The sequence below is a fragment of the Sphingomonas sp. BL-S-05 genome (genome assembly GCF_055521695.1).
Genome location: NZ_CM145499.1, coordinates 1481905 through 1593629, shown reverse-complemented (window position 1 = coordinate 1593629; position 111725 = coordinate 1481905). Strand labels below are relative to the sequence as shown.

The window sequence follows — 111725 nt, the reverse complement described above, 5'->3', positions numbered from 1 at the left end:
GGGCGTGGTTTCGGCAAGCGGGGCGCGGCCGAGCGCAAGGACGCGGGACTGGGCTTCGGCGACGGGGAGGAGGCTCATGGGTGGGCCTTTTCAGAGGGGGCGCGTAGGCGATTTCTTCATCGGGGACTGTATCGAAGCTACTATGGAAGCCGCAAATCTATCCACAAAACTAGCCGTACCCCGGCGAAGGCCGGGGTCCAGTTGGGAAGGGTTTGCGTAGGTTACTCACGTCCCCCAACTAGACCCCGGCCTTCGCCGGGGTACGGTTTGGCTTTGGCTCCGTCCCGCATTTTCAAAGAGGTTTGGGGCGACCCAGGGTGACAAGGGGCTTCCGCGATGGATCAACCGCGCAGCCAGTCGCCCGACTTGCCGCCCTGTTTCTCAAGCAGGCACACACCCTCGATCACCATCGCCTTGTCGATCGCCTTGGCCATGTCGTAGATGGTGAGCAATGCGGTGGAAGCAGCTGTCAATGCTTCCATTTCCACGCCGGTCTTGCCTTCGGTCGCGGCAATTGCGCCGACACGGATCGCGTCGTCCTCGAACGCGAAGTCGATCGATGCCTTGGTCAGCGGCAGCGGGTGGCAGAGCGGGATCAGGTCGCTGGTCCGCTTTGCGGCCATGATGCCGGCGACACGCGCGACGGCGAGCACGTCGCCCTTCTTGACCAGGCCGTCGCGGATGGCGGCCAGGGCTTCGGCCGACATAGTGATGCGGCCGGTGGCGACGGCAATGCGTTGGGTAACCGCCTTGCCGCCGACATCGACCATATGCGCGCTGCCATCGGCATCGAGATGGGTAAGGCTCATCCGATCATCGCCCGCGTTGCCGCCTCGACATCATGATGCCGCATCAGCGCCTCGCCGATCAGGAAGCAGCGGACGCCGTGTTCGGCCATCGCGTCGAGATCGGCGCGGGTGCTCAGGCCGCTTTCGGCGACGAAGGTACAGCCGGCCGGGGCATGGCCGACCAGTTCATAGGTGCGATCAAAGCTGACCGAGAAGTCTTTGAGATTACGATTGTTCACGCCGATCAGCCGCGAGCGGAGCATGAGCGCGCGATCGAGTTCGGCGCGGTCGTGGACCTCGACCAGCACGTCCATGCCGCGTTCGATCGCCGCCGCCTCGATCTCCGCCATCTGCGTATCGGACAGCGCGGCGACGATGATGAGGATCGCGTCGGCCCCCAGCGACCGTGCCTCTGCGACCTGCCATGGATCGACGTTGAAGTCCTTGCGGAGCACCGGCAGGTCGCACGCCGCGCGGGCAGCGAGCAGATAGTCGTCGCTGCCCTGAAAATACTGGACGTCGGTCAGCACCGACAGGCAGGCGGCGCTCCCCGCCTGATAGGCGCGGGCATGGGCCGGCGGGTCGAAATCGGGACGGATCAGCCCTTTGGACGGGCTGGCCTTCTTGATCTCGGCGATCAGCGCATGGCCGGGTTTCGCGTCGAGCGCGGCGCGGAAGCCGCGCGGAGCGCTGCGTTCGGTCGCGCGGGCGTCGAGATCGGCGATGCTCGCGCGGGCGCTCCGCTCGGCGACCTCGGCGCGTTTCGTGGCGAGGATGGTGTCGAGCATCGTCATGCGTAGGCGATCCATTGGTCGAGCAGGCGGTCGGCGGCGCCGGAGTCGATGGTGTCGGCGGCGCGCTCCGCCCCGTCGTGCAGATCGGTTGCGGCGTCGGCAACGAGGAGGGCGGCGGCGGCATTGAGCAGGACCGCGTCGCGATACGGTCCGCGTTCCCCCTTGAGCAGCGCGCGCAGGGCGGCGGCGTTATGCGCCGCATCGCCGCCGCGGATCGCGCTGATCGGATGGCGGGGCAGGCCGGCATCCTCGGGAACGATGCGGTCGGCCATGGTCATGCCGACGGGAACGACGATGGTCGGGCCGGCACCGGAGATTTCGTCGAGCCCTTCCTCCCCCGACACGATCAGCGCGGTTTCGGCGCCGAGCAGTTCCATCGCCTCGGCATAGACGGTGGCATAATCGGGGCGGGCGATGCCGATCAGCTGGCGGGTGGTGCGCGCCGGATTGGCGAGCGGCCCCATCAGGTTGAAGATCGTGCGGCGGCCGATGCGGCGGCGGATCGGGGTGATGCGACGCATCGCCGGATGGTGATTGGCGGCGAAGAGGAACGCGATGCCGATGTCGTGCAGGCTCGATTCGGCCATTGCTCCGGCGACGACCATGTCGAGGCCGAGCGCCTCGAGCGTGTCGGCGGCGCCCGCCTTGCTGCTGGCGGCACGGTTGCCATGCTTGGCGACGGGGACGCCCGATGCGGCGACGACGAGGCTGACGGCGGTCGAGACGTTGAGCGTGTGATGCCCGTCGCCACCGGTACCGCAGACGTCGATGGCACCGGGGACCGGCGCGATCGGGATCATGCGTGCGCGTAGTGCGCGCGCCGCCTCGGCAATCTCGATGCTGGTCTCGCCGCGGATGGCGAGGTCGGTGAGGAAGGTGGCGATGGCATCGTCGCCGACGGTGCCGTCGAGGATCGCGGCAAAGGCTTCGGCCGCGCTCTCGTGGCTAAGCGGGGTCGATGGATCGGGGAGCAGGGTCGTGACGGTCATGCCGGCATCGTCGCAGGCAGGCCCGCGTCCTTCAGGAAATTGGCGAGCATGGCGTGGCCATGTTCGGTGGCGATGCTTTCGGGGTGGAACTGCACGCCGTGGATCGGCAGGTCGCGGTGACGGAAACCCATGACGCTGCCGTCGGACGCGGTGGCGTTGACGGTCAGGCAGTCGGGAATGTCGGTGACGATCAGCGAGTGATAGCGGGTGGCCGTGAAGGGCGAGGGCAACCCTTCGAACAGGCCGGTACCGTCATGCTCGATCGGCGAGGTCTTGCCGTGCATCAGCCCGCCGCGCACGACCTTTCCGCCAAAATGCTGGCCGATCGCCTGATGGCCGAGGCAGACGCCGAGCAGCGGGCGCCGGGTTTCGGCGCAGGCGGCGACGAGGTCGAGCGAGATGCCCGCCTCGGTCGGGGTGCAGGGGCCGGGCGAGATTAGGAAGCCCTGCGCATTGCTGGCGACCGCCTGAGCGGCGGTCATCGCGTCGTTGCGTTCGACGCGAACCTCGACGCCCAGCTCCATCAGATAATGGACGAGGTTCCAGGTGAAGCTGTCGTAATTGTCGATGACGAGGATCATGGCACCGCCATAGCGCGTCGTGGGCGGTGTGCAACGCTCCGAACGTGTCGGCCGTTCAGCCTGCGCTCATCGGACCGCGTCGTTATGGTCGGGAGCGAGGAGAATGGCGATGGCGCGTTGGGTTTTGGCGGGACTGGCATTGGCGATTGCGGGGCCGGCGCTCGCGCAGGATGCGCCGGCCGATCCGCCGCAACGCGTGCGCAACGCCACCGTCTATGGCGACGAACAATGTCCCAAGCCCGATAGCGACGACGAGATCGTGGTATGCGCGCGGCTGAACGAAAATGAACGCTATCGCATTCCGAAGCGCTTCCGCGACCCGCCGTCGCAACGGTCGGCGGATGCCAGCTGGGCACAGCGTGCCGACGTGGCGATGGAGGCGGCGCGGGCGACGCGGCCCAATAGCTGTTCGGTGATCGGCACCGGCGGCCAGACCGGCTGTACCCAGGCGATGCTGCGCCAATGGTTCGCCGAGCGGCGCCAGCAGCAGGCGGCCGAGCGCGATATCCCCTGAAGCGTCAGGCGGCGTCGGGGAGCGTCGCTGGCGCCCGATGCCGACGGACGCCGCCGCCGCCGCGCTTGGCGGCATAGAGCGCGTCGTCGGCGTTGGTCCGCAGCGCCGTGACCGAGGTCGCGTCTTCGGGAAAACAGGCATAGCCGATGCTGGTCCCGATCGCGACATGGTCGCCGTCGGCGAGCGCGATCTTGCAGTCGGTGATGGCGGCGGCGATATGTTGGCCGAGCGCTTCGGCCCGTGCGGGGTCGAGATCGGGAACCGCGAGCAGGAACTCGTCGCCGCCGAGCCGGACGATCAGTGCCGCATCCCCCGCCGCGTCGCGCAGCCGCGCGGCCACCGCGACCAGCACCGCATCGCCCGCACCATGGCCGTACCGGTCGTTGACCGACTTGAACCGGTCGAGATCGAGACACAGCAACGCCAGCGGCCGGACGGCCATCGCCGCGATCCGCTCGTCGAGGCCGTAGCGATTCGCGAGACCGGTCAGCGCGTCGTGTCCGGCGAGGAAGCGGTTGCATTCGGCAGCGTTGAACGAATCGGCCATGATGGCCGCGACGTTGCGCAGCAGCACGCAAATGCTGGCGAACAGCGGAAAACAGAGCGGGATCAGCATCCAGAGGACCGGATGGCCCGAAAAGGCCAGGCCGATCTTCAACGGAAGATCGCACAGCATTACCAGCATGACCGCCAGTCGCGGGGCGGCGTGGTTGCGGGCGCAGATCGGCGCGACGAGGCCGAGGATGAACGCGGTCGCGATGACGATCATCGCCAGATCGCCGGTCCGGGCAATGGCGAAGCCGGTGATGCCCTGCAGCGCGCACCAGCCGATCGTCAGCAGGACCGAACGGTCGACGGTCGGCAGCGTCCCGGCGCGGAAATGACGCTCGCTTCGCCGGATCGCGCGCAAGCGCAGCAGCACGAGCACGACCTCGATCGCGGCGAACACCCAGAATCGCGGCGATCCGGTGCGCAGCGCGGCGGCGACCGCGATGAAGATGCCCGACAGCGCACCGATCAGAACGACGCCCGGCGCGGACAGCAGCGAACCGAGCAGGATCGGCCGGGTTTCGGCGGGCACGTTCGTCGTGGGGTCGACGAGCCAACGCAGCATCGAACGATTGCCCAGCCGCGCCCGTCGTTGGTGTTGCATGAAGCCGGCCCCCGGATAACGCTGGAGCCGGGCGCTGTACCATGGCGCTACTGCGGATCGGTTAACGCGCGCCCGGTGCGACGGCAGCGGTCGGAACAGTAGACGACATTGTCCCAGTCGCGCTCCCATTTCTTGCGCCACGCGAACGGCCGTTCGCATACCGGGCAGATCTTGGTCGGCAGATCGCGCTTGGCGACGCCCCGCGGCATCAGCGGGGGCAGCGGTTCAGGAAGGCGGCGACCTGTTCCAGATCGACCGAGCGGTCGAGATAGGTCGCCCCGATGCCCCGCGCGAGCAGGAAGGGCAGGGTGCCGCCCTCCCGCTTCTTGTCATGCAACATGTGCGCGACCAGCGTTTCGCCCGAAGCGGCAATGCCGGCGGCGGCGAGGCCGTCGGGCAGGCCGGCGGCACGCAGATGCGCCGCGACGCGATCGGCATCGGCGGCGGAACACAGCCCCTGTTCGGCCGAATAGGCGAAGGCCAGCGCCATGCCGGCCGCCACCCCCTCGCCATGCAGCAGCGATCCGTCGAACCCGGCCTCCGCCTCCAGCGCATGGCCGAAGGTATGGCCGAGGTTGAGCAGCGCGCGTGTGCCGGTCGTCTCGCGTTCGTCGGCCCCGACGATCCGTGCCTTGGCCGTAACCGACCGGGCGATGGCGTGGGCACGGGCGGCAGGGTCGCCCGCGAGCAGCGCGGCGCCGTTGGTCTCGCACCAGGCGAAGAAGTCGGGATCGTCGATCAGGCCGTATTTGACGACCTCGGCATAGCCGGCGCGGACCTCGCGCGGCGGCAGCGTGTCGAGCGTCGTCGGGTCGATCAGCACCAGTGCCGGCTGGTGAAAGGCACCGACCAGATTCTTGCCGGCGCGGGTGTTGATCCCGGTCTTGCCCCCGACCGATGAATCGACCTGCGCAAGCAAGGTCGTCGGCACCTGTACGAAGCCACAGCCCCGCTTCAGGATCGCGGCGGCGAAACCGACCAGATCGCCGATCACCCCGCCGCCCAGCGCCACGATATGGTCACCGCGCTCCACGCCCAGTGCGAGCAGCGAATCGAGCAGCCGTTCGAGCGTCGCCCAGCTTTTCGAGCCTTCGCCGGCCGGAATCTCGATCGCTTCGCTCGCCACGCCCGCCGCCGACAGCGAATCGCGCAGGGTCGCGAGGTGCATCGGCACATTGGCATCGGCGACGATCACCATCCGCCGCCCGCGCGCGATCGGGGCAAGATGGTCGCCGGCACGGGCAAGCACGCCGTCCTCGATCACGATATCGTAGCTGCGGTCGCCAAGGGCGACGGGAATGACGGTCATTGGCCGATGGCTTTCAGGATCGCGGAGACGGTAGCGTCGTGCGGCGCGTGCTGGCTGACGATGTGGATCGGTGCAAGCGCATAGACGGGATTGCGGATACGGGCGAGTTCGGTCAGCACCTTGCGCGGATCCTTCCCCCGCAGCAGCGGACGGGTGTCGCGGCGGCGGACGCGTTCGGCCAGTATTTCGGGCGAGGCATCGAGCCAGATCGCCAGCGACTGGTCGAGGATCAGCGCGCGCGTCTCCTCCTGCATGAACGCGCCGCCGCCGGTCGCGATGATCTTGGGCGTGCCGTCGATCAGGCGGGCAATGACACGGCGTTCGCCGTCGCGAAAATGCGCTTCGCCGAAGCGTTCGAAGATTTCGGCGATGGTCATGCCGGCGGCATGTTCGATCTCGTGATCGGCATCGACGAAATCGAGCTTCATGCGTTGGGCAAGCCGCCGGCCGACGGTGGATTTGCCGACACCCATCAACCCGACCAGGACGATCGGACGTCCGGTCCAGGGCGGTGGCGGCTGGGGAATGGATTCTTGAATTTGCAGCATCGAACGATGGGCTATACAGCCGCCCAACCGATCGGGCAAAAGGCGCGTCGCCTTCTTTGTTCGAGCCAAATTACCGGGACGATTTGATCCATGTCGCGTTCGCTTGTCATCCTTCTCGTCGTCGTGGTCGCGCTGATCGCGGGCATGTTCCTGCTGGCGGGACGTTCGACCGAGCAGCAGCCGACCCAGATCGAAAAGGCGGTCTCGCTTGAAAATCTCGCCAACTGACCGGTTGCGGATCGGCGTCGCCGCAGCGGCGCTGATCGCGATCGCGGTACCGGCAACGGGTCAGGACGTACCCGAATCGCTGCTGCCGCCGGGGTTCGGCGATGCGCCGGCCCCGACGCCGACGCCGCGACCCAGTGGCTCGGCCGCCCCGGGCGCGCCGAACTTCGCGCCGCCCGCCGCGATCGTCCAGCCGATACCGGGACTGCCGGGCGCGACGCCGACGCCCACGCCAACCCCCTCCGCATCGACCGTGCCGATCGATGCCGAGGCGCTTCGCCAATATGAATTGCCCGATTTCGCGCGCCGGTCGCTGACCAATATCGGCATTGCGGGGCAGGGCAGCGACTTCGGGCGCGACGCGTTCGGCGCGGCCGATGGGCCGTGGCTGGAGCGGATCATGCGCTCGCTCGACGCGCCGGTCGCCTCGCGCTGGCTCTCGATCGCGCTGCGGCGGGCGCTGGTCGCCGATGTCGATACGCCGGGCGGTGTCGATGGCGCGGATTTCGCCGCCGAGCGGGCATGGCTGCTGGTGCGGATGGGCGAGGCGCCGGCGGCGCGCGCGCTGGTCCAGTCGGTCGATATCGATAACTATACGCCCAAACTCTATCAGATCGCGATGCAGGCGTTGCTGGCGACCGGCGATCCGGGCGGCATGTGCCCGCTTGTTGCACCGGCGATGCGGGTGTCGAACGAGCGCGGATGGCGGCTGGCCAATGCCGTCTGCCTCGGCCTGAAGGGCGAGGCGCGCGAGGCGGGGCGGATCGTCGACCAGGCACGGCGTCAGGCGCCGGGCGGCGGTGCGATCGATGTGGCGCTCGCCGAAAAGCTGGTCGGCAAAGGCGCACAGGGCAGGCGGGCGGCGACGATCGAATGGGACGGCGTCGATCGGCTGACGGCATGGCGATATGGCATGGCCGCCGCCAGCGCGACGCCGGTGCCGGCGGAAATGTTCGACGGGGTCGGTCCGCAGGTACGCTACTGGCACGCCACCGCGCCGCAATTCGCGCCCAATGTCCGGTTGACCGATGGCGAGTTCGCGGCGGCGCAGGGCGTGTTGTCGAGCGAGGCGCTGGTCGACCTGTATGCGCAGTTGCTGGCCGACGAAGATGCCAGCAGTGCGCAAAGTGCGCTGGCCACCGATTTGCGCACCGCCTTCACCGGCAATGACGATCAGCGGCTGACCATGCTGCGCCAGTTCTGGGAACCGGCGGCGACGACGCCACTCGGCCATGCCCGGCGGGTGCTGACGGCAAGAGCGGCGGCGATGATCGCGCCGGTTGCCGATCATGTCGGCGACGCCGACCAACTGATCGCGTCGATGCTGACCGCGGGCCTCGACCTGCCGGCGCTGCGCTGGCGGCCGGTGGTGCCGGTCGGCAGCGATGGCTGGGCGATGCTGGCGCTGGCCGATCCGATGGGACGATCGGTTCCGGTTGGCGCGGTCTCGGACTATGCCGGGCAGAATGGGCGCAAGGGGCAGTTGCTGTTCGCCGGGCTGGCGGGGCTCGGCCGGCTGCCGCAGGATCAGGTGCAGGGGCTGGCGCGCGACCTGAACGTCGCGATCGGCGCGCGCAACGCGTGGACCGATGCGATCGACCGGTCGGGCGTGCGCGGCGAGGCGGGCACGGTGCTGTTGCTGGCGGCTACCGGCATGCAGACGCGCGACTGGCGCGGCGTGTCGCCGGTGGCGCTGTTCCATATCGTCGCGGCACTACGCGCGGCGGGGCGTGAGGGCGAGGCGCGGATGATCGCCGCCGAGGCGATCGCGCGGACGTGAGCGGCATCGGCGGCGATCGCGTGCTGATCGACCGTTTCCTCGAAATGATGGCGGCGGAAGCGGGGGCGGCACGCAATACCGTCGCCGCCTATCGCACCGATTTGTCGCTGGCGTCCGGGACGCTGGGCGGGCGGCTGGCCGAGGCCGACGCGGCGGCGATCGGGCGGCTGGCCGATGGCTGGGGCGACCTCGCCAAGTCGACGGTGGCGCGCAAGGCGGCGGCGCTGCGGCGATTCTTCGCCTTTCTGGCCGATGAGGGATTGCGGGCGGACGATCCGGGGGCGGCGCTGCCCCGCCCGGGCACGTCGCGGCCGCTGCCCAAGACGCTGTCGAGCGGCGATATCGATGCGATGTTCGCCGCGATCGAAGCGCGGATCGCGCGGGTGCCGCCCGATCGCAACGACCTGCGGCTGTCGGCGCTGTTCGAGCTGCTCTACGGATCGGGACTGCGCGCGACCGAGCTGGTGTCGTTGCCGCGTGGCGCGATCGTTTCGGACCGGCCCTATCTGATCCTGAAGGGCAAGGGCGGGCGCGAGCGGATGGTGCCGCTGTCCGATCGCGCGCGGGCCGCCGTCGTCCGCTGGCGCGCGCATGTCCCGGCGGACAGTCCTTGGCTGTTCCCGTCGGGCAAGGGGCATCTCAGCCGGATGCGACTATATCAGATCGTGCGGGCGCTGGCGGGCGAGGCCGGCATCGCGCCCGACCGGATCAGCCCGCACGTGCTGCGTCACGCCTTTGCCACGCATCTGCTGGAAGGCGGCGCCGACCTGCGCGCGTTGCAGGCGATGTTGGGCCATGCCGATATCGCCACGACCGAAATCTATACCCATGTCGATGCGTCGCGGCTGGTGCGGCTGGTCAACGAGCGGCACCCGCTGATTGACGCCGGGCGGACACGGCCATAGGGCGCGGACCCATGGCTAGCTTCCTTGATTTCGAAAAACCCATCGCCGAATTGCAGGCGCGGATCGACGAACTGCGCGATACCGCCGCCGATGGCGAGCTCGACATCGCGACCGAGATCGGACGGTTGCAGACCAAGTCCGACCGGCTGCTGCGTGAAACTTATACCAAGCTGACCCCGTGGCAGAAGACGCAGGTCGCGCGCCATCCCGAGCGGCCGCATTTCAAGCACTATGTCGCCTCGCTGGTCGAGGATTTCATGCCGCTGGGCGGGGACCGCGCCTTTGCCGATGATTCGGCGATCCTCGGCGGGATCGGGCGGTTCCGCGGGCGCAAGGTCGTGGTGATCGGCCATGAAAAGGGCGACGACACCGCCAGCCGCCTCCGCCACAATTTCGGCATGGGCAAGCCCGAGGGCTATCGCAAGGCGATCCGGCTGATGCAACTCGCCGACCGCTTCAGCCTGCCGGTGGTGACGCTGGTCGATACGTCGGGCGCGTTTCCCGGCATCCAGGCCGAAGAGCGTGGACAGGCAGAGGCGATCGCGCGTTCGACCGAGGCGGCGCTGAACCTAGGCGTGCCGATGGTGTCGGCGATTTTGGGCGAAGGCGGATCGGGCGGCGCGATCGCGCTGGCGGCGGGCAATATCGTGCTGATGATGGAGCACGCCGTCTATTCGGTGATCTCACCCGAAGGATGCGCATCGATCCTGTGGCGCACCGCCGACAAGGCGCCCGAGGCGGCCGAGGCGATGCGGGTGACCGCGCAGGATCTGAAGTCGCTGGGCGTGATCGACCGGATCGTGCCCGAACCGCTGGGCGCGGCGCATCGCGACAAGGGTGCGGCGATCGCGGCGCTGGGCGATGCGATCGATACGGCGCTGGGCGAGCTGTCGGGCATGGAGGCCGCTTCGCTGCGCCAGGCACGGCGGCAGAAGTTCCTGAAGATGGGCCGACTGTAACCGACATGAAAAGGGCGGCGGAACCGAAGTCCCGCCGCCCTTTCGCTATCGGTGATCGTAGGGATCAGCCGCCGGCCTTCGTCGCCTTCATCTGGCCCGAAACGTTGTTGAACGTCGTGCTCAGCTGGTTGCCCAGACCCTGCATGGCGGTGATGGCGGCAACGGCGATAAGCGCGGCAATCAGCCCGTATTCGATCGCGGTGGCGCCCTTGCTGTTCTTCAGAAAGGTGCGGATCTTCTGCATTTCGGTCTCCGTGGTTCTGCGTACTTCAATTTTCCCGGCCGTTCGGACGATGCCCGGTCAGCAAGCGCAGTGTACGAAGAACTCGGTTGATAAAGTTTTAAGCAGAAAGGTTACCGACAATATTTCCATGGTTAACCAACATGGCTATGCTCGATGACGTTGGTTGCGACGCCGTCCCATAGGCTGCCGTTGATGTCGCCAAGGCCGGCGATGGCAGCGACGATCGCAATCGCGACCATCGCGAGAATCATGCCATATTCGACGGCAGTGGCCCCACGCCGATCGCGCCAGAGACTGTTTAGCGGGCGCCGCGCGCAACGCATGGACCTTCTACTCCGCTATGACCGAATCGACCCTTAACGCCGGCGAGGTTAAGAAATTGTCGCATCCACCCCATTTTCTGATGGTGACCGCCGCAGCGATGATCGACGGCGATGGCCGGGTGCTCGTCCAGCAACGCCCGCCCGGGACGGCGATGGCGGGGCTGTGGGAGTTTCCCGGTGGCAAGATCGAACCGGGCGAGACCCCCGAGGCGGCGCTGGTCCGCGAACTGGACGAGGAATTGGGCATCGTCGTCGACCATAGCTGTCTGGCGCCGGCGGCCTTTGCCAGCGAGGCACTGGGTGAGCGGCATCTGCTTCTGCTGCTCTACGCATTGCGCAAATGGCAGGGGATGCCGGTCGCGCGCCATGCGACCGCGCTACAATGGTTGCGGCCGGTGCAGTTGCATGGCCTTGCCATGCCGCCCGCCGACCGGCCGCTGATCGGGCTGCTCGAAGCGCTTATCTAGGCCGCAAGGTATCGGCGAGCGAGGCGGTGGCGCTGCCGCGGCGGGCCGGTTGCGGCTGGCTTGGGGCGGGGGCCCAGCCGGTCAGGTAGATGACCTCGAACTGTTCGACGGTCCGGCCATCGGGATCGGCGCGGTCGGCAAAGGCAGCGGCCGCCGCCATCAACCCGGCGCGACCCAGCGGTGCGGGATCGAGCAGCCCGGTCGCGCCCATGCCGCGCAGATCGTCGACCAAGCGGCCCAACCCGGCATAGCGGACCGTCAGCGTTTCCGAATCGGCGACGGGTAGCGCGAAGCCCGCCCGGACCAGCAGGTCGCCGGCCGAGCGCAGGTCGATTTGCGGATGGACCCGGCCGGCCGGCCGATCGCCCTCGGCAGTCAGCAGCGATTGCCGCAGCGTGGCCAGCGTCCTGCCGCCGGTGAAGGCGGCAAGGAACAAGCCGTCGGGGCGCAGCGTCCGGCGGATCAGCGTCAGCGCGCCGGGCAGGTCGTTGACGCTGTCGAGCACGCCGACCGACACCACCAGATCGAACGCGCCATCGGCAAAGGGCAGCCGGTCCTCGTCCCCCTGCACGCCACCCGCAGCCTGGGCGAAAGCGAAACCGGGATCGAAGCGGGCGATGCGCGCGCCCGGCGGGGGCGTGAAGGCAGCGTCATGGCAGCCGAGGTCGAGCACGTCGGTGAATTGCCGGGTCACCGCCTGCAACCGGTCCTCAATCCCCTCCAGCATATAACGATGCAGGAAATCGGCGCGCGCGAAGCCTGGTTGGGAACGGTCGCGATGCAGGCGGCGGCGTTGACGGTCGAAGATATCGGGGGCGGTCACGCCGCCGCTTGTGCCGGGCGGCGCGGGCGGCGACAAGGGGGCATGCCGTTTGCCAGCGCTCCTGTCGTCGCACTGAACCGGCTGGTCGCGCTGGCACTGCCGCCGCGCTGCCCCGGCTGTAGCGAGGTCGTCGAGGCCGATCATCGTTTCTGCGCGACGTGCTGGTCGGGTCTGCGCTTTCTGGGCGATCCGGCATGCGCGACCTGTGGCGCGCCGTTCGCGATCGATCGGGGAGAGGGCCTGCGCTGCGGGCCGTGCCTTGCCGCGCCGCCGCCGCATGACGGACTGCGCGCCGCCGTCGCCTATGGCCCGGTCGCGCGCGATGTCGCGCTCAAGCTGAAATATGGCGGTCGACTGGCGCTGGCGGAGACGATGGCGCGGCTGATGTACCGGCACCTGCCGGACGACGCGACGCTGATCGTGCCGGTACCGCTGCATCGACGACGATTGTGGACGCGTGGATATAATCAGGCGCTGCTGATCGCCGACGGACTGTCGCGCCTGTCGGGCGTCGCGGTCGCACGCGACGCGCTGCGACGGACGCGCCCCACGCCAGCGCTGAAGGGGATGAATGGTCGCAGGCGCGCGCAGGCGGTGCGCGGCGCGTTCATGGCGTCCGATCCGGGACGGGTCGCCGGGCAGACGGTCGTGCTTGTCGACGACGTTCATACCAGCGGCGCGACCGCTGCCGCCTGTACCAAGGTGCTGCGTGCTGCCGGTGCGACGCGCGTGACGATCCTGTGCTGGGCACGCGTCGTCGGTGCGGACGATTGACAAGGCCGATCGCCGGACACACCTGATCCAGCATGGCTAATATTATCATCTATACGAAGGCGTTCTGCCCCTATTGCACCCGCGCCAAGCGGTTGCTGGACGAGAAGGGCGCCGCCTATGACGAGATCGACATCACGCTGGGCGGAGCGAAGCGGCAGGAGATGCTGGCGCGCGCCAACGGCCGGACGACGGTGCCGCAAATCTTCATCGGCGACACCCATGTCGGCGGGTCGGACGATCTGGCGGCGCTGGAACGCGCGGGCAAGCTGGACGCGCTGCTGGCGTGACCCGGATCGCGCTGCTCCAGATGACGGCGGGTATCGACCGCGACGCCAATGCCGCCGTGCTGGTTGAGGCGATCGAGCGGGCGGCGGCGGGTGGCGCGGCGATGCTGTTCACCCCCGAAATGTCGGGCCTGATCGATCGGGACCGCGAACGCGCAGCCGCGTCGATCGCGACCGAAGATACCGACCCGGTGCTGCGATCGGTAAGCGCGGCGGCGGCGCGGGCCGGCATCTGGGTGCATCTGGGGTCGCTGGCGGTGCGGCGGGCAGATGGGCGATTGGCCAATCGCGGCTTTGTCATCGATGCGGCCGGTGCCGTGCGGGCTCGCTATGACAAGCTGCACCTGTTCGACGTGACGCTGCCGACCGGTGAGAGCTGGCGCGAATCGGCAAGCTATGCGCCGGGCGAATCGGCGACGGTGGTGGCGACCCCGGCCGGTCGGCTGGGGCTGACCATCTGTTACGACCTGCGCTTTCCGGACCTGTTCCGTGCGTTGAGCGATGCCGGAGCGACCATGCTGGCGGTGCCCGCGGCGTTTACAGTGCCGACCGGCGAGGCGCATTGGCACGTCCTGCTGCGCGCGCGTGCGATCGAAGCGGGCGCGTTCGTCGTCGCCGCCGCACAGACCGGTCGCCATGCGGACGGACGGATAACCTACGGCCATTCGCTGGTCGTCGATCCGTGGGGCAAGGTGTTGCTCGATATGGGCGATACGGCGGGCCTGGGCTTTGCCGACATCGATCCTGCGCAGGTCGATGCGGTGCGGGGACGGATCCCGGCGATCGAGCATCGCCGCGCGATCCCGTCGGTCGGGATCGTCGCGTGATCGTGTTCGACCTGCGCTGCGGCAATGCGCATGTGTTTGAGGCATGGTTTGCCTCCAGCGATGCCTATGCCGATCAGCGGGGGCAGGGCCTGATCCAATGTCCCATCTGTGCCGATGCGACGATCGAGAAGGCGGTGATGGCGCCCAACATTGCGCCGAAGGGAGACCGCACGGCTGGCCCCCCGCCCGAGATGATGAAGGCGGCGCTGCAGGCGCTGGCACAGGCGCAGCAGGCGGCATTGGCGAATAGCGAATGGGTCGGCACCGCCTTCGCCGATCGGGCGCGGGCGATGCATGTCGGCGATGCCGAACCGGCGACCATCCACGGCCAGGCGACGCGCGCCGAGGCGAAGGCGCTGGTCGAAGAAGGAGTGCCGGTCGCGCCGCTGTTGCTGCCGGTCGTACCGCCCGAGCGGGCGAATTAGCGGCTACCGACATGAACCTGACCCGTTCGTCCTGAGTAGCCATTGAGCTTTTCGAAATGGCGTATCGAAGGACCCGTGCCGCAGGTGCTTCGATACGGGTCTTCGACTTCGCTCAGCCCCTACTCAGCACGAACGGGTCTACGTCTTGTCACCATTCATGACGGTGACCGAAACGCGGCAGCCTTTCGGCGGAACGACGCTCGCCGCACTGGCGGTCGAAGCCGACCGTGCTTCCTTGGATCGGCCGGAGTGGAATGGTGGTCTCGGAGGGACTCGAACCCCCGACGCCCGCTTTAGGAAAGCGGCGCTCTGTCCAGCTGAGCTACGAGACCGTTCGTGCGCTGTAGAATGCCGTCGCCCGTCGCGCAACGGTGGCGATCAACCGCCGCATTCCCAGCGGCCGTTGCGATAGAGGCGCTTGCCCCCATTGGCGGTGCGCATAGTCAGCGTCGCCGGCCATGCCTGTGTCGAGCTACCCGCCTGCACCGGGTCGCCCGGCTGGCGTGCGACGGTGAAAGACACGCCGTCGCCGGCAAGGATCGCACCACCCTGTATCGCGTCGCGGCCAGGCGTAGCGGCGGTGATGCGATGGAAGCGCTTGTCATATTTGACCAGCCCGTCGCCTTCGTCACGGACCATCAACAGTGTGGGCGTACCGGCACCTGCGTGGAAGGCGCAGCCCGACCCCAGCAAATCCTTGTCCTTGAAGTCGTCATAGACCAGCGGCTGCAATTCCGATGCCGGATGTAGCGTTGGTGACGTCGGCACGCCGCGTGTCGAGACGACCGCGCCGTTGGCTGCCGGATCGACGCCGCCGAGCGAGCCGACCGGCATGGCCGTCTGCGTAGCGTTGGCATCGGCAGGCGGCTCGGCCGAGCAGGCGACGATCGCGAACGGCATCATCAGGGCGGCGTAACGGTTCATCGTTCGAAAACGTCGCTTGGTCGCTGCCGTTCCGTCATCCGCGCCCGATCAGGGCCAGGACTTCCTCGCGGCTGCGTTCGTCGTCGCGGAACACGCCCATCATGCGGCTGGTCGTCATGGTGACGCCCGGGGTGCGGACGCCGCGCGCGGTCATGCAGCCATGGGTCGCCTCGATCACCACCGCGACGCCGCGCGGCCGCAACCCGTTCCAGATGCAGTCGGCGACTTCGGCGGTCAGCCGCTCCTGCACCTGCAACCGGCGGGCATAGCCGTGCAGGACGCGCGCCAGCTTCGAGATGCCGACGACGTGATCCTTCGGCAGATAGGCGATGTGCGCCTTGCCGACGATCGGCGCCATGTGATGTTCGCAATGCGACTGGAACGGAATGTCGCGCAGCAGGACGATCTCGTCATAACCGCCGACCTCTTCGAAGACGCGTTCGAGGTGGCGGGCGGGATCGTCGGCATAGCCCTGCGTATATTCCTTCCACGCACGGGCGACGCGCAGCGGCGTCTCCATCAGCCCTTCGCGGTTCGGGTCTTCGCCGGTCCAGCGGATCAGGGTGCGGATCGCTTCTACGACGTCGTCGGGCACCGGAATCTTCGGCGCCGATGCCACCAGGTCGCCGGTCCCGGCATCGTCATTCGCGTCACACATGATCGTCGTCCATTCCCGATATTCGAACTTCTTCGCATCCGCCGCATAAAACACCAGCATCCGCGCGACTGTGGCTTCCATACCCGTTCGCCGATAAAAGCTGTGCGAAGGTGCAGGTTGCCCGTTGACGCGGGATAGATGCTCCGTCACCAAATGCCAACTGCATTAGCCGGACGATATCGGCAGCGCGGATGAGGGGATGTCATGACGAAGTTCCAACTGCTGGCCGCAACCGCTCTCTCGATGGTCGCAGGCACCAGCCCGACGATCGCACAGACTGCCGCTCCGGCGACCGAACCCGCCGCCGTCCAGTCGGAAGGGACGACGACGACCGATGACGATTGGGGGAACGATATCATCGTCACCGCCAACCGTCGCGCCGAACCGATCCAGGACGTGCCGATCGCGGTAACCGCGGTGAATGCGCAGCTGCTCGACGACGCCGGGGTGCGCGACATCCGTGGCCTCGAACAGCTTGCCCCGTCGCTGCAGACCACGACCGGTCAATCGTCGGCGGTGTCGACGTCGCTGTCGATTCGCGGTGTCGGCACCGCGGGCGACAATCCCGGCTTCGAACCGGCGGTCGGCGTGTTCATCGACGGCGTGTTCCGCGCGCGCGCCGGCATCGCCATTGCCGAGTTGCCCGAGGTGGAGCGGGTCGAGGTGCTGCGCGGGCCGCAGGGGACGCTGTTCGGGCGGAACACCTCGGCAGGTGCGCTTTCGGTGACGACGGCGATGCCGAAATTCGATCTGGGCGGCTATGTCGAAGGCGAATATGGCAATTACAACGCCTATGAACTGAAGGGCGCGCTGACCGGGCCGGTGTCCGAACAACTCGCCCTGCGCGTCGACGGCGGCTGGCGTCAGCGCGACGGCTATATCCAGGACGTCAATTCGGACCGTGCGTTCAACGACATCAACCGCTGGTACGTGCGCGGACAGGCGCTGTACGACACGTCGGCCTTCAGCTTCCGGCTGATCGGCGACTATTACCAGACCGATGAACAATGCTGCGGCGTGGTCAGCGGCACCCGCGGCGCGACCGCTCCGGCGATCCAGGCGATTGCCGCGCAACAGGGCCGCACCGGCATCTATACCGGTCCGCCCTCCGACCGGCGCATGGCGGCGTCGCCCAATCGCGATTATGGCGAGGCGGTGCGCGACTGGGGCGTGTCGGGCGAGATCAACGCCGATGTCGGCGATATGAAGCTGACCTCGATCAGCGCCTATCGCGACTTCCGGGTGCTGCGGAACCAGGATATCGATTATTCGGGCATCGACCGCGCCTATCGCGACGGATACCGGTCGTCGCTGCGCAACATCACGCAGGAATTGCGGTTGCAGGGGCAGTTGTTCGACGGGAAGCTCGATTTTCTCGTCGGTGGCTTCTACCTGAACGAACAGCTGAAGCTGCGCGATACGGTGCGGCTGGGCAATGATGCCAATCGCTATGTCGATACGCTGCTGGCGGGCGTGCTGGGACAGCCGGCTTCCGCCGGCGGCATCGGACGCGCGGCGCAATTCTATGGCAGTTTCAACGTGCCGACCTTTACGCAGCTCGTCACCGCGCTGCGTGGCGGGCCGGCGTTGCCGGCGGGGACGGTGCCGCTCTTCTCGCAGCTCCTTTATGCGCAGAGCCCGCAGTTGCAGGCGGCAGCGCCGCCCGGATCGGCACTGTTCACCTATCTCAACACGCCGCTGACCCCGAACGTCGCCGGGCAGGGCAATAACAACGACGATTTCCAGGTCGATACCAATGCCTTCGCGCTGTTCACCCACAATATCGTAAACATCACCGAGCAGCTCTCGCTGACGCTCGGCCTGCGCTACAACTACGAGCGCAAGGAACTGGCGGCGACGGTCAATAGCAATCCGGCGGCGTGCGGCTTCTTCCTCGGCAACGATCCGCGCGCGGTGACCTATCGCAATGCGATCCGCGCGGCGAGCCCCGCCCTGTTCCAGAACCTGTTCCTGCTCAGCTGCAATCCCGCAGTGTCGAGCGAATTCAACGGCAATTACAGCCATGACCGGTCGGAAAGCCGCCTGACCGGCACCGCCAAGCTGGCGTACAAGTTCACGCCCGATATCCTCGGCTATGCCAGCTATGATCGCGGCTTCAAGTCGGGCGGCTACAATCTCGATCAGGCCAGCTTCGACACGACCGTTTTGGGGGGCGACGGCGCACAGGCGACGGATCTGGAATTCGGGGCGGAAACGGTCGACAGCTACGAACTGGGCTTCAAGACCAGCGTCACCCGGCAATTCTCGTTCAACGCGGCGTTCTTCTACCAAAAGTTCAAGGGGCTGCAGTCGCTGATCTTTGCCGGCAACAGCTTCGTCGTACAGAACGTGCCGCGATCGACCGCCAAGGGCGTCGAACTGGAATCGCTGATCCAGCCGATCCGCGAGTTGAGCTTCCGCTTCGGCTATACGTTGCTCGACGCGTCCTACGACGCCGATAACGATTTCAGTGGCACCCCGCTCCAGAACCAGCAGGGCCGGCAATTCCTGAACCAGCCGCGCAACGTCGTGACCGTGGCGGCGACTTGGCAGCCGCGCCTGACCAGCACGCTCAATGCGCTGTTCCATGTCGACATGCGCTATAACAGCGACGTGTCGATCGTCCGTGACGGCACGGGGACGACGACGGTCGGCAATGACGGCTATCCGCTGCTGAACGGCAAGATCGGCATCGCGACCGACGATCGCCGCAAGCAGTTGGAGTTCTTCGTCGAGAACATCACCAACCAATATTATAACATTTCGGGCTTCGCGATCCCCGAGCAGACCGGAACCTATGGCGTCTATCCGGCTACGCCGCGCTTCTACGGCGTGCGCGCCCGGTTCGGCTTTTGACGTCGCGGTAGGCGGTATACGCTGACCCGAGCGGTAAAATCGTGGAATCGTTGGTGCGGTTTGTCGCTTTTCCCCCGCGACAACCGCACCGTAACCTTGCATAACCGTCGGCCTGCCGTGCCCACGGGGTGCGGCCCTGCAGGGGGATAGGAGGAATATTATGGCCAAGGAAACCACGACGACCGGCGGCGCCCGGGGCGGAATCGCGAAGCCGGTGACGCCGTCGGCCGATCTGGCGAAGATCACCGGATCCGACCCGCTGCCCCGCAGCGAAGTCGTCAGCAAGATGTGGGAATATATCAAGAAGCACGATCTTCAGAATCCGAAGGACAAGCGTGAAATTCTCGCCGACGAAACGCTCGAAAAGCTGTTCGGCAAGAAGTCGTGCTCGATGTTCGAAATGAACAAGCTGCTGAGCGCGCACATGAAGTAACGACGTCCGGCGCCAATGTGGCGTCGCCGTTACGAACCGAACGCCGTCCGGCCGATGCCGGGCGGCGTTTTTCTTAGTCGTAACAAAGCGTTGCCGATGCGAAATCTGGAACGCGACATGGTTGCGATCGGTTATGTACGTATCGGACGAAAGTCCGATTCAGGTCACCGGCCAGCATGGGCCGGGGCCATCCGCAGAAGGACAAGGAGAACCGGAATGATGTTCGGAATGGTCGGGCTGTTGCTGGGTGCAATGGTGGCCGCGCCGGATAGCGGCATCGAGCATAGCGTCCGCATCGATCATCGCAGCGGCGCGGTGGAGTCGCGCTATAGCGCCGATGTCCGCATTACCCACCAGCAGGTCGGCACGGTCGGTGCCGGCGGCCGCCCCTCGACGCTGCGCTGCTTGTGGAGCGCTGGGCTGGTCGTCGACCGGCAGGCGCGCCATGCGTCGGGGTCGACCATGGCCCGCACGTTCGCGCATGACGGTGTCGTCGCGGGCAGTCGACCGGGCTGGTGCAGCGCGCAGCGTCGTTCGATCGCACAGGAGGTCGCTGCCCGGCAGCCGGAGTTGCGCGAGCGGCTGGTTCGATTGGCGCAGGACGATCATGGCGTCCTGCATGCCGAGATCGACCGAATGCACGGGACGACCCAGGCCACATGATCGGTCGGATCATCCTGGGGGCGGCGTCGCTGCTACCGATAGCGGCGGCGCATGCCCAGTCGCTGCCGTCCGTCGGTGTCGAAGCGACGATCGACGAGCGGCGTCGCGGGCTTAGCTGGAGCGAGGGCCGGGCGTCGGTGTCGGGCGATCTCGCCGCCACGCTGGGAGCGATCGAACTGGACGCCCGGGCGGCGGCGCTGCGCGGTTCGATACGGCATGACGGTGCCGACGCGGTGGCCGATCTGGGCGCGGCATTCGTGACGGGTGTCGGGCCATTCCAGCTTCGTGCGCGCGCGATCGGCCATGTCTTTGCCGGCGCGACGAGCGGTATGGACTATGGCGAGATCGGCGGCGATGCGCGCTACACGCTGGGTCCGCTGGAACTGACCGCCGGTGCCCTTTACGCGCCGCCGCAGGACGCGATCGGGGGCAGCAATCTGTATCTGTCGGCACAGGCGGTGGCGGGCATTCCGATGACGCCGTTCACGCTGGTCGGCGGGGTCGGGCGGTCTTCGGGAACGGTCGACGATCCGGCGCGTGCCGACCGGCTGCGACCGGGGGGCAGCTATCGCGATTGGCGGCTGGGCGTGGAGCATGTGACCGGACCGCTGACGCTGGCGCTCGATTATGTCGGGACCGATCTGGCCGAAGGGCGGCCGGTCAATGCTATCGGTGATCGCGGGAATAGTGGCGACCGGGTGCTCGCGCGGGCGCGCTTCGCTTTTTGACCTCCGCGAGATAGTCATATCCCCGCTTGCGCGGGGATAGATTTGAGGTCGAGGTGTGGGCTTACCCCCGCGCGGCCGCGTTGGCCGCGCTCAGCGCCGCCCGGACCGTTGCGGTCGCGACGTCGCCATCGATGCCGACGCCGAATACGCGTCGGCCATCGGGCAGGCTGCATTCGAGATAGGCGGCGGCCTGCGCATCGGCGCCATGGCCGATCGCATGCTCGCTATAATCGATCACGTCCATGTCGATGCCGCCCTCTTCGCGCAGCGCGGCGAGGAGACCGGACAGCAGGCCGTTGCCCTTACCCGAAATCGAGCGTTCTTCTCCGTCCAGCCGGACGCGCCCGACAAAGGTACGCGGCGGCCCGCCCCCCGGCGCATGCGTTTCGGCATAGTCGATCAGGGCATAGCGATCCTTGCCATGCGGCAGATAGGCGTCGTGGAACGCGGCCCAGATATCGGCGGCGTTCAGCTCGCGGCCGAGCGTATCGGCCATCGCCTGCACATGCCGGCTGAAATCGGCCTGCAACCGCTTCGGCAGTTTCAGCCCCTTGTCCTGTTCCAGCACCCACGCCACGCCGCCCTTGCCCGACTGCGAATTGACGCGGATCACCGCTTCATAGCTGCGACCGAGATCGGCGGGGTCGATCGGCAGATAGGGGACTTCCCAAAGGCCGTCATTGCGCACCGCCTGCGCCGCCATGCCCTTTTTGATCGCGTCCTGGTGGCTGCCCGAAAAAGCGGTGAACACCAGATCGCCGGCATAGGGCGTGCGTGGATGGACGGGCAGGGCGGTGCAGTAATTCACCGTATTCACGACCTCATCGATATCCGACAGGTCGAGCGCCGGGTCGACGCCCTGCGTGTACAGGTTCAAGGCGACGGTCACGAGGTCGCAATTGCCGGTCCGCTCGCCATTGCCGAGCAGGCAGCCCTCGACCCGGTCGGCTCCCGCCATCAGACCCAGTTCGGCGGCGGCGACGCCGGTGCCGCGGTCGTTATGGGTGTGCAGCGAGATCACGACGCTGTCGCGGTTCGGCACGTTGCGGCAGAACCATTCGATCTGATCGGCATAGACGTTGGGCGTCGCCGCTTCGACCGTCGCGGGCAGGTTCAGGATCAACGGTTTGTCCGGCGTCGGTTGCAACACCTCCATCACCTCCGCGCACACCTCGACCGAGAAATCGAGTTCGGCGGTCGAGAAGGTTTCGGGGCTGTATTCGAAGCGCCAGTCGGTATTCGGCCGCTTGGCGGCTTCATCGCGCAGTACCTTGGCGCCGGCGACCGCGATCGCCTTTACCTCGGGGCGCTCCATGCCGAACACGATCCGCCGCCATGCCGGGCTGACCGCGTTGTAGAGATGGACGATCGCCTGTTTCGCTCCGTCGAGGCTTTCGAAGCTGCGTTCGATCAGGTCGCGGCGCGACTGGGTCAGTACCTGCACCCAGACGTCGTCGGGAATGCGGTCCTGCTTGACGAGGCCGGAGATGAAGTCGAACTCGGTCGCGCCGGCCGAGGGGAAACCGACCTCGATCTCCTTCAACCCGACCTTGAGCAGCAGGTCGAAGAAGCGGTTCTTCTTCTCCGCGCCCATCGGGTCGATCAGCGCCTGATTGCCGTCGCGCAGGTCGGTCGACAGCCAGCGCGGCGCGCTGGTGATGGTGCGCGACGGCCATTGGCGATCGGGCAGGTCGATGGTGGGAAAGGGGCGGTATTTGGTCGAAGGATCGCGCAACATGTCGTCTACAGCCTGTCTGGGGCGTCGTGCGGACGCCGGTATCTGCCGGAAAGGTTCGATACTCCCTCAGGGAAGGCGCACGCGCGTGCGATCCTGCCCTAAGGGCGGCTAAGTCGTAGCAGGCTGGCGAACGCGCGGACCATGACGCGTCTGTGGGCAAAAGCGGACCGAAAGTCCAGCACCGATAGCGGAGACACCGGTTGGTAATATTTTATGGTTCAATGCCAATAAGTTGAACGGACAACGCATCGGAATGTCATGCTGCAATTAATCTATGTAAGTACGGCGCGGAGCAGCGAGACGATCGATCTCGACGACATTCTCGCCAAATCGCGGCGTAACAATCGGCGCGACGGGATCACCGGGCTGCTGCATGCGAAGGGGCGGCGGTTCTTACAGGCGCTGGAGGGCGATGTCGTCAAGGTCGAAGCGGCTTATGCTCGCATCGCCCAGGATCCGCGCCATTTCGCCCTTGTCGTACTGTCGCGGCGCTTGGTCGAGACACGCGAATTCGGCGACTGGGCGATGGCAACCGATGATGGCAGCGGGGCCGCGGTCGCACAGGTAGGGAAGCTGGTCGAAGGCGCCGCGCCGAGCGTGCGCGGCACCTTCGAAGGATTTGCGGGGATGCGCGCGGCCTGAACCGCGCGCCACCGCCTCAGGCTGCGACGAAGGCAGCGTTGATCGTCAGGTCGACCTTGTCCGACACTGCCGGTACGGCGAAGCCCAGACCGAAGTCGCTGCGGTTGATCGAACCCGTAGCGACGAAGCCGACATTCTTCTTCTTGTTCATCGGGTTCTCGCCCGCGCCCATGAAACGCACGGTCAACTGAACCGGCTTGGTCTGGTCCTTGATCGTCAGATTGCCGGCCATCATCCAGTGATCGCCCATCGGCTGGACCCGGGTCGAGACGAACTTGGCGGTCGGATAAGTGGCGACGTCGAAGAAGTCCTTCGACTTGAGGTGGTTCGCGAATTGCGGGCTGGTGACGGTCAGCGAGTCGGCGATGTTGAAGTCGATCGTCACCTTGCTGGCGGCGGCGTTCTTCGGGTCGATCGTCGCCGATCCGCCCGTCGCGCCGAACAGGCCGTCGAGCATCGAGAAGCCCATGTGGTTCACGCGCCATGCGACCTGGGTATGGGCGGTGTCGACGGTGTAGTTGCCGGCGGTGACGCGGGCCTTGTCGGGCGCGCCCGGCATCTGGGCGACCGTGGGGGCGGCGACCGCGAACAGGGCGGCGGCGAGGATCAGGGGCGTGCGCATCTTGGTGCTCTCCGGTTGAGGCGAAGTCAGGATGCCGCCCTTGTCGGGGGCGCCGCGCTTCGGGTCAAATACCGGATGCGAAACGATCGGTTTCGGTTTCGGTGCCGTGGTTTGGCGAAGGGTACGTCGGCTGCCGTCAAACCGTTGAAGGCCGCGATCCATCGACACCACCTCGCACGATGAATCCCGGCCTTCAACGGTTTGACGGGAGGCGGGCGAGGCGGCCCGACCGTCGGTCGCGGCAAAGCCGCGCCCCGAAGGGCGGGCTCTGTCGCGCCGGCCGGTTGGTCGATCAGTACGAACTAACGCCGTTAGTTCTTGGTCTGATCGACCAACTTGTTCGCGCCGATCCACGGCATCATCGCGCGCAGTTCGGCACCGGTCTTCTCGATCGGATGCGCCGCCGCCTGCTTGCGCGCGGCCTTCAGTTCCGGCTGACCCGCACGGTTGTCGAGGACGAAGTTCTTGACGAAACGGCCCGATTGGATGTCGGCGAGCACGCGCTTCATTTCCTTCTTCGTTTCGTCGGTGATGATGCGCGGGCCGGTGACGATGTCGCCATATTCGGCGGTGTTCGAGATCGAATAGCGCATGTTGGCGATACCGCCCTCATACAGCAGGTCGACGATCAGCTTGGTTTCGTGGAGGCATTCGAAATAAGCCATTTCCGGCGCGTAACCGGCCTCGACCAGCGTTTCGAACCCGGCCTGGATCAGGTGGGTGACGCCGCCGCACAGCACGGCCTGCTCGCCGAACAGGTCGGTTTCGCATTCCTCGCGGAAATTGGTTTCGATGATGCCCGAACGGCCGCCGCCGACGCCCGAAGCATAGGCGAGCGCGATGTCATGGGCGTTGCCCGATGCGTCCTGATGGATCGCGACGAGGCAGGGCACGCCGCCGCCCTTCACATATTCGCTGCGCACCGTGTGGCCCGGGCCCTTCGGCGCGATCATGATGACGTCGACATCGGCGCGCGGCTCGATCAGGCCGAAATGCACGTTCAGGCCATGGGCGAAGGCAAGCGCCGCGCCGGGGCGCAGGTTTTCGTGAATGTCGGCGGCATAGATTGCGGCCTGATGCTCGTCGGGCGCAAGGATCATGAGGATATCGGCCCATGCGGCGGCTTCGGCGTTCGGCATGACCTTGAAGCCTGCGCCCTCGGCCTTGGCGGCACTGGCCGAACCGGGGCGCAACGCGATGGCGACGTTCTTCACGCCCGAATCGCGCAGGTTCTGCGCATGGGCATGGCCCTGCGAACCATAGCCGAGGATCGCGATCTTCTTGTCGCTGATGAGGTTCAGATCGGCGTCGCGATCATAATAGACACGCATGTGGGTTCCCTTTCGAAATTGGCGCAGTCCCGGTTCGGGCGCGATGGATGGGTTCAGGCGGCCTCTCGTCCGCGGGCGATGGCGGCGATGCCGGTGCGAGCGACCTCGACCAGACCGACTTCGGCCATCAATTCGGTGAACTTGTCGATCTTTTCGATCGATCCCGTCACCTCGAACACGAAACTCGACACGGTCGCATCGACCACGCGGGCGCGATAGACTTCGGCGAGGCGCAGCGCCTCGATCCGCTGCTCACCGGTGCCGACGACCTTCACCAACGCCAGTTCGCGTTCGACATGCGCGCCCTGCACGGTCAGGTCGACGACCTTGTGCACCGGCACCAACCGGTCGAGCTGGGCGATGATCTGTTCCATCACCGGGGGCGATGCGCTGGTGACGATGGTGATCCGGCTGACCGCCTTGTCGACGGTGATCTCCGACACGGTCAGGCTCTCGATATTATAGCCACGGCCCGAGAACAGCCCGGCAATGCGCGCGAGGATGCCGGGTTCGTTGTCGACGAGCACGGCCAGCGTGTGCCGTTCGGTCTGTTCGGTCTTGATGTGCATTCTGAAAAATTCCTCCCCGGCACGGGGAGGGGGACCAGCCGCAGGCTGGTGCAGGGGGACCTCCACCAGCGCTACGTATGAGGCGATCCCCCTCCACCGCTCTTCGAGCGGTCCCCCTCCCCGCGAGCGGGGAGGAACTAAAAGGTCAAACCAGCGCCTTGGCCTCGTCGTCCATTTCGCCCGAGACTTCGTTGGCCTGCAGGATCATGTCGGTATGCGCCGCGCCCGACGGGATCATCGGGAAGCAATTGGCGAGTTTCGCCACCATGCAGTCGACGATCACCGGGCCATCATGGTCGAGCATCGCCTGAATTCCGGCCTCCAGCTCATCCGGCCCCTCGATGCGAATGCCCTTCCAGCCATAGGCCTCGCCCAGCTTCACGAAGTCGGGCAGCGAGTCCGAATAGCTGTTCGAATAGCGCGAGCTATAGGTCAGTTCCTGCCACTGGCGGACCATTCCCATATATTCGTTGTTGAGGATGAACACCTTCACCGGCAGGCGATATTGCGTCGCCGTCGCCAGCTCCTGGATGTTCATCTGAATCGACGCTTCGCCGGCAATGTCGATGCACAGCGCTCCCGGATTGCCGAGCTGCGCGCCGATCGCGGCGGGCAGGCCATAGCCCATGGTGCCGAGCCCGCCGCTGGTCAGCCACTTGTTCGGCGCTTCGAAGCCGAAATGCTGCGCGGCCCACATCTGGTGCTGACCGACCTCGGTCGACACGATCGGGGCACGATGCTTGGTCGCCTCGTACAGCGCACGGATCGCCCGCTGCGGCATGATTTCCTTGGTCGAATCCGGGAAATCGAGGCAGCGCTTGGCCCGCCAGCCGTCAATCTTCGACCACCAGGTCGACAGGTCGGGCTTGGGATGCTGGCGCGCCTTCCACACGCGGACCATGTCCTCCATCGCATGCCCGGCATCGGCGATGATGCCAAGGTCGGCGCGAACGATCTTGTTCACGCTGGAGCGGTCGATATCGATATGGACCTTGCGGCTGCGCGGACTGAAGGCATCAAGCCGCCCCGTCACCCGGTCGTCGAAGCGCGCGCCGATGGCGACGACCAGATCGGCCTCGTTCATCGCCAAATTCGCTTCGTAAGTGCCGTGCATGCCGAGCATCCCCAGCCATTGCGGCGAGGAAGCGGGCAGGGCACCCAGCCCCATCAACGTCGAGGTGACCGGCGCACCCGAAATCCGCGCCAGTTCGCGCAGCAGCTGCGACGCGCCCGGACCCGAATTGATGATGCCGCCGCCAGTGTAAAGCACCGGGCGTTCCGCCGCCGCCAGCATGTCGACGACCTGTTCGATCGCCGCGCGGTCGGCCTTCACCTTCGGGCGATAGGTCTTGTGCTGGATCGGGCCGGGCTTGGTATAGCGCGCGGTCGCGACCTGCACGTCCTTGGGAATGTCGATCACGACAGGGCCGGGGCGACCGGCCGTGGCGATATGGAACGCCTCGTGAATGACATGGCCGAGCTTGGCCGGGTCCTTCACCAGATAATTGTGCTTGCAGCAGTGGCGCGTGATGCCGACGGTGTCGGCCTCCTGAAACGCGTCGGTGCCGATCAGCGCGGTCGGAACCTGCCCGGTAATGACGACCATCGGGATCGAATCGAGCAGCGCGTCGGTGATGCCGGTGATGGCGTTGGTCGCGCCCGGACCCGAAGTGACCAGCACGACGCCCGGCTTGCCGGTCGAGCGGGCATAACCCTCCGCCGCATGGGTCGCGGCTTGTTCGTGCCGGACGAGGATGTGCTTGATCCGGCTATGTTCGAACAGCGCATCATAGATCGGAAGGACCGCGCCGCCGGGATAGCCGAATACGACCTCCACGCCGAGGTCGACGAGGGCCTCGACCAAAATGGCGGCTCCACTCTTCTCGGTCATGGGTCTTCAACTCCTCAAACAATTTCGCAGGCGCGATAGCACCGTTGGAGCGGTGTCGCTAGTCGCCATAAATGTACGTGTCAACCGTCATCGGCGTAATAAAGTGTCGAATTGGTCCAAAAGTGCGCATGTTTCGGTTTCGCTGGTGCGAAGCCAGTCGGCCGGCGGCTGGTTGCGGAACCAAGTATATTGCCGTTTGGCATATTGCCGCGTTGCGAAACGGGCTTCGCGCAGCGCTTCGTCGCGGGTCCATTCGCCGTTTTGCCAGCGTTCGATCTCGATCACGCCGATCGCGCGACGGACCGAGGCCTGTGGCGCGATATCGTCGCGCGCCAGCAGCGCCGCCACTTCCTCGACCGCGCCGCCGTCGAACATCGCCGCCAAGCGACGGTCGCAGCGTTCCGTCAGCCAGTCGCGCTCTGGCAGGAGAATGATAGGCGAAATGGCGATGCGATCACCGATGCCGCCGGTCCGATCGCGCTGCCAGTCGGCAAGCGTCCGTCCGGTCGACCGCACCACTTCCAGCGCGCGGGCGATACGGGTGGTGTCGGCGGGGTTCAGCCGCGCGGCAGCTTCCGGGTCGGCGGATTGCAGCGCTTCGGCTGCGTCCGCGACTGGTAGCGCCCGAACCATTTCGCGAATGGCGGGATCGATCTCCGGGACGGGCGCGATACCGTCGATCAGGGTGCGTAGGTACAGGCCGGTACCGCCGACCAGTACCGGCAGCTTGCCAGCCGCATGGGCAGCGTCGATCTCGCGGATGGCGACCTTCGCCCATGCTGGCGCCGAATAGCTGTCCGCGCCGTCGACATGGCCGAACAGCCGGTGCGGCGCCTGTGCTTCCTCCTGTGGGGACGGGCGGGCGGAGAGGATGCGCAGGTCGCGATAGACCTGCGCGCTGTCGGCATTGATGACGACGCCGTCATGCGCGCGGGCAATTTCGATCGCGAGCGCGGACTTGCCGCTGGCGGTCGGGCCTGCGATGAGCGCGACCCTCGGACGGTCAGGAGAATTCGCCATGTTCATCGCCACGCTGATAGCAGCCGAATCGATCGCCGCGGGCGATATTTCCGCCGCCGCCGACCGGCTGGATGCGGCAGGCTGTCTGGTCGAGGGCTGGACGTGGATCGACGAGGGCCGGGCTGCCGATATCCGCTTCGCCGACGAACCGCGCGCCGCGCGGGTTGCGATAGAAGGCGTGTTTGCCGGTACGGACGTCGCCATTCAGCGCGCCACCGACCGCGAGAAGAAGCTGCTGGTCGCCGACATGGATTCGACGATGATTACCGTCGAATGCATCGACGAACTGGCCGACTATGCCGGTATCAAGGCGCAGATCGCCGAAGTGACCGAGCGGGCGATGCGGGGCGAACTCGATTTCGCGTCGGCACTCGACGCGCGCGTGGCGCTGCTGGAGGGGCTGGAAGAAAGCGCGATCCAGCGCTGCCTCGACGAACGGGTCAAGCTGATGCCGGGGGCGAAGACGCTGATCCGGACGATGCGTGCGCGGGGGGCGATGACGATCCTCGTGTCGGGCGGCTTCACCCGCTTCGCCGAGCCGGTCGGGACCGACCTCGGCTTTCACCGGATGATCGCCAACCGCCTGCTGATCGAGGACGGCAAGCTGACCGGAAAGGTCCGCAAGCCGATCGTCGATGCGACGACCAAGGAGGTCACGCTCCTCGAAGCGATCGACGAACTGGGCATCGATCCGGCGGCGACGCTGGCAGTGGGCGACGGTGCCAACGACCTGCCGATGATCCGTCGCGCGGGGCTGGGCGTCGCCTATCACGCCAAGCCGATCGTCGCCGCCGAAGCGGGCGTGCGGATCGATCATAACGATCTGACCGCGTTGCTCTATATACAGGGGATCGCGTCCGCCGACTGGGTGGCGGACTGAAGGTCAGCGTTTGACCGGCACGCAGGTCGTCGGGCGGATCGCGGCACAGGCGCGGCTCGCCTCGGCACTGCTGGCGAACGGGCCGATCTGCAACCGGGTGACGCCGCCGGCATCGTCATAGAAGGGCTGGCGGCCGGCGAATTTGCCCGCGACCTCGCCCCATAGCCGCCGGGCGTTGCCCGCATCGCGGAACGCGCCGAGTTGTACGCGCCAATCGCCATTGGCAACCTTCGGCTTCGTGATGGGCTTGGGGGCGGGGGCAGGCTTCGCGGCCGGGGCCGGCCCGGACGGCTTGACCTGCGCCTGTGGCACGGTCGCGCCGGGGAGGGTGGGCCGTCCCGCACCGCGTTCCAGATCGCGCGCCATCGTCAGTGCCGCCTGCCGGTCGGGCAACGGAACGTAGCGATCCATCTGTGCCAGTGTCGCCGACGCCTGCGGCAATCCGGCCGACGACGCGCGCGTCATCAGCGCATAAGCGCGTCGCCAGTCCTTCGGGACGGCATCGCCGTTGAACAACATCGTGCCGAGCACGAACTGGCTACGCGCCTCGCCCCGCTCTGCGGATTTCTCCAGCCATCGGACGGCTTCGGCACGCTTGCCATTCTGGAACAGGATCAGGCCGTAATTGTCCTCGGCCTGGCGATGGCCCTGCTGGGCGGCGCGGGCATACCATGTTTCGGCTTCGGTCAGGCTCATCGGCACGCCGCGGCCGAGCTTGTACGCCTGCCCCAGATTGAACTGCGCATCGGCGTCGCCCGCGACCGCCGGCTCGCGCCATTCGCGCACCGCCGTCGCCCAGTCGCCACGCGACCACGCCTCGACCCCCGCCTTCACATCGGCCAGCGCCGGTGCCGCCAGCATCGCCGCCGCCATCGCCAGCCCCGTCGCACCGCGCATTCGAATTCCCTTTGCGATCATGCCGATCCATTACCAGCGCTTGGCGATCGGCGGAACGGCTTTCGCGATCCGCCGTCCCCGTACCGGACGTTAACCGCATTTTAGCGACGACCATGCGACTCCCGGCGTCAAGAGAAGGGAGACGTTGGCGGCATGCGCGTTCTGGCGGTGGCATCGCAAAAGGGCGGATCGGGCAAGACGACCTTGTCCGGCCATCTCGCCGTGCAGGCGGAGCGGGCGGGCGCCGGGCCGGTCGTGATGGTCGATATCGATCCGCAGGGATCGCTGGCCGACTGGTGGAATGCCCGCGTCTCCGACGAACCCGCCTTTGCCCACACGCTGGTCGCACGACTGGCCGCCGATCTGGAGACGCTGCGCGGGCACGGCTTCAAACTGGCGGTGATCGACACGCCGCCGGCCATCACCATGGCGATCCAGAGCGTGATCGCCGTCGCCGAACTGATCGTCGTACCGACCCGGCCCAGCCCCCACGATTTGCGCGCGGTGGGGGCGACGGTCGATCTGTGCGATCGCGCCGGTAAGCCGCTGGTATTCGTGGTCAATGCTGCGACGCCGGGGGCGAAGATCACGAGTGAGGCAACAATGGCGCTGTCGCAGCACGGCACCGTTGCGCCGGTGACGATCCATCATCGCGTTGATTTCGCATCGTCGATGGTCGACGGCCGCACGGTCATGGAGATCGATCCGACGTCGAAATCGAGTGCGGAGATCGAGGCGCTGTGGTCCTATATTCAGGATCGGCTGGAAAAGAATTTCCGTCGCACCGTGTTCGCGGTGCCGACCCTGCCAGGCGGTCCCCGGGCGACGGGCGGTTTCGGCCGCCGGGTGCGGGGCTAGTCATGGCGGCACCGCGCAACCCGTCGCAGATCAATCCGGGACTGCTGGCGCGCAAGGGCGAGGCGCGTCCGGCGATGCGACCGCATGGGACCGGCGATGCGATCGATCCCGGCGACGATCTCGGCTGGAACGACCTCGGCGAGACGAAGCCGGTTCCTGCGGTGTTGCAAGAGCGGGCGAAACTGCAGGCAGCGACCGGTGACGCGATCACGCTGCGGCTCGACGCCGATCGGCTGTTGCGGCTGCGGCTGGCGGCGACCGTGCGCAATCTTTCGCCCGAAGCGTTCATTCTCGAAACACTCGACCGGTCCCTCCCGTCGACGTCCGACATCGCGGCGCTCGTTCAGCGCCTTGCCCCCGATGGGGCCGCAAAGGGTGCGCAATGAAGACCCATTTGTTCGTATCGATCGGCCTAGCGGCAACCATGCTTGGCGGTTCGCTGGCGCTCGTTGCCAGCGGCACCATGGCGGTGGCGTCGTCGGAGCAGGGCATGGCGCAGAAGCTGGCCGGCAAGGCGGCGAAGGCGCTGGCCAAGCGGCGCGGTGACGAAGCGGTCACCTTTGCCGAACAGGCGGTCGCGCTGATGCCGCGCGATGCGGGATATCGCACCCTGTTGGGCAGAGCCTATCTGCAGGCCGGTCGCTTCGCCTCGGCGGCGCAGGCGTTCAGCGACGTGCTGGCGCTGGACCCGGCCGATGGTCGCGCGGCGCTGAACCTCGCTCTGGCGCAGACGGCTACCGGCGAATGGGTGGCGGCGCGCCAGACGCTGAACGCGCATGCCGCGCGGATTACCGATGCCGATCGCGGGTTGGCGCTGGCACTTGCGGGCGATCCGGCGGGGGGCATCGCGTTGCTCGGCAATGCGGCGCGCGATCCGGCGGCGACGGCGACGATGCGGCAGAATTTGGCGCTGGCACTGGCGCTCGACGGGCGCTGGGTCGAGGCGCGGACGATCGCGTCGGTCGATATGTCACCCGAACAGGTCGATGCGCGGCTGGTCGAATGGGCGGGCTTCGCGCGACCGCAATCGGCGGCGCAGCAGGTGGCGGCATTGCTGGGCGTGACGCCGGTGGTCGATCGCGGGCAGCCGGTGCAACTCGCCTTGGCAGCGCCGGGTGATGCGGCGCCGGTGGCGGTCGCGCGGGCGGCGGCCGAGCCGGTCGATGTGCCGCCGACGCCTGAAGCAGCTCCGACGCAACTGGCGGCAATCGTGCGGCCAGCGATCACCTTCGCTCCGCGGCAGGAGATCGTTCAGGCGCTGCCGCGCGACTATCGCGGGGCGGGCGGGCGTTCCGTTGCGCCGGTCCGTATGGCCGCGGCCCCGCGCAGCACGGGCGGCTATTATGTGCAGCTCGGCGCGTTCGACAATGCGGCGGTTGCCCGTACGGCATGGCGGCGTCTGAGCCGAAACGTACCCCGGCTTGCCGAAATGTCGCCGCAGGGTATGCAGGCAAGCGTCCGTGGCGCCAGCTTCTATCGGCTGTCGGTCGGCGGGCTCGCGCGGGCCGATGCGGCGTCGCTGTGCGGCAGCGTCCGGGCGAAGGGCGATCGTTGCTTCGTTCGCACCCATGCCGGCGAACACATTGCGAGCTGGGCCGGTCCCGAACGGCTCGCCTCGCGCTAAACCAGTTTCCCGAGCCTCTCCCAGGAGGAGGCGGCGCGTTCCGTTACAGGAACGCGCCGCCCTTTATCACCCGCACTGCGCGGCCCTGCACCGGCAGCCCGTCGAACGGGGTGTTCGCCGCCTTGCCCGCCAGCGCATCGGCACGGACCTGCCACGGCAGGTCCTCATCGATGACGATCAGGTCGGCGGGCGCTCCAATGGCAAGCGTGCCCGCATCGAGGCCGAGCAGTTTCGCGGGATTGCGCGCGAGTAGTGCAAACAGGCGGTCGAGCCCGATCAGCCCGTCGCGGACCAGCCCCAGTCCCAGCGCCAGAAGCGTCTCCGCCCCCGCCATGCCCGGCTCCGAATCGGCGAAGGGCAGGCGCTTTGCCTCGGGTCCGCGCGGATCATGGCCGGAGCACAGCACGTCGATCGTCCCGTCCGCCAGCGCGGCGCGTGCCGCCCGCCGATCGCTTTCGTCGCGCAGCGGCGGGGAGAGATGCGCGAAGGTGCGGAAGTCGCTCATTGCGATGTCGGAAAAATAGAGATGCGCCGGGGTGATGCCGCACGTCACGCGGACCCCGCGCCGCTTCGCCGCGCGAACAGCCTCGAATCCGGCGGCGGTCGTCACCTGCCGGAAATGCAGCTGCGCGCCGGTATCCTCGGCCAGCATCACGTCGCGGGCGATCGCCAGCGCCTCGGCCATGGCCGGCGCCGCGGGCAGGCCAAGCCGGGTCGCGGTCTCGCCCGACGTCGCCACCGCGTCGCCCGCCAGCCCGCCATCCTCCGCATGCGCCACCACCACGAGGTTGCAGTCGCGCGCATAGGCCAGCACCTTGCGCATCACGCCGCTGTCGGCGATCCAGCGCCGGCCGGTCGCGACCGCCACCGCGCCGGCTTCGGCATTGATCGCCATTTCGGCGAGATCGGTCCCGCGCAACCCCTGCGTCGCTGCCGACAGCGGATGAATCCAGATGTCGGGCTTGCCCATATGCGCCGCGCGCGCGACGATGCCCGGATCGTCGAGCACCGGGGCCTGATCGGGCATCAGGCCGACGCGGACGATCCCGCCCGCCCGGCAGGCGGCGGCATCGATGCCGAACACGCCGAGATCGACGATCGCGGGCGCCAGCAGCTTGCCCGCAATGTCGATACGCTCGGCATCCGCCGCCTGGGCAGCGATCGTATCGCCGGTGACGGTCAGGTCGCCCGTGCGGACGCCGCCATCGGGACAAACGAGCGTGCCGCCGGTGAAGATCATGTTCATGCCCAACCCTCCACGCCGCGACTGCGCCGGGTCAGTACGTCGAGGCATGCCATGCGCACCGCGACCCCCATTTCGACCTGTTCGGTGATCGTCGATCGTTCGGGATCGTCGGCGACGTCGCTGGTAATTTCGATCCCGCGGTTCATCGGGCCGGGATGCATGACGATCGCATGCGGTTCGGCGCGCTTCAGCCGTTCGCGGGTCAGGCCGTAGCGCAAATGATATTCGCGGGTCGACGGGATGAAGCCGCCATTCATCCGCTCATTCTGCAATCGCAGCATCATCACCACATCGGCGCCTTCCAATGCGGCATCGAAATCGGTGAAGGGGGTGACGCCCATCGATTCGATCGCCTGCGGCATCAGCGTCGTGGGTGCAACGACGCGGACTTCGGCGGCGAGGGTGGTGAGCGCCAGAATGTTCGACCGCGCGACCCGGCTGTGCAGGATGTCGCCGCAGATCACGACCCGCTTGTGGGCGATCTCGCCGAGCCGTCGGCGGATGGTGAGCGCGTCGAGCAGCGCCTGTGTCGGATGTTCGTGCCAGCCGTCGCCGGCGTTCAGCACCGGGCAGTCGACCTTGTCGGCGATCAACTGCACCGCGCCCGACGAACTGTGGCGGATGACGATGACGTCGGCGCGCATCGCGTTGAGCGTGACGGCGGTGTCGATCAGCGTCTCGCCCTTCTTCACGCTCGACTGGCCGGCATGCATGTTGACGACGTCTGCGCCCAGCCGCTTGCCGGCGATCTCGAACGACAGCAGCGTGCGCGTGCTGTTCTCGAAAAAGGCGTTGATCTGCGTCACGCCGTCCAGCCGGTGGTCACCGGGCGCGCGGCTGCGATTGGCGTCGATCCATTGTTCGGCTTCGTCGAGCAGGAACAGGATTTCGTGGGGCTGCAACCCCTCTATCCCGGTCAGGTGGCGATGCGGGAAAACGGCGCCCCCATCGATCATGGCGGCGGGGCGGTGGTCTGAGCTAGGCATCGAAGCGACCGGTTAAGCCGGAGGGCGCGCGCGCGCAAGGTCAGGCGAGCGGAACGTTGACCAATGCGTCGATCGCACCTTGCAGAATATAGGCGGCGGCGAGTTTGTCGACGCGTTCGGCGCGTTTGGCGCGGCTCAGATCCTCGGCGATCATCTGTCGTTCGACTGCGACCGTCGACCAGCGTTCGTCCCACAGGAAGATCGGCAGGCCGGTGTCGTCGAGATTGCGGGCGAAGGCGCGGACCGATTGCGTCCGCGGCGAATCGCTGCCGTCCATGTTGAGGGGCAGGCCGATGACGATGCCGCGTACCGATTGCTGCCGGATCAGCGTCGTCAGTTGCGCCTTGTCGGCCGTAAATTTGGTGCGGTTCACCAGGATTGCCGGGCTGGCAAAGCTCCAGCCGGCGTCGCACAATGCCGTGCCGATCGTTTTGGTGCCGACGTCCAGCCCGATCAGTCGTCCGCCATCGGGCAGCGCGTCGCGAAAGACGGCGCGGTTTTCGGTAATCATCTTTTCTCCCATGCCGCCAACCGGCGCAGCGCGTCGGCGCGGACATTCGCCCAGAACAGGCTGACATCGTAGACGTGCCAGTTATTGCCCGGCAGCACATAGGGGCCGAGATCGGGCGGATTGTCGCCGATCAGCAGGAAACCGCGTTCGTCGCATCGTGCGGGGACCAGTCCCGGCGCCATGGTCGCGTCGGTCAGTTCCTTGTCGGGGATCAGCGCGCCCCGGTTGACACTGGCCGGCGCGGCGGCGTTGGCGGTACCGGTCAACGGGTTGGTGCAGACCATCGGCGTGCCCTTGCGCGGGCGGCCGTCGAAACCGGTCGAGGCATCATATTGTTCGACGATCAGCGTCGGGTCGGCGGGTTCGGCAAAGCTTTGCCATGACAGGATGCAACCGGCCTGATCGGCAGTGGCACATTCGGGCAGGTCGAGTGCGGTGAGGTCGGTCGCCCTCGATACCGGCCAGCCGACGACATAGGCGGCGACGATCCGGCGGGCGAGGGGGGTGCCGGCGACCTTCTCGCGTAGTAGCCGCGTGAGGTGCAGCGACCCCTGGCTATGCCCGGCGAGGATGATCGGACGGCTCGGGCCGGCTTCGGCGACGAAGCTATCGAACGCGGCTGCCACGTCGCGATAGGCAAGCTCGAGCGCTTGGGTGGCGGCGGCGTCGCTGGTCAGGAACGCGCCGAAGGTCGCCTGCCGATAGCGCGGGACCCAGACGCGGCCGGCGGCGCTGAACGCGCTCGCCTGTCCGCGCAGGAACACCTGGGCGCGGGCGTTTGTCTCGCTGTCGTCCAGTGCGGCGTTCCACCGATCGGTGCCGACGAACGAAGTCGGATGGATGAAGAAGATTTCGGCATTGCCCGGTGCGGTACGCGCAACGCCCTGCGGCAGCCAGTCGACCGGCGTGTTGGTCAGCCCCGGCCGCGCAAACCACATCGCGCGGTCGGCATAGGCGTTGGCGGGCATCGCCGGTTCGGCGCGAAAGGCGACGCTCGGCACCATCGCGCGGCGCAACAGGTCGTTGCCGAACAGGCGAAACGCGAACAGCGCCGCGATCGCGAGGACGATCAGCGCCGCCACGACATACAGGAACTTGCGCGCCAAACCGATCTCCGCTGGTGATTGCGCCTTAGGTGCGGGAAGCGGCGTTCCCGTGCAACCGCTTTGCGGTGCTTGTGGGGGGCGCGGCGGGATGCTAGCCGCCGTGCCATGTCCGTCGAACCTGCAACCGTCAAACGCGTGGCCGGCCTTGCCCGTATCGCGATCACCGATGCCGAAGCCGAAAAGCTGGCACCCGAACTCGGCAACATCCTCGGCTTCATCGAGCAATTGGGCGAAGTCGATACCAGCGGCGTCGAGCCGATGACCGCCGTCATCCCCAACCATCTGCGCCTGCGCGACGATGTCGTCACCGATGGCGATGTCCGCGACAAGGTGCTCGCCAACGCGCCGCAGGGCGAGCATGGCTTTTTCACCGTTCCGAAAGTGATCGAATAGTGTCGAACCTAACCGACCTTGGCGTCGCCGCGATCCGCGACGGCGTGCGCGGCGGCGAATTTTCCGCCCGCGACGTTGCCGATGCGTTCATCGGTGCGGTCGCCGCTGCGAAGCCGCTCAATGCCTTCCTCGTCGAAACGCCCGACCATGCGCTGGCCGCCGCCAAGGTGGCCGACGATGCGCGTGCCGCTGGCGAGACGCTCAAGCCGCTGGCCGGCGTGCCGATCGGCATGAAGGACCTGTTCTGCACGCAGGGCGTGGAGACGACGGCGGCGAGCGGCATCCTGAAGGGGTTCGTCCCGCAATATGAATCGACCGTGTCGGGCAATCTGTGGAATGCCGGTGCGGGGATGCTGGGCAAGCTGAACCTCGATCAGTTCGCGATGGGGTCGTCCAACGAAACCAGTGCGTTCGGCAACGTCATCTCGCCATGGCGGCGGCCGGGCGATACCGCGCCGCTGGCGCCAGGCGGATCGTCGGGCGGATCGTCGGCCGCGATCGCGGCGCGGCTGTGCCCGGCAGCGACCGGTACCGATACCGGCGGCTCGATCCGCCAGCCCGCCGCGTTCGTCGGCATCACCGGCATCAAGCCGACCTATGGTCGCTGCTCGCGCTACGGCGTCGTCGCCTTCGCCTCCTCGCTCGATCAGGCGGGACCGATGGCGCATGACGTGCGCGACTGCGCGATCATGCTGGAGGCGATGGCCGGGTTCGATCCGAAGGATTCGACCTCGCTCGATCTGCCGGTACCGGCCTGGGAAGCGGGGCTGGACGCGGATCTGCGCGGCAAGCGTGTCGGCATCCCCAGGGAATATCGCGTCGACGGCATGCCGGCCGAGATCGAGGCGCTGTGGCAACAGGGCATTGACTGGCTGAAGGATGCGGGGGCGGAGATCGTCGAGGTCTCGCTGCCGCACACCAAATATGCGCTGCCGGCTTATTACATTATCGCGCCGGCCGAGGCGTCCTCGAACCTTGCCCGCTATGACGGCGTGCGCTTCGGCCAGCGGGTACTGCCCGATGGCGCCGGGCTGCAGGATATGTACGCCGCGACCCGCGCCGCCGGTTTTGGCGACGAGGTGAAGCGCCGGATCATGATCGGCACCTATGTGCTCTCGGCCGGCTTCTACGACGCCTATTATACGCAGGCACAGAAGGTGCGGACGCTGATCGCCCGCGATTTCGAGCAGGCGTTCGACCAGTGCGACGTGCTGCTGACCCCGACCGCGCCGTCGGCCGCGTTCGCGCTGGGCGAAAAGAGCGCCGATCCGATCGCGATGTATCTGAACGACGTCTTCACCGTGCCGTCGTCGCTGGCCGGCCTGCCCGCGATGAGCGTGCCGGGCGGGGTCGACAAGGATGGCCTGCCGCTGGGGTTGCAGGTTATCGGTAAGCCGCTGGACGAGCAGAGCGTGTTGAACGCCGGGCTGGCGATCGAGCAGCGTGCCGGGTTCGTCGCGCGTCCGGACAAATGGTGGTGAACCTGTTCGACTGGTTGGAGGCGCTCGGCGATCTTGCCGGGTCCTTCGACTGGTCGAGCAAGCGTAACGATGATCGTCCTGCCCGCCGTAAAGTGATCGAACGGCAGGAAAAGACGGAACGGCGCGAACGGCATCTACTGTTCCGGCGCCCAGAACGTGGATTGAACGAGAATGACTGAGTCCACCTACCGCATCCGTGGCGCGACCGGCGACTGGGAGGTCGTGATCGGCCTCGAAGTCCATGCGCAGGTCACGTCGAACGCCAAGCTGTTCTCCGGCGCGGCGACCGCGTTCGGCGCCGAGCCGAATACGCAGGTGTCGCTGGTCGACGCGGCGATGCCGGGCATGTTGCCGACCCCGAACCGCGAATGCATTCGGCAGGCGGTGCGGACCGGCATGGCAATCGATGCGGTCATCAACAAATGGTCGCGCTTCGACCGCAAGAATTACTTCTACGCCGATCTGCCGCAGGGCTATCAGATCAGTCAGCTCTACCACCCGCTGGTCGGCGAAGGCGTGGTCGAGATCGTGCTGGACGAAAAAGACCCGAACAGCGTGCCCAAGGCGATCGGGGTCGAGCGCATCCATGTCGAGCAGGATGCCGGCAAGCTGATGCACGATCAGCATCCGACGCGTTCCTATGTCGACCTCAACCGCTCGGGCGTGGCGCTGATGGAGATCGTCAGCCGTCCCGACATGCGTTCTCCCGCCGAAGCAGGGGCTTATCTGTCGAAGCTGCGAACGATACTCCGTTATGTCGGGTCGTGCGACGGCAATATGGACCAGGGGTCGATGCGCGCCGACGTCAACGTTTCGGTGCGCCGCCCGGGCGAGGAATTCGGCACCCGGACCGAGACGAAGAATGTCAACTCGGTGCGCTTCGTCATGGCCGCGATCGAATATGAGGCGAACCGGCAGGTCGCGGTGATCGAGGATGGCGGTCGCATCGTGCAGGAAACGCGTCTGTTCGATCCGGACAAGGGCGTCACCCGGTCGATGCGGTCGAAGGAAGATGCGCACGATTATCGCTACTTCCCCGATCCCGATCTGTTGCCGCTCGAACTGGACGATGCGTTCCTCGAGGAATGCCGCGCGTCGCTGCCCGAACTGCCCGACGCCAAGCGCAAGCGCTATGAAGGCGAGCTCGGCCTGTCGGCCTATAATGCGGCGGTGCTGACCGCCGAGGTCGAAACGGCGCGCTGGTTCGAGGCGCTGTTGGCGGAATGCGGTTCGGACGTGCCGGCAAAGTCCGCCGCCAACTGGTTAATTTCCGACCTGTATGGCGCACTGAATCGTCTGGGCAAGACGATCGGTGACAGCCCGGTGTCGCCGGCGCAGGGCGCGGAACTGCTCAAGCTGGTCGCCGACGGCACGCTGTCGGGCACGCTGTCGAAGCAGGTGTTCGAAATCATGCTCGAAACCGGGCAGGGCGCGAATGCCATCGTCGAGGAGCGGGGGCTGAAGCAGACCAGCGACACCGGCGCGATCGAGGCAGTGATCGCCGAGGTCATGGAAAAGAATGCCGACAAGGTCGCCGACTATCGCGGCGGCAAGGACAAGCTGTTCGGCTTCTTCGTCGGTCAGACGATGAAGGCAATGGGCGGCAAGGCCAATCCCGGCGTGGTCAACGATCTGTTGAAGAAGGCGCTGGGATGATGAAGACGACGCGACGCGCGCTGCTGGTGGCATTGGCCTGTGTCGGGCCGGCATGGGCCCAGACGCCCGTTCCGCAACCGGCCGCCGAACCGCCGCTGCCGCGCGTCGCGATCGTCACCACCGTCGGCACGCTGATCGTCGAGGTCGAGGTGAAGCGCGCGCCGATCACCGCCGCCAATTTCCTGCGCTATGTCGACCAGAAGCGGCTCGACGGGGTCAGCTTCTACCGCATCGTGAAGGTCGGGCCGGAATTCGGCTTCGTCCAGTTCGGTCCGCATACCGATGCCAAGAAGATGCTGCCCCCGATCAAGCATGAACCGACGACGCAAACCGGCCTGTCGCATACCGATGGCACGCTGTCGGTCGCGCGACTGGGCGTCGGTACCGCGCGCGGTGAGTTCACGATATCGGTCGGCGATCAGCGACGTGCGCTGGACGCGGCACCGGGCGTGCCGGCGGATGGGCAGGGCTATGCCGCCTTCGCGCGTATCGTCGACGGTCGCGATGTACTGCTGAAGATCCTCGATACGCCGGTCGATCCGGCCAAAGCGAGCAATGGGGCGTTCAAGGGCGAAATGCCCGCCGCGCCGGTGAAGGTGGTCAGTGCGCGGCGGGTAGCCGGGTAAAGGTGCGTATCATCGGTCGCGACGTCACCCCAGCGAAGGCTGGGGTCTCGCGCGGCTGCTACGCAGCCAGCCAACCGGGAGACTCCAGCCTGCGCTGGAATGACGTGGCTGAAAAGCTTTGGATCTCGATCCTACTGCCCATCCCCCTCCTGGTTGCGGACGACCCCGCCGGAACCACCTGCCGTATCCGGCGAGACGGTCGGTTCGGTCGGCGAGGTCGCGCCGACATCGGTCCCGCCCCGCTCGACGTCGCCGTTGACGGAGTCGACCGCCTTCTCGATGTCGCTACGGCGATCGGTTTCGCCTTCGGGCGGGCTGTCGGGGTGGCTGCTGCGATCGCGATCGCTCATGTCAGTTTCCTTCCATCACGGGTTGGCCGGGTACCGGGGTTACGCCCGGATCGCCGCCTGGCATCGGACTGGGCACGTCGACATCGGGGCCGGGCACGTCGATTTCGGGCGGCGGCGCAGTCGGTTGACCGGGTTCGGTCTGCGGAACCGGCTGTTCGGGCGGCGGGGCGGTCGGCGCCACGCCGGGATCGGGGGCGGGGGTTTCGGCAGGGATCGGTGGTTCGACGGGCATGAAATGCTCTCCTTCGCTCGATCCAACGCGTCCGATGGATGCGGGTTGCGGTCGCCATGCAACTCTGCGAAGCGTGGCGACTTGCCCCGGCGTGCATGGCTGCTATAGACGCGCCCGTGCCGGCGGCGTCCGCTCGGCGGGCGTGGCGGAACTGGTAGACGCGCTGGATTTAGGTTCCAGTATCGAAAGATGTGGGGGTTCGACTCCCTTCGCCCGCACCAGTGACGCCGCCGCCCGGTCGAGGCTGGAGCCGCCCCGAATCGATTCCTTTGACGAAAGCTTCGAGAATGCAGACTGTCGAGACGTTGAACGAGGGCCTGAAGCGCGCCTACACGCTGACCATCACCGCGGCCGAGGTGGACGCGAAGGTCGATGCCGAAGTGAAGCGCGTTGCGCCGACCGTGAAGATGCCCGGCTTCCGCCCCGGCAAGGTGCCTGCGAACCTGATCCGCAAGATGCACGGCGAAGCGCTGTCGCAGGACGCGCTTAACAGCTCGATCCAGGACGGCATCCAGACGCTGATCGCGGAACAGAAGCTGCGCCCGGCCACCGCGCCGCAGGTCTCGCTGGACGGCACCTATGCCCCCGGTCAGGACGCCGCGGTCAACGTGTCGCTTGAAGTGCTGCCCGACGTGCCGGCCCCGGCGATCGACGGGCTGAAGCTGGAGCGCCTGACCGTTCCGGCCGACGAATCGGTCGTCGACCAGCAGCTCGAACAGCTCGCCAGCAACAACAAGCGTCACAACGACGCCGAAGAAGGTCATGAAGCCGCGACCGGCGATCTTGTCGTCATGGATTTCGTCGGCAAGGTCGATGGCGTTGCCTTTGATGGCGGCACGGGCGAAGGCATGTCGATCGAGATCGGCTCGGGCCGTCTGATCCCCGGCTTCGAAGACCAGCTGGTCGGCGTCAAGAAGGGCGACGAAAAGACAATCGAGGTCACCTTCCCCGAGGATTATCAGGCCGAGAATCTGAAGGGCAAGGCCGCGACCTTCGACCTGAAGATCACCGACGTGAAGGTCCCGGCCGAGGGCGGTCCGGACGACGAATTCGCCAAGTCGCTGGGTCTCGAAAGCCTCGAGCAGCTGCGCGGCCTCATCAAGGGGCAGATCGAGCAGGAACTGAACGGCCTGACTCGCACCCATATGAAGCGCAAGCTGCTCGACCAGCTTGCCGCCGGCCATGATTTCGAAGTGCCGCCGTCGATGGTCGAGGCCGAGTTCGACCAGATTTGGGCGCAGCTCCAGCACGAAGCCGGCCATGAAGCCGATCCGGAAGCGGCGCGCGCCGAACTGGAAGCGGAGCGCGAGGATTATCGTCAGATCGCGGTCCGTCGCGTTCGCCTCGGCCTGTTGCTGTCGGAAATCGGGCAGGCCAATGGCATCGAGGTCAGCCAGCAGGAAATGCAGCGCCTGATCATGCAGGCTGCGCAACAGTACGGCCCGCAGGATCGTCAGCGCTTCATGCAGTATGTCCAGCAGGAGCCGATGGCGGCCGCCCAGCTGCGCGCCCCGCTGTACGAGGACAAGGTCGTCGACTTCCTCTTCGGCAAGGCGGAGATCACCGACCGCGAAGTGACGCGCGAGGAGCTCGAAGCCGAGATCGAGAGCGAAGAAGGCGCGGTGCCGCATGTGCATGGCCCGGGCTGCGGTCACGATCACGGCCATGACCACGATCATGACCATGCCGAAGCCCAGCCGGTGACGGCGAAGGACGTCGAGCCGGCTTCGCCGGATGCCCCGGCCGAAGCCGAGGCGCCGAAGAAGAAGGCCGCGACCCGCAAGGCTCCGGCGAAGAAGGCCGAAGCGGCTCCGGCCGAAGAGGCTGCCGACGTTGCCGAGGGCGACGCCGCGCCGGCGCCGGCAAAGAAGCCGCGCGCCAAGAAGAAGGTCGAGACCGAAGCCAGCGAAGGCTGATCCTTCGCGATCGAACGGCTTGCAGGCCGTCCGCTTCCTGAACGGGAGCGGGCGGCCTTTTGCTGTCGGGATGCTTGCTTTCGATGGCGCGGGATGTTGTACGGCCCGCCATGTCCATGACCGTCGCCGTCCTGCTGCCCTGTTACAACGAAGAAGCCGCGATCGCCGCGACCGTGGCCGGTTTCCGCGCCGCGCTGCCGCAGGCGACCGTCTATGTCTATGACAACAACTCCACCGACCGGACGGTCGAAGTCGCACGCGCCGCGGGCGCCGTAGTGCGGACCGAGCGGTTGCAGGGCAAGGGTGCGGTCGTGCGGCGCATGTTCGCCGATGTCGATGCCGATATCTATGTCATGGCCGATGGCGACGCGACCTATGATGCGGAGGCTGCGCCGCAACTGGTCGCGCGACTGGTCGACGAACAGCTCGACATGGTCGTCGGACAGCGGGTGAGCGAGGCGGTGCTGGCCTATCGACGGGGGCACCGGTTCGGCAACGCGATGCTGACCGGCATGCTGGCACGGCTGTTCGGACGGAGTTTCACCGATATCCTGTCGGGCTACCGGGTATTTTCACGACGGTTCGTGAAAAGCTTTCCTTCCCTTTCGGCCGGGTTCGAGATCGAGACCGAGATCAGCGTCCATGCGCTGGAACTCCGCATGCCGGTCGCGGAAGTCGCGACGCGCTATTTCGCGCGACCGGAAGGATCGGCGTCGAAGCTGTCGACCTATGGCGATGGCTTTCGCATCGCCCGCACCATCGCGACGCTGTACCGGATCGAGCGGCCCTTGTGGTTCTTCGGGGCGATCGGGCTGGCGCTGGCCGTGCTGGCGGTGATCCTCGCGGTGCCGCTGGCGATCACCTATGCGCAGACCGGGCTGGTGCCGCGTTTCCCGACGGCGATCCTCGCCACCGGCCTCGTCATTCTCGCGTCGCTCTGCCTGTTTTCGGGGTTGATCCTCGACACGGTGGTGCGCGGGCGGCGCGAGGTGCGACGGCTCGCCTATCTCGCGCATCGGGCACCCGGCGACCACTAACCATCTTTCCGGGTGCGCTGCGGCAGGGTCGCCTCTTGCGTCGCCTCTCGCGAGCGCCGATGTAGGGGGCGAAATCTACTCAGCGGGAACCCAATGCACGATATTCACGACGCCCTCGTCCCCATCGTCATCGAACAGTCGAGCCGCGGCGAACGCAGCTTCGACATCTATTCGCGCCTGCTGCGCGAACGGATCGTGTTCGTGACCGGTGGCGTCGAGGATCATATGGCCTCGCTGATCACCGCCCAGCTGCTGTTCCTCGAATCGGAAAATCCGAAGAAGGATATCTGGATGTACATCAACTCGCCGGGCGGGGTGGTGACGGCCGGCATGGCGATCCATGACACGATGCAATATATCCGCCCGCGCGTCGGCACGGTATGCATCGGGCAGGCGGCGTCGATGGGCAGCTTCCTGCTGGCGGCGGGCGAGCCGGGCATGCGCGTGGCGCTGACCAATGCCCGCATCATGATCCATCAGCCCTCGGGCGGTGCGCAGGGCATGGCGTCGGACATCCAGATCCAGGCCAAGGAAATCCAGCGGATCAAGGACCGGATGAACGCGCTGTACGTGAAGTATACCGGCAAGCCGCTGGAGGAGATCGAACGGGCGATGGACCGCGATACCTTCCTCGAGGCGGAAGAGGCCAAGGCGTTCGGGCTGGTCGATCAGGTGTTCGACAAGCGTCCGGGCGCGCCCGAGGAAGCCACCCCGGCGGCGTAAGCGGCCTAGCCGACCGCGCCTCAACCGGCGGCGCGGTCGGGTAAAGTTTTAAGGCATTGCCGGATACAAGCCTGTGTGTATCCTGACAGGCGGAAAGACGCGTCACGGCGACGCGGGAGATGAATTGAATGACGAAGCTCAGCGGCGGCGACTCCAAGAGCACCCTGTACTGCTCGTTCTGCGGCAAATCGCAGCATGAGGTGCGTAAGCTGATCGCGGGTCCGACCGTGTTCATCTGCGACGAATGCGTCGAACTGTGCAACGACATCATCCGCGAGGAAACGAAGTCGGCACTGGTCGCCAAGAAGGATGGCGGGGTTCCGACGCCGCAGGAAATCTGCAACGTGCTCGACGATTACGTCATCGGGCAGAAGCAGGCGAAGCGCGTGCTGTCGGTCGCGGTCCACAACCACTATAAGCGGTTGAACCATGGGCAGAAGGGCGCCGACGTCGAACTGGCGAAGTCGAACATCCTGCTCGTCGGCCCGACCGGTTGCGGCAAGACGCTGCTGGCGCAGACGCTGGCACGAATTCTCGACGTGCCGTTCACCATGGCCGATGCCACGACACTGACCGAAGCCGGCTATGTCGGTGAGGATGTCGAGAACATCATCCTGAAGCTGCTCCAGGCGTCGGACTATAATGTCGAGCGGGCGCAGCGTGGCATCGTCTATATCGACGAAATCGACAAGATCAGCCGCAAGGCCGAGAACCCGTCGATCACGCGCGATGTGTCGGGCGAGGGCGTGCAGCAGGCGCTGCTCAAGCTGATGGAAGGCACCACAGCCTCGGTCCCGCCGCAAGGCGGTCGCAAGCACCCGCAGCAGGAGTTCCTGCAGGTCGATACTACGAACATCCTGTTCATCTGCGGCGGTGCGTTCGCGGGTCTCGAAAAGATCATCGCGGATCGTCTGCAGGGCAAGTCGATCGGCTTCGGTGCCTATGTCGCGGCACCCGAAGAGCGCCGCACCGGCGAGGTGCTGCGCCAGACCGAGCCGGAGGATCTGCTGAAGTTCGGTCTGATCCCCGAATTCGTCGGCCGCTTGCCGGTGATTGCGACGCTCGAGGATCTCGACGTGGCGGCACTCATCAAGATCCTGACCGAACCGAAGAACGCGCTGGTCAAACAGTATCAGAAGCTGTTCGACATGGAGGGGGTGAAGCTCGGCTTCAACGACGAGGCGTTGGTATCGGTGTCGAAGCGGGCGATCGAGCGCAAGACCGGCGCGCGCGGACTTCGCTCGATCCTCGAAGGGATTTTGCTCGACACGATGTTCGACCTGCCGTCGATGGACGGTGTCGACGAGGTTGTCGTCGACAAGGACGTGATCGAGGGACGCAAGGAACCGGTCCGCGTCTATGCCGAAAAGAAGAAGGCAGGCGACGCGGCGTAGGCTGCATCCCTGACTTTCGGTTACATGGGCGTCGGGCAACCGGCGCCCATTTTCGTTTGTGCGGGCTTTCGACGGGCCGATTCGTCGGGTACCGGCTTCGTCATGCCGATCGAACTCATCTGCCTCGATGCCGACGACACGCTATGGCACAATATGCGCCATTTCGAAGAAGCGCAGGACGCCTTCGTCGCGATGCTCGAACCCTTTGCGGCCGCCGACGTGGCGATTGAGACGCTTGAGGCGTGCGAGGCGCGCAATTTGAAGCTCTATGGCTATGGCGCCAAGGGGTTCACGCTTTCGATGATCGAAACCGCGCTCGAACTGGGCGGCGAGCGGCTGCCGAGCGGTGTGATCGCTGATCTGCTTAGCGCCGGGCGGCGGCTGCTGGCGCATCCCGTCGAACTGCTGCACGACATCGAAGCGACGCTGGACGCACTGGCCGAACGCGGCCGGCTGGTGCTGGTGACCAAAGGCGACCTGCTGCACCAGGAGGCGAAGCTGGCGGCGTCGGGCCTCGGCGATCGCTTTTCGGGCATCGAGATCGTCAGCGACAAGACGACCGAAACCTTCACCCGCCTGTTCGAACGCTATGGCGTGGCCGCCGACCGAGCGGTGATGGCCGGCGATTCGATGCGGTCGGATGTGTTGCCCGCACTTGCCGCGGGGGCATGGGCGGCGTTCGTGCCACAAGCTCTGGCATGGTCGCATGAGGCGGCGCCGGCACCGGCCGAGCACGACCGTTTCCGACAGTTGGCGTCGCTGGCCGAACTGCCGGACTGGATCGATACGATCGGTCGCTAACGGACGGGATAATCCGATCGACAGGGAAACATCGCTCCGACCATGGGTTGCTTTACCGTAACGAACATGGAGGCATGATGTCGGCAGCAAATGATCACGATGCGATGATGGCGGTGGAGCATTCGGAAGCGGTCGTCCCGCCCGCGACGAAGCGGGCGTTGCTCGACCGGACGGCCTTGCCATGGTGGTCTTTGCTCATCCCGATGCTCGGCCTGATCGCGATCCTTATCGACCTGGCCAAGGCCGGCGGAACCGGGGCCGTACTGGCGGCAGTCGTGATGATCGGGTGCGTGATCGCCGCGGTCCACCATGCCGAAGTCGTGGCGCACAAGGTCGGCGAGCCGTTCGGGACGCTGGTGCTGGCCGTGGCGGTGACGGTGATCGAGGTGTCGCTGATCGTTTCGCTGATGCTGTCGGGGTCCGGCGATGTCGCAACGCTGGCGCGCGATACCGTGTTCGCGGCGATCATGATCATCCTGAACTTCATTGTCGGCATTTGCGTCCTGGTCGGCGGTATCCGACACCATGAGCAACGCTTCGTCCTGCGCGGCGTGAGTGCTGCCTTGTCGGTGCTGGCGGCGATGGCGGTGATGTCGCTGGTGCTGCCCAACTATACCTCGACGGTGCCGGGGCCGACGCTGTCGGCGTCGCAACTGGCGTTCGTCGCAGTGGTGTCCGTGATCCTGTATGCGACGTTCGTCATGGTGCAGACGGTGCGGCACCGCGATTATTTCCTGCCGGCGACCGACGGGTCGCTCCCGAAGGATGCGCATGCCGAGCCGCCGAGTGCCGGCACCGCGTGGATCGCCTTCGCCGTGCTGTTGGTCGCGCTGGTCGGGGTGGTGTTGCTTGCCAAGGACCTGTCCCCGACGATCGAGGCGGCCGTGCTGGGCGCCGGACTGCCGCTGGCGGTGGTCGGTATCCTGATCGCTGCGCTGGTGCTGGCCCCCGAAAGCCTCGCGGCGGTGAAGGCGGCGCGCAAGGATCGGCTCCAGACCAGTCTGAACCTCGCCATGGGTTCCGCTCTGGCGACGATCGGGCTGACTATTCCCAGCGTCGCGATCGTGTCGCTGGTCATGGGCTGGCCGCTGTCGCTCGGTATCGACGGCAAGTCGACGGTGCTGTTCGCGCTGTCGTTGCTGGTGTCGACGCTGACATTGGGCAATGGACGGACGACGGTGTTGGCGGGTATCGTCCACCTGACGATCTTCGCCGCCTATATCTTCGTCACGGTCGTCCCCTGACCTGCCGGGCGGCGAGCGCCAGCCCGGCGGCAATCTGCAACAGGGCATAGACGCGGCGACGGCCGGGATGGCCGACGAACGGCCGGACCAGCCATTCGGCGCCGCCCGCCTGCTCCTGCCACAGTTCGACATGGCGGCGCGGCTGCAACAGGCCGAGCATCCCGTCGCCGATCATGAAGGTCGCGGCCATTTCGGCCGATCGTTTTCCAAGCTGTTTCATGAGGTTGCAACGTTCGGCTTCGCAATAGGTGCCTGCATCCGTTCGACCGCGATCGACCGGCGCAGCAAACGCGCCATCGGGTCGATCACGACATGCGCATCGGCCGGCAGGAGGATCGAGCCGCTGCCATCGGTCATCGGTAGCGTCCGCACGACGCCGTCAACCTCCACCTCGACGGGTAGCGGGAAGGGGCCGTCGCCTGGCACCTTCCACCGCAGCGTCAGTGTTTCGCCGTCGCGGGTTTCGGTCAATTCGGGCAGCGTGCCGCGCCGCAGATAGACGTCGAAGAACCAGCGCAGATCGCGTCCGCTCTCCTGCGCCACCGCCGCTTCGAAATCACGCGTGGTGGCGAGGCGGGGGCGGAAATTGCCCGGCCGTGGATCGGGACGGCCATAGACCAGCCGCCGGGTCGCGGCGAAAAAGGCCCGGTCGCCGATCAGGTGTCGCAGGCTGTGCAACATCCATGCGCCCTTGAAATAGACGTCAGTGCCGGGTCCGGCCTTCCCCTCCATCGCCCGCGCGGTGCGGGGCACGCCCGACACGACTGGCACCTTGGCGGCGATCCGGTCGCGCTGGATCAGCATCATCGCGATGTAGCGGGCGTCGCCCTCGCGCCACTTGGCATAGAGCGGCTGCATATAGGCGGCGAACGATTCATGCAGCCAGAAATCGTCCCAATCGGCCGCTGTCATCTGATTGCCGAACCATTCATGGCTGAATTCGTGCTGGAACAGCCAGTCGAACCCTTCGGGCGCAGGCTTGTAACCATTGCCATAAGCGTTGATCGTCTGATGCTCCATGCCGAGATAGGGCGTCTCGACAACACCGACCTTTTGATCGGCAAAGGGATAGGGGCCGATGACCCGTTCGAAGAAATCGAGCGTCGGCGCGAATTCGGCGAACAACTGTGCCGCTTGCGTCTCTTTGCCCGTCAGGTGCCAAAGCTGTAGCGGGATGATGTTGCCGTAGCGGCTGCGATACTCGCCCTTGATCTCTCCATAGGGGCCGACGCTGATCGCCAATGCATAGGGGTTCACCGATCCCGAATGCCAGTTCCATGTCGTCCGCCCGTCGGGCAGCCGGTCGATACCGCGCAACACGCCATTGGCGGGGGCCGACAGACCGGCGGGCACGGTGAAGTGCAGGTCGGCCGCCGCCGGCTCACCCGCCGGAAAATCGAGACAGGGCCACCACAAATCGCACCCGGTCAGCTGCGCGGTCGTGCCGAACCATGGCTTGCCCTGCCATTCGCTCCATACGAAGCCGTCGTCCCATGGCGCCCGTTTGGCGACACGTGGTTGCCCGGCATAATGGATCGTGACCGTCATGCGTTGCCCGGCGGGGAGCGCGCGGTCGATTGCAATCTGACCGTCACGCTGATGCCACTGCGCGTTCGGCAGTGCGGTCCCGTCGATCGAAACCGCCGAAACCGTGAAGGCATCGTCGAGATCGATGACGATCCGTGGCGTCGCTGCCTGCGCGTCGATCGTCAGCACCGCCCGGCCGGACAGCGCACGGCGTGCAGGCAGCGCTTCGATCGCCAGATCGACATGGGCCAATCGCAACGCCGCGCGTTCGGGCGCGACCTCACCGCCCGACCGCAATGTCATCGGGTGGACGGGCGGGATGGGGGGGAGTTTGGGGGCGGGGGCCTGCACCATTGCTGCAGCAAGCGATAACGCCAGAGAATATGTCACGATTCAGCTTCCCATCGACCGGAGATTGATGGGGCGGTAATCACCACCATATAGGTGTGTGGGTCCGGCAGTTCGGCCGGGTCGTGGAGTGTCCATGTCCGAGAATACCAATTCCGTTTCGTCCGAGCCGCTGAAGCTGCCGGTGCTGCCGCTGCGCGATATCGTTGTCTTTCCGCACATGATCGTGCCGCTGTTCGTCGGACGCGACAAGTCGGTAGCCGCGCTGGAAGCGGCGATGGCGGGATCGAAGGAAATCTTCCTCGTGGCGCAGCTCGATCCGGGTGAGGACGATCCGGCGCGCGACGACCTCTACGACGTCGGCGTGTCGGCCGAAGTCATGCAGATGCTGAAGCTGCCCGACGGCACCGTCCGCGTGCTGGTGTCGGGTAAGGCGCGCGCGACGCTGACCGATCTTGAAACGGTCGACAATTATCTGGTGGCGACGGTCACCCCGGCGGGCGCTGGCGACACGACGCTGGAAGATGCCGATGAAGGCATGGACGAACGCGTCGCCGAAGCCGTCGCACAGCCGAGTGCCGAGCTGAAGGCGCTGATGCGCTCGGTGGTCGACCAGTTCGAAAATTACGCCAAGCTCAACAAGAAGCTGCCGGCCGAAACCGCGGTCCAGCTGTCCGAGCTGGACGACGCCTCGCGCCTGGCTGATGCGGTCGCGGGCAATATCGCGGTCAAGGTCGCCGACAAGCAGGCGCTGCTGGTCGAGTCCGATCCGCACAAGCGGCTGGAGATGGTGTTCGCCTTCATGGAAGGCGAACTGGGCGTGCTGCAGGTCGAGAAGAAGATCCGCAGCCGCGTGAAGCGGCAGATGGAGAAGACCCAGCGCGAATATTATCTCAACGAACAGTTGAAGGCGATCCAGCGCGAACTCGGCAACGAGGGCGAGGATGGCGACGGCGACGAGATCGCCGAGCTGACTCAGAAGATCGCCACACTGAAGCTGAGCAAGGAAGCGCGGACCAAGGCGACGTCGGAGCTGAAGAAGCTGAAGACGATGGCGCCGATGAGCGCCGAGGCGACGGTCGTGCGCAACTATCTCGACGTGCTGCTCGGTCTGCCATGGGGCAAGAAGTCCAAGCTGAAGAAGGACATCGCCGTTGCGCAAACGGTGCTCGACGAAGACCATTACGCGCTGGAGAAGGTCAAGGACCGGATCGTCGAATATCTGGCGGTGCAGGCGCGGACCAACAAGCTGAAGGGGCCGATCCTGTGCCTCGTCGGTCCGCCGGGCGTCGGCAAGACGAGCCTCGGCAAGTCGATCGCCAAGGCGACCGGGCGCGAATTCATCCGCCAGTCGCTGGGCGGGGTGCGTGACGAGGCCGAAATTCGTGGCCACCGCCGGACATATATCGGGTCGCTGCCGGGGAAGATCGTGACCAACCTGCGCAAGGCCGGCGCGTCGAACCCGCTGTTCCTGCTCGACGAGATCGACAAGCTGGGCCAGGATTTCCGCGGCGATCCGGCGTCGGCGCTGCTCGAGGTGCTCGATCCCGAACAGAATGCGAAGTTCAACGATCACTATCTGGAGATCGATATCGATCTGTCTGACGTGATGTTCGTCTGCACCGCGAACACGCTGAACCTGCCGCAGCCGCTGCTCGACCGAATGGAGATCATCCGGCTGGAGGGCTATACCGAGGATGAAAAGGTCGAGATCGCCGAACGGCATCTGGTCGCCAAGCAGGTCGATGCGCATGGGCTGAAGAGCGGCGAGTTTGAATTGACCCAGGCGGGATTGCGCGACCTGATCCGCTATTACACCCGCGAGGCGGGGGTGCGGACGCTGGAGCGCGAGATCGCCAAGCTGGCGCGCAAGGCGCTGCGCCGGATCCTTGAGGGCAAGGCGGCGTCGGTTACGGTGACGCCCGAAAACCTTTCCGAATTTGCCGGGGTCCGCAAATATCGCTTCGGCGTCGGCGAGGAAGAGCATCAGATCGGAGCCGTCACCGGCCTGGCATGGACCGAGGTCGGCGGCGAGTTGCTGACGATCGAAAGCGTCACTGTCCCGGGCAAGGGGTCGGTCAAGACCACCGGCAAGCTCGGCGACGTGATGAAGGAATCGGTCGAGGCGGCGTGGAGTTATGTCAAGGCGCGCTCGCCGGGATACGGCATCAAGCCGAGCCTGTTCCACCGCAAGGACGTGCATATTCATCTGCCCGAAGGGGCGGTGCCGAAGGACGGTCCGTCGGCGGGCATCGGGCTTGTCACGTCGATCGTATCGACGCTGACCGGCGTGCCGGTGCGGCGCGAGGTGGCGATGACCGGTGAAGTCACGCTGCGCGGTCGGGTGTTGCCGATCGGGGGGCTGAAGGAGAAGCTGCTGGCGGCGTTGCGCGGTGGCATCACCACCGTGCTGATCCCGGTCGAGAATGAGAAGGATCTGGCGGAAATCCCCGCGAACATCCGTAGCGGGCTCGAGATCATCCCGGTGTCGCATGTCGACGAGGTGCTGCGACTCGCGCTGACCGAGCCGTTGACCGCGATCGACTGGACAGAAGCGGACGATCTGGCCGCCCAACCGCCGTTGCCGGTACCCGGTATCGCCGAATCGCGACCGCATTGATCGGAGCCGGCGGGACGGGTACGACGTCCCGCCGGCATCGTCGAACCGACGTACGCCAGCGACGCTACGCAATCCATTGGATTGCGCTAACAATGCCAATTTGCTTTGACAGCGTTCGACGGAGCGGCCTTATTGCCGCGTTCGAGTCTGGTCATATTTTTTCAGAGACGAAGGGGGTTCCACGGGATGAACAAGCAGGAGCTGATCGGGCAGGTCGCCGACCATTCGGGGCTCACCCGCGGCGATGCGATGAAGGCGGTCGAAGCGGTATTCGACGTCATCTCGGCGGCGCTCAAGAAGGGCGACGAAGTGCGTCTCGTCGGATTCGGGACGTTCTCGGTATCGAAGCGCAAGGCATCGACCGGCCGTAATCCGCGCACTGGCGAGCCGATGACGATCAAGGCGTCGTCGCAGCCGAAGTTCAAGGCCGGCAAGGGCCTGAAGGACTCGGTGAATTAAGTTCTGGACACCACGGCCGGACCCCTTTAGGGAGCCGGCCTCCGGGTTTCCGGGCGCGTAGCTCAGCGGTAGAGCACACCCTTCACACGGGTGGGGTCACAGGTTCAATCCCTGTCGCGCCCACCAGATCAACGGCCGTCCGGCACGTCAGACCTCTGTTCAGAGGCTACGAGCCGGGCGGCCGTTTCTGATTCGGGCTAACGTGCCCGGACTTTATCCGCTGTCACAAAACCGAAACCATAACGTCTCCGAAACTTCACCGGAATCGCATGTTCCCGTCATGGAGCATCCCTAACGCGGCGACCGTGGGTCGGCCGAAGGGGGAGCCTTGGACGATCGCCGGGTCTCGCGCCCGCATAACGACCAACCAAGTTTTCGGGAGTTTCATCGGTGATGGCCAGCAGCAAGCGCTTCGGCTTTATTCTCATGGCGACGACGGCCTGCGCGGCGCTCGCCGGGTGCAGCGGCGCCGACGGCGTTGCGTCGCCGGGCGCCGGCAGCATCAACGTGACCGTGCCGGCACCGGCCCCCACGCCGACCCCGACCTCGACCGCGCCGAGCGCGATCACCGCGGCGCAGTTCGCCGCGCAAACGACGGTCAACGGCATCACGATCACGTCGGACGAACAGCTGGCGATCGTCAACGCCGGTACCAACAACAACGTGAACGGCGTCGGTTCGGTGCTGAACGGCGTGTATCCGGTCGGCGCCGCATCGCTGACGACCGCGACCGATCCGTCGACGATCAACAGCTTCTTCACCAGCACCAACTATGTCGGCGCGCTGAACGGGCCGACCGACACCGCCTTCCAGGGCTGGACCTGCAACTCGACCTCGGCCGAATTCGGCGGTTCGGGTGCACGATGCACCGCGGTGCCGTCGATCGGCACCTATGCCGCCGCGACCTCGGTCTGCCCGACCGGCACGATCGATGACGGTACGAACAGTTCGTCGAGCCCGTCTTTCCGCTACTGCCGCCTGCCGCAGAACATCACGACCGACCTGTCGCTGCCGAAGATTGCCGGCGTCGTGTATCGTCTGCGCGGCCAGACCGAAGTCGGCACCGATCTCGGCAGTACCGGTCCCGCAGGCGTGACGCTGACGATCGCCGCCGGTTCGGTGATCGCCGCCGATTCGTCGGAAAATACCAACGACCTGCTGCTGGTGAACCGCGGTTCGAAGATCTCGGCGATCGGTACCCGCGACGCGCCGATCATCTTCACCTCGCAGCAGAATCTGGTGAACAACGGCGTATCGGACGCGTCGCAGGGCCAGTGGGGCGGCATCATCCTGCTCGGCCGTGCGCCGACCGCGGTCTGCGCCACCGGTACCGGACCGAACAACGCCGACGGTTCGTCGACCACCTGCCAGCAGGCGATCGAAGGCGTCACCGGCCGCTTCTATGGCGGGCCGAACGCCGCCGACAATTCGGGCCAGATGTCCTACGTCCAGATCCGCTATTCGGGCATCGCGATCAGCGACGGCAACGAACTGCAGGGCCTGACGCTGGGTGGTACCGGCAGCGGCACCGTGCTGGATCATATCCAGAGCCACAATTCGGCTGACGACGGCATCGAAATCTTCGGTGGCACCACCAACCTGAAGTACATCGCCATCACCGGCGCCGACGACGACGGCTTCGACATCGACAACGGCTATCGTGGCTTCATGCAGTTCATGATCGCGGCGCAGCGCGTGCTCGGCGCGACCGCCGACTCGTTCTCGACCGAGATCGACTCGAACAACGGCGAAGACCTGTTGCCGCGTACCTACAGCACCTACGCCAACTTCACCTTCATCCAGACCGCGCTCGCCCCGGCGGCAATCCGTCAGCGGGGCGGTTCGGACATGCGCTACGTCAATGGCGTGGTGAAGTCGGTCGGCAACGTCGCCTGCATCAACTTGATCGCCGGCGAAGCCAGCGCGTCGGATCGCTCGACGATCCGTGCGGCGGACACCACCAAGCAGGATGCCGGCCCGCCGGTATTCTCGTCGGTCTACTTCGCCTGCCAGGGCCGCTGATCCGACCCGTCGCGTAGCTCGCGATGACACGCCGATGCCGGGGCGGGCCGATACGCCCGTCCCGGCATTCGCTCTTTCAGATATTCAAGGTGGATCAACGGTCATGCAGCACCGCCGCGCTTACGCAACACTCCTTCTCCTGACGTCGCAACTGGTTGCGCCGGCCGTGCTGGCACAGTCGACCACGCCCGCCGCTCCCGCCGCCGCGACGCCGCCGGTCGTGCAGACCGGCACCGATCCCGATACCGCGACCTCCGCGCCGCAGGACGGTACGACGAGCGACGCCCCGGCCGAAGTTTCGTCGCCCGGCTTCGATGAAGCCGCCGGTGAGGAAATCGTCGTCGTCGGTCGCAATATCCCGAACGTGGTCCGCGCCACGCCGCAGATCGTATCGGTCCTGTCCGAAGCCGACATCGCCCGCACCGGGGACGGCGACATTGCCGGTGCGCTGACCCGCGTGACCGGCCTGTCGGTCGTCGGCGGCGGCTTCGTCTATGTCCGTGGTCTCGGCGATCGCTACTCGTCGTCGCTGCTCAATGGGTCGCCCTTGCCGAGCCCCGAGCCGCTGCGCCGCTCGGTCCCGCTCGACATTTTCCCGACCTCGATCGTCGGCTCGGCGCTGGTGCAGAAGACCTATTCGGTCAACTTCCCCGGCGAATTCGGCGGCGGCGTCATCAACCTGACGTCGAAGGCGATCCCCAAGAAGAACTTCCTGTCGATCGGCGGATCGATCGCCGCCGATACGGTCACGACCAGCGAGCTCGGCTATGTCTATGCCGGCGGCAAGAGCGACTGGATCGGCTATGACGACGGAACCCGCGGCGTGCCGTCGTTCATCCGCAATGCTGACAAGGGTTCGGGTCTGATCCCGGTCGCGCAGGTCGCCCAGCTCGACAATGCCCGCACCTCGCTGTTGCAGGTCAACAACCAGCTGCCCGCCAATCTGTCGGGCGAAATCGCTGGCGGATCGGTGTTTGATATCGGCAGCGACCGGCTGGGCGTCATCGCGTCGCTCGGCCTGTCGAACACCTTCCGCACGCGCGATGCGACCCAGCAGGACAGCGTCAGCGAGAACGGCACCGTCCGCAACGACTTCCGCACCGTGCTGACCGACAACCGGGTCGTCGCCAACGGCCTGGTCGGACTGGGCTATGAGTTCAACGACAACACGCTGCGCTGGACCAACGTCTACATCCACGACACGCTGAAGCAGGGGCGTCTGGCGGCGTCGGACAATTATAACAATTTCAGCGGCCTACGCGTGCAGCAGAACACCAACTGGTTCGAACGTCAGCTGATTGAAAGCCAGCTGGTCGGCGAGTTCAAGCTGACCGACGCGTTGAAATTCGACGCACGCGGTGCCTTCGCCAATTCGAAGCGTAATGCGCCCTATGAGCGCCAGTTCGACTATCTATGCTCGAACCGGACCACCAACGGCTACCCGATCACGGTGACCGACGCCCCGGTATCGCGCGGCTTCAACTGCAACGGCGCCTATCAGGTGACGCAGCGCTTCTCGCCCTTCGCCAGCGTGGTGTTCAGCGAGCTGAACGAAGACCTGTACACGGGACAGGCGGACCTCGCCTACAAGCTGCCGACCGATCGCCCGATGACCATTTCGACGGGTTATTTCTATTCGAATACCGATCGTTCGTCGCGTCGTCTGCAATTCAATTACCAGACCAGCGACGGTGCCGGTACCGCGCCGGGCTTCCCCAACAATCTGTTGCGGCCCGACTATCTGCTGTCGCCCGATTCGCTGTTCAACGCCTGTCCGCAGCGCGGCACCGGTGCCTGCACGATCGAATTGCAGTTCAATACCCAGGCCGGTGCCTATGCCTATGACGCCAGCCTCGAAATCCATGCCGGCTATGTCCAGGCGGAAGCCGAGGTGTCGGACGGGCTGCGTGCGGTGGCCGGCGTCCGCTACGAAACGGCGAACGAGCAGGTCACGCCGATCAACCTGACGCCGACGATCCTGAAGAATGCCTATTGGCTGCCGGCCGGGACGCTGACGTGGAATTTCGCGTCGGACATGCAGTTCCGGCTCAGCGGCGCGAAGACGATCTCGCGGCCGCAGTTCCGCGAATTGGCGCCGCAGCAGTTCCGCGATCCCGATTCGGATCGCCTGTTCTTCGGTAACCCGAATCTGCGCGATTCCGAGCTGTGGAACCTCGAAGGCCGTTACGAATATTTCTTCGGCCGCGATCAGCGCATCACCGCAGCGGGCTTCTACAAGCGGATCGACAACCCGATCGAACAGGCGGGCTTCTATCCCAGCCCCGATGCGACGTTGCAGACCGGCTTCACCTATCTGCCCAAGGCGACGCTGTACGGTGCCGAGATCGAGGCGCAGAAATACGTGCCGCTGAGCGGGCTCGGCAATTTCTTCGCCACGCGGCGTCTGCTGCTGCTCGCCAACTATACCTATACCCAGTCGCAGATCACTGCGGACGGCACCTGTGTGCCCAATCCGGCGGCGGCGCTGGGGTCGCCGGGTATCGGCGGGTGTCAGGCCGGATTCGGTCAGGCGAGCCGGCTGTTCCGCGACGGCGCACCGCTGACCGGTCAGTCGGACCATCTGGTCAATGTCCAGATCGGCGTGGAGGATACGGCGGCACTGTCGCAGCTGACGCTGTTGTTCAACTATGCCAGCGATCGGGTGACCAATCGTGGTCCGTCGAACCTGTCGGGTGACGGGTTCCAGCCCGATATCGTCGAGCGTCCGGGCATTCGCCTCGATCTGGTCGGACGGCAGGGCTTCGAAGTTGCCGGTGCGCAGCTCGAAGTGAAGGCCGAAGCGCGCAACCTGACCGGTACACGCTACAGCGAGAGCCAGAATTTCGGCGGCAATCAGGTCTATATCAACCGCTACGGTCTGGGCCGGGTGTTCTCGCTCGGCATCACCGCCCAGTTCTGATCGAACGATGGGGTAGGGACGGGCCGTCGGCAGCGATGCCGGCGGCCCGTTCGCTTATCCCCAGGGGCGTTCGCGAAACCATTTGGTGAGCACATATTTCGTGCCGTCGCGCACCTTCATGCCATGGTGCAGCGTCGCCGGATTGGGACTGCCATCGGCGCGCAGATTGTTCCACGCCAGCAATTTGCCGGTTTCGGGCTGAACGATCTTTTCGATCGCCTTGAACCGCGTCGCACCGCCCGCGCCCGGCTGGTTCAGGTACAGCATCACCGTCCATGTCCGGTTGCCGGCGACCGAGCAATAGCGGGTGAAGTCGCCACCCTGCGGATCGAAATAATCGGTATGCGCCTTGAACTCCTGCCCGACGGCATAGCGCTGCCCCTGCAACGGCTCGCCATGCGCCGGGTCGAGGCCACAGAAATCGAAGATCAGTGATTCGACGGCGGCAACGACCGGGTCGCCCGAGTCGAGGTCACAGGTCTCGCTGGTGCGAAAGGTCGGGTCGCCATTGGCATCGGCGATTGTCGACGGACGTCGTTTGGCGTCGATCCGCGCGATCAATTCATTGCACAGATCGACCGGGATGAGGCCGCGTCGGATGAAGAGGGACAGCTTGGCGCTCGGCACCCGCTGTACGCCCGGACGGGACATGATGTGGTCGACGACCGGTTCGCCGGGAAAACCGGAGCCGAGATTCGCGCGGGGCGGGGCGGATGGGAGGGTCGATTCCATGGACTTTTTCCTGCCAGAACGATTGTCGGCACGCCACTGCTTGACCGATGCGCACGGCCCGGCTAAGCGCGCCCTTCCACGGCGACCGTAGTTCAATTGGTTAGAGCGCCGGCTTGTGATGCCGGAAGTTGCGGGTTCAAGTCCCGTCGGTCGCCCCATTCCTTACAGCGCTGGAGCCGCCGCCGTGCAGACCGATTGGGGCTATCCCGACTTCGACGATCACGAAGGCATCCATCTCTTTTCCGATCATAAGACCGGCCTGCGCTGCGTCATCGCGGTTCATTCGACCGCGCTCGGACCGGCGGCGGGCGGGGTCCGCTTCTGGCGCTATGCCAGCAGCAACGCGGCGGTCACGGACGCGCTGCGCCTGTCGCGCGGCATGAGCTTCAAGAACGCGATGGCCGGCCTGCCGATGGGTGGCGGCAAGGGCGTGGTGCTGGCGCCCGAGGGCGGCGCCAAGACCCCCGAACTGCTCGGAGCCTTCGGGCGCGCGGTCGAATCGCTCGGCGGCCGTTATGTGACGGCCGAGGATGTCGGCATGTCCGAAGCCGACATGATCACTATCTCCGGCGCGACCAAATATGTGTCGGGCCTGCCGGTCGCGGCCGGCAATGCCGGCGGCGATCCGGGGCCGTTCACCGCGATGGGCGTTTATCTGGGCGTCCGCGCGGCGGCCAAGCGGGCGCTCGGCAGCGACGACATGCGCGGCGTTCGCGTCGCGGTGCAGGGCGTCGGTTCGGTCGGCGGCGGGCTGGCGCGGCTGTTGGCGAAGGACGGCGCGGTACTGACGCTCGCCGACGTCAACGAAGCGCGGGCCGAAGCGCTCGCCAGCGAACTGGGTGCGACCACCGCCGATCCGGCGTCGGTGCTGACGCTGGAGGCCGATATCGTCAGCCCCAACGCGCTCGGCGCGGTACTCGACGAAGCGACGATCGCAGCGCTCAAGTGCAAGGCGGTGGCTGGCGGTGCGAACAACCAGCTGGCGACGGCGGGGGACGGCAAGCGCCTGCAGGAGTGCGGCATCCTCTATGCGCCCGATTACGTCATCAACGCCGGCGGCATCATCAACGTCGCGCTGGAATATCTGGGGCAGGGCGACCGTGCCGAGGTCGAGAGCCGCATCGCCCGCATCCCCGACCGGCTGGTCGAGGTGTGGGACGAAAGCGACGCCAGCGGCCGTCCGCACTCCGAAGTCGCCGACGCCATCGCCCGCCGCCTGATCGGCCGCGGCTGAACCGTCACGCCGGGTCGTCGACCCGGCGCAACCGGCGGATGCGCGGTTCGCGTTCGATGCTGGCCTGTTCGCGGATCGACTGACGCAGTTCGTCGCGCTTTTCGTGGATCGAGGCGATCACAGGCCCCATCGCGACGCCGAGATCGACCAGCACCGCTTCGGACAGTTGCAGCGAGCTTTCGAGCGTTTCCGGCACCGCATCGCTGACCCCTGCCGCATAAAGCTCCGCGGCATGGGCCGCATCGCGGGCGCGGGCGAGGATCGTCAGGTTCGGCACCCATCCGCGCACCCGCCGCGTCAGACGCACCGTCAGTACCGGATCGTCCATCGTCAGGACCAGCGCGGTCGCCCGCCCAAGATCGAGCCGGTCGACCAGTTCGGATCGCGCGACGTCGCCGAACAGGATCGGATGCCCCTCCGCCCGCGCCGCTGCGACGTTATCGATGTCCGAATCGACCGCGATGTAGCGCTTCCCATGCGTTTTCAGCATCTCGGCGACCAGTCGCCCGACCCGGCCGAAGCCGATGATGACCACGCCCGATCCGGTAGGATCTACCGGCGGAGCCTCCTCGGTCCCGGTCCGCCGCTCTATCCGCCGCGATGCGCGCTTGCCGAGCATCGCCAGCAGCGGCGTGATCGTCAGGCCGATGGCGGTCACCGTCTGCCAGAAGGCGGCGGTCGATGCCTGGATCAACTGCGCCTGCGTCGCTGCGCCGAGCACGATCAACGTGGTCTCGGACGGACTGGCCATCAGCAGGCCGGTTTCGGTCGCGGTGCCGGGACGCACCCCGTTGACCCAGAGCAGCGCGCTGGTCACCACCGCCTTCAGCACGACGACACCGGCGATCGCGCCGAGCAGTTCCGGCCAATTCTCGATGATCGTCGCGATATCGAGGCTCATGCCGATGGTGATGAGGAACACGCCGAGCGCCAGCCCCTTGAACGGCGCGGTGATGACCTCGACCTCGCTATGATATTCGGTTTCGGCGATCAGCAGGCCGGCAAGCAGCGCGCCGACGATCGGCGACAGGCCGGCGGCGGTGGTGACGAGGCTGGCGACGATCACGACCAGCAGGCTGGCCGACAGGAACAGTTCGGGGCTTTTCGTCCGTGCGGCCTGCGCGAACAGCTTCGGCAGGATGAACCGCCCGGCCAGATAGAGCGCGGCGACGCTGACCCCGCCCCATAGCGCGGTGTTGGCAAGGCCTGCCCAGCCGTCGTCGCTGGCGGTCGGTGCCAGCGCGCCCAGCGCGAAGATGATCGGGACCAGCGCGAGATCCTCGAACAACAGCATGGCAAAGGCGGTGCGCCCGACCGGTCCGGTCGTGCCCGCCATCGGCAGCACCAGCGCGGTCGACGACAGCGCCAGCGCAAGGCCGAGGCCGATCGCGCCCGCACTCGCCTGTCCCATGACCATCAGCGCCAAACCGATGAGCAGCCCCGAGCCGAGCAGCTCCGCCGCGCCCAGCCCGAACACCTGCCGGCGCATCGCCCAGAGCCGTTTGAACGACAGTTCGAGGCCGATCGAGAATAGCAGCAGGATGATGCCGAATTCGGCAAAGGGTTCGATCGAATGGCGATCGGTGATGGTGATGTGAAACAGCCACGGCACCCGGTCGACCAGCGCGCCGAGGCCGTAAGGGCCGACCAGCACGCCGACGAGGATGAACCCGATCACCGGGTTGACGCGGAAACGGGCAAAGGCGGGAATGACGAGGCCCGCGGCCCCCAAAATGACCAGCGAATCACTGAACGGCGTGGAATCTATCGGCAACGGCATAGGGCCATTGTTGCGGATGCGGCACGGTCGCGGCAACCGCTAACGCACGAACGGCGCCCATCCGTTGGGATGGACGCCGTTCGACTGGCTGCGAGGGCGGGGCGTTTCAGCCCTGCGAGCCCATCGCCGCTTCGAGGTTGACGCGAACCTGTTCGAAAAACTGTTCGGTGGTCATCCACGGCTGGTTCGGGCCGATCAGGATCGCCAGATCCTTGGTCATGTGGCCCGCTTCGACGGTCTCGATGCAGACGCGCTCCAGCGTCTCGGCGAACTTGGTGACTTCCGGCGTATCGTCGAACTTGCCGCGATACTTCAGGCCGCCGGTCCATGCGAAGATCGACGCGATCGGATTGGTCGAGGTCGCCTTGCCCTGCTGATGCTGGCGATAGTGGCGGGTGACGGTGCCGTGCGCCGCTTCCGCCTCGATCGTCTTGCCGTCCGGCGACATCAGCACCGAGGTCATCAGGCCCAGCGAGCCGAAGCCCTGCGCGACCTGATCCGACTGCACGTCGCCGTCATAGTTCTTGCAGGCCCAGACGAATTCACCATGCCACTTCAGCGCCGATGCGACCATGTCGTCGATCAGGCGGTGCTGATATTCGATGCCCGCCGCCTGGAACTGGTCCTTGAATTCCGTCGCGAACACTTCCTCGAAGATATCCTTGAAGCGGCCGTCATAGGCCTTCAGGATCGTGTTCTTGGTCGACAGATACACCGGCCAACCGCGGCCGAGACCATAGTTCATCGACGCGCGGGCGAAATCGCGGATCGATTCGTCGAGATTGTACATGCCCATGGCTACGCCGGCGGCGGGGAAGTCGAACACTTCCTCCTCAATCACCTGGCCGTCGGTGCCTTCCCACTTCATGGTCAGCTTGCCGGCACCGGGAACCTTGAAATCGGTCGCCTTATACTGGTCACCGAACGCATGACGGCCGACGACGATCGGCTTGGTCCAGCCCGGGATCAGGCGCGGCACGTTCGAGATGACGATCGGTTCGCGGAAGACCACGCCGCCCAGGATGTTGCGGATCGTGCCGTTGGGCGAACGCCACATCTTCTTCAGGCCGAATTCCTCGACGCGCTGCTCGTCGGGGGTGATCGTCGCGCACTTCACGCCGACGCCGTACTTCTGGATCGCCTTGGCGCTGTCGACGGTGATCTTGTCGTCGGTTTCGTCGCGCTTCTCGATGCCGAGGTCGTAATAATCGAGGTCGATTTCGAGATAGGGCTGGATCAGCCGTTCGCGAATCCATGCCCAGATGATGCGGGTCATTTCGTCGCCGTCGATCTCCACGACCGGGGTTTTGACCTTGATCTTCGCCATGCGCCTGCTCTCGATTTCTGTTGCGATTGGCGCGGCCTTACGGGGTCGGTCGGCAAGGATCAACCGCGTCGCGGGTGCGCGGCGGTTGTCAGCACGGCTTGCCTTGGGTACACCACGCTTCATGGCATCGCTCGAAAAGCCCGCGGTCGGCACCACGACCGTCAAGTGGCGCTGGCCCTCGGTACATCCCGAAGGGCGCAAATACGTCCTCATCGCCGCTGCCGTCACCGCCTTCTTCGCCTTCATGGCGTGGGAGACACTGGCATGGCCGATGGGGCTGGTGACGTTGTGGGTCGCCTCGTTCTTTCGCGATCCGGTGCGGACCACGCCGCAGGGCGACGGGCTGATCGTCGCGCCTGCCGACGGGTTGGTGACGATGATCCAGCGCGTCGACCTGCCGCCCGAACTGCGCGGGCCGAACGGGCTTGGCGATCAACCGCTGGTGCGCGTGTCGATCTTCATGTCGGTGTTCGACGTCCATATCAACCGCACCCCGATTGCGGGGACGATCCGACAGGTGGTCTATATCTCGGGCAAGTTCCTGAACGCCGATCTCGACAAGGCGAGCGACGAGAATGAGCGGCAGCATGTCGTGGTCGAAAGCCTCGACGGGCAGCGCGTCGGCTTCACGCAGATTGCGGGGTTGGTTGCGCGTCGAATCGTCGGCTTCGTGAAGCCGGGCGATATCGTTGCCGCGGGACAACGGGTCGGATTGATCCGGTTCGGCAGCCGGGTCGATGTGTTCCTGCCGGATGGCATCGAGCCGCAGGTCGTGCTGGGCCAGCGCAGCGTCGCCGGGGAAACCGTGCTCGGTCGGCCGGGTCTGCCCGCGCCTACCGGGATCGCGCAGTAAGATGCGGCGTCCCTTGCCCGTCCGCGGCATCCCGCTGCGCGCTCTCGCGCCCAACGCTGTCACCGCGCTGGCGCTATGTTCCGGACTGACCGGCATTCGCTTTGCGATCGGCGGCGAATGGGAACGTGCCGTTCTCATGGTGTTGCTCGCCGGGGTGCTCGACGGCATCGACGGTCGCGTTGCACGGATGCTGCGCGGAGAGAGCCGGTTCGGTGCGGAACTGGACTCCTTGTCGGACGCGATTTCGTTCGGCGTTTCGCCGGCTCTCATCATGTATCTGTGGGCGTTACTCAACGAACCGCGGGTCGGCTGGATCGTGTCGCTGATCTATGCGGTGTTCACCGCGTTGCGGCTCGCACGTTTCAATGCGCGGATCGACGTCGTCGACCAACCGCACAAATCCGCCGGGTTCCTTACCGGCATTCCCGCCCCGGCCGGTGCGGGGCTAGCTATGCTGCCGCTCTATGCCTGGATCTGGAGCGGCGAGGAAATCTTCCGCTCGCCCTGGATCGTCGCGCCATGGGTCGCGTTCGTCGCGTTCCTGATGGTATCCAGCCTCGCGACGTTCAGTTGGTCGTCGCTCAAGCTCCGCCGTAACATCCGGTTCGAGGCGATCGTTGCGCTGGTCGTCGTCGCGGCGGCGCTGGTTTCGGCGCCGTGGCAGACGCTGACGGTGGTGTGCGTCGCCTATCTGGCGACGCTACCCTTCAGCATCCGCAGCTACGGTCGGATCAAGCGGCAACGCGAAGCGGCTGCGGCGCGGCCGTAACTGCACGCTGCCGGATCACGCCGCGGCGCGACGTCAGGCGGACCGGCGGCAGCGGATCGATCGTCCATTCCGGCCCCTGACGCAGCAGGCGCAGGATGCGGCCGCTCGCCGGCAAAATGGTGGCGACGATCGTTCCAACGGCAATCAGGAACGCGGCGGCGAACAAAGCATAAGCGAACAGGGCCATCTCGAAACTCCCCGGGACATGCGATTTCAAAAAAAACCGCAAAAGGTGCAACATCTTCGCCGAACCACGGTTCCATGGTCCGTTTCTGAACCCTTAATGTTCTCATATCGTTCCAACGTCAAGGCTTGATCGTTGGTACGTTTTGCGCTAACGGCGCCGCTCTCAACCCCACATGGGAAGCGCACATACCGGTGCCCGAGCCTTTGGCTCGACAGGGTTCCTGCTTCCCAGAGGATCAACCGGAAGGACTTATCCTATGGCGGCACCTGTCGTCACCATGCAGGCCCTGCTCGAATCGGGCGCGCACTTCGGCCACCAGACCCATCGCTGGAACCCGAAGATGAAGCCGTACATCTTTGGCGATCGTAACGGCGTCCACATCCTCGACCTGTCGCAGACCGTGCCGCTGTTCGCACGCGCGCTGGAATTCGTGTCGTCGACCGTCGCGTCGGGCGGCAAGGTCCTGTTCGTCGGCACCAAGCGTCAGGCGCAGGAGCCGATCGCCGAGGCAGCCCGCAAGTCGGGCCAGCATTTCGTCAACCATCGCTGGCTGGGCGGCATGCTCACCAACTGGAAGACGATCAGCAACTCGATCAAGCGTCTGAAGGCGCTCGAAGAGCAGCTGTCGGGCGACACGCACGGCCTGACCAAGAAGGAAGTGCTGAACCTGACCCGCGAGAAGGACAAGCTGGAGCTGTCGCTCGGCGGTATCCGCGATCTGGGCGGCATTCCCGACATCATGTTCGTGATCGACGCGAACAAGGAAGAGCTGGCGATCAAGGAAGCCAACACGCTGGGTATCCCGGTCGTCGCGATCCTCGATTCGAACGTCTCGCCCGACGGCATCGCCTTCCCGGTTCCCGCGAACGACGACGCCAGCCGTGCGATCCGTCTGTACTGCGAAGCGATCGCGATCGCCGCGACCCGTGGTGGTCAGCAGGCCGCTGCCTATTCGGGCCGCGACCTCGGCGCGATGGACGAACCGCCGGCCGAAGAGGCGCTGAGCGTCGAGCCGCAGCCGGAAGCGTCGGTCGAAGCGTAAGCTGTCACGGAACTGACGTGCGGGCGGGGCAGGGCGAAACACGCGCTGCCTCGCCCGCAAGCATATCGAACACCAAACAGGAGCCTGATCATGGCAGAAGTTACCGCCGCCGCCGTCAAGGAACTGCGTGAGCGCTCGGGCGCCGGCATGATGGACTGCAAGAAGGCGCTGTCCGAGAATAACGGCGACATGGAAGCCGCCGTCGACTGGCTGCGGACCAAGGGCCTCGCCGCCGTCGCCAAGAAGTCGAGCCGCACCGCGGCCGAAGGTCTGGTCGGCGTTGCCGTCGCCGGGACCAAGGGCGTCGCGATCGAAGTCAACAGCCAGACCGACTTCGTCGCCAAGAACGACCAGTTCCAGAGCTTCGTGCGCGACGTCGTCGCCATCGCACTGGAATCGGGCGATGACATCGAAGCGCTGAAGGGGCAGGCGATGCCGAACGGCGGCACCGTCGAGGACGCGCTGGTCGCCAACATCTCGACCATCGGCGAGAACCAGGTGCTGCGCCGCGCGAAGCGGATCGAAGTCGCCAAGGGCGCCGTGATCCCCTACGTCCACAACGCCGCTGCGCCGGGCCTCGGCAAGATCGGCGTGCTGGTCGCGCTGGAATCGGACGCCGGTGTCGACGTGCTCGAGCCGCTGGGCAAGCAGATCGCGATGCACATCGCCGCTGCCTTCCCGCTGGCGCTGGACGAGAGCGGTCTCGACCAGGACATCCTCGAGCGTGAACGCCAGATCGCGACCGAAAAGGCCGCCGATTCGGGCAAGCCGGCCGACATCATCGCCAAGATGGTCGAAGGTTCGGTGAAGAAGTTCGCCAAGGAAAATGCGCTGCTCAGCCAGCCGATCGTGATGGACGGCAAGACCCCGGTCGCCGACGTCGTCGCCAAGGCGGCGAAGGATGCCGGTACCTCGATCGTGCTGAAGGACTATGTCCGCTTCCAGCTCGGCGAAGGCATCGAGAAGGAAGAGAGCGACTTCGCCGCCGAAGTCGCCGCCACGGCGGGTCTCGCGCGCTAAAACGCGCAACCTTTGCCAACTTCGCGGGCCGCGCGGGCACTCTGCCCACGCGGCCCGTTTTGGTATGGGCATAACGTCGCTTGGCTTTGCGGGCGGGCGCGTCTAGGGTCCGCCGCGCTCCCGATAGACCATTTTCGCAGGTGTCATGACCCGTCCTCGCTTCAACCGTGTCCTCCTGAAACTCTCGGGCGAGGTCCTGATGGGATCGGGACAGTTCGGCATCGATCCGGCGATGTGCGAACGCGTCGCGCGCGAGATCAAGGCCGCGCGGGAAGTGGGGCATGAGGTTTGCATCGTCGTCGGCGGCGGCAATATCTTCCGCGGCGTGGCGGGCGCCGCCAAGGGCTTCGAACGCGCCAGCGCCGATTACATGGGCATGCTGGCCACCGTCATGAACGCGCTGGCGATGCAGAACGCGCTCGAACAGATGGGCGTCGAGACCCGCGTGCAGTCGGCGATCCCGATGGCATCGGTGTGCGAACCCTATATCCGCCGCCGCGCGGTGCGACACATGGAAAAGGGCCGCGTCGTGATCTTCGCCGCCGGCACCGGCAGCCCGTTCTTCACCACCGACACCACCGCTGCGCTGCGCGCCGCCGAAATGGGCTGCGAGGCGCTGTTCAAGGGCACCAGCGTCGACGGCGTCTACGATGCCGATCCCAAGAAGGTGCCGACCGCCAAGCGCTACGACACGCTCGGCTTCGGCCGCGTGCTGGCCGACGACCTGAAGGTCATGGACGCATCGGCGGTGGCGCTGTGCCGCGACAACAATATCCCGATCGTCGTCTTCAACATTCGTGACGAAGGCAATCTCGCCGCCGTACTGGCGGGCGAGGGTGTGTCGACGATCGTCCAGAACAACGCTTGAATTAGAAGGAAGTCGGTTATGGCCGCATATAACAAGGCCGATCTCGAACGCCGCATGGCCGGCGCGGTCGAATCGCTTAAGGGCGATCTGGGCGGCCTGCGCACCGGACGCGCGGCGGTGTCGCTGCTCGATCCGGTGATGGTCGAAGTCTATGGCGCGCACATGCCGCTCAACCAGGTCGCGACCGTTTCGGCTCCCGAACCGCGCATGTTGTCGGTACAGGTGTGGGACAAGTCGAATGTCGGCCCGACCGACAAGGCGATCCGTTCGGCGGGCCTCGGCCTCAATCCGATCGTCGATGGTCAGACGCTGCGCCTGCCGATCCCCGACCTGACCGAGGAACGCCGCAAGGAACTGGCGAAGCTCGCCGGCAAATATGCGGAATCGGCACGTATCGCGGTACGCAACGTCCGGCGCGACGGCATGGAAAGCCTGAAGACCGACGAGAAGAAGGGCGTCTATTCGGAAGACGAGCGTAAGCGCCACGAAACCGAGGTGCAGAAGCTGACCGACGCGACCATTGCCGAACTCGATGCTGCAGCCAACGCCAAGGAAAAGGAAATCCTCGGCAAGTGACGTCGTTCGCCGCTCGCGCTTCGGTTCCGGCGGACGATCGCGCGGCGCCGGGGCTGCCCCATTCCGCGCCGATTCCCCGCCATGTCGCGATCATCATGGACGGCAATGGTCGTTGGGCGAAGGCCCGGCGCCTGCCGCGGATCGCCGGCCATCGGCAGGGCGTGGAAGCGGTGCGGCGCATCGCGCGGGCGGCACGCGAACAGGGTGTAGAGGCGCTGACCCTCTACGCCTTTTCGTCGGAGAATTGGCGGCGTCCCGAACAGGAAATCGGTGACCTGATGGGGTTGCTGCGGCATTTCCTGAAAAGCGAGATCGACGAACTGCATCGCGAAGGCGTGCGGCTCAGAATCCTCGGCAATTACCAAGCGTTGCAGCCCGATCTGGTCAAGCTGATCGAGAATGCGGTCGCGCGTACCGCAACCAATAGCGGTCCGATCCTTGCCATCGCACTCAACTATGGCGCGCAGGCCGAACTGGTCGCGGCGGCGCGTCGTCTGGCGGAGCGGGTCGCGGCGGGGATGCCGGTATCGGCGATCGACGAAGCGGCGATCGACCGCGAACTCGATACGCACGACCTGCCGCCGCTCGATCTGATGATCCGGACGTCGGGCGAACAACGACTGTCCAACTTCCTGCTGTGGCAGGCGGCTTATGCCGAATTGCTGTTCGTCGACACGCTCTGGCCGGATTTCGATGGCGCGGCGCTGGCGGAGGCGATCGCCGCCTATGGCCGGCGGCAGCGCCGGTTCGGGGGCTTGTGACGCCCGAACCCGTCAACGATCCCGTAGCACGCCGCAAGTCCGACCTCGCCACCCGCACGTTCGCCAGCGTCGGTATGATCGCCGTCGCGGCGACGGCATTGTGGCTCGGCGGGTTCGCCTTCTGGCTGCTGGTCGCGCTCGGGACCTTGTTCATGATGGCCGAATGGGCCGATCTCCACGAAGTATCGCGCGAGCATAAGCGTCTGGCGCAGCTGGCGTTGACCGTGCCGCTGGCGATCCTGTCGCCGCTGGCGGCGGGCGCCGGGTTCTTAGCGTTCGGGCTGATCATCGGGGCGGCGTTCTTCATCGTGATCACCACCGGCCTGCCCAAGCTTGCCCGAGGAATCGTCTATTGCGGTTTTCCGGCGCTGGCGGTCGTGTTCCTGCGCGATCGGCCGGACGGATTGCTGCTCGCCTTCTGGGCGATGGCGCTGGTCTGGGCATGCGACATCGGCGCCTATTTCGCCGGACGGACGATCGGCGGGCCGAAGCTCGCGCCGACGATCAGCCCGAACAAGACCTGGGCGGGTCTGATCGGCGGAGTCATAGCTGCGTCGGTGTTGGGCGGCGTGCTGCAATATGCCGGCCTGCCGTTGCACCTCGTGCTGGCGACACCGTTGCTGGCGGTGCTCGCGCAGGCCGGCGACCTTTATGAAAGCCAGTTGAAGCGTGCCGCCGGGGTCAAGGATTCGGGCAACGTGCTGCCCGGTCATGGCGGGGTGTTGGACCGGCTCGACGGGCTGGTGCCGGTCGCGCCGGCAGCGGCGCTGATGCTGTTGGCAGGACTGTATCTGGCATGAAGCACGTAAGCATATTGGGTGCGACCGGATCGGTCGGCACGTCGACGCTCGACCTGATCGAGCGCACGCCGGACGAGTTCGCAGTCGAGGCGCTGACCGCGCATCGCGACGTCGGCAAGCTTGCGGCAGCAGCGCGGCGGGTCGGCGCGAAGCTGGCAGTGGTCGGCGACGAAGCCTGCCTGCCCGCACTGCGCGACGCACTTGGCGGCAGCGGGATCGAGGCGGCGGGCGGCGAACAGGCGGTGATCGATGCTGCGGCACGTGCCGTCGACTGGACCATGGCGGCGATCGTCGGCACTGCAGGGCTGAAGCCGGTGATGGCGGCGCTCGCACGCGGTGGTGCGGTCGCGCTCGCCAACAAGGAAGCGCTGGTGTCGGCTGGCGAGGTGATGATGGCGTCGGCAACCCGCGCCGGTACCACGCTGCTGCCGGTCGACAGCGAACACAACGCCGTCTTCCAATGTCTGGACGACTGCCCGCCCGAGCGCATCCGCCGCATTATCCTGACCGCGAGCGGTGGCCCGTTCCGCGAACGCTCGCTGGCGGAGATGCAGGGCATCACCCCCGAACAGGCGGTGGCGCATCCCAACTGGTCGATGGGCGCAAAGATTTCGGTCGATTCGGCGACGATGATGAACAAGGGGCTCGAACTGATCGAGGCCTATCACCTGTTTCCGGTTACGCCGGAGCAGCTGGACGTGCTGGTCCACCGTCAGTCGGTCATCCATTCGATGGTCGAATATGTCGACGGGTCGACACTCGCCCAACTCGGATCGCCTGACATGCGCGTGCCGATCGCGCACGCGCTGGCATGGCCCGACCGAATGGCGACGCCGTGCGAACGTCTTGATCTGGCGCGCATCGGGCGGCTCGATTTCGAAGCGCCCGACATGGAACGCTTTCCGGCGCTGGCGCTGGCCCGTGCCGCATTGTCGGCCGGTGGCGGGCGTCCGGCGATTCTGAACGCCGCCAACGAGGTCGCGGTCGCCGCGTTTCTCGACCGGCGGATCGGTTTCCTCGAAATTGCCGCAATCGTCGGTGATGTCTTGCAGCGCTTCGACCCGCCAGGGCCGCAGACGCTCGACGCCGTGCTGGCGATCGATGCAGAAGCGCGTGCATTGGCGCGGGAGCGTGTGAAGGATTGCGCGGCTTGATCGAATCCCCGGGGTTGCTGATTACCGTCGTCGCGTTCCTGCTCGTGCTGGGGCCGCTCGTGTTCCTGCACGAACTAGGTCACTATGCGGCGGGGCGCTGGTTCGGCGTGAAGGTCGACGCGTTCGCCGTCGGCTTCGGCAAGGAAATCGCCGGCTTTACCGACCGGCAGGGCACGCGCTGGAAGTTCGGATGGCTGCCGCTGGGCGGCTATGTCCGCTTTGCCGGCGATATGAACCCTGCGTCGCAGCCCGATGCCGAATGGCTGCAACTGCCTGCTGCCGAGCGCGCACGGACGTTTCAGGCCAAGCCGGTTTGGCAACGCGCGATCATCGTCGCGGCGGGGCCGGCGGTGAACCTGTTGCTGGCGGTCGCGATCCTCGGTGGCTTCGCCGCTGCCTATGGCGTCGACCGCACCCCCGCGACGATCGGGCGGGTGGTCGAAGGCAGCGCCGCCGAGCGCGCGGGCTTGCAGGCGGGCGACCGTATCACCGCAATGGGTGGCCGGTCGATCGACACCTTCTCGGACCTGTCCTTCTACACCGTCATGCGTCCCAACGAGCGCGTCCGCGTCGATTATCTGCGCGGCGATGCGGCGCGCGAGACCGAAGCGACGATCGGCGCCGTGCGCCAGCGCGACCGTTTCGGCAACGAGGCGCAGATCGGCCGCTTCGGCATCGAACGCGGCGACCCGGTCTTCGTGTCGGTCCCGGTCTGGCAGGCGCCGGCCGAGGGGGTGCGCATGGTCGGCAGCATCCTGCGCGGGACGGTCGACGGTCTGGTCCAGATCATTACCGGCCGGCGGTCGGTCGAGGAAATGGGCGGGCCGCTGCGCATCGCCAAGGCATCGGGCGAGCAATTCTCGCTCGGTTGGCCGGCGCTGGTGACGTTCGTGGCGTTCGTTTCGATTAATCTTGGATTCATCAACTTGTTGCCAGTTCCGATGCTGGATGGCGGCCATCTGTTGTTCTACGCGATCGAGGCAGTGAAGCGGGGGCCGGTCCGTCCGCAGACGATGGAATGGGCGTTTCGCGGTGGATTGGCCCTGTTGCTGGCATTGATGATCTTCGTCACGGTGAACGATCTGGGGGCGTTCGGCGTGTGGCAGGGGCTGGCCGGCTTGATCGGCTGACGTGGTTAGGGCAGGGCGCGAACGTCCTGTGGTAAAAGTTCCTCCGGTTGGGGTGGGTTTGGTGACGCTAAGCAAGTTTTCGATTCACGGCGTGCGCGGTGTCGCGCTGCTCGCGGGCACGATGCTCTCGGGCACGGCCTTTGCGCAGGCGCAGCGCGCGCCCGCCGCTGCCGCGCCGGCAGTGCGCCCCCCCGCCGTGCAGGCTCCGGCCGCCCCCACCGTGCCGGTCCGCACCATCCGCTCGCTGCGCGTCGAGGGATCGCAGCGTATCGAGCCCGATACGGTGCTGTCCTATACCAAGCTGCGCGTCGGCATCCCCTATACCGCCGAGACGCTCGATCAGGCGATCAAGGACCTGTACGCGTCCGATCTGCTCGCCAATGTCGAGATCGAGGGTGTCGACACCGGTGATATCGTCGTCCGGGTTCGCGAGAACCCGATCATCAACCGCGTGGTGCTGGAGGGCAACAAGCGGCTGAAGGACGACAAGATCACCAAGGAGATCAAGCTCGCCCCGCGGCAGATCTTCACCCGTACCGCCGTTCGCGCCGATGTAGCGCGCATCATCGAACTGTATCGCCGGCAGGGCCGCTTCGCCGCGAATGTCGAGCCGAAGATGGTGATGCTCGACCAGAACCGCGTCGACGTGATCTTCGAGATCAGCGAAGGGGCGAAGTCCAAGGTCCGCCAGATCAACATCCTCGGCAACGAGGTGTTCAGCGACAGCCAGTTGCGCGGCGAGATGGCGACCAAGGAGTCGCGGCCGTGGCGTATCTTCAGCTCGAACACCAGCTACGACCAGGACCGGCTGGCCTATGACCAGCAGAAGCTGCGCCAATTCTACCTGACCGAAGGCTATGCCGATTTCCGGGTGATTTCGGCGGTCGCCGAACTGACGCCGGACAAGGAAGACTTCATCATCACCTATGTGGTGGAGGAAGGTCCGCGCTATAAGTTCGATGAGGTGAAGGTCGAGAGCGCGATCCGCGACTTCGACAATGCCGCGCTGACCAAGACGCTGCCGATGAAGAAGGGCGACTGGTACAACGCCAAGCAGGTCGAGGACACGATCGACCAGCTGAGCGAATATGCCGGCCTGTTCGGCTATGCGTTCACCGACGTTCGCCCGGATTATGTGCCGAATCGCGAAAAACATACGATGTCGATCACCTTCGTCCTGAACGAAGCGAACCGCACCTATGTCGAAAAGATCAATATCACCGGCAACACCCAGACGCAGGACCGCGTCATCCGCCGCGAATTCCGCGTGGCGGAGGGCGATGCGTTCAACGCCTTCCTCATCAAGCGTTCGCAGGACCGCATCAATTCGCTCGGCTATTTCCAGGACAAGTTCGAGATCGAGCGCACCGAAGGGTCGGCCCCCGATCGCATCGTGCTCGGCGCGAATGTCGAGGAAAAGTCGACCGGCGAGCTGACGCTGTCGGCGGGCTTCTCCAGCCTCGAGCGCTTCATCATCCAGGCCTCGATCCGCCAGCGGAATTTCCGCGGCAAGGGGCAGGATCTGCAGGCATCGGTCAATTATTCGACCTATCAGAAGTCGGTCGAGCTGGGCTTCACCGAACCCTATCTGTTCGACAAGAATATCGCGCTGGGCGGCACGCTGTTCCGTCGCGACTTCAACTCGTTCAACTTTCTCGGCACCGGCCGCAACTCGCTCTATTCGCAGATTTCGACCGGTGGGCAGATCGTCGCCAGCGTGCCGCTGACCGAGTTCTGGACGCTGTCGGGCCGCTATCAGCTGAGCCAGGACAATGTCGGGCTGGACGAGGCGACCTATTTCACCAACGGCGTCTGCGATCCGCTGAAGGCCGGGCGCTATCTGTGCGATTCGATCGGCAACCGCCTGACCAGCATGGTCGGTGCGAACCTCATCTTCGACAATCTCAACAACCGCCTGCGCCCGTCGCGCGGGCAGCGGCTGGTGACCGGCCTCGATTTCGCTGGTCTGGGCGGCGACGTGCGCTTCGCCCGTATTCGCGGCGATTTCGACAAATACTGGAATGTCGGCGGCTTCATCCTGTCGGCCGGCATCGAGGGCGGATATATCCATTCGTTGCAGAAGAGCGCGGGCGAGGGGATCGATCCGGTCCGCATCGTCGACCGCTTCTACCTCGGCGAACCCCAGTTCCGCGGCTTCGACATTCGCGGCGTCGGCCCGCGTATCCAACGCCAGCAATATACCGGATCGGTCGCCAGCGGCGATCAGACGCTGGTCACCGCGCGCGAGCAGGTGCTGAACGACCCGTTGGGCGGCAAGGCCTATTATCTCGGCAAGATCGAGCTCGAACCGCCGCTGGGTTCGGGTATCGCCGAACTGGGGCTGCGGCCGTCGATCTTCGTGCAGGCGGGGGCGCTGTTCGGCGTCACCCGGCCGCGCCCGACGCTGGCGTTCGAGCAGGCGCGCAATGCCGACGGCACGTTGCAGTTCAACAAGGACGGGTCGCCGTCGCTGCTGCCGTTCAGCTCGCCGATCAAGACCTCGGACGGGTTGCAGATCTATAACAACCAGTTCACCGATGGTTCGGGCTCGCCGGCAATCCGGCAGACGACCTGCGCGGTCGGCTATTCGGCGACGATCGGCGGGACCTGTGTCGGCGGCGAGCCCAACACCGTCGCCATCAACACCACGCAGCCTTTCCTCGAACAGTTCCTCGGCGACTCCGCCAAGCCCCGTCTGTCGATCGGTATCGGCGTGAACTGGAACTCGCCGTTCGGCCCGCTGCGGATCGATCTGGCCAAGGCGTTGCTGAGCCAGCCGGGCGACGACAAGAAACTCATCACTTTCAACGTAGGAACTCAATTCTGATGCGTAGCCTTACCAAGGCGGCGATCGCCGCATTCGTTTTTGCCGCTCCGACCGCCCCGGCCTTCGCGCAGGCGCTGCCCGACGCGAAGATCGCCGTCGTCGATTCGGAGCGGATCTTCCGCGACTGCACCGCATGCAAGGCCGCGACCACCCAGCTCCAGTCGCAGCGTCAGCAGTTGCAGTCGCTGGCGACCTCGCTCGGTCAGCCGCTGCAGACCGAAGCGCAGTCGCTGCAGACCGCCGTCAATGCCGCCAAGGGCAACCCCGACGCCGCACTTCAGACGCGAATCCGTACCTTCGAACAGCGTCAGCAGCAGGCGCAGCAGCAGATCGGCCAGCAGGAACAGCAGGTTCAGCGCAACATCGCCTATGTCCGTGAACAGATCGGCACCCGCCTCGGCCCGATCATCACCCAGATCGCGCAGCAGCGTGGCGCCACCCTTGCGGTGGACAAGGGTAACAGCTTCTACAACGCGCCGGCGACCGAAATCACCGATGCGGTGCTTGCAGCCCTCAACACCCAGCTGCCGAGCGTCAGCGTGACCGCGCCGGCACAGGCCGCTCCGGCCGCCGCTGCGCCTGCCGCCGGCACGCGTCCGGCACCGGCAGGTCGCTGATCGTGGAAGGGGAGGCGACCTCGATCGGACCGCTCGACATCACGCGCGTGATGGCGGCGATCCCGCATCGCTATCCCATGTTGCTGGTCGACCGTGTCGCGGAATTGATCCCCGACCGGTCGATCACCGCGATCAAGGCGGTGACGATCAACGAAGGCTTTTTCCAGGGACATTTCCCCGGCCGTCCGATCATGCCGGGCGTGCTGATCGTCGAGGCGCTGGCGCAGGCCGCCGGCATCCTCGCGGTGGAGAGCCTCGGCCTCGCCGGATCGGGCAAGCTGGTCTATTTCATGTCGATCGACGGCGTGAAATTCCGCAAGCCGGTCGAACCGGGCGTATTGCTGACGCTGGAGGCCGAATTCGTGCAGAAGCGCGCGCGCGTCTGCAAATTCGCGGGGAAGGCGCGCATCGATGGCGAACTTGCCGCCGAGTGCGAATTCACCGCGATGATCGCCGACCCGCCCAAGGCGTAAGTCTACGCCGATCATTGCTATTTGGGGCGCGTCCGTGTACGGGCGCGCCTTCCCTTTTCCAGGCTGGTCGGAACCAGCCGTGACGGAGACGACCGATGAAGAAAGACACGCACCCCGACTATCACATGATCAAGGTCCAGATGACCGACGGCACCGTGTTCGAAACTCGCTCCACCTGGGGCAAGGAAGGCGACACGATGCAGCTCGACATCGACCCGCTGGCGCACCCGGCATGGACCGGCGGCCGTGGCCAGATGCTGGATTCAGGTGGTCAGGTCGCACGCTTCAACAAGCGTTTCGGCGGTCTCACGCTCGGCAAGAAGTAAGCGGGCGGCGCGACGACCGTCGCGCGCAGCACTTCACGAAAGGGCCGCGGTGGCGTTTGCTACCGCGGCCCTTTTTGTCGTTTGCAGGAATGACCCTGCCGCATTGGAGCAAACCAGGGACCGCGGACTTCGCGGTCCCGGGCGGCGGCGTTAGCGCCCGCGATTGTCGAGCGTTGCCGCTGCCAGTTGCACGCTCGTTCGCGCGACGATGTCGGTCGCGCTGTTGGCCAGCAGCAACTGATACGTCCCGCCCGCGATCTTCCAGCCACGCGTCTGGCTGTCGAACGTTGCCAGCAGGCGGGGATCGACCGTCATATCGACGGTCCGCGTTTCGCCGGGTGCCAGATCGACCTTGACGAAGCCGCCCAGCCGCTTGGGCGCTTCCCAGCCGGTGCCGGCGACGTACAATTGTGCCAGCCCTTTACCACGCACCTTGCCCGTATTGGTTATGGTGAAGCGCGCCCGCACGCTCTTGCCGGACGGCGCGGCGGTCAGGCCGCCGAGCGTAAAGCTGGTATAGGACAGGCCGTATCCGAACGGGAATAGCGGCTTGGCCCCGGTCTTGTCGAACCACTTATAGCCGACCGCAGCCCCTTCGATATTGTAGTTGCTCATCGGATGCGAATCGCGGTCGAGCTTCGGATCGCCCTCGATTACCGGACGCGGCAGTTGCGTCAGCGATGCCGGGAAGGTCGCAGGCAAATGACCCGATGGATTGACCTCGCCGGTCAGCACACGCGCGATCGCCTCTCCGCCCGACGTGCCCGAATACCATGCCTCCAATACCGCACCGACCCGGCCGAGCCACGGCATCAAAATCGGGCCGCCCGTTTCTAGCACGACCACCGTCTTGCGATTGGCGCGTGCGACCGCGTCGATCAGCGCGTCCTGATTGTCGGGCAGGTTGAGGTTCGGCGCATCGATCGATTCGCCGGTCCATTGTTCGCCGAACACAATTACGACATCGGCCTTGCGTGCGGCGGCCACGGCGGCCTTCACGTCCTTGCCGTCGAGATAGGTGACCTGCGCCTTGGTCCGCGCTTGCAATGCCTTCATGGGCGAGGACGGGTGGTAGAGCTTCGGCCCTGGAAAGCCGCCGGGGAATTCATCGGCGACGGCCAACCCGTTGACCGGGCCGCCATGCGGATAGACCTGGCTCGACCCGCCGCCCGACAGCACGCCGACATCGGCATGGGCACCGATCAGCAGGATCGATTTCGCGGTCGAGGCCAGCGGCAACAGCCCGGCGCTGTTCTTTAGCAGGACGATGCCTTCCTCGGCATCGGCGCGGGTGACGGCGGCGTGGGCGGCATAATCGATGGTCGTCGCGCGGTCGCCCGCGACCGGCGTGTCGAACAGCCCGTTCCTGAACATCGCCCACAGGATGCGCCGCGCCATGTCGGTCGCCCGCGCTTCCGGGACATATCCGTTGTTCACCGCCTCCCGCAGCGCGTCGGCGAAATAGGGCGAGCGATCGAACGCCCATCCCGATTGCTGGTCCAGTCCGGCATTGGCGGCCTGCGTGGTGGAATGGGTCGCGCCCCAATCCGACATGACATAGCCCTTATATCCCCAGTCCTTCTTCAAGGTGCGGTTGAGCAGCCAGTCATTCTCGCAGGCATAGAAGCCGTTGACGCGGTTGTAGGAACACATCACCGATCCGGGATCGCCCGCCTCGATCGCAAATTCGAACGCGAGCAGGTCCGACTGGCGCGCCGCTGCTTCGTCGATGCGGTGGTCGATGTTGAAGCGGTTGGTCTCCTGTCCGTTGAAGGCATAATGCTTCATCGTCGAGACGACGTTCTGCGACTGAATGCCCTTGATCTCGTGCCCGGTAATGACACCGGCGAGCAGCGGGTCTTCGCCGCCATATTCGAAATTCCGGCCGTTGCGCGGTTCGCGCATCAGGTTCATGCCGCCGGCCAGTTGCACGTTGAAGCCGGACAGAAACGCCTCGCGCCCGATCATTGCGCCGCCGGCCTGTGCGACTTCCGGGTTCCACGTCGCGGCCGTGGCGATACCCGATGGCAGCGAGGTGCGCAGGCGCGGCGTCGGCGACCGCTGGGTCGCGACGCCGATGCCGGCGTCGGTCTGCCACTGGCCCGGAATGCCCAGCCGCGGAATGCCCGGAATATAGCCCGCCGAATCGGGCAGGCCGTCCTTTGGCGGCTCGTAATTCTTGATCGGCGTGCGCTGCCAATCGGCCTTGGTCGAGAAATAGCCGAAGGTGAGCTGAAGCTTTTCGTCGAGCGTCATTTCCTTCAGCACCAGTTCGGTGCGGGCATCGGCGTCAAGCGCACGATCCATCCATGGCCGCGCCTGGGGGCCATCGGTGGGCCGGGTCGCGGCCTGCGGCGCGTTGTTGGTCGTCTGCGCCAGCGCCGGGGCGGTAGTAAGCAGCGTGGTGCCGAGCAGGGCGGCGATGCGGAGGGATGCGGACATCGACAGGGTCTTTCGCGAAGGGGACGAAGGAAAGGAGAGGGGAGCCGAGCCGAACGCGTCGGTGCGGCGTCGGGCGCAACGGGAGCGCGGGGGACCATGATGGCGTGGCGCGATCCTGCGCATGGCGTTCCTCTCCCCCTCTTCCCGCACGCCGTATCGGCGTCGCTTTGACGGCGTTGTGATAGCGTTGTCAGCACCGGCAAATCAATCCGTCCGCCCACTGAAGAGGCGCGTCGGCGACGGCGAGCAATATTTCGGTATTTAACCGCATTTTCGGTTTCGACCCCTATGCGCGACCTACCAGTTTTTGGGGGACGGCGTGACACATCCCATCTTCTACGATGCCAGCGGGCGACGTGCCCGGTGGGTGCGTTGGGGCGCGGCCTTGGCGGCCGTCGCGATATTGGGGATCTTTGCGCTGGTCGTATCGGCGTTGACGCGGATGCCGCAGCGTGCGGCGCTGGCGCTGCCCGAGGATGCCGCGCGTCCGCGCGCGATCGCCGCCGCACCGGTGAAGACCGCTCCCGGCCCGTGGTTGCCTGCGGGACAGGCGACGGCCCCGGCACGGCATCTGCCAGTGCTTGGCTTCTACATGCCGTGGGACGCGGCGTCGCGACAGTCGCTGCTCGCCCATGTGGACGAGATCGACTGGCTGGTGCCCGGCCTCGCATCGGTTTCGGGGCGCGATCATCGCTTCGCCTATGAAAGCGACGACTATCTCCACCGCGTGCTGGCACGGGCGAAGCGTCCACCCGCGCTGATCCCGATGGTGCAGAACGCGCGCGAGGACGGCAGCTGGGACGGAACCGGCACCGCCGCCTTGCTGGCCGATGTCGCTGCGCGTCGTCGGTTCGCGGCACAGATCGAGGCGATGGTCGCGGCCGAGGGGGGCACGGGCGTCATGCTCGACCTCGAAAGCCTGCCCGCGACCGCGCATGCCGATTACCGGCGGTTCCTGTCCGAACTGCGCACGCGCTTCGCCCGGCGCCATTGGCAGGTGATGATCGCCGCGCCGGTCGCCGACGCCGAATGGGACCTCGCCCGCTATGCCAGAGTCGTCGATCGACAGGTGCTGATGGCCTATGACGAACATTGGATGGGGGGCGAGGCGGGACCGATCGCGTCGCAGCCCTGGTTCGCGCAGGTCGTGGCCGACGCATTGCGCAGCGCCGGCCCCGGCGCGATCGTCGCGCTCGGCAACTATGGCTATGACTGGACCGGCCGCACGACCGTTCCGCTGAGCGTCGGCGATGCGTGGAACCTCGCGCGACAGGCCGGCACCGTCCCGCAATTCGACCGGGCGAGCGGCAACTGGCATTTCGCCTATCGCCAGAAGGGGCGCGACCATCGGGTCTGGCTGCTGGATGCGGTGACCGCCGCCAACCAGCTTCGTACCGCATCGTCGGCGGGTGCGCAGGCGGTGGCACTGTGGCGGATGGGCAGCGAGGATCCGCATTTCTGGACCGTCGCGCGGACCGGCTCCGCCGCCGGGAGCGAAAGCTTGCCGAAGCCCGCCGGGGTGACGCTGCTCGGGCAGGGGGAAGTCTTGCGACTGGATGCCGGCGCGACCGCCGGCCAACGCTCGCTGCGTCACGATGCCAGCGGCATGGTCCGCGCGGCGCAGGTCGATCGTCTGCCCGGGCCCGATATCGTGCAACGGACCGGCGCGCAGCGGCGCATGGTCGCGCTGACCTTCGACGACGGGCCCGATCCGGTGTGGACGCCGAAGATCCTCGACGTGCTGAAGCGCGAAGGCGCACCCGCCACCTTCTTCGTCACCGGCGCCAATGCGCTGGGGCAGGGGTCGATCCTGCGCCGGATCGTCGACGAGGGCAGCGAATTGGGCAACCACAGCACGTCGCACGCGAACCTGTCGCACCGCACGCCGGAGGCGATCCGACTGGAACTGACTGCGACCGAACGGCTGGTCGAGGCCTATACCGGCCGGGCGATGCGGCTGTTCCGTCCGCCGTTCCTCGGCGACGCCGATCCCGATCGCCGCGACGAACTGCACGCGACGCGCGTCGGGGCGAAACTCGGCTATCTGACGGTCGGCCTGAACGTCGATCCCCATGACTGGCAGACGCCGTCGCCCGAACAGATCGTCGCGCGGACGATCGAGCAGGTCGAGGCCGGCACCGTCGATCGCCCGACCCGCATCGTCCTGCTGCACGATTCAGGCGGTGACCGCAGCGGCACGGTGGCGGCGTTGCCCGGTATCATTCGCGGTCTGCGGGCGCGGGGCTATGAACTGGTCGGCGTGTCGCGGCTGGCCGGACTGTCGCGCGATCAGGTAATGCCGGTGCTGAAGGGGGTGCAGGCCAGCGAGGCGGCCAGCGCGCGCGGCCTGTTCGGCGGGGTCAGCCTGACCCGCGACCTGGTGATGACCGCGTTCCTACTGGTGATCGCGATCGGCATCGCGCGGTCGGTCACGCTGGCCGGGCTGGCGTTGCTCGCGTCGCGCCGGGACGGTCCGCCGCCCGCCGCGCCGCATCTGATCCCGACCTCGGTCTCGGTGCTGATCCCGGCGTTCAACGAGGCGCGGGTGATCGAGGCGTCGGTGCGCCGCATCCTCGGCAGCGTCGGCGTACGGATCGACGTCATCGTCATCGACGACGGATCGTCCGACGGCACGTCCGACATCGTGCAGGCGGCCTTCGGCATCGATCCGCGCGTGCGGCTGCTGACGCTGGAAAATGGCGGGAAGGCGCGCGCCCTCAACGCCGGGTTGCAGATCGCAAGGGGCGATGTGGTCGTCGCGCTCGACGCCGATACCCAGTTCGAACCCGATACCATCGCCCGGCTGCTGCGCTGGTTCGCCGATCCGGCAATCGGCGCCGTCGCCGGCAATGCGAAGGTCGGTAACCGCGTGAACCTCATCACCCGCTGGCAGGCGCTCGAATATATCACCGCGCAAAATCTGGAACGACGCGCGCTGCATGCGCTGGGCGCGGTGACGGTGGTGCCGGGTGCGGTGGGAGCGTGGCGACGCGCGGCGCTCGATGCGGTCGGCGGCTATCCCCACGATACGCTGGCCGAGGATCAGGATCTGACCATCGCCATCCAGCGTGCCGGCTGGCGGGTCGCGTGCGACATGGAGGCGATCGCATGGACCGAAGCGCCGGAGACGGCGCGGGCGCTGTTCCGCCAGCGCTATCGCTGGGCCTATGGTACGCTGCAATGCCTATGGAAGCATCGCGCGATCATCGGCCGGGGGCGGCCGCGCGGGCTGGCGATGCTGGGCTTGCCGCAGGCGCTGTTGTTCCAGCTGTTGTTCTCGCTTGCCGCACCGCTGATCGATATCGCTCTGCTCGCCAGCATCGTCACGACCGCGTGGCGGATCGGTGATCGTGGTTGGGATGCGGCGGGCGGCGATGCCGGCTGGGTCGCGCTGCACTGGGCTGCGTTCACCGGCATCGATCTGGCATGTAGCTGGGTTGCCTATCGTCTGGAAGGGCGTGGCGAACGGCTGCCGGTGCTTCGCATGCTGGCGCAGCGTTTCGGCTATCGACAGTTGCTCTATGCGGTCGTCCTGCGCGCGGTGACGGCGGCGCTGACCGGGCCGAAGGTCGGCTGGGGCAAGCTGGAGCGCAGCGGAAGCGTCACGACCCCCGACGATGCTTCGGTCGTGGCACCGATCGGGGCGCGGGCAACTCGACCGGCCGCAGCCGAAATAGCTGCCGCCGCATGATGCTGTGGCACTTGTTGACACACGCGGTGCGTTGCCGGAGACGTTCATGATGGCCGGACGACATACCAGCAACGTATCGCTAACGCCCGAACTCAAGGCGTTCATCGCCGAGGCGGTGGCGGGTGGCGACTATGCCAATGCCAGCGAGGTCGTCCGCGCCGGCTTGCGTGCGTTGCGCAACGGCGCGGCGGGACGCGGGGTGTTGGCCAAGGACTGGCCGGCGGCGGACGGGGAATGCGCCGCGCTGATCCGGACGCGAAACTGGGCCGACTTCCCGCTCGGAACGCCGGCCGACTGGCCGCCCGAAATGCGCGCGACGATCGCCAACATCGTCAATTCGCCGGTCGCCAAGATGCTGATGTGGGGATCGGACCACATCCTGTTCTACAACGACGCCTATCGCGCGATCGTCGGCGACCGCCATCCGCAGGTGTTCGCCACCCCGGTGAAGGAGGCATTCCCCGACCAGTGGGAGCATCATCGCACCGTCCTGCCGGCGGCACTGCGCGGGCGGAGCCAGTCGTTTCTCGACCGGACGACCGTTTTTTCGCGCGCAAACGGATCGGAAACGTTCACGCTCGACCTGCATTACACGCCGGTGGTCGACGGCCGCGGGGTAGCGGGCGGGGTGCTCTGCACGGTCGTCGACAATAGCGCACGCAAGGCGATCGAATCCCGACTGGCGGCCAGCGAGGCGGAACTGCGTCGCATCGCCGACGCCGTGCCGATGCTCGTATCCTATATCGACTCCGATCATCGCTACCGCTTCACCAATGCGCATTACGAACGCTGGTTCGGGGGCGAGCCGGATGCGATGGTCGGCCGCCATATCCGTGACGTGATCGGCGAGGAAATGTATCGCGATCGCCGGGTCGATATCGACAGGGCGTTGACCGGCGAACCGGTGGTCGGCGAAACGATATTGCACCATCAGGCACTCGGCCCCCGCGCGGTCGAGATCCGGTATGTTCCGCATCAGGACGATACCGGCGAGACGGTCGGTGCCTATATCCTGGGAATCGATATTACCGAACGCGCCCGCGACGCCGCCGCGATCAAGGCGAGCAACGCGCGCTTCCGCACCGCGATGCAGGCCGTGCACGGTGTGTTGTGGACCAACAGCGCGGATGGCCGGATGGTCGGCGAACAGCCCGGCTGGGCGGCGCTGACCGGTCAGTCGTACGACGAATATCAGGATTTCGGCTGGGCATCGGCGGTCCATCCCGACGATGCGCAGGGGTCGGTCGACGCGTGGAACATCGCGGTCGCCGCGCGAAGCATGTTCGTTCACGAACATCGCGTTCGGCGGCGCGACGGCGAATGGCGTACCTTCGCCATTCGCGCGCTGCCGATCCTCGATGGCGCGGGCGAGATCACCGAATGGGTCGGGGTCCATACCGACATCTCGCATCGCCGGGCGGCGGAGGCGGCGCTGCGCGAGCAGGCCGACGATCTCGCCCAGCAGGTCCGGCATCGCGAACGCGCCGAGGAACAGCTTCGCAGCCTCAACGAAACGCTCGAAAGCCGGGTCATCGCCGAAATCGCCGAACGCCGTCAGGCCGAGGCGCAACTGGCGCAGGCGCAGAAGATGGAGACCGTCGGCAAGCTGACCGGTGGCGTCGCGCATGATTTCAACAATCTGCTGCAGGTCGTCGGCGGCAACCTGCAATTGCTGGCCCGCGACGTAGTCGGCAACGCAAAGGCCGAACGCCGCGTCGAAAATGCCATGGCCGGCGTAGCGCGCGGCGCGCGGCTGGCCAGCCAGTTGCTCGCGTTCGGACGGCGACAGGCGCTGGAGCCGAAGGTGGTCAACGTCACCCGCTTCGTGCAGGGCATGGACGACATGCTGCGTCGCGCGATCGGCGAGGCGATCGAGATCGAGACCGTCTTTGCCGGCGGCCTGTGGAATACTTTCATCGATCCCGGCCAGATCGAGAATGCGCTGCTGAACCTCGCCATCAATGCCCGCGATGCAATGGATGGGCGCGGCAAGCTGACCATCGAACTGGCCAACGCGCATCTCGACGATGCCTATGCCCGTACGCACGAAGAGGTGGTGCCCGGACAATATGTGATGCTGGCGGTGACCGATACCGGCAGCGGCATGGCGCCCGACGTTGTCGAGCGCGTGTTCGAGCCGTTCTTCTCGACCAAGCCCGAGGGCAAGGGGTCGGGGCTGGGGCTGTCGATGGTGTACGGCTTCGTCAAACAGTCGGGCGGCCATGTGAAAATCTATTCGGAGATCGGGCACGGCACCTCGATCAAGCTGTACCTGCCGCGTGCGATGCAGTCCGAGGATATCGAGGTGCAGGTCGATAGCGGCCCGGTGCGCGGCGGGAGCGAGACGGTGCTGGTCGTCGAGGATGACGAGGAAGTCCGCGCCACCGTGGTCGAGATGCTCGGCGACCTTGGCTATCGCGTGCTCAAGGCGTCCGATGCCGCCAGCGGGCTGGCGGTGATCGAAAGCGGGGTGCCGATCGACCTGCTGTTCACCGATGTCGTCATGCCGGGTACGCTCAAAAGCCCCGAAATGGCCCGCAAGGCGCGCGAGCGGCTGCCCGGCATCGCGGTCCTGTTCACCAGCGGCTATACCGAGAATTCGATCGTCCATGGCGGGCGGCTCGACAAGGGTGTCGAGCTGTTGTCGAAACCCTATACGCGTGAGGCGCTGGCGCGGAAAATCCGCCACGTCCTGTCGAACCAGCAGCAGCGCAACCTCGCGACGTCGCCATCGTCCGATAGCCGGCCAGTCGCGATCACCACCCCGCCGACGCTGCGGCGTACGATCCTGCTGGTCGAGGATGACGGCCTGATCCGCATCAACAGCGCCGAAATGCTGGAGGAAGCCGGGTTCGTCGTGCTGGAAGCGGCCAGCGCGGAAGAGGCAATTACCGCGCTGCAGACCGCGCCGGTCGATATCCTGATTACCGACGTCAACCTGCCCGGCGCATCGGGTCGCGAACTGGCACAGCGTGCGCGTACGCTCCGCCCCGACGCGCTGGTCATCTTCGCGACCGGCGATCCCGGGGCGGTCGCCGACGAAGCCGGCGCGACCGTCCTGGCCAAACCCTATGCCCGTGGCGCGTTGCTGGCAGCGGTACGCAAGGGCGACGTGGCGCGGACCGTGGTCGAAAAGCCGGAAGCCTAGGCGTCCGGTGCGACCGTTACCGAGTCGCGTTCGATAAGGTGATGTTCGTGCTCGACGCTGGCCGGCACCTGCGCGCCGCCCAGTTGATCGAGCAGCAGCGTCGTCGCGCTGACCGCCATGTCGAACACCGGCTGGCGCATCGTCGTGATCCGGGGCCAGGTGATGCGGGCGATCTCCGAATCGTCGAACCCGACGATCGACAGCTTGCCGGGCACGTCGATCCCCGCCTCGCGCGCAGCCATTAGCGCGCCGACCGCCATGTCGTCATTCTGCGCGAGGATCGCGGTCGGCCGGTCGCGACGCGCGAGCAGGGTCTGCGCCGCCGCGAAGCCGGAATCGAAGGTGAACAGCCCGTCGATCACCAGGTCGGGGTCGATCGGCTGCCCTGCCGCCGCGAACGCCTGCTGATAGCCGGTCATCCGCGCCTCGGCGGCGGCGTGGGTCGGGTCGCCCTTGATGATGCCGATGCGCCGGTGCCCCTGGTTCAGCACCAGCGCCGCCACTTCGCAGGCGGCGACGACATCGTCGACGACCACGCCCGGCGTCAGCTCGGGCCAGCGGGTCGGCGCGATCCGTGCGAACGGCATGCCGATCGCGGTCAGTTCGTCGAGGATGCGGCGGCTGTCCGACGCCGGCGGGGCCAGCACGACGCCGTCGACCGCCGCCGATCGCAGCAGTCCGACGACCTCGTCGGCATGGTCGGTCACCGATCGGACCGGCAGCACGACCAGCCGGTATCGTTCGCCGCGCAGCCGGTCGAGCACGCCCATCTGCAGGTCGACGACATAGCTGGGCGAGGGGTTTTCATAGACCAGCCCGATCAGGTGCGACCGCTGCCGCGCCAGACCCTGCGCCATGATATTGGGGTGATAGTCGAGCGTGCGGACCGCTTCGCGCACCCGGTCGCGCACCGCATCGGTGACGTGCGGCTCGCCGTTCAACACGCGCGAGACGGTCTTGGTCGAAACGCCTGCATGGCGGGCGACGTCGACGATGGTGATGCGCCGCGGCGGACGCGATCGGGCTGGTTGCATATCCGCATCACCGCCACGCCCCCGCGCCCATGTCAATCGCAACATGACCGGGTCTTCATCCGCCGCCCATCGTCCGGTCGGCGCGTCGCGCGCATGGTGGCGGGCGAGGAGGCGCAGATGCCGGTTCACGACGCACCCCGTTTCGGTCCGGCCCGCGGCACGGCGCTGGTTGCGGTGGCGGCCGTCGCCTTGCTGGCAGTGGGCTGGTGTGGGGCATTTGCCGATGCGGACGGTGTCGCTGCCGATGGTGCGACGCTGGCGCCGCAAGCCGCGTCGGACGGATGGATCGTCACCAGCCTGCGCACCGATGGCGCGGCGGCCCGGTCGGGCCTGCACGTCGGGGACGTGATCGACGCCGTCGGCGACCATGCGCCCGGCATCGCCGACTTTCCCGACCATGCGACCGGTCCGGTGTTGCTGCACGTCGCGGAAAGGGGTGACGTCGGTGCCCACTCGCTGATATTGCGGGCGGCGGAGGTGGCGTCACGTGAAGATCCTGATCGTCGAGGACGATGAAGAAACCGCAGCCTATATCGCCAAGGGGCTGACCGAAGCCGGCTTCGTCGTCGATCGCGCCGCCAATGGCCGCGACGGGCTGTTCCACGCGATCGACGGCGGCTACGACTGTATCGTCATGGACCGGATGCTGCCGCAGATGGACGGCATGGCGACGATCGCCGCGATGCGCGCGGCGGGCGTGACGACGCCGGTCCTGATCCTGTCGGCGATGGGGACGCCCGACGACCGTGTCGCGGGACTGACCCAGGGGGCCGACGATTATCTGACCAAGCCGTTCGTCTTCGCCGAATTGCTGGCGCGGGTGCGGCTGCTGACCCGGCGGCAGCCTGCGGGCGGCCCGGCGGCGGAGACGGTGCTGACCTGCGACGATCTGGAGATGGACCTGTTGGCGCGACGGGTGCGGCGCGGCACGCGGGTCATCGACCTGCAACCACGCGAGTTCCGTCTGCTCGAATATCTGATGCGCCACGCCGGACAGGTCGTCACCCGCACGATGTTGCTGGAGGGCGTCTGGGATTATCATTTCGATCCCGGCAGCAACGTGACCGACGTCCATATCAGCCGCCTGCGCCGCAAGATCGACGATGGCGAGGAGCGCCGACTGCTCCATACGGTACGCGGCTCGGGTTATAAGCTGGGGGTCGAGCCCTGAAGCTGCTGACCCGGTCGGCGACGCTGCGCTTCGCGGCGCTGGTGTTTGCATTGCAGCTGGCGGGGGCGGCGGTGACGTTGCTGACCGTCCGGACCGTGACCGAAACCCGACTGACCGCCAGCGCGACCGACGAGGCACAGCGGCTGCGCGCGACGCTGCTGGAGGCATGGGCGGCCGGGGGCGTCGCGGGTTTGCGCAAGGCTGCCGAAGCGCGGCTCGATCGCAGCGACCGGCCGCAATCGGTGGTGCTGGTGTCGGCGCGCGACGGTACGACGCTGGCCGGCAATGTCGGTGCCTGGCCCCCCAATGTGACGCCCGGCCCACCGGCCACGATCGAGCTGTTCCGCATCCGCCGCGACCGTCCCGAATCGATGCGCGTGATCGGCACGGTCCTGCCCGACGGCACGCGCCTGTTGACCGGTCACGTCATCGAGGGCGAGCGCGCGTTCGTCGGTGCCATGGAGATGGCGATGGTCGCCGCCATGCTGGTCGCGCTGGTGCTGGCGGGGCTGGCCGGGTGGGTCGCGGCCCAGATTATCGCGCGGCGGCTGCGACGCACGGTCGATACCGTCGCGGCGGTCGCCGGCGGCGATCTCGATCGGCGCGTCCCGCTGGAGGGCGGTGGCGATGCGTTCGAAGATCTTGGGCGATCGGTGAATGCCATGCTCGACCGGATCGCGTCACTGGTCGGCGAATTGAAGATGGCGACCGATGCGCTGGCACACGACCTGCGCTCCCCGCTCACCCGGCTGCGCGCGACGCTGGAACGCGCATTGGCAGCGGCGGATAGTGAAGATGCCAGGGTCGCCGTCCTGCGGGGAATGGAGGAGGGCGAGCGGTTGCTCGGCATGCTCGATACCGCGCTGCGCATTACCCGGGCCGAGGCGGGGATCGGTCGCGACGCCTTCACCACGACCGATCTGACCGAATTGCTGGCCGACCTCGCCGACCTGTTCGAACCGCTGGCGGAGGACCGCGGGCTGGCGATCGCGGTCACGCCGTCCGCCCCGGTGATCGCCAGCGTCCACCGCGAGATGATCGGACAAGCGGTGTCAAATCTGATCGATAACGCGCTGAAATATGGCGCAGGAACGATCCGGCTGGCGATAGAGGACAAGGGCGGCGGAGTCGCGATCATCGTCGGCGACGACGGACCCGGCATCCCGGCGGATCGCCGGGCAACGGCGCTGCAACGCTTCGGCCGGCTCGATCCGTCGCGGCACGAAAGCGGCGCGGGCCTGGGCCTGTCGCTGGTCGCTGCGGTCGCCCGGCTGCACGGCGGGACGATCGAACTCGCCGACAATCATCCCGGACTGGTCGTCCGGCTGACCTTTCCCCGCTGATCGTCCGGCATCAGGCCGCTGCCTGCACGCTGCCGGTCCGCTCCAGCTTGCCCCATCCGACCACGAACCCGCCGACCGCCGAAGCGATCGCGCGCAGCACGACCCAATACATGATCTGACGATAGACCAGCCGCTGCGCGACCAGCAGATGCGCGGGATAGCGTGCCTTGTTCCCGTCGAGCCGATACGCGACCCAGCCGCACGCCACGTCGATCGCGGTGAAGCACAGCCAGTACAGCCCCATTTGCGACACGTCGCCGCTGGTCTGCGCCCAGCCATGCTGCGCGACCCGCACCGCCGTACCGACGATCGACAGCAGCAGCGCCAGGTCGATCAGCGGCGAGATTGCGGCAAAGGCGATCTGGAACAGCCATGCCTGCGGCAGCCCGATCCGCGCCAGACCCGCCGGCCTGCCGCTGCGCAGGATCGCGCGATGCTTCCACAGGCATTGCAGCGTCCCGAACGCCCAGCGATAGCGCTGCTTCGCCAGTGCCTTGAACGTCTCGGGCGCTTCGGTCCACGCGATGGCATTCGGATCATAGGTCACGCGCCAACCGGCCCGCTGTATCGCGATGGTCAGGTCCTGATCCTCGGCCAGCGTATCCTCCGGATAGCCGTTGACCGCGTCCAGCGCCGCCCGCCGCCATGCGCCGACCGCGCCCGGCACCACCGTCATCGCATCGAACCCGGCCAGTGCGCGGCGTTCCAGATTCTGCGCGGTGATATATTCTACCGCCTGCCAACGGGTGACCAGATTGACTCGGTTGCCGACGCGCGCATCGCCCGCCACCGCGCCCAACGCCGGGTCTTCGAACCAGCGTGCCAGCCGCGCGATCGTCGTCGGCTCGAACTGGGTATCGGCGTCCAGCGCGATGATGATCTCGCCATCGGCCTTTAGCAACGCGCGGTTGAGCGCTGCCGCCTTGCCGCCATTGACCAGCGTCAGCAGCGTGACGCGCGGGTCGGCATCGAACCGGGCACGGACTACCGCGCTCGTTCCGTCCTTCGATCCGTCATCGGCGACGATTACCTGCAATCCCGGATAGTCGCTCGCCAGGACCCGCGCGACCGAATCGGCGATCACCCGTTCCTCGTTATAGGCGGGGATGATGACCGTGACGCTCGGCTGGAACACCGGCGGCGTCGGCCGTTCGCGCCGCGACTGGAACCATGCCAGCGCGGCCAACAGCACCGCCCGCGCCATGCCGAGCGCGATGGCGAGGTAGAACAGCCATGCCAGCAGAACCGAGATCGCCGCGATGACGATGAAGATCGCGACGTCGGTCCGCACCGCCGCCAGATCGCGCCCGGTCACCGCCGGCATCGCGACCGCGCGCGGTACCCCGACCAGCGCGGACGCGGTGACGAAATGATAGCCCTTCGCCTTCAGCACAGCGATGATCTGCGGCAGCGCCGCCACCGTCTGCGCCCGGTCGCCGCCGCCATCGTGGAGCAGCACGACGTTGCGCGAACTGTCGGCGCTGGCACCCTCGACCTGATCGACCACCTGCCGAACGATGGCGTCGGTGCCCGGCCGTTGCCAGTCATTGGGATCGACGTGCAGCCCGACCACCGTATAGCCCAAATCCTGCGCGAGCAGCGCCGGCGCGATCTCGTCCATCGTCGTCGGTTCGGCATCCCCGAAATAGGGGGCACGGAACAGCGTCGTCGACCGTCCGGTATAGGCTTCGATCAGCCGCTGCGTGGCGTTCAGTTCCAGCGTCGTCGTCCGCTCGCCCGTCGTCGCCAGATTGGGGTGGGTATAGCTGTGGTTGCCGATCTCGTCGCCATCGCGGATGATCCGCTGCAACAGCCCGGGATGCTCGATCGCATTCTCGCCGACCACGAAGAAGGTCGCCGGGACATGCGCCGCCTCCAGCGCGTCTAGGATTGGCGGCGTCCATGTCGCGTCCGGCCCGTCGTCGAAGGTCAGCGCGATCGCCTTCGGATCGGCCGCCCCGGTTCGTTGCACGACATAAGGTGTCGGCAGCGCGACATAGGCTTCGTCGGCGATCATGCCGTTACGGTCGAAGCTGACGCTACGCGCGCCCGGCGTCGGCCGTGCGGTGATGCGCAGCACCTCTCCGCTGCCCTCGACATCGACGTTCAGCGCCGATTGCAACCGGGTGATACGCGGCACGCGATTGACGGTGCGATAGGCGGTCAGGTCGTTCCAGAAACCGGCATCCTCGCTGCCCAGCCGCCACATCGCGACCGCATCGATGCCAAGCCGGCGCAGCGCCGCCATCTGGTTCCAGCTCGTCGACGCATCCAGCATCCACACCTGATGCCGGCTGCCCCGTTCGTCCTGATAGGCGAAACCGGCATTGCCGCTCGCGCGGTCGAACCCGATCGCCGCCGCCGAATCATGCGCGGCCAGCCACGCCTCCTCGATCGACAACGCGTCGGCACTGCCGTCGTGCCAGTCATAGGCATAGCTGCCGAGCGCCACGACCAGCTTGTTGCGACCGACCTGTTGCAACGCGCTTTCGACCTGCCCGACGAACCATGGTTGCGACGCGATCGGCCCGGCCGATCCGCTCTCCCAATGTTCGTCATAGACCATCAGAATGACGCGATCGGTGGCGCGCGCCACGTCGGCCAGCCGCCAGTCGGGATCGCCCGCCGGCGCCGTCACCGCCAGCACCGCGTCCTTGGGCAGTGCCGCGTTCAGCTGCGCGAGGAACGCCGGATAGCGGGCGACGGCGGCGGCGGGCAGGCTTTCATAGTCCATTACCAGACCGGCGGCATGGCGCGCACGGACATAGCCTGCCAGTTGCGCGATCAGCGCCGCGCGCGCCGCCGGATCGGCCAGCATCTTCGCCGCACCGGCACCGTCCCAGTCGGAATCGGTCAGGTTCTGCACCATCGGCAACAGCTTGGGTGCGTGACGGGCACCGGCCAGCACCTGTTCCAGTCGCGGATCGTCGGTCGCCCGCATCTGCGTCCCCACGACGCTGACGAACGCCGGCACCACCCAGTCGAGCGTATCGAGATGGCGTTGCAGCGACGCGATCCCGCCCGCCGTATCGGGGGCATAGAAACCGATCGTCAGCGGCGTGCCGCCGACCTTGGGCGAACTGGTGCGCGGCAACCAGCGGCCGTGCCGCGCGGTCTTGTCGACGCGTGGGGCAAATGCCTCGCCATGTCGGCGGGCGAAGGGCAGGGGGATGCCCAGCGTCCGCGGCGTGGCGACCAGCGTCGTCGCAAAGGCGATCGCCGCCGCGATCACGGCGAGAATCAGCAAAGCGACCCCGCGCCGTGCCCAGACACTCCGGCGGCCGGTAGGATCGAAGAAGATTGGCTTGCTCACACGGTCGACCCTGGCTGCACCGACCGAACACTACGGTCATCGACCGCCGCCTAGTCGAACGGGTCGGGCGGGGCGGTGAGCGCGCGATGAACTTTTGGTCATGGCGCACGGCGCGGAGGCACGTATGGCCTGCCGCGAAAGCGTCACGCACTATATCTATCGTGATGGAAGGAAGTGGCGGAGAGGGAGCCCGCCGTAACTACGCCATTTTATGGCGGAAAACCGCCATTCCTCTAACGCACTAGTGGGGCAATACCCCGACCGATACCCCCAAAATAATTTAGCCTTCCCACCCCCTCATTTGAACCGTCATGGCAGTTCCGGTTCCTCACCGTCCATGTTCAGACGCATGACGAGGCCGAGCGGAGAACCGGGCAGGGCGGCACCCTTCACGCGCTCCACAATCGCGTTGACCGGCTGGCCGCGATCCATCTTGCTCCCGATCCAGATTGCGCGGACCCGCGCCAGATAGCCGACCCGGACACCGCGGCTGGTGAAGATCGCGACCGCCATCGGGTCGTGTTCGTTCAGCGGTTCGCGGATCAGGTGCAACTCATCACCGGGGGTCAGCAGCGCCAGTTCGGCTTGCCGGCTGGTGCCGTCCTCGTTGTCGTGCCGCTCTCCGCAAGCCGGTAACCGAAAGTCATTCCACCCCATACGCCTCGACTCGACATTAGAACAAACCCGGAACATAATCGATGGCGGATGACGATTCGGTCAAGCGGAGGAATGACATGCAAACCGAAACGGATGCGTTTGGTACGTGGATGCTCAAGCAGTCCGATGCGCGTGGGGCGCTGGGCGATCTCATCGCAGCAGCGGCGAAGGACCGGGCATTCCCTCGCAACGGCACCGCTGACGACGTGCGCCGCTACCTGTCGAAGAACATGGCCCCCGGCGATATGATCGACGCGGTCGATGACGCCGAGGCAGACTGGCGGAACGTCCAATGACCGCGTGGGAACAGGCGTTCGAACTGCTGTCGACCGCGTGCCTCGGCCGGGCAGCGCAGATCGTCACGACCGGCGCGCACGCATCGAAGGATCGTCACGAATTGGCGCATTGGCAGCGGCTGGCCGACTGCCTCAACGCCATCCATGAGAACAGGACGCTGCAATGACCGACGATATCAATGTCGCTGTTATGCCGATGCGCGGGTTTGTGATCGGACGGCAGCATTGCCGCCAGCCGGGCGACGACTTTCGCCTGATATGCCTGCTCGATCACGGGCACGAAGGCGCCCATCGGTTTGTGCCGTGGGAAGGCTGCTTGGTCCGGGTGCCGTTCGGGGAGGGCACCGTGCCGTTCCACGGGTTCGCGAACGGTTGAATCTCTGGAACCTTAGCGTTGGAGTATCAACCCAGCGATTGTATGGGTGCATTACGCGCCGTGCCGGCGCCCGCAACGCAAGAGGGGGTAGCGTGAACTGGCCTTTTATAAGTCGACGACGCCACGAAGATGCGCTGCTGGACGCTGAGCGTCGAGTCAACCAGCTTGACCGGGCCGCCCGCACGTACCTTGCGGAACGGGACGAACTGAAGGAACTTGTTGCAAGACTTCAAAACGAAGCGCGGGATCGCGTATGATAACGATAGTTGGCGTAGTCATAACCGTAGGCAACATCCTAATGACCTATGGCGTTGTGCTTCTTCTCAGGATCGATGATCCAGATTTTGGGGGCTCGAGCGAGCGGCTGCTTGCGCGGAGCGTTCCAGGAGTTGTTTGGACGGTCCTCGGGTCGGCCGTGACATGCGCGCCATTGCTTTTTCCGTCTGTAGCGTGATGGCGGCTAAGGCAAAAAGAACCTCGCTGATAACGGAAGCGGAGATCGCTGAAGTCATTTTGCGCTCGGAAAATTTGGAAATTAGCACCGCCGAAGCGAGGCAACTTGCACGAGCGATACTGCGCGCTTGCGGCTCGTTACTACTGAGTGACGACGATGCTCGCGAGTTGTTGCGTTCCGAAATGGAGAAAGCTGGCGGACTGGTTTGTTGGGCTAAGGCAAACGAGATCCCTGTAAGCCGCGTAAGTGAATTTAATACAGGACGCCGTCCGGCATCGCCAACGATACTGGTCGCATTGGGCCTATGCCGAACGATCGCACCTCTTAGCCTGTTGCCTCTTTCGTCGACCTAGCGTTCCATCGGGCTATGATGCGCGGCCATTTCCGGCGGTTGCAAATGCTTTAGAGTTTGCAAGAACGATATTGGATCGGAAGCCCGCGCAGCTTCTGCAGGCAGGTTCTGACCGTAACGCCACCATCCAGAATTTCGTAGGTCGTCCGCAAAGCTTTTCCCGAAGCGATAACGAAGTAGACGAGCGGGTACACCTGCGACGATTGCGTACGGCTCTACGTCTTTCGTCACGACAGCGCCCCCGCCGATGCACGCGCCGTCACCAATCGTGACGCCGGCCACGATAACGGCATTGTCACCGATCCAAACATCGTTTCCAATGATGGTTTGGGGATCGGAGTCAAAGTCGGGCCGAGCGAAATCAGGATGTGAACTGAAGCTTCCTATATCGTGCTTCGCAGCGCCGATCGAGCAGCGGCGGCCAATCGAGCAGAATCTTCCGATCGTAACGTTTCGCAGCAGTGTGTCGCTTGCATAGGACCGATAGCCCACAACGACTTTACCGATGAAAATGCAGGATTTAAATCGACTTTGCTTTCCACAAGAACGTTCGTTCGTACCTGCGGACGTCCTGCAACCATGCGTTTCAATCGACTAATTATGCCCTTTAGCATACGCCGCCCTCGCCGTTTTAGTCTCTCAACCTAACCCGTTCGTCCAAGCCGTTTGGTCGGCCAAACTCAAGCCAAAGAGCGCGTATCTGCCTATCATTCGCTCCATCCCAATTTGTGTGAATGAGCCCGCTTTCTTGGCTGCCTTCAGTGTACAACAAATTGTTCGTGTTCTGCCCGACTTTCACGTGCATGGTACCGGCTAAGCGGGCCATCCAGTAGAACCAGAGATCGTCGGCGGTTGGCGCGAGGCGTTTCGCAGTTTCGATGTCTGTTGCGCGCGGGTCGAGAGAATGCGGAGGATACAGGACGCCGCCAACGCCGGTAGGCATCAAGTCGGCGGAAGGGCGTCGTGCTAAGTCATCGATAGCATTAAACTTCCACGACGGATACGGAAGTAGGTAACCGTCGTGTGAGAAGCTTACGCGGTGGTTGCGCATACAGACTATGGCGTCCGGGTTTACGACCCGACCTTCAACAAGCTGCTTAACAAGATTAGACGGGTAAATTACGTCATCATCAACCGTGATAATATAGGCGTCTGGGTAGTCAATAAGGGCATGAATAAGCTTGTCGTACGACCGGTTGTCGTCGCGCCATTCGATCAAGAACTTATCGGACACCAAGCTGGAAACGGACGCGGGTAACTGCGCTTCCTCGCCTTTCTTCAAATACAGCACGACGCGATCCGCCGGCATAGTCTGGAATAGTAGGCTTTGAATGACTTGATGAAGCGTTGCGAACCTCGGCGCGAATGACGTTAGGCTCACAACAACTTCCGACGGCAATGGATGGCGTTCGACGCCGGAGGCTTGTTTCGCAACCTCAAGCGCCTTCGCAATCTTGCGGCGTTTCTCAATCTTACGCTTTTGTTCAGTAAGCCACATAAAAAGGCTCCATTGGCAGACCTGCAACTTTAGTCTGTCAAGCAGTTGCTGGCCGTTGCGGTTCGGACTTCGTAAATTTTGGGGCGGTGAACAATATCTTCACGGCTGCAAACCTTTCAGATGCAACGGATAGCGCTAATCCGACCCCTAGAGCCGCAACGATGCTTAAAAGCGCGACAGCGTTGGCATTCTTGACGCCCAAGCTAACCGCAAATCGCACCGCTAGTCCGGTGCCCGTAGAGATTACCGTCATCGCCACCCCCCATGCGCATCAGACGCAAAATCGGGCGTCATTCGACTGAATCGCCTGCTTATGTCCAGTGATATATGAATCCTATAATGGTCCGTATCGACGTACGCGATGGCAGGCGGTGATTCGAGATGGTTGGCGTACTAGGCAAGGGTGGTCGTCCGGGCAGGTCCGGTTCCAAGCCTAAAATCGCTGGCGTAAGGTTGGTGCGCCATACCGTGCTGATACCACCCGCAACCAAAGATGCGATGATAGCTGCGGGGCCGGATGAGGTCCGGCAGTTACTCATCGACGCTTTCTCGCATCCTGACGAGTAGCAGGGCGAACACGTGTATGAAGCCATTCAAATAGATGCGTGATTTTGATGACATGCGTCAGTCAGAAGCCGGCCGCTAAGCCCGGTCCGCGTCGAAAATGCTATAGGATTCCTATGCAAATTTGTTAACCTTACGCCCACCAGCCCGGTATCGGGCGCTCGTTAAGGTCGAATCATGGTTGATGCCAACGAACTGCGTGCTGCTGTCCGCGAAGCGCTACTAGCGAGCACGCCCGAAACCGAGCAGCAGATCTGGGATAAGTATTTCTTCGGTCCCACTGATGACGCTGGCGAAGCGTATCGCATCGACGAGCTTGAGCGGATGCGTGCGGCAGCGCTGATGTAGTGGAACGGCGGGTACGATGATTACCGAACGACCAGTCGAAGCCGCCTATTGGCAAGGAGTGGCCGCGTCTCGCGTTACCGGACCCAAAAGCTAAATGATCTACAATCCATATACAGACGATGGCGACGACGACCTTTACGACGCTTGGGAGAAGGGGGCGTCCGACGCCTCTGAACCCGGCTTTGTGTTCGACCTCGCCGCCATGCAACGGGCAGCGAAGCTAGCTCGGACAGTCGTTCCGTAGCGGCTGGCCGATCGACGCGAGTACCGCGCACTGCAACCGGACGAGCTGGGCGCGGATGCCGCCCGCGACGTCGAGCACGTCCATCTGCGACCCCAACGCCGCGGCGCCGTCCTGCCCGCCGTCAGCGCTGCGGCGCGGCTGGGGCAGGATCGCCGGCCGCGCCAGCAGGTTCGCCGGGATCGTCGCCGTTGGCGATTGCGGTCGCACGTTCGATGAGGCGCAGCCCGTCAGCATCAACGCAGACATTGCGAAAGACAGGGCGGTCAGTGATCGTGTTCGTCTCACGGTATATCTCCCGAACCTTCTCTTGCCTGTCGGTTTCCTTGGCCGCACCGGCCGTCTCGCCGGTCGCGACGACAGCGTCGCGCTTGTCGCGTTCTGCCTTCACTGCGCGCTCGACCGCCGCCTGCTTCCCGTCGGCGATAGCGCGCCCGTCGCGCCGGCCGGCGATGTAGGCGGTGGCGAGTAACGCCACGGCGACGACCGCGCCGATCAAGGCGAGGTAGGGGCGGATCGTGCTCATTGGCCGCGCACGCGCAACGCGAGCAGCTTCGCCGCCCAGATCGTGCCGACGACGATCGCGATCACCAGCACGACCAGCAGCACCGGACCCCACATCAGCGGGAATAGGATGAAGATGTAAAGCGGCACCCGGTCAATCTCGTAGCGGGCGGTGATGTGAATATGCAGCAGCCAGCCGATTACGACCGCCGCGCCGATCGCGTAGAGCGCGGCCCAGATCATAGCGCCGCATACTCGCGCAGCGCGTCGAAGCTGGGGCATGCTTTCGCGACCTTCGGATAGTCGCGGTGTCCCTTGATAACCGCACCCGGATGCGCCCGCTTCAGCACGCGTAGCAGGTCGAGCATCGCCGCTTTCTGCGCGGGCGTGCGGGTGTCCTTCGGCGTCTTCCCGTCCGCCGCTACGCCGCCGACGTAGACGATGCCGACCGAGTTAGCGTTGTGGCCGGCGACGTGTGCGCCGACTAGCGCCTTCGCACGGCCGATCTCGATCGATCCGTCCAGCGCGACGAGGAAGTGATAGCCGATGTCGCTCCACCCCTGTGCCTTGTGCCAGGCGCGAATGTCGGCAACGTGGAAGGTCTGGCCCTCACGCGTGGCGGTGCAGTGAACCGCGATCGAGGTTATGCCGCGCGCGATCGGGGCGGACGCGGCAGCGCGCCACGCCGGTTGTGCCGTCGTCATAAACGATTCCTTAATTGACGTGGGTTATGAATTGCTTGTTCGGGAACGGGACCGAACATCTCGCAAGAGGGCGCCTCTGCCCGCCACACCCCCCAATCGATCGGCGGGCAGGGTCGTCTCTTGCTGATAGGTCAGTCGACCTTGTCGAGATCGCTCCGCAGGCGAGCGATCGCCTGATCGTCGCTTTCGGGCGGCGCGGGCGGTGCCTGCGCCAAGCCTTTAAGGAACTGGTCGAACGCACCGCGCGCTGCAATCAGGAACTGGCTCTTTCCAATCCCGATCAGCCCGTAGCCAATGCCGGCGATGGTCATGGCGCTGATCGCGGACGGTAGCAGGCTGAGCGAGTGCGCCTGCGTCCACAGCGCAGCGATCACGCAGCATAGGAAGGTGACCGCCGCGTCGAAGAAGACCTGCCGGCGACCCTTCGTATTTAGGAAGATGCACAGCCTGGTGATGAGCACCATAGTGATGCTGACTACGAACGGACCGGCTTCGAACCGATAGCCCAGGCCGAACACGTCCCAGACGACCGGGATAGGGACCGCCGCCGCCGCCCCCAGCGCCGACTGGAGTTTCACCGGAGGATTACCGCCGCGCCAGCCGCGAAGAAGCTCAGCACAATAATGCCGGCCGCCCGGGCAAGGGTGGGCCATCGCGACCACATATCGACGGGTAGAGGGGCTTTGCGCAGCTGGTGTTCGACGCCCGGCTCGCCGAGCATCACGATCCCCATCCATGTCATACCAGCCGCCACCGCGATCGGGTCGATCCAGCGTTTCGCCATAGCGACGCGGGCGAAGGTCGTCGGATCGTTCGGCGCCCAGCCCCAAAGATACATCGCCTCCGCTCCGCAGCGCAGCGTCAGGCCGATGCCAGCCAGCACGGTTATCATCCGATAGAGGCTGACGGGGTGCAGGGGGTGATCGAACCGCCGCTGCCCCCAGATCCGGCTCAGCTGCCGGCCGACCAGCATCGCGCCAAGGAACATCGCCGCCGTCATCAGGAATAGATTGAAGAGGAATAAGCTCGCGCCGTCGTTGAACGAAGGCGGGGCCAGCGACGGCGGCGCATTCGCAACCGTCTGCGCGACCAGGCTGTTCTCGGCGCTCATAGGGACGCGTACCAGCGCGCCCGGCGGGGCGTGTTCATATTGACAGTCCTTTCGTGAGTCAGGTCAGGCGGGCCAGACGACCCCGGCCGCCGCTGCGCGCTTGGCGGCAACCGTGGTGGCAGCGCGGATATCGGCGCACACCTTCGCCTCGCGCGCGCTGATCTTCGTGGTCATGTCAGATCGCGTCATTCCCTGCTCAAACCGAGCGAGGGCATCAGCGATCGTGTCACCGAACGCCGCACTATCGGCCAGCGCATGGGCGAACCGGGTTTGACGGGTCGAGAGCGGCAGCAGGTTGATCGCGGCGAGGATCGCGCCGACGTTCGAGCCGAGCGACTTCGACGCCAGCACCTCCGCCCGCTTCTCCGCATACTCCGCTTTTTTCATGCCCCCCGGCGTCGCCATGGTCATCTTGCGACGCTCGGCCTCTTCCTTGATCGACGCGATCAACTGCGCCTCGACCAGCGCCGCCGAATCCTCCCATGCCTTCGTGACGGGATTGAACCGCTGCGTCGTCTGATCGCCGGGCTTTGGGACGGTGTAGAACCGGTGCGTCGACGCGGTGGGCCAACCGACCTCCGCCGGGGTCTTCCCCTCCGGCACAAGCAGCTGCGTCAGCACCGTGCCGGCAGCGTCAGTTACGGTAACGCTTGCCGCCGTCATTCGCCGATCCTCATGAACCCGTCGACATACTGCGCGCTGCCGTTGCCCGAATGCTTTCGCAACATCAGCGCGAACTCAAACGCCTGTCCGCCCGGCAGGTTGACCGAACTTGGATAGTTCAGTTCCCCTTGCTCGTATTCCTGCGTCGAGCGCGACCACTGCGCTATCGTGCCTGACACCTCGCTAATGAGATCGGACCACGCCGCACCCGACCCCACCGGCCGATAGACGATCTTCGCAGCGGCCGCGTAGGTCCGAAAGGCGAAGCTCTGGTTCTCGAGCACGCTGTATTCGAGATAAATTTCGATCGGTAGGACGCCGTTGGCGGGCACACCGACCGTCACAATCTTGCCGCTTGGCCCCGACAGATAGGACGTGTTGTTCGGGTCGCCGTTGTACCCGCGCTGCGTCACGCCGGTTGCCGTTTGCGGCGGTGGCGCGTCGAGACTGCGACTGATCGAGATGCGCTTGGGCGCGACGACGTTCACGCCGCCCTGCGACGCCGACACCTCGACATAGCCGTCGGCATCGGCGGTCGTGATCGACACCACGCCATTGGCATAGCTGGCGGCGATGCCGGTCGATGTGCTGATGCCGATTGCGACAGCGCCGATCGCATCGGTTGTCCCTTGCTTGACCGACACAGCCACATTGCGGGGCAGCTGGCCCGGCTTCGTCACGCCGGCATACGTTGCGTTCAGGACGATCGCTGCGCTACCGAGGTCGAGCGCAAACGGCGAAACGCCCGCCGCCCCGTTTTCGCCATTCCGCACCGCCCACACGGTCACGAAGTCGCTAACCGACCCGCACGCCGCCTTGACGGTGCAGAACCGGGTGTTCGGCTGCCCGACCGCCGCCGGGTAGTTGATGATCGCCAGCAGGTCGGCCGCGTCGGTCGTGAACGATAACCCGCTGTAGGTGCGATGTTGGGTGCCCGCCCCATCGAATACCGCCCACGTCACGGCTGCATCCGTGTTCTGTCGGGTCGCGCTGAACGTCAGCGCGGTATTGGCTACCAGCGAACCATCCGCGTTCGTGACGATCGCTTGGCCCGACGCCTGCACGGTCAGGAGCGGCGGGGCGGCACCGTTCGCGCCAGCGATCGACTTCCCTATCGAATAGACGGTCGACAGCCGGACGTTCGCGAACCGCCCGCTGCCGAGCAGGTTAAACTGGAAGACGGCAGTTGCCTCCGACGCATCGAGGCCGCCGTCGACATTGTAATTGGGATAGGTGCCCGGCACCGACAGGCCCTGCGGATTGTCGGTGCTTTCGATGGAAAAGCTGCTGGTCACATTCTCGCCGCCGGCCATGACGACGATCGAGAATGCCGAGCCGGCATAGCTGGTGACCGTACCGGCCGAATTGGCGGGCACGGTATGCGACGGGTTGGTCAGGAACACGGCCAGCCCCGCAGCGCCGTCCGCACCTTTCGCGCCGTCCCGCAGGCGGACGATCGAGACGCGATCGGAAACGTCAGTGCCCTGAAGCAACACGCCGAAGGTAATTGTCTCGCCGTAATTGTTGGCGAGGAAGTTGAACGTGTCCTGATCGATTTCGACGTTCAGATTGTCGATCGACCGGGTGAGCCAGCCCTGCGCCGCCAACGTCGCCGCGTCGAGCCAGCTTGTGTACTGGTGCCCATCCGCACGGAACGCCGCCCATAGCACCTGTGCGCTCGTATTCTGCGCCGCGGCCGTCAGTCTGACGGTCTTTGCCTTCGCGTTGCCGGCGGTATCGAGACTGAACGACTGATCGCTCGCAATCACGCGTACGATGGGCGGGCTGATGCCGTTCGTGCCGGCCGTGCCGCCTTTAGATCGCGAGGCACTAACCCGTTTGGATATCGCCAGCCCCTGATAAGACGCGATCACGAAGGCATAGCCCTGATCGTCGTACAAGGCTGTCGAAACGTACGAGCCGAACTGGTCGATGGTGAGCGCAAGATTATAGGGCAGCTGCGCTGTGAACGAGCACTGCGGCGTTACGTCCTGCGTACCCAGGAACACCCGCATCTGCCCGTCGCCGATCCCGTCACTGATCGCGGCCGGCGAACCGTCAGCGTTCGTCGGATGCGTGAAGGATTCGTTCGTCAGGTAAGCGGTCAGCGGGTTGGCGCCGTCTTCGCCCTTGTCGCCTTTATCTCCCTTTCGACCGGTGATCGCCGCGCGAGCCTTTGCGACCCGATCATAGGCCACGTCCCACCGGTTCGCCCATGTCGGCGGATCGATCGGCGTGTCCTGCGTCGCGTCGCTCCAAGGGGGCGACAGGGTGTTCAGGTATCCACCGAGGTTGTCGCGGGCGGTAATTAGCGCGTTGATGGAGTCGGTCGCTTCGGCGGGCGAACCCAGAGCAACGAACCGGTCGTGAAGCGTGTCGGTTTCGTTGCTCAGCGCGACATAGTCGCGGACCGTCCGTTCCTTCTCCCCTTTCGACAACACAGCGTCGCTGCCGATCGCGATGATCGCGTTCTGCGCTTCGGCCAGTGCCGCCGCTTGCAGCGTTGTCATGCCGACCGTGGCGAATATCTGTTCGACCGAGACGGTGGCCGAAGTCACTTCCTCTAGCGAGGGACGCGCGAAGAACGACGTGGACCCGGCCTGCGCATAGTATTGGTAGGCGCGATGAACCAGTAAGGTGGCTTCAGGATGGCTCTTGAAGTCGTTACCGGGAAGTAGGCGCTTGCCGGTATCTGGATCGTAAACCCCAGAGACACCACTTTGCCCCCCGGTATAGTCGCACCCATGCAACACCCCGACGATAAGATACCACTTACCCGTGGCCGGTAGATTATTCTGTACGTCCCCTTCGAAGTCACCGACCCAGAAGTATGGGTTAGTGTCGGCAACACCTTCAACGGTCAGGATGCGTCCGCCCGTCCCAAGGTATATTGGCCCATTTGCGCCGGGAGCGCGCTTGGCCCAAACCATGTACCGATAGGTCTTGCGAGGGTCGTACTCGCCCCGATCCTTATAGGCGTCATAATTCCAACCGCCGCAAGGCGATCCAGCATTGTCGCCGGGTACTGATCCTTGTCCGGGGCCGGCGACCATGCGCAAGATCGGCTCGCTGATACCGCCCGGCCCTTGGTCGAGAACGATTTCGTTCTGCCCACTCCCACCATTCTGGCTGAAGCGGCCAATACTGTCTTTCGCCCCCGGCACCCACGGCAGGGTATCCAGCAGGTTGGTGAACAGTCGCGAATACGGCTTGTTATCGACGCCATCCCACTGCGCTGTCGTGGCGGTATAGCCATAGAGCGCCGATCGCGACGCGCCCAGCGCGGCCGATGCGCCCTGCCATGTCGAGCGCCACGTCGCGGCGTCGATCGGGGTGTCGACGGAGACGTCGTCCCATTGCGGGCGAAGGCCGCCAAGGTACACCGCCAGCGCCGTTACCGCGGCGATATGCGCGTCGATCACCGCCTTGATGGTGCCGGGGCTTCCCAGCGCCTTCCAACGGTTCGTCAGGGCCTCGCCCTCGGTGTAGGTGTTGTTCCATTCGATTATGGCGGATTGCTTCTCCCCCTTGGACAGCACGCCGTCGCTGCCGATCGCGATAAGCTGATCGAGCGCTGCCTTGGCGCGCGCGGCAACGAAGGCATCGTTCGCACGGGCAAGGTCGGCCGTCGTTTGGCGTGCCGCGCCGAACCGGTCGCGAATGTCATAGCCATTGGCCGGGGTGTCGACATCGGCCTGGCTCCACGGCGGAGTTAACCCGTTCAGATAGGCGTCCAGTGCGCCGATCGCGGTGTCGCGCGCTACTCGCTCTGTCAGTGTCGGATCGCCACCATACTGGTTGCTTAGCGCGACGCTCTGCGCATGCGCGGCGGCGCTGTCCGCGATCAGGTCGTCATAGATGCGCAGCAGCGTCAGCTTCTCCGGCCCGCGATGCAGAATGCCGTCGGAGAAGATGTCTGCGATATCCTCGGCAATGCCTTCGTACTTCTGCCGCTCGGCCGCCGTCATGCCGCGCGTAGCATTATCTTCCGGTTTGCCGGCGCCGACGATCGATGACCATTCGACCGGACCGCCCGCGCCGAAGCCTTTGACTTTCGCGGCTTTGCTCAGTCCTTCGATTTGCAGCGACAGCTTGCTGGTCGTCTCGCCGACCTCAATCGAAAAGTCCTTGAAGAACCCGTAGACGCATAGCGCGTCGACTCCATCATCGCCGATCCACAGCGAGGGGAGGGCGCGAACGGTGGCAATCCGGTCGAACACCAGATCAACGGCGTCGGTGCGCAACATCGTCCGTGCCGCCATGCGCTTCGCCCATGCCCGCGGAACGATCGTCACTTCGCCGAAATCGTCGGTTTCCTTGCGACTGTAGTCGGCGATCTCGACGGTGGGGTTCGTCTCTGTCACGCCTAGCGCGACGATACGGCCGAACAGCAGTGTGCCGACCGCGACCGCCCCCGGCCCGGCGACGGTGACGGTGATGTCGCCAGCCGGCAAGCCGTCAAAGATCATCGTACCGTCGGCGGGCCGCTGCTGGTCATAGCCCGCCCCCTGCACCCGAACCGTAGCGCCCGTGGCATCGAGCAAGGCCAGCGCGGTCGCGTTCACCGAGGACAGGGTGACGACAATGCTCCCCGGGGCCGTAGTCTCGCTACCAAGCGCCTGATCGAACATTGCGAACCGATTGGTTGGCGCGGCATCCAGCCATTGCGTCGTCGTGGCCGGGGAGTGGCCGACATTGCCGTCGACAAGGCTCTCGTAGACCCGGTGGCCGACAAGAACGCGCTCGCCCTTGGCATAGGTGCCGCCAGCCGACCACGCCGGCGCGTCATTCTCCGGAACCGAGCTTGCGCGCAGAACGACGTCGGTGACGGTTACCGGCTGCAACAGCCGGAAGGTCGATGCGCCATTGACGGCGGGGTCGCCGCCGGTGTCCGGATAGTCGAGCGTCTCAGCGAACCCGTCGATCGTCAGCGTGCAGAAGCTGCACGGTTGCGACGCGACATCGATCGAGAAGTCCTTGTATCGGCCCACGACCGACAGCGCCCGGAATCGATCGTCCGCGATCCACGTCGCCTTCGTCTCGCGAAGGTCCGCCAGCCGGGTTTGAAGCGCGTCGACATCGCCGAACGGCACGGCAAAACGAAGCGACAGCTTTCGCGAGAACCCCCGCTTCGTGACCGACGTTACGCCGAAGTCGTCGGTCACGCGGCGACTGTAATCGGTGATACCGACCGTCGGCGTCGTCTCGGTGATGCCGAGGTCGACAGGCGGCAGGCCGGGAACAGCGACAATCATGCCGCCGCTGCCACGCTGATCGCGTCGCCTCCGCTCGCTGCCGACACGTCGTCGAGAACGCGCGCCGCGCGCCCGGTATTCGCCGCGATCGTCGCCAGCGCGGCCTCCATGCTATCCCGCAACCCCTTCACCTCATCCTTCAGGCTCGCGATCGTCGCGGCCGACGCGTCATTCGCCGCGGTGCCCGCTGGGGCTGTCGCAGCCGCCGTATTCGCCGAGTTGGCGAGGATCGCCGCGGTTGCCGCTGCCGCCGACCGCCCGGCGATGGCCGCTTGCGTCGCTTCGAGGGTCGCCGCCGTCTGCGCCTGAATGCGCTTCAGTTCCTGGCTCGACGTCGCCTGTTCGCCAGCCGCTTTGAGCAGCGCTTGCGACAGGCTGGGCAGGGTCTTCGCCGCATCGATGTCACCGCCGCGCGCCGACAGGTTCGCCGCGTTGAACTGGCCCATGAGCGTCGCAAAGCTGGCTCCGCTGCCGACGGTGTCGAGCCCGCGGATACGCTTCACCTCGTCGGCGATGGTGTCGCCAACGGACGCCCACGCCTCGCGCAGGTCGTTCGCTGCCTCGGCCGCGGCCTTGGCATCCTCGATCGCGTAGATTTGCTGCTGCAACGCGCGGTTGCTGGCGTCCAGCTTGGCGAGGTCGAGCGCGCGGATGGCGGCGGTGTTGCCGTCGAGCTCGAGCAACCGCCGCTGCAAACCTTCGCGTTCGGCGATAACGTCCGCTGCCGACTTCGCACCGTCCAGCGCCGACTTCAGATCGGCGAAGGCGGGGGCGATTTGCAGCAGGGTCGCATAGGTCGACTGCCCGGCCGCTGTCGTCAGATCCTGCGCGTCGACCAGCGCACGGAATGCGTCGATCGTCGCCGGCATGGTCGTGCCCAGCCGGACGAAGACGCCATTCAGTTGCGACATGCGCGCCGCGTTCTGTTCGGCCGGGGTGTAGAAGGCCCGGAAGTAGGCGTCGGCCGCGCTGGTCATTGCCGACACGCTATCGAACTGCGCGGCGATACCGACCTTCGCATCGATGCCGAGCGCGCGGGAGGCAAGCCCCAACTGGTCGAGCGACGTGGTGACCGCTTCGACGGTCGAAGCAACGCGCACCAGCGTCTCGAAAGCACCTTCCCCGACCTGCTGGAACCGCGCGATGCCGGGGAACGCCGCATCGGCCATGTCGTCGGCAGCCTTGCCGAACACGGCGCTCAGCTTCTCCTGAATCTGCTCGCCGGTCAGGCCCTTCAGATCGATTTTGCCGATCGACACGACGAACCCGTTCAACCGCGCCTGCACGGCGTCGGTCGCCTCGCCGAGCGGGCCGGCCGCCGCACCGATCGCCGACGAGAACGACTTGAGCAGCAGCGTGAACTGCCCCTCAAGTTCGGGGTCCGCGTTGCCGTACTGCGTCGAGTACGACTTGCCGGTGACGATCCCGAGGAACTTCTTCTTCTTCTCGACGTCGCTGAACGTCTGCGCGTTGAACCCACCGGCGAGGATGCTGCCGAGGGTCGGCTAGCGCCTTGCGCACGGCGTCCCGAGCACCATCAACGAAAGCGCGAACCTCTATGCTATCCATACATCAGGCTCGCTTCCTTTTCGCGCAGCGCTTCGTACCGGCGCTCCTGTTCATCAGGGGTCTCGGTGGGAGCGGCGGGGGCGTCAGGCGACGTAGGCTCGGGTGCCGCGGGCGGACTCTTCGCCAAATCTGCCGCGACGCTCAGCGGGATATCCTGCTGCTGCACCCACGGCTCCTCGCCGCCCTTGACCGGAGCGAGCTCGAAATCCTGCCGCGCGACATTGCGGTCGAAGATGCCGGCCTGCGTGCCAGCCGCCCAACCTTCGACGCGCACCTTGAACTCGGACCGGAGCAGCGCCGACGTGTCGAGTTCGAGATATTCCTCGGGCTGTCCGCCCAGCTTGAAGAGGTTGCCGATCGCCTCTTCGACATGATTCAGCATGAAGCCGAGGCCGCCCGCGCGCCACGACTGCATCAGCGCCTCGGTCGTGGCATACGCGGTCGATGCGGCGCCCAGCACTTGCAACGGCACGCGGTAGACTTGCGCGATCGCCTCGCTCGACAGGCGCAAGATGCTGGCCAGTTCGGCGTCCTTGTTGCTCGACCCGATCGGGTTCGGCTTCAGGCCGTTCGACAAGATCGGCGTGCCACCGCTGTTCAGACCCTTCGACTGCTCGTCCCATGCCGTTCGTAGCATACGGACCTGCTCGATCGTCAGGCTGGCATCGGTCGACAGGATGAACGACGGGCGGCTTTGGTTGAGGAAGAAATTGACTTGGTTCGACAAGGCCGCGTTGCCGGCGGCAAGCTCGAGCGCCGCGGCGACCATCGGCGTCTCACCGACCAGCGGATGGCGCGGGGTGTGCAGCCGGATATGCAGCACGTCGCGGGCGGGAACGGTGATGCGCGGGCCGAACCGCCGATCGACGATCGGGTTGCCGGCGAGGGAATAGAAAACAGACCCGTCGACAGCCAAGAACGGATAGCTGCTGTCGCTGTCCATGAGATGCAGTTCGATTGGCTCGAACCGCGCGTTGCGCACCACCAGCGCATAGGCGTTCCCTTCGTCCAGCAGGTAACGGACGAGGTTCAGCAGGAAATCGCTGATCGACTGATAGTCGTTTGGGCGCTTGATGATGCGGGCAAGCGGCGAGTTAGGCACGCGCTGCCGCCCAGTGTCCGCCGCCCAGCGCCAATGATTACCGGGGCACATTGCGACGGTTTGCGCATAGGCAGACACGCACGCCTCGACCATTGATGACCGCGCCGATCGCGGTGGCGACATGCCCGTCTGCCACCAGTTGATGGGCGCGTTCATCGGCAGCCAGTCGCCGGTGAGGGCAACTGGCGGGGTTTCGGTCCCGGCCTTCTCGGTCGTGTCGGGCAGGCCGACCAACGACCGGACCCGCGACAGAAACCCCGCCACGCGGGCTTATTCCGCCGAGGACTGGCGGCTGCGCCCACCGCGCGCGGCGCGGGTGCGATATTCGGCCTGACCGCCGGCTTCGACCTGACGTTCCTCGGGGGAACCGTGATCTTCTTTGCCGTCGAGCGTTTCGAGCGTGGGCGTCGCCAGCTTGGCGACATCGACCTCTTCCTGCGTCGGCGTGGGCTGGACACTGTCGGTCCGATCCATCGCGGCGGCATTCTGCGCTTCGAGCGCCTTGCGGTTCTCGGCGAGGATTTCTTGGGGCGTCGGCATGTGCGCGATCCTTTCGCGGGAGGTGCCGGCCGGGTCGAAGCCCGGCCAGCAGGGGTTACCAGGTGACCGCGGTGCGGACAACGACGGTGCCGGTGCGGCGCATGGCCCACGACACGTCCATGATCATCCGCAGCGCGAGGCTGTCGGTTTGGAACATGGACTGGACGCGCCCGCCCGACGGCACGGCACCGGCCGTCGCGATCTGCGCGGGGGCGGTGTCTTCCATATGGAGCGTTGCCTGATCCGACACGTCGAACCGCGGCACGTCGCCGGTCGCCGACATGAAGTCGGCAGCGTCGACCAGCGCGACTACACCGACCGGAACGGTCGACGAGATCAGGGCCGGGTAGCCCATGAAGTTGCCGTTCGCGAGCTCGGCCTTGAACGGGAACTGCCCGGTGTTGTCCTGAATGAGGCCGGCGCTAATCGCCTGACCCGGGTTCATCAGCCACACCGGGTTGCGGATGTTGCCGTTCGTCGAGCCCGTCAGATCGATGAGCATGCCCTTCACGTCGGCGACCAGCGCCGCCATGCCGCCGCCCGCGGTGCCCGCCGCGGTGATTGCACCGTTTCGGATACCGGCCGGGCGCACCGCGGTTGCGGCCAGGGCGTCCATCAGCACCACGTCGAGCGCGATGCTGGTGTCTTCCTGGATCGCCGCGCGCAGGATCTGCTCGATCTGCGGCGTCGAGTGCTCGGTGATCTCCCGCGTCATGGTGGTGATGACCGCCATCTTCTTCGGGGTCAGCGTCGTGCTGGTGAACCCGCCCTGACGGACCGGGATCGGCGCACCTTCACCGACGAAGCTTCCCGCGACCGACGGGTTGGCCGCACGCGACGGCAGCGACACCTTGCCCGCGCGGCCGAAGCCAAAGCGGCCACCGATCGCCGAAAGGCGCGGGTAGATCGAGGTCGGCAGCAGCAGGTCGAAGAACTCGCCGATTGCGGTCTCGACCAGCACGCCGGCCCATGCCGGGGTCACGGTATCCGCCGGAACGGTCGCCGAGCGGGTCATGATGTCCAGGACAGCCTTCGTCGCGACGTCTTCGCCATAGGCCTGCTGCAGCGCGACCGTGGGCGACACCTTGCGGACGTGGGCGATCAGGCCGACGGTCATCGAGCGGAAGATGTGGTCGACCGGCTCGACCTTCTTTGCGGCCACCGCGAACGGGCGGCGCTGGTCTGCGGGCACGGTGCGCTGTTCAATCGTGCGCGGCTCAACCACGATGGTCGTCCCAGCCGCGCCAGTGCCGGTACCGGCAAGGGCCGCCTCGGCGCGCTTGAGCGAAAGGAGGGTGGCGTCCTTCTTTTCGATTTCGGCGGTGATCGTGTCGATTTCGGCGCCGTTGTCGATCGCGGTCTGAAGGTTGTCGCGAAGCTGCGTCAGGTCGTCCTGCACGCCTTCGATGCGCTGTGCGAGCGTCGTCATGTTCGGTTTCCTCGAAAGGGATTTCTGCGTGGCGGGCTCGCCGGGGGTTCGCGCGTCGTGGGCGGTGGTCGCAGTGTCGGGCTCGACGAAGATCAGCGCCTGTGTGTCGCGGGAAAGGTTGAGGCTCTTGGCGACCTGCAGCGCGTTCGGGTTCGCGGGGATCGCGACCACGCTGCACTCGACCAGTTCGCTTTCGGTGAAGCGGATGCCGCCATTGCCGATCGGTTCGGATTTCAGCCCGCGGAAGCCGACCGAGACCGCGCGAAGCATCTTGGCCTCGATGAATGCGCGGATCTCGTCGACCCGCGCGCTTAGACCTGCCGGCAGCATGACCAATTCGCCGATCAGCTTCCCGGCCTCAACCCGCAGGTTCTTCCAGTTGCCAATGACGAACGACGAATCGTGACCGAACAGGGCGATCGGGTTGCGCTTGAAGTTCGCCAGCTTCCAGCCGGACGGTTCGACGACGTCGCCGTAGCGGTCGACGGTCGCGTCAGACATCACGAAGGTATAGGGATCGTCGCCGGCCGCGCGCGCGACCGCCTTGTGCAGAACCTGCATCGCGTGCTCCTCGTCAGCCGATCATCGCCATCGGGTCGAAGGCGGGGGTTTGCGGCGCCATCGCCACACCCAACGCCATGACCAGCGCGACCGCGGCGTCGATTTTGTTCGCTGCGCGCTCCTTCGCGAGCCAGCGGTTTTCCCATCTGTCTTGATCCGTCACCGCCGACATGATGGCGGAGATCAGCACCGGGTTGGTCTTGAGCCGGATACGACGCTCGAGCATCGCCTCTTCGAGC

The 111725-nt window shown here is 65.8% G+C and carries 109 protein-coding genes, 4 tRNA genes and 1 pseudogene (2 of these 114 only partly in view); 62 read left to right on the top strand and 52 right to left on the bottom strand.

Going from position 1 to position 111725, the window contains the following annotated elements; translation table 11 throughout:
* From ACZ1JS_RS07320 to ACZ1JS_RS07300, 5 genes are all read right to left on the bottom strand, one after another.
* A protein-coding gene (locus tag ACZ1JS_RS07320) for a molybdopterin molybdotransferase MoeA (protein WP_465168359.1) crosses the window boundary here: on the bottom strand, positions 1-78 show its start. 1101 nt of this gene lie to the left of the window's left edge; only the first 78 of its 1179 coding nucleotides appear in the window; it begins with the start codon at positions 76-78; its stop codon lies beyond the left edge, outside the window.
* Between the two features lie 263 nt (positions 79-341).
* On the bottom strand, positions 342-809 hold the full coding sequence (moaC, locus tag ACZ1JS_RS07315; protein WP_465168358.1) for a cyclic pyranopterin monophosphate synthase MoaC: 468 nt from the start codon (positions 807-809) through the stop codon (positions 342-344).
* The gene (gene trpC / locus ACZ1JS_RS07310) at positions 806-1582 is read right to left on the bottom strand and encodes an indole-3-glycerol phosphate synthase TrpC (RefSeq protein ID WP_465168357.1); all 777 of its coding nucleotides are present in this window, start codon (positions 1580-1582) and stop codon (positions 806-808) included. The genes moaC and trpC overlap by 4 nt, the downstream gene beginning before the upstream one ends.
* Entirely contained in the window at positions 1579-2571 is a 993-nt protein-coding gene (gene trpD / locus ACZ1JS_RS07305) for an anthranilate phosphoribosyltransferase (RefSeq protein WP_465168356.1), read from the bottom strand. Before trpD ends, trpC begins: the two co-directional genes overlap by 4 nt.
* The gene (locus ACZ1JS_RS07300) at positions 2568-3152 is read right to left on the bottom strand and encodes an anthranilate synthase component II (RefSeq protein ID WP_465168355.1); all 585 of its coding nucleotides are present in this window, start codon (positions 3150-3152) and stop codon (positions 2568-2570) included. The genes trpD and ACZ1JS_RS07300 overlap by 4 nt, the downstream gene beginning before the upstream one ends.
* Positions 3153-3261: 109 nt before the next feature.
* On the opposite strand from ACZ1JS_RS07300, the gene ACZ1JS_RS07295 reads away from it, so the two are divergent.
* Entirely contained in the window at positions 3262-3666 is a 405-nt protein-coding gene (locus ACZ1JS_RS07295) for a hypothetical protein (RefSeq protein WP_242117607.1), read from the top strand.
* 4 nt (positions 3667-3670) lie between these two features.
* Here the strand turns inward: ACZ1JS_RS07295 and ACZ1JS_RS07290 are convergent, their stop codons facing one another.
* The 4 genes from ACZ1JS_RS07290 to ACZ1JS_RS07275 all read right to left on the bottom strand — a co-directional run bounded on the left by ACZ1JS_RS07290 (position 3671) and on the right by ACZ1JS_RS07275 (position 6676).
* A complete protein-coding gene (locus tag ACZ1JS_RS07290) occupies positions 3671-4780 on the bottom strand; it encodes a diguanylate cyclase domain-containing protein (protein ID WP_465168354.1) in 1110 nt (369 codons plus the stop codon).
* Positions 4781-4866: 86 nt separating this feature from the next.
* Positions 4867-5028 (bottom strand): DUF2256 domain-containing protein, encoded by a 162-nt coding sequence (locus ACZ1JS_RS07285; RefSeq protein ID WP_345875560.1) that lies wholly within the window; start codon positions 5026-5028, stop codon positions 4867-4869.
* Positions 5028-6128: a 3-dehydroquinate synthase gene (gene aroB / locus ACZ1JS_RS07280; protein ID WP_465168353.1), complete on the bottom strand. Its 1101-nt coding sequence runs from the start codon at positions 6126-6128 to the stop codon at positions 5028-5030. Before aroB ends, ACZ1JS_RS07285 begins: the two co-directional genes overlap by 1 nt.
* Entirely contained in the window at positions 6125-6676 is a 552-nt protein-coding gene (locus ACZ1JS_RS07275; RefSeq protein ID WP_242117616.1) for a shikimate kinase, read from the bottom strand. The genes aroB and ACZ1JS_RS07275 overlap by 4 nt, the downstream gene beginning before the upstream one ends.
* A 90-nt stretch (positions 6677-6766) precedes the next feature.
* Between ACZ1JS_RS07275 and ACZ1JS_RS07270 the strand changes: the two genes are divergently transcribed.
* The 4 genes from ACZ1JS_RS07270 to ACZ1JS_RS07255 are packed head-to-tail and all read left to right on the top strand — an operon-like array spanning position 6767 to position 10545.
* Positions 6767-6904: a hypothetical protein gene (locus ACZ1JS_RS07270; protein WP_200909539.1), complete on the top strand. Its 138-nt coding sequence runs from the start codon at positions 6767-6769 to the stop codon at positions 6902-6904.
* Positions 6885-8681: a hypothetical protein gene (locus ACZ1JS_RS07265; protein ID WP_465168352.1), complete on the top strand. Its 1797-nt coding sequence runs from the start codon at positions 6885-6887 to the stop codon at positions 8679-8681. Before ACZ1JS_RS07270 ends, ACZ1JS_RS07265 begins: the two co-directional genes overlap by 20 nt.
* 5 nt (positions 8682-8686) lie before the next feature.
* The gene (locus ACZ1JS_RS07260) at positions 8687-9586 is read left to right on the top strand and encodes a tyrosine-type recombinase/integrase (RefSeq protein WP_465168650.1); all 900 of its coding nucleotides are present in this window, start codon (positions 8687-8689) and stop codon (positions 9584-9586) included.
* 11 nt (positions 9587-9597) lie between these two features.
* Positions 9598-10545 carry an acetyl-CoA carboxylase carboxyltransferase subunit alpha gene (locus ACZ1JS_RS07255; protein ID WP_465168351.1) on the top strand — a complete coding sequence of 316 codons (948 nt, stop codon included), beginning with the start codon at positions 9598-9600 and terminating at the stop codon, positions 10543-10545.
* Between the two features lie 64 nt (positions 10546-10609).
* Here ACZ1JS_RS07255 and ACZ1JS_RS07250 read toward each other — a convergent pair whose 3' ends face one another.
* Both ACZ1JS_RS07250 and ACZ1JS_RS07245 read right to left on the bottom strand, forming a co-directional pair.
* Positions 10610-10789, bottom strand: coding sequence for a Flp family type IVb pilin (locus ACZ1JS_RS07250; protein WP_465168350.1), 180 nt, complete (start codon positions 10787-10789; stop codon positions 10610-10612).
* Between the two features lie 131 nt (positions 10790-10920).
* Positions 10921-11112, bottom strand: coding sequence for a Flp family type IVb pilin (locus ACZ1JS_RS07245; RefSeq protein WP_465168349.1), 192 nt, complete (start codon positions 11110-11112; stop codon positions 10921-10923).
* 80 nt (positions 11113-11192) lie between these two features.
* Here ACZ1JS_RS07245 and ACZ1JS_RS07240 point away from each other — a divergent pair, with 80 nt between their 5' ends.
* A complete protein-coding gene (locus tag ACZ1JS_RS07240; protein WP_465168649.1) occupies positions 11193-11579 on the top strand; it encodes a (deoxy)nucleoside triphosphate pyrophosphohydrolase in 387 nt (128 codons plus the stop codon).
* On the opposite strand, the gene ACZ1JS_RS07235 is transcribed toward ACZ1JS_RS07240, so the two are convergent.
* Complete coding sequence (locus ACZ1JS_RS07235; RefSeq protein WP_465168348.1) at positions 11572-12402, bottom strand: class I SAM-dependent methyltransferase; 831 nt, start codon at positions 12400-12402, stop codon at positions 11572-11574. The two genes, ACZ1JS_RS07240 and ACZ1JS_RS07235, sit on opposite strands and share 8 nt — an antisense overlap.
* A gap of 42 nt (positions 12403-12444) precedes the next feature.
* Between ACZ1JS_RS07235 and ACZ1JS_RS07230 the strand changes: the two genes are divergently transcribed.
* Genes ACZ1JS_RS07230 through ACZ1JS_RS07215 form a run of 4 tightly spaced genes read left to right on the top strand, consistent with a single transcriptional unit; the run spans position 12445 to position 14712 of the window.
* Positions 12445-13176, top strand: a complete 732-nt coding sequence (locus ACZ1JS_RS07230; RefSeq protein WP_465168347.1) for a double zinc ribbon domain-containing protein — start codon at positions 12445-12447, stop codon at positions 13174-13176.
* A 32-nt stretch (positions 13177-13208) separates the two neighbouring features.
* Positions 13209-13463: a glutaredoxin 3 gene (gene grxC / locus ACZ1JS_RS07225; RefSeq protein WP_465168346.1), complete on the top strand. Its 255-nt coding sequence runs from the start codon at positions 13209-13211 to the stop codon at positions 13461-13463.
* The gene (locus tag ACZ1JS_RS07220; protein ID WP_465168345.1) at positions 13460-14287 is read left to right on the top strand and encodes a carbon-nitrogen hydrolase family protein; all 828 of its coding nucleotides are present in this window, start codon (positions 13460-13462) and stop codon (positions 14285-14287) included. Before grxC ends, ACZ1JS_RS07220 begins: the two co-directional genes overlap by 4 nt.
* Positions 14284-14712, top strand: a complete 429-nt coding sequence (locus ACZ1JS_RS07215) for a DUF1178 family protein (protein ID WP_465168344.1) — start codon at positions 14284-14286, stop codon at positions 14710-14712. The genes ACZ1JS_RS07220 and ACZ1JS_RS07215 overlap by 4 nt, the downstream gene beginning before the upstream one ends.
* A 255-nt stretch (positions 14713-14967) precedes the next feature.
* Here ACZ1JS_RS07215 and ACZ1JS_RS07210 read toward each other — a convergent pair.
* The 3 genes from ACZ1JS_RS07210 to folE form a co-directional block, all read right to left on the bottom strand.
* A tRNA-Arg gene (locus ACZ1JS_RS07210) sits at positions 14968-15044 on the bottom strand.
* 46 nt (positions 15045-15090) lie between these two features.
* The gene (locus tag ACZ1JS_RS07205) at positions 15091-15636 is read right to left on the bottom strand and encodes a hypothetical protein (protein WP_465168343.1); all 546 of its coding nucleotides are present in this window, start codon (positions 15634-15636) and stop codon (positions 15091-15093) included.
* Positions 15637-15670: 34 nt separating this feature from the next.
* A complete protein-coding gene (gene folE / locus ACZ1JS_RS07200) occupies positions 15671-16294 on the bottom strand; it encodes a GTP cyclohydrolase I FolE (protein WP_465168648.1) in 624 nt (207 codons plus the stop codon).
* Positions 16295-16498: 204 nt separating this feature from the next.
* On the opposite strand from folE, the gene ACZ1JS_RS07195 reads away from it, so the two are divergent.
* The 4 genes from ACZ1JS_RS07195 to ACZ1JS_RS07180 all read left to right on the top strand — a co-directional run bounded on the left by ACZ1JS_RS07195 (position 16499) and on the right by ACZ1JS_RS07180 (position 20974).
* Positions 16499-19150: a TonB-dependent receptor gene (locus ACZ1JS_RS07195; RefSeq protein ID WP_465168342.1), complete on the top strand. Its 2652-nt coding sequence runs from the start codon at positions 16499-16501 to the stop codon at positions 19148-19150.
* Positions 19151-19310: 160 nt separating this feature from the next.
* Positions 19311-19583, top strand: a complete 273-nt coding sequence (locus ACZ1JS_RS07190; protein ID WP_055761337.1) for an SWIB/MDM2 domain-containing protein — start codon at positions 19311-19313, stop codon at positions 19581-19583.
* A 216-nt stretch (positions 19584-19799) separates the two neighbouring features.
* Positions 19800-20246 (top strand): hypothetical protein, encoded by a 447-nt coding sequence (locus ACZ1JS_RS07185; RefSeq protein ID WP_465168341.1) that lies wholly within the window; start codon positions 19800-19802, stop codon positions 20244-20246.
* A complete protein-coding gene (locus tag ACZ1JS_RS07180) occupies positions 20243-20974 on the top strand; it encodes a TorF family putative porin (protein WP_465168340.1) in 732 nt (243 codons plus the stop codon). The genes ACZ1JS_RS07185 and ACZ1JS_RS07180 overlap by 4 nt, the downstream gene beginning before the upstream one ends.
* 61 nt (positions 20975-21035) lie before the next feature.
* On the opposite strand, the gene leuA is transcribed toward ACZ1JS_RS07180, so the two are convergent.
* The gene (gene leuA / locus ACZ1JS_RS07175) at positions 21036-22712 is read right to left on the bottom strand and encodes a 2-isopropylmalate synthase (protein ID WP_465168339.1); all 1677 of its coding nucleotides are present in this window, start codon (positions 22710-22712) and stop codon (positions 21036-21038) included.
* A 258-nt stretch (positions 22713-22970) separates the two neighbouring features.
* On the opposite strand from leuA, the gene ACZ1JS_RS07170 reads away from it, so the two are divergent.
* On the top strand, positions 22971-23354 hold the full coding sequence (locus tag ACZ1JS_RS07170; protein ID WP_465168338.1) for a BLUF domain-containing protein: 384 nt from the start codon (positions 22971-22973) through the stop codon (positions 23352-23354).
* 16 nt (positions 23355-23370) lie between these two features.
* Here ACZ1JS_RS07170 and ACZ1JS_RS07165 read toward each other — a convergent pair whose 3' ends face one another.
* The 5 genes from ACZ1JS_RS07165 to miaA form a co-directional block, all read right to left on the bottom strand.
* Positions 23371-23976, bottom strand: a complete 606-nt coding sequence (locus tag ACZ1JS_RS07165) for a YceI family protein (RefSeq protein ID WP_465168337.1) — start codon at positions 23974-23976, stop codon at positions 23371-23373.
* 311 nt (positions 23977-24287) lie between these two features.
* Complete coding sequence (gene ilvC / locus ACZ1JS_RS07160; RefSeq protein WP_242117653.1) at positions 24288-25307, bottom strand: ketol-acid reductoisomerase; 1020 nt, start codon at positions 25305-25307, stop codon at positions 24288-24290.
* A gap of 53 nt (positions 25308-25360) precedes the next feature.
* Entirely contained in the window at positions 25361-25876 is a 516-nt protein-coding gene (gene ilvN, locus ACZ1JS_RS07155) for an acetolactate synthase small subunit (protein WP_465168336.1), read from the bottom strand.
* 145 nt (positions 25877-26021) lie between these two features.
* Complete coding sequence (locus ACZ1JS_RS07150) at positions 26022-27767, bottom strand: acetolactate synthase 3 large subunit (protein ID WP_465168335.1); 1746 nt, start codon at positions 27765-27767, stop codon at positions 26022-26024.
* A gap of 87 nt (positions 27768-27854) precedes the next feature.
* A complete protein-coding gene (miaA, locus tag ACZ1JS_RS07145) occupies positions 27855-28787 on the bottom strand; it encodes a tRNA (adenosine(37)-N6)-dimethylallyltransferase MiaA (protein WP_465168647.1) in 933 nt (310 codons plus the stop codon).
* Here miaA and serB point away from each other — a divergent pair.
* A complete protein-coding gene (serB, locus tag ACZ1JS_RS07140; protein WP_465168334.1) occupies positions 28786-29667 on the top strand; it encodes a phosphoserine phosphatase SerB in 882 nt (293 codons plus the stop codon). The genes miaA and serB overlap by 2 nt on opposite strands.
* A gap of 3 nt (positions 29668-29670) precedes the next feature.
* Here serB and ACZ1JS_RS07135 read toward each other — a convergent pair whose 3' ends face one another.
* Positions 29671-30564, bottom strand: coding sequence for an SPOR domain-containing protein (locus ACZ1JS_RS07135; RefSeq protein ID WP_465168333.1), 894 nt, complete (start codon positions 30562-30564; stop codon positions 29671-29673).
* A gap of 153 nt (positions 30565-30717) precedes the next feature.
* On the opposite strand from ACZ1JS_RS07135, the gene ACZ1JS_RS07130 reads away from it, so the two are divergent.
* The 3 genes from ACZ1JS_RS07130 to ACZ1JS_RS07120 are packed head-to-tail and all read left to right on the top strand — an operon-like array spanning position 30718 to position 33046.
* A complete protein-coding gene (locus ACZ1JS_RS07130) occupies positions 30718-31422 on the top strand; it encodes an AAA family ATPase (RefSeq protein ID WP_465168332.1) in 705 nt (234 codons plus the stop codon).
* A 2-nt stretch (positions 31423-31424) separates the two neighbouring features.
* Positions 31425-31808, top strand: coding sequence for a hypothetical protein (locus tag ACZ1JS_RS07125; protein WP_465168331.1), 384 nt, complete (start codon positions 31425-31427; stop codon positions 31806-31808).
* Entirely contained in the window at positions 31805-33046 is a 1242-nt protein-coding gene (locus ACZ1JS_RS07120) for a tetratricopeptide repeat protein (RefSeq protein WP_465168330.1), read from the top strand. Before ACZ1JS_RS07125 ends, ACZ1JS_RS07120 begins: the two co-directional genes overlap by 4 nt.
* Before the next feature lie 43 nt (positions 33047-33089).
* On the opposite strand, the gene ACZ1JS_RS07115 is transcribed toward ACZ1JS_RS07120, so the two are convergent.
* From ACZ1JS_RS07115 to ACZ1JS_RS07100, 4 genes are read right to left on the bottom strand one after another with little or no spacing between them, the layout of a single operon-like run.
* Entirely contained in the window at positions 33090-34292 is a 1203-nt protein-coding gene (locus tag ACZ1JS_RS07115) for a dihydroorotase (RefSeq protein ID WP_465168329.1), read from the bottom strand.
* Positions 34289-35278 (bottom strand): aspartate carbamoyltransferase catalytic subunit, encoded by a 990-nt coding sequence (locus ACZ1JS_RS07110; protein WP_465168328.1) that lies wholly within the window; start codon positions 35276-35278, stop codon positions 34289-34291. The genes ACZ1JS_RS07115 and ACZ1JS_RS07110 overlap by 4 nt, the downstream gene beginning before the upstream one ends.
* A gap of 40 nt (positions 35279-35318) precedes the next feature.
* Positions 35319-35789, bottom strand: coding sequence for a Holliday junction resolvase RuvX (gene ruvX, locus ACZ1JS_RS07105; RefSeq protein ID WP_465168327.1), 471 nt, complete (start codon positions 35787-35789; stop codon positions 35319-35321).
* Positions 35786-36895 (bottom strand): DUF3089 domain-containing protein, encoded by a 1110-nt coding sequence (locus ACZ1JS_RS07100; RefSeq protein ID WP_465168326.1) that lies wholly within the window; start codon positions 36893-36895, stop codon positions 35786-35788. Before ACZ1JS_RS07100 ends, ruvX begins: the two co-directional genes overlap by 4 nt.
* 105 nt (positions 36896-37000) lie before the next feature.
* Here ACZ1JS_RS07100 and gatC point away from each other — a divergent pair, with 105 nt between their 5' ends.
* The 5 genes from gatC to ACZ1JS_RS07075 are packed head-to-tail and all read left to right on the top strand — an operon-like array spanning position 37001 to position 41051.
* Positions 37001-37288 carry an Asp-tRNA(Asn)/Glu-tRNA(Gln) amidotransferase subunit GatC gene (gene gatC / locus ACZ1JS_RS07095; RefSeq protein WP_242117685.1) on the top strand — a complete coding sequence of 96 codons (288 nt, stop codon included), beginning with the start codon at positions 37001-37003 and terminating at the stop codon, positions 37286-37288.
* On the top strand, positions 37288-38769 hold the full coding sequence (gene gatA / locus ACZ1JS_RS07090) for an Asp-tRNA(Asn)/Glu-tRNA(Gln) amidotransferase subunit GatA (protein ID WP_465168325.1): 1482 nt from the start codon (positions 37288-37290) through the stop codon (positions 38767-38769). Before gatC ends, gatA begins: the two co-directional genes overlap by 1 nt.
* Positions 38766-38948 carry a hypothetical protein gene (locus ACZ1JS_RS07085; RefSeq protein WP_465168324.1) on the top strand — a complete coding sequence of 61 codons (183 nt, stop codon included), beginning with the start codon at positions 38766-38768 and terminating at the stop codon, positions 38946-38948. The genes gatA and ACZ1JS_RS07085 overlap by 4 nt, the downstream gene beginning before the upstream one ends.
* On the top strand, positions 38941-40425 hold the full coding sequence (gene gatB / locus ACZ1JS_RS07080) for an Asp-tRNA(Asn)/Glu-tRNA(Gln) amidotransferase subunit GatB (protein ID WP_242117691.1): 1485 nt from the start codon (positions 38941-38943) through the stop codon (positions 40423-40425). Before ACZ1JS_RS07085 ends, gatB begins: the two co-directional genes overlap by 8 nt.
* On the top strand, positions 40422-41051 hold the full coding sequence (locus ACZ1JS_RS07075; protein WP_465168323.1) for a peptidylprolyl isomerase: 630 nt from the start codon (positions 40422-40424) through the stop codon (positions 41049-41051). Before gatB ends, ACZ1JS_RS07075 begins: the two co-directional genes overlap by 4 nt.
* Before the next feature lie 131 nt (positions 41052-41182).
* Here the strand turns inward: ACZ1JS_RS07075 and ACZ1JS_RS07070 are convergent, their stop codons facing one another.
* Positions 41183-41401: a hypothetical protein gene (locus tag ACZ1JS_RS07070; RefSeq protein ID WP_465168322.1), complete on the bottom strand. Its 219-nt coding sequence runs from the start codon at positions 41399-41401 to the stop codon at positions 41183-41185.
* A gap of 1 nt (position 41402) precedes the next feature.
* The gene (locus ACZ1JS_RS07065) at positions 41403-41633 is read right to left on the bottom strand and encodes a hypothetical protein (protein WP_465168321.1); all 231 of its coding nucleotides are present in this window, start codon (positions 41631-41633) and stop codon (positions 41403-41405) included.
* A gap of 136 nt (positions 41634-41769) precedes the next feature.
* Between ACZ1JS_RS07065 and ACZ1JS_RS07060 the strand changes: the two genes are divergently transcribed.
* The 7 genes from ACZ1JS_RS07060 (at position 41770) to ACZ1JS_RS07030 (ending at position 48748) form a co-directional block, all read left to right on the top strand.
* Positions 41770-41854, top strand: a tRNA-Leu gene (locus ACZ1JS_RS07060).
* A gap of 66 nt (positions 41855-41920) precedes the next feature.
* Positions 41921-43549: a trigger factor gene (tig, locus tag ACZ1JS_RS07055; RefSeq protein WP_465168320.1), complete on the top strand. Its 1629-nt coding sequence runs from the start codon at positions 41921-41923 to the stop codon at positions 43547-43549.
* Between the two features lie 110 nt (positions 43550-43659).
* On the top strand, positions 43660-44586 hold the full coding sequence (locus ACZ1JS_RS07050) for a glycosyltransferase family 2 protein (RefSeq protein WP_465168319.1): 927 nt from the start codon (positions 43660-43662) through the stop codon (positions 44584-44586).
* Between the two features lie 93 nt (positions 44587-44679).
* Positions 44680-45309 carry an ATP-dependent Clp protease proteolytic subunit gene (locus ACZ1JS_RS07045; protein WP_242117705.1) on the top strand — a complete coding sequence of 210 codons (630 nt, stop codon included), beginning with the start codon at positions 44680-44682 and terminating at the stop codon, positions 45307-45309.
* A 128-nt stretch (positions 45310-45437) separates the two neighbouring features.
* Positions 45438-46703 (top strand): ATP-dependent Clp protease ATP-binding subunit ClpX, encoded by a 1266-nt coding sequence (gene clpX, locus ACZ1JS_RS07040; protein WP_055756400.1) that lies wholly within the window; start codon positions 45438-45440, stop codon positions 46701-46703.
* 102 nt (positions 46704-46805) lie between these two features.
* Positions 46806-47504 (top strand): HAD family hydrolase, encoded by a 699-nt coding sequence (locus tag ACZ1JS_RS07035; RefSeq protein WP_465168318.1) that lies wholly within the window; start codon positions 46806-46808, stop codon positions 47502-47504.
* A gap of 74 nt (positions 47505-47578) precedes the next feature.
* The gene (locus tag ACZ1JS_RS07030; RefSeq protein WP_345875601.1) at positions 47579-48748 is read left to right on the top strand and encodes a calcium:cation antiporter; all 1170 of its coding nucleotides are present in this window, start codon (positions 47579-47581) and stop codon (positions 48746-48748) included.
* Here ACZ1JS_RS07030 and ACZ1JS_RS07025 read toward each other — a convergent pair.
* Positions 48732-48968: a hypothetical protein gene (locus tag ACZ1JS_RS07025; protein ID WP_465168317.1), complete on the bottom strand. Its 237-nt coding sequence runs from the start codon at positions 48966-48968 to the stop codon at positions 48732-48734. The two genes, ACZ1JS_RS07030 and ACZ1JS_RS07025, sit on opposite strands and share 17 nt — an antisense overlap.
* Positions 48965-50578: a M1 family metallopeptidase gene (locus ACZ1JS_RS07020; RefSeq protein ID WP_465168316.1), complete on the bottom strand. Its 1614-nt coding sequence runs from the start codon at positions 50576-50578 to the stop codon at positions 48965-48967. Before ACZ1JS_RS07020 ends, ACZ1JS_RS07025 begins: the two co-directional genes overlap by 4 nt.
* 181 nt (positions 50579-50759) lie before the next feature.
* Between ACZ1JS_RS07020 and lon the strand changes: the two genes are divergently transcribed.
* The 5 genes from lon to ACZ1JS_RS06995 all read left to right on the top strand — a co-directional run bounded on the left by lon (position 50760) and on the right by ACZ1JS_RS06995 (position 58644).
* Complete coding sequence (gene lon / locus ACZ1JS_RS07015; RefSeq protein WP_465168315.1) at positions 50760-53243, top strand: endopeptidase La; 2484 nt, start codon at positions 50760-50762, stop codon at positions 53241-53243.
* A gap of 186 nt (positions 53244-53429) precedes the next feature.
* On the top strand, positions 53430-53702 hold the full coding sequence (locus ACZ1JS_RS07010; RefSeq protein ID WP_055756411.1) for an HU family DNA-binding protein: 273 nt from the start codon (positions 53430-53432) through the stop codon (positions 53700-53702).
* A gap of 51 nt (positions 53703-53753) precedes the next feature.
* Positions 53754-53828, top strand: a tRNA-Val gene (locus tag ACZ1JS_RS07005).
* A 267-nt stretch (positions 53829-54095) separates the two neighbouring features.
* A complete protein-coding gene (locus ACZ1JS_RS07000; protein WP_465168314.1) occupies positions 54096-55724 on the top strand; it encodes a hypothetical protein in 1629 nt (542 codons plus the stop codon).
* 103 nt (positions 55725-55827) lie between these two features.
* A complete protein-coding gene (locus ACZ1JS_RS06995; protein ID WP_465168313.1) occupies positions 55828-58644 on the top strand; it encodes a TonB-dependent receptor domain-containing protein in 2817 nt (938 codons plus the stop codon).
* A gap of 54 nt (positions 58645-58698) precedes the next feature.
* Here ACZ1JS_RS06995 and ACZ1JS_RS06990 read toward each other — a convergent pair whose 3' ends face one another.
* Positions 58699-59376 carry a prolyl hydroxylase family protein gene (locus ACZ1JS_RS06990; RefSeq protein ID WP_465168312.1) on the bottom strand — a complete coding sequence of 226 codons (678 nt, stop codon included), beginning with the start codon at positions 59374-59376 and terminating at the stop codon, positions 58699-58701.
* 81 nt (positions 59377-59457) lie between these two features.
* On the opposite strand from ACZ1JS_RS06990, the gene ACZ1JS_RS06985 reads away from it, so the two are divergent.
* Both ACZ1JS_RS06985 and ACZ1JS_RS06980 read left to right on the top strand, forming a co-directional pair.
* Positions 59458-59534, top strand: a tRNA-His gene (locus ACZ1JS_RS06985).
* Between the two features lie 26 nt (positions 59535-59560).
* Positions 59561-60610: a Glu/Leu/Phe/Val family dehydrogenase gene (locus ACZ1JS_RS06980; protein WP_465168311.1), complete on the top strand. Its 1050-nt coding sequence runs from the start codon at positions 59561-59563 to the stop codon at positions 60608-60610.
* Positions 60611-60614: 4 nt separating this feature from the next.
* Here the strand turns inward: ACZ1JS_RS06980 and ACZ1JS_RS06975 are convergent, their stop codons facing one another.
* Positions 60615-62390 (bottom strand): cation:proton antiporter domain-containing protein, encoded by a 1776-nt coding sequence (locus ACZ1JS_RS06975; RefSeq protein ID WP_465168310.1) that lies wholly within the window; start codon positions 62388-62390, stop codon positions 60615-60617.
* A 106-nt stretch (positions 62391-62496) separates the two neighbouring features.
* Positions 62497-63717, bottom strand: a complete 1221-nt coding sequence (locus ACZ1JS_RS06970) for an NADP-dependent isocitrate dehydrogenase (protein ID WP_345875610.1) — start codon at positions 63715-63717, stop codon at positions 62497-62499.
* 121 nt (positions 63718-63838) lie between these two features.
* Here ACZ1JS_RS06970 and ACZ1JS_RS06965 point away from each other — a divergent pair, with 121 nt between their 5' ends.
* Both ACZ1JS_RS06965 and ACZ1JS_RS06960 read left to right on the top strand, forming a co-directional pair.
* Positions 63839-64570, top strand: a complete 732-nt coding sequence (locus tag ACZ1JS_RS06965) for a phosphatidylserine decarboxylase (RefSeq protein ID WP_465168309.1) — start codon at positions 63839-63841, stop codon at positions 64568-64570.
* 1 nt (position 64571) lies between these two features.
* Entirely contained in the window at positions 64572-65339 is a 768-nt protein-coding gene (locus tag ACZ1JS_RS06960) for a CDP-alcohol phosphatidyltransferase family protein (protein WP_465168308.1), read from the top strand.
* Here the strand turns inward: ACZ1JS_RS06960 and ACZ1JS_RS06955 are convergent.
* Entirely contained in the window at positions 65302-65526 is a 225-nt protein-coding gene (locus ACZ1JS_RS06955) for a hypothetical protein (protein ID WP_465168307.1), read from the bottom strand. The genes ACZ1JS_RS06960 and ACZ1JS_RS06955 overlap by 38 nt on opposite strands.
* 256 nt (positions 65527-65782) lie before the next feature.
* Between ACZ1JS_RS06955 and rpsB the strand changes: the two genes are divergently transcribed.
* The 12 genes from rpsB to rpmE all read left to right on the top strand — a co-directional run bounded on the left by rpsB (position 65783) and on the right by rpmE (position 77120).
* On the top strand, positions 65783-66568 hold the full coding sequence (gene rpsB, locus ACZ1JS_RS06950) for a 30S ribosomal protein S2 (RefSeq protein ID WP_345875614.1): 786 nt from the start codon (positions 65783-65785) through the stop codon (positions 66566-66568).
* Positions 66569-66658: 90 nt separating this feature from the next.
* A complete protein-coding gene (tsf, locus tag ACZ1JS_RS06945) occupies positions 66659-67588 on the top strand; it encodes a translation elongation factor Ts (protein ID WP_465168306.1) in 930 nt (309 codons plus the stop codon).
* Positions 67589-67733: 145 nt separating this feature from the next.
* Positions 67734-68456, top strand: a complete 723-nt coding sequence (gene pyrH, locus ACZ1JS_RS06940; protein ID WP_345875616.1) for a UMP kinase — start codon at positions 67734-67736, stop codon at positions 68454-68456.
* 18 nt (positions 68457-68474) lie between these two features.
* Complete coding sequence (gene frr, locus ACZ1JS_RS06935; RefSeq protein ID WP_465168305.1) at positions 68475-69032, top strand: ribosome recycling factor; 558 nt, start codon at positions 68475-68477, stop codon at positions 69030-69032.
* Between the two features lie 95 nt (positions 69033-69127).
* The gene (uppS, locus tag ACZ1JS_RS06930; RefSeq protein ID WP_465168646.1) at positions 69128-69793 is read left to right on the top strand and encodes a polyprenyl diphosphate synthase; all 666 of its coding nucleotides are present in this window, start codon (positions 69128-69130) and stop codon (positions 69791-69793) included.
* Complete coding sequence (locus ACZ1JS_RS06925) at positions 69790-70593, top strand: phosphatidate cytidylyltransferase (protein WP_465168304.1); 804 nt, start codon at positions 69790-69792, stop codon at positions 70591-70593. Before uppS ends, ACZ1JS_RS06925 begins: the two co-directional genes overlap by 4 nt.
* Entirely contained in the window at positions 70590-71747 is a 1158-nt protein-coding gene (locus tag ACZ1JS_RS06920) for a 1-deoxy-D-xylulose-5-phosphate reductoisomerase (RefSeq protein WP_465168303.1), read from the top strand. The genes ACZ1JS_RS06925 and ACZ1JS_RS06920 overlap by 4 nt, the downstream gene beginning before the upstream one ends.
* Positions 71744-72877, top strand: a complete 1134-nt coding sequence (locus ACZ1JS_RS06915; protein WP_465168302.1) for a M50 family metallopeptidase — start codon at positions 71744-71746, stop codon at positions 72875-72877. Before ACZ1JS_RS06920 ends, ACZ1JS_RS06915 begins: the two co-directional genes overlap by 4 nt.
* 61 nt (positions 72878-72938) lie before the next feature.
* Positions 72939-75704: an outer membrane protein assembly factor BamA gene (gene bamA, locus ACZ1JS_RS06910; RefSeq protein ID WP_465168301.1), complete on the top strand. Its 2766-nt coding sequence runs from the start codon at positions 72939-72941 to the stop codon at positions 75702-75704.
* Positions 75704-76321, top strand: coding sequence for an OmpH/Skp family outer membrane protein (locus ACZ1JS_RS06905; RefSeq protein WP_242117754.1), 618 nt, complete (start codon positions 75704-75706; stop codon positions 76319-76321). The genes bamA and ACZ1JS_RS06905 overlap by 1 nt, the downstream gene beginning before the upstream one ends.
* A 50-nt stretch (positions 76322-76371) precedes the next feature.
* Complete coding sequence (gene fabZ / locus ACZ1JS_RS06900) at positions 76372-76794, top strand: 3-hydroxyacyl-ACP dehydratase FabZ (RefSeq protein WP_056452714.1); 423 nt, start codon at positions 76372-76374, stop codon at positions 76792-76794.
* 95 nt (positions 76795-76889) lie between these two features.
* The gene (gene rpmE, locus ACZ1JS_RS06895) at positions 76890-77120 is read left to right on the top strand and encodes a 50S ribosomal protein L31 (RefSeq protein ID WP_066689861.1); all 231 of its coding nucleotides are present in this window, start codon (positions 76890-76892) and stop codon (positions 77118-77120) included.
* A gap of 150 nt (positions 77121-77270) precedes the next feature.
* Here the strand turns inward: rpmE and ACZ1JS_RS06890 are convergent, their stop codons facing one another.
* The gene (locus ACZ1JS_RS06890; RefSeq protein WP_465168300.1) at positions 77271-79562 is read right to left on the bottom strand and encodes a beta-glucosidase; all 2292 of its coding nucleotides are present in this window, start codon (positions 79560-79562) and stop codon (positions 77271-77273) included.
* Positions 79563-79881: 319 nt separating this feature from the next.
* Here ACZ1JS_RS06890 and ACZ1JS_RS06885 point away from each other — a divergent pair, with 319 nt between their 5' ends.
* Complete coding sequence (locus tag ACZ1JS_RS06885; RefSeq protein WP_465168299.1) at positions 79882-83253, top strand: glycosyltransferase; 3372 nt, start codon at positions 79882-79884, stop codon at positions 83251-83253.
* Positions 83254-83299: 46 nt separating this feature from the next.
* Positions 83300-86401 (top strand): hybrid sensor histidine kinase/response regulator, encoded by a 3102-nt coding sequence (locus tag ACZ1JS_RS06880; RefSeq protein WP_465168298.1) that lies wholly within the window; start codon positions 83300-83302, stop codon positions 86399-86401.
* Here the strand turns inward: ACZ1JS_RS06880 and ACZ1JS_RS06875 are convergent.
* The gene (locus tag ACZ1JS_RS06875) at positions 86398-87564 is read right to left on the bottom strand and encodes a LacI family DNA-binding transcriptional regulator (RefSeq protein WP_465168297.1); all 1167 of its coding nucleotides are present in this window, start codon (positions 87562-87564) and stop codon (positions 86398-86400) included. The two genes, ACZ1JS_RS06880 and ACZ1JS_RS06875, sit on opposite strands and share 4 nt — an antisense overlap.
* Between ACZ1JS_RS06875 and ACZ1JS_RS06870 the strand changes: the two genes are divergently transcribed.
* Genes ACZ1JS_RS06870 through ACZ1JS_RS06860 form a run of 3 tightly spaced genes read left to right on the top strand, consistent with a single transcriptional unit; the run spans position 87553 to position 89949 of the window.
* A complete protein-coding gene (locus tag ACZ1JS_RS06870) occupies positions 87553-87951 on the top strand; it encodes a hypothetical protein (RefSeq protein WP_465168296.1) in 399 nt (132 codons plus the stop codon). The two genes, ACZ1JS_RS06875 and ACZ1JS_RS06870, sit on opposite strands and share 12 nt — an antisense overlap.
* Positions 87923-88606, top strand: a complete 684-nt coding sequence (locus tag ACZ1JS_RS06865; protein WP_465168295.1) for a winged helix-turn-helix domain-containing protein — start codon at positions 87923-87925, stop codon at positions 88604-88606. Before ACZ1JS_RS06870 ends, ACZ1JS_RS06865 begins: the two co-directional genes overlap by 29 nt.
* 41 nt (positions 88607-88647) lie before the next feature.
* Positions 88648-89949: a sensor histidine kinase gene (locus ACZ1JS_RS06860; RefSeq protein WP_465168294.1), complete on the top strand. Its 1302-nt coding sequence runs from the start codon at positions 88648-88650 to the stop codon at positions 89947-89949.
* Between the two features lie 10 nt (positions 89950-89959).
* Here the strand turns inward: ACZ1JS_RS06860 and ACZ1JS_RS06855 are convergent, their stop codons facing one another.
* Together ACZ1JS_RS06855 and ACZ1JS_RS06850 are read right to left on the bottom strand one after the other, a co-directional pair.
* Positions 89960-93262, bottom strand: a complete 3303-nt coding sequence (locus ACZ1JS_RS06855) for a glycosyltransferase (protein WP_465168293.1) — start codon at positions 93260-93262, stop codon at positions 89960-89962.
* Positions 93263-93571: 309 nt separating this feature from the next.
* Positions 93572-93919 (bottom strand): HIRAN domain-containing protein, encoded by a 348-nt coding sequence (locus ACZ1JS_RS06850; RefSeq protein ID WP_465168292.1) that lies wholly within the window; start codon positions 93917-93919, stop codon positions 93572-93574.
* 41 nt (positions 93920-93960) lie between these two features.
* On the opposite strand from ACZ1JS_RS06850, the gene ACZ1JS_RS06845 reads away from it, so the two are divergent.
* Genes ACZ1JS_RS06845 through ACZ1JS_RS06835 form a run of 3 tightly spaced genes read left to right on the top strand, consistent with a single transcriptional unit; the run spans position 93961 to position 94591 of the window.
* Positions 93961-94215 (top strand): YozE family protein, encoded by a 255-nt coding sequence (locus tag ACZ1JS_RS06845; RefSeq protein WP_465168291.1) that lies wholly within the window; start codon positions 93961-93963, stop codon positions 94213-94215.
* Positions 94212-94382 carry a hypothetical protein gene (locus ACZ1JS_RS06840; protein WP_465168290.1) on the top strand — a complete coding sequence of 57 codons (171 nt, stop codon included), beginning with the start codon at positions 94212-94214 and terminating at the stop codon, positions 94380-94382. Before ACZ1JS_RS06845 ends, ACZ1JS_RS06840 begins: the two co-directional genes overlap by 4 nt.
* The gene (locus ACZ1JS_RS06835; protein ID WP_465168289.1) at positions 94379-94591 is read left to right on the top strand and encodes a hypothetical protein; all 213 of its coding nucleotides are present in this window, start codon (positions 94379-94381) and stop codon (positions 94589-94591) included. Before ACZ1JS_RS06840 ends, ACZ1JS_RS06835 begins: the two co-directional genes overlap by 4 nt.
* Positions 94592-95558: 967 nt before the next feature.
* On the opposite strand, the pseudogene ACZ1JS_RS06830 reads toward ACZ1JS_RS06835, so the two are convergent.
* Positions 95559-95724, bottom strand: a pseudogene (locus tag ACZ1JS_RS06830) (DapH/DapD/GlmU-related protein); the annotation flags it as partial.
* A gap of 304 nt (positions 95725-96028) precedes the next feature.
* Positions 96029-96895 (bottom strand): hypothetical protein, encoded by an 867-nt coding sequence (locus ACZ1JS_RS06825; RefSeq protein ID WP_465168288.1) that lies wholly within the window; start codon positions 96893-96895, stop codon positions 96029-96031.
* Between the two features lie 741 nt (positions 96896-97636).
* Here ACZ1JS_RS06825 and ACZ1JS_RS06820 point away from each other — a divergent pair.
* On the top strand, positions 97637-97807 hold the full coding sequence (locus ACZ1JS_RS06820; protein ID WP_465168287.1) for a hypothetical protein: 171 nt from the start codon (positions 97637-97639) through the stop codon (positions 97805-97807).
* Positions 97808-98172: 365 nt separating this feature from the next.
* On the opposite strand, the gene ACZ1JS_RS06815 is transcribed toward ACZ1JS_RS06820, so the two are convergent.
* The 8 genes from ACZ1JS_RS06815 to ACZ1JS_RS06780 form a co-directional block, all read right to left on the bottom strand.
* Positions 98173-98574, bottom strand: coding sequence for a hypothetical protein (locus ACZ1JS_RS06815; protein WP_465168286.1), 402 nt, complete (start codon positions 98572-98574; stop codon positions 98173-98175).
* On the bottom strand, positions 98571-98795 hold the full coding sequence (locus ACZ1JS_RS06810) for a hypothetical protein (protein ID WP_465168285.1): 225 nt from the start codon (positions 98793-98795) through the stop codon (positions 98571-98573). The genes ACZ1JS_RS06815 and ACZ1JS_RS06810 overlap by 4 nt, the downstream gene beginning before the upstream one ends.
* Positions 98792-99256 (bottom strand): N-acetylmuramoyl-L-alanine amidase, encoded by a 465-nt coding sequence (locus tag ACZ1JS_RS06805; RefSeq protein WP_465168284.1) that lies wholly within the window; start codon positions 99254-99256, stop codon positions 98792-98794. The genes ACZ1JS_RS06810 and ACZ1JS_RS06805 overlap by 4 nt, the downstream gene beginning before the upstream one ends.
* 131 nt (positions 99257-99387) lie before the next feature.
* Positions 99388-99834, bottom strand: coding sequence for a hypothetical protein (locus tag ACZ1JS_RS06800; RefSeq protein ID WP_465168283.1), 447 nt, complete (start codon positions 99832-99834; stop codon positions 99388-99390).
* On the bottom strand, positions 99831-100367 hold the full coding sequence (locus ACZ1JS_RS06795; protein WP_465168282.1) for a hypothetical protein: 537 nt from the start codon (positions 100365-100367) through the stop codon (positions 99831-99833). The genes ACZ1JS_RS06800 and ACZ1JS_RS06795 overlap by 4 nt, the downstream gene beginning before the upstream one ends.
* Before the next feature lie 63 nt (positions 100368-100430).
* Positions 100431-101030 (bottom strand): hypothetical protein, encoded by a 600-nt coding sequence (locus ACZ1JS_RS06790; protein WP_465168281.1) that lies wholly within the window; start codon positions 101028-101030, stop codon positions 100431-100433.
* Positions 101027-106285 carry a hypothetical protein gene (locus ACZ1JS_RS06785; RefSeq protein ID WP_465168280.1) on the bottom strand — a complete coding sequence of 1753 codons (5259 nt, stop codon included), beginning with the start codon at positions 106283-106285 and terminating at the stop codon, positions 101027-101029. The genes ACZ1JS_RS06790 and ACZ1JS_RS06785 overlap by 4 nt, the downstream gene beginning before the upstream one ends.
* The gene (locus ACZ1JS_RS06780; RefSeq protein ID WP_465168279.1) at positions 106282-107544 is read right to left on the bottom strand and encodes a hypothetical protein; all 1263 of its coding nucleotides are present in this window, start codon (positions 107542-107544) and stop codon (positions 106282-106284) included. Before ACZ1JS_RS06780 ends, ACZ1JS_RS06785 begins: the two co-directional genes overlap by 4 nt.
* Between ACZ1JS_RS06780 and ACZ1JS_RS06775 the strand changes: the two genes are divergently transcribed.
* On the top strand, positions 107531-107794 hold the full coding sequence (locus tag ACZ1JS_RS06775) for a hypothetical protein (RefSeq protein WP_465168278.1): 264 nt from the start codon (positions 107531-107533) through the stop codon (positions 107792-107794). The two genes, ACZ1JS_RS06780 and ACZ1JS_RS06775, sit on opposite strands and share 14 nt — an antisense overlap.
* A 52-nt stretch (positions 107795-107846) precedes the next feature.
* On the opposite strand, the gene ACZ1JS_RS06770 is transcribed toward ACZ1JS_RS06775, so the two are convergent.
* The 4 genes in view from ACZ1JS_RS06770 to ACZ1JS_RS06755 are tightly spaced (at most 55 nt apart) and all read right to left on the bottom strand, a layout consistent with a single transcriptional unit that may run on beyond the window.
* On the bottom strand, positions 107847-109220 hold the full coding sequence (locus ACZ1JS_RS06770) for a phage portal protein (RefSeq protein ID WP_465168277.1): 1374 nt from the start codon (positions 109218-109220) through the stop codon (positions 107847-107849).
* Positions 109221-109226: 6 nt separating this feature from the next.
* A complete protein-coding gene (locus tag ACZ1JS_RS06765) occupies positions 109227-109496 on the bottom strand; it encodes a hypothetical protein (RefSeq protein WP_465168276.1) in 270 nt (89 codons plus the stop codon).
* A gap of 55 nt (positions 109497-109551) precedes the next feature.
* A complete protein-coding gene (locus ACZ1JS_RS06760; RefSeq protein WP_465168275.1) occupies positions 109552-111486 on the bottom strand; it encodes a phage major capsid protein in 1935 nt (644 codons plus the stop codon).
* A gap of 13 nt (positions 111487-111499) precedes the next feature.
* Positions 111500-111725, bottom strand: the 3' end of a protein-coding gene (locus ACZ1JS_RS06755; protein WP_465168274.1) for a terminase large subunit. It continues 1640 nt past the right edge of the window; only the last 226 of its 1866 coding nucleotides appear in the window; its start codon lies beyond the right edge, outside the window; its stop codon occupies positions 111500-111502.

Excerpts from the sequence above, each read along its gene's own strand:
- moaC (WP_465168358.1), bottom strand. The coding sequence starts at position 809 with ATGAGCCTTACCCATCTCGATGCCGATGGCAGCGCGCATATGGTCGAT.
- trpC (WP_465168357.1), bottom strand. The coding sequence starts at position 1,582 with ATGACGATGCTCGACACCATCCTCGCCACGAAACGCGCCGAGGTCGCC.
- trpD (WP_465168356.1), bottom strand. The coding sequence starts at position 2,571 with ATGACCGTCACGACCCTGCTCCCCGATCCATCGACCCCGCTTAGCCAC.
- ACZ1JS_RS07300 (WP_465168355.1), bottom strand. The coding sequence starts at position 3,152 with ATGATCCTCGTCATCGACAATTACGACAGCTTCACCTGGAACCTCGTC.
- ACZ1JS_RS07295 (WP_242117607.1), top strand. The coding sequence starts at position 3,262 with ATGGCGCGTTGGGTTTTGGCGGGACTGGCATTGGCGATTGCGGGGCCG.
- ACZ1JS_RS07290 (WP_465168354.1), bottom strand. The coding sequence starts at position 4,780 with ATGCTGCGTTGGCTCGTCGACCCCACGACGAACGTGCCCGCCGAAACC.
- ACZ1JS_RS07285 (WP_345875560.1), bottom strand. The coding sequence starts at position 5,028 with ATGCCGCGGGGCGTCGCCAAGCGCGATCTGCCGACCAAGATCTGCCCG.
- aroB (WP_465168353.1), bottom strand. The coding sequence starts at position 6,128 with ATGACCGTCATTCCCGTCGCCCTTGGCGACCGCAGCTACGATATCGTG.
- ACZ1JS_RS07275 (WP_242117616.1), bottom strand. The coding sequence starts at position 6,676 with ATGCTGCAAATTCAAGAATCCATTCCCCAGCCGCCACCGCCCTGGACC.
- ACZ1JS_RS07270 (WP_200909539.1), top strand. The coding sequence starts at position 6,767 with ATGTCGCGTTCGCTTGTCATCCTTCTCGTCGTCGTGGTCGCGCTGATC.
- ACZ1JS_RS07255 (WP_465168351.1), top strand. The coding sequence starts at position 9,598 with ATGGCTAGCTTCCTTGATTTCGAAAAACCCATCGCCGAATTGCAGGCG.
- ACZ1JS_RS07250 (WP_465168350.1), bottom strand. The coding sequence starts at position 10,789 with ATGCAGAAGATCCGCACCTTTCTGAAGAACAGCAAGGGCGCCACCGCG.
- ACZ1JS_RS07245 (WP_465168349.1), bottom strand. The coding sequence starts at position 11,112 with ATGCGTTGCGCGCGGCGCCCGCTAAACAGTCTCTGGCGCGATCGGCGT.
- ACZ1JS_RS07240 (WP_465168649.1), top strand. The coding sequence starts at position 11,193 with ATGGTGACCGCCGCAGCGATGATCGACGGCGATGGCCGGGTGCTCGTC.
- ACZ1JS_RS07230 (WP_465168347.1), top strand. The coding sequence starts at position 12,445 with ATGCCGTTTGCCAGCGCTCCTGTCGTCGCACTGAACCGGCTGGTCGCG.
- grxC (WP_465168346.1), top strand. The coding sequence starts at position 13,209 with ATGGCTAATATTATCATCTATACGAAGGCGTTCTGCCCCTATTGCACC.
- ACZ1JS_RS07205 (WP_465168343.1), bottom strand. The coding sequence starts at position 15,636 with ATGAACCGTTACGCCGCCCTGATGATGCCGTTCGCGATCGTCGCCTGC.
- folE (WP_465168648.1), bottom strand. The coding sequence starts at position 16,294 with ATGTGTGACGCGAATGACGATGCCGGGACCGGCGACCTGGTGGCATCG.
- ACZ1JS_RS07195 (WP_465168342.1), top strand. The coding sequence starts at position 16,499 with ATGACGAAGTTCCAACTGCTGGCCGCAACCGCTCTCTCGATGGTCGCA.
- ACZ1JS_RS07190 (WP_055761337.1), top strand. The coding sequence starts at position 19,311 with ATGGCCAAGGAAACCACGACGACCGGCGGCGCCCGGGGCGGAATCGCG.
- ACZ1JS_RS07185 (WP_465168341.1), top strand. The coding sequence starts at position 19,800 with ATGATGTTCGGAATGGTCGGGCTGTTGCTGGGTGCAATGGTGGCCGCG.
- ACZ1JS_RS07180 (WP_465168340.1), top strand. The coding sequence starts at position 20,243 with ATGATCGGTCGGATCATCCTGGGGGCGGCGTCGCTGCTACCGATAGCG.
- leuA (WP_465168339.1), bottom strand. The coding sequence starts at position 22,712 with ATGTTGCGCGATCCTTCGACCAAATACCGCCCCTTTCCCACCATCGAC.
- ACZ1JS_RS07170 (WP_465168338.1), top strand. The coding sequence starts at position 22,971 with ATGCTGCAATTAATCTATGTAAGTACGGCGCGGAGCAGCGAGACGATC.
- ACZ1JS_RS07165 (WP_465168337.1), bottom strand. The coding sequence starts at position 23,976 with ATGCGCACGCCCCTGATCCTCGCCGCCGCCCTGTTCGCGGTCGCCGCC.
- ilvC (WP_242117653.1), bottom strand. The coding sequence starts at position 25,307 with ATGCGTGTCTATTATGATCGCGACGCCGATCTGAACCTCATCAGCGAC.
- ilvN (WP_465168336.1), bottom strand. The coding sequence starts at position 25,876 with ATGCACATCAAGACCGAACAGACCGAACGGCACACGCTGGCCGTGCTC.
- ACZ1JS_RS07150 (WP_465168335.1), bottom strand. The coding sequence starts at position 27,767 with ATGACCGAGAAGAGTGGAGCCGCCATTTTGGTCGAGGCCCTCGTCGAC.
- serB (WP_465168334.1), top strand. The coding sequence starts at position 28,786 with ATGTTCATCGCCACGCTGATAGCAGCCGAATCGATCGCCGCGGGCGAT.
- miaA (WP_465168647.1), bottom strand. The coding sequence starts at position 28,787 with ATGGCGAATTCTCCTGACCGTCCGAGGGTCGCGCTCATCGCAGGCCCG.
- ACZ1JS_RS07135 (WP_465168333.1), bottom strand. The coding sequence starts at position 30,564 with ATGCGCGGTGCGACGGGGCTGGCGATGGCGGCGGCGATGCTGGCGGCA.
- ACZ1JS_RS07130 (WP_465168332.1), top strand. The coding sequence starts at position 30,718 with ATGCGCGTTCTGGCGGTGGCATCGCAAAAGGGCGGATCGGGCAAGACG.
- ACZ1JS_RS07125 (WP_465168331.1), top strand. The coding sequence starts at position 31,425 with ATGGCGGCACCGCGCAACCCGTCGCAGATCAATCCGGGACTGCTGGCG.
- ACZ1JS_RS07120 (WP_465168330.1), top strand. The coding sequence starts at position 31,805 with ATGAAGACCCATTTGTTCGTATCGATCGGCCTAGCGGCAACCATGCTT.
- ACZ1JS_RS07115 (WP_465168329.1), bottom strand. The coding sequence starts at position 34,292 with ATGAACATGATCTTCACCGGCGGCACGCTCGTTTGTCCCGATGGCGGC.
- ACZ1JS_RS07110 (WP_465168328.1), bottom strand. The coding sequence starts at position 35,278 with ATGCCTAGCTCAGACCACCGCCCCGCCGCCATGATCGATGGGGGCGCC.
- ruvX (WP_465168327.1), bottom strand. The coding sequence starts at position 35,789 with ATGATTACCGAAAACCGCGCCGTCTTTCGCGACGCGCTGCCCGATGGC.
- gatC (WP_242117685.1), top strand. The coding sequence starts at position 37,001 with ATGTCCGTCGAACCTGCAACCGTCAAACGCGTGGCCGGCCTTGCCCGT.
- gatB (WP_242117691.1), top strand. The coding sequence starts at position 38,941 with ATGACTGAGTCCACCTACCGCATCCGTGGCGCGACCGGCGACTGGGAG.
- ACZ1JS_RS07075 (WP_465168323.1), top strand. The coding sequence starts at position 40,422 with ATGATGAAGACGACGCGACGCGCGCTGCTGGTGGCATTGGCCTGTGTC.
- ACZ1JS_RS07070 (WP_465168322.1), bottom strand. The coding sequence starts at position 41,401 with ATGAGCGATCGCGATCGCAGCAGCCACCCCGACAGCCCGCCCGAAGGC.
- ACZ1JS_RS07065 (WP_465168321.1), bottom strand. The coding sequence starts at position 41,633 with ATGCCCGTCGAACCACCGATCCCTGCCGAAACCCCCGCCCCCGATCCC.
- tig (WP_465168320.1), top strand. The coding sequence starts at position 41,921 with ATGCAGACTGTCGAGACGTTGAACGAGGGCCTGAAGCGCGCCTACACG.
- ACZ1JS_RS07050 (WP_465168319.1), top strand. The coding sequence starts at position 43,660 with ATGTCCATGACCGTCGCCGTCCTGCTGCCCTGTTACAACGAAGAAGCC.
- ACZ1JS_RS07045 (WP_242117705.1), top strand. The coding sequence starts at position 44,680 with ATGCACGATATTCACGACGCCCTCGTCCCCATCGTCATCGAACAGTCG.
- clpX (WP_055756400.1), top strand. The coding sequence starts at position 45,438 with ATGACGAAGCTCAGCGGCGGCGACTCCAAGAGCACCCTGTACTGCTCG.
- ACZ1JS_RS07035 (WP_465168318.1), top strand. The coding sequence starts at position 46,806 with ATGCCGATCGAACTCATCTGCCTCGATGCCGACGACACGCTATGGCAC.
- ACZ1JS_RS07030 (WP_345875601.1), top strand. The coding sequence starts at position 47,579 with ATGATGTCGGCAGCAAATGATCACGATGCGATGATGGCGGTGGAGCAT.
- ACZ1JS_RS07025 (WP_465168317.1), bottom strand. The coding sequence starts at position 48,968 with ATGAAACAGCTTGGAAAACGATCGGCCGAAATGGCCGCGACCTTCATG.
- ACZ1JS_RS07020 (WP_465168316.1), bottom strand. The coding sequence starts at position 50,578 with ATGACATTGCGGTCGGGCGGTGAGGTCGCGCCCGAACGCGCGGCGTTG.
- lon (WP_465168315.1), top strand. The coding sequence starts at position 50,760 with ATGTCCGAGAATACCAATTCCGTTTCGTCCGAGCCGCTGAAGCTGCCG.
- ACZ1JS_RS07010 (WP_055756411.1), top strand. The coding sequence starts at position 53,430 with ATGAACAAGCAGGAGCTGATCGGGCAGGTCGCCGACCATTCGGGGCTC.
- ACZ1JS_RS07000 (WP_465168314.1), top strand. The coding sequence starts at position 54,096 with ATGGCCAGCAGCAAGCGCTTCGGCTTTATTCTCATGGCGACGACGGCC.
- ACZ1JS_RS06995 (WP_465168313.1), top strand. The coding sequence starts at position 55,828 with ATGCAGCACCGCCGCGCTTACGCAACACTCCTTCTCCTGACGTCGCAA.
- ACZ1JS_RS06990 (WP_465168312.1), bottom strand. The coding sequence starts at position 59,376 with ATGGAATCGACCCTCCCATCCGCCCCGCCCCGCGCGAATCTCGGCTCC.
- ACZ1JS_RS06975 (WP_465168310.1), bottom strand. The coding sequence starts at position 62,390 with ATGCCGTTGCCGATAGATTCCACGCCGTTCAGTGATTCGCTGGTCATT.
- ACZ1JS_RS06970 (WP_345875610.1), bottom strand. The coding sequence starts at position 63,717 with ATGGCGAAGATCAAGGTCAAAACCCCGGTCGTGGAGATCGACGGCGAC.
- ACZ1JS_RS06965 (WP_465168309.1), top strand. The coding sequence starts at position 63,839 with ATGGCATCGCTCGAAAAGCCCGCGGTCGGCACCACGACCGTCAAGTGG.
- ACZ1JS_RS06960 (WP_465168308.1), top strand. The coding sequence starts at position 64,572 with ATGCGGCGTCCCTTGCCCGTCCGCGGCATCCCGCTGCGCGCTCTCGCG.
- ACZ1JS_RS06955 (WP_465168307.1), bottom strand. The coding sequence starts at position 65,526 with ATGGCCCTGTTCGCTTATGCTTTGTTCGCCGCCGCGTTCCTGATTGCC.
- rpsB (WP_345875614.1), top strand. The coding sequence starts at position 65,783 with ATGGCGGCACCTGTCGTCACCATGCAGGCCCTGCTCGAATCGGGCGCG.
- tsf (WP_465168306.1), top strand. The coding sequence starts at position 66,659 with ATGGCAGAAGTTACCGCCGCCGCCGTCAAGGAACTGCGTGAGCGCTCG.
- pyrH (WP_345875616.1), top strand. The coding sequence starts at position 67,734 with ATGACCCGTCCTCGCTTCAACCGTGTCCTCCTGAAACTCTCGGGCGAG.
- frr (WP_465168305.1), top strand. The coding sequence starts at position 68,475 with ATGGCCGCATATAACAAGGCCGATCTCGAACGCCGCATGGCCGGCGCG.
- uppS (WP_465168646.1), top strand. The coding sequence starts at position 69,128 with ATGGACGGCAATGGTCGTTGGGCGAAGGCCCGGCGCCTGCCGCGGATC.
- ACZ1JS_RS06920 (WP_465168303.1), top strand. The coding sequence starts at position 70,590 with ATGAAGCACGTAAGCATATTGGGTGCGACCGGATCGGTCGGCACGTCG.
- ACZ1JS_RS06905 (WP_242117754.1), top strand. The coding sequence starts at position 75,704 with ATGCGTAGCCTTACCAAGGCGGCGATCGCCGCATTCGTTTTTGCCGCT.
- fabZ (WP_056452714.1), top strand. The coding sequence starts at position 76,372 with ATGGCGGCGATCCCGCATCGCTATCCCATGTTGCTGGTCGACCGTGTC.
- rpmE (WP_066689861.1), top strand. The coding sequence starts at position 76,890 with ATGAAGAAAGACACGCACCCCGACTATCACATGATCAAGGTCCAGATG.
- ACZ1JS_RS06890 (WP_465168300.1), bottom strand. The coding sequence starts at position 79,562 with ATGTCCGCATCCCTCCGCATCGCCGCCCTGCTCGGCACCACGCTGCTT.
- ACZ1JS_RS06880 (WP_465168298.1), top strand. The coding sequence starts at position 83,300 with ATGATGGCCGGACGACATACCAGCAACGTATCGCTAACGCCCGAACTC.
- ACZ1JS_RS06870 (WP_465168296.1), top strand. The coding sequence starts at position 87,553 with ATGCCGGTTCACGACGCACCCCGTTTCGGTCCGGCCCGCGGCACGGCG.
- ACZ1JS_RS06850 (WP_465168292.1), bottom strand. The coding sequence starts at position 93,919 with ATGGGGTGGAATGACTTTCGGTTACCGGCTTGCGGAGAGCGGCACGAC.
- ACZ1JS_RS06845 (WP_465168291.1), top strand. The coding sequence starts at position 93,961 with ATGGCGGATGACGATTCGGTCAAGCGGAGGAATGACATGCAAACCGAA.
- ACZ1JS_RS06840 (WP_465168290.1), top strand. The coding sequence starts at position 94,212 with ATGACCGCGTGGGAACAGGCGTTCGAACTGCTGTCGACCGCGTGCCTC.
- ACZ1JS_RS06835 (WP_465168289.1), top strand. The coding sequence starts at position 94,379 with ATGACCGACGATATCAATGTCGCTGTTATGCCGATGCGCGGGTTTGTG.
- ACZ1JS_RS06825 (WP_465168288.1), bottom strand. The coding sequence starts at position 96,895 with ATGTGGCTTACTGAACAAAAGCGTAAGATTGAGAAACGCCGCAAGATT.
- ACZ1JS_RS06820 (WP_465168287.1), top strand. The coding sequence starts at position 97,637 with ATGGTTGATGCCAACGAACTGCGTGCTGCTGTCCGCGAAGCGCTACTA.
- ACZ1JS_RS06815 (WP_465168286.1), bottom strand. The coding sequence starts at position 98,574 with ATGAGCACGATCCGCCCCTACCTCGCCTTGATCGGCGCGGTCGTCGCC.
- ACZ1JS_RS06810 (WP_465168285.1), bottom strand. The coding sequence starts at position 98,795 with ATGATCTGGGCCGCGCTCTACGCGATCGGCGCGGCGGTCGTAATCGGC.
- ACZ1JS_RS06805 (WP_465168284.1), bottom strand. The coding sequence starts at position 99,256 with ATGACGACGGCACAACCGGCGTGGCGCGCTGCCGCGTCCGCCCCGATC.
- ACZ1JS_RS06795 (WP_465168282.1), bottom strand. The coding sequence starts at position 100,367 with ATGAGCGCCGAGAACAGCCTGGTCGCGCAGACGGTTGCGAATGCGCCG.
- ACZ1JS_RS06790 (WP_465168281.1), bottom strand. The coding sequence starts at position 101,030 with ATGACGGCGGCAAGCGTTACCGTAACTGACGCTGCCGGCACGGTGCTG.
- ACZ1JS_RS06785 (WP_465168280.1), bottom strand. The coding sequence starts at position 106,285 with ATGATTGTCGCTGTTCCCGGCCTGCCGCCTGTCGACCTCGGCATCACC.
- ACZ1JS_RS06765 (WP_465168276.1), bottom strand. The coding sequence starts at position 109,496 with ATGCCGACGCCCCAAGAAATCCTCGCCGAGAACCGCAAGGCGCTCGAA.
- ACZ1JS_RS06760 (WP_465168275.1), bottom strand. The coding sequence starts at position 111,486 with ATGCAGGTTCTGCACAAGGCGGTCGCGCGCGCGGCCGGCGACGATCCC.